Below are 87,632 nucleotides of genomic sequence, written 5' to 3' on the forward strand. Positions count from 1 at the left end.
GCCGCCACGACCACCGAACTCGCCGCCGCATAGCCACACCCGTTGCCCAGCCGGTTATCGACCGGAAAACTGAACAGCGCACAGAGCCTCACGCAGGCGATCTACACCATCTCGCGGGACGTGACCGACGGCTGGTGCGCCTGCCAGAGGCCGCGCGCCAGCCGCCACACCATAGGGCGCGGACAGCCGTCCGGTGGGTCGAGTGGTGGTTGGTCCGGATCGAAGGATGGCGGAGGTACCGGTGCCATGCGTCCAGCTCCATTGGGTAGGGATCCCACCACGACGAGCCCGGCATCGGGCGTGGGTTGCTGGCCCGGCACAAGCGGCTGCTGGGCGGGTGCGGCACATCCGGCCAGTTGTGGCGAGAGTCAACGTCGGTTCGCTACGACTGGCGACGCTATGGGGGTCCACAGAAACGACAGGACACCCCGTGTGGAGGACACGCGGGGTGTACCCGGACCGGTCGAGGATCGACTAGCGTTGCATGTTCGCTGCCTCAAGCAGCGGCCGGAGACCCGCCTCCACGGCAGGCTTGGCCTGGCCGCTAAGCTCGCGGAGCATGTCGCGTACCTGAGTGTTGAAGCGCAACTCTTCAGGCGACTCCTGGTGGATGCGTTGAATCATGTGGACCGCGGCCACGTTGTTTCGCTTCCAGACATAGCAGCGAGCGGCGTCCAGGTGGAAAGTGAGCCGTCGCTCGACTGCGGGTGCCGTGCTGATCGGTACTCGCTCCGCCAGTCGCAGCGCCTCTCCGGTACGGCCAAGCTCGACCGCCGCTGCCACCCGGTGTACTGCAACGTTCGTAGGCCCAAACACCATCCGAAAGCAGTTCGTCTCGCCCGTGGCGTTCGCTACCCGCGTAGCAGTCCCGAGCAGCCGGTGGACTTCGGCGTCGTCGCCAGCGCGGGAGGCTTCAGCCGCCCCAAGGAGGTGCAGGCTGCCGTACACGGCCAGGCGTACACGTGAAGCCTTGACCATGCGTCCCGTCAGATCTTCTATCGCGCGGCGGACGACCTCACGTGCCTGCGCCGTCCTCCCTTGGGCGGACAGGATCATGCCCAAGTTCCAGGCTGCGGCGGCCGCCAACTCCGGATCATCGGCATCGAGCGCGCACGATACCGCTCTGTCCGCCGCTAGGAGTGACCGGTCATGCTCACCGACGCGCTTGGTCCAGGTTCGCGCCAGTTGGTACAGCCTGCTAGCCAATCGCAGCGCCTGTCGTCTCTCGCCGGCCACATGGCGCCGAACCGCCCCCTGAACCTGCCTGATGAGTTCCGGCAACTGCTGACCTACTGCGTCATAGCGGAACGCCGATGGTGACTGCCACCCCTGCCACGCTGCTTCTATCCTGCCCGCCAGGCCATCGAGATCCGGAGGTTCGGCGGCGTGCACACCTTGATCCATGAGCGCGGAGTAGACGGCGTCGGAGGAGGGATGCCTGTGGCGCTCCGCCGGCAGAAGCGAGAACGGCACGCCAGTCAGTTCGCGTAGGTCCGTAAGGCGGAGTGCGCGCGCGAACAGTACAAGCTGCGAGAAGCGGGTTACCGACCGGTCGCCTGACTCGATCTTCTTCATCATGGACAGGGAGATGCCAACCAGTCCAGCGAGCTCTTCCTGGGTCAGTCCACGCCGAACCCGGTGACTGGCGATGCGGTACCCGAGCATCCACTCGTCGATTTCCATGACCACTGCCTCACGGGATGAAGCCGGTTGAAGAAAGTCGTACGCGCGCTTGTCAGCAGGCTACGCCGAACGTGGAAGACTCGGGCCATGGCCACTCATCCATCCAGGCGCTCCCTGGTGCTGTGGGACATCGACCATACCCTGATCGAAACGGCAGGACTGGGCAGTCGGTTCTATCGGGCGGCCTTCGAAACAATCACCAATCGGGAAATGGTCGAGCAGGCGGACGTGACCGGCAAGACCGAGCAGGCCATCCTGACCGAGACATTACGCATGCACCGCATCGAACCCACGGATGATCACCAGAAGCGGTACGCGGTCGAACTGGCCAGGCAGTACGAGCAGCACGCCGACCTGTTGCGGAACACGGGACGCGCCCTACCCGGCGCGGGCCAGGCGCTGACCGCTCTGGCCGCCGTACCAGGCACGGTGCAGACCGTCCTCACCGGAAACCTGAGGGAAGTAGCGTTCACGAAGCTGCGGGTATTCGACCTGGCGACGCCCATTGACTTCGAGGTCGGCGCATACGGTGAGGACGACAGCGAGCGGGCCAAGCTGGTGCCGGTGGCACAGGATCGCGCAGGGGCGAAGTACCGAACCCGGTTCGACGACGGCAACACGGTGATCATCGGCGACACCACGAGCGACGTGACCGCAGCCCGTCAGGGCGGAGCACAGATCGTGGCGGTCGCATCCGGCCGTGACAGTGAGGACGAGCTGCGCAGGGCGGGAGCCGATCGCGTCATTCCGGACCTGATCGAGACGCAACGATTGGTGGACGCGGTACAGGAAGCACTCATGCGCGGCGCAGACTGATCTCCGCAACCCTCGCCGCGAGGACCGTGACGCCGTATGTCGTGACGCGTCACTGCGTTCGCCCTGGCTCGGTCCGGTCGCGAGCGCAGGGAAACGTTGACGGCACTCGCTCGCGGCGCCGTGCATCGCACGCGGCAGCGGATTCGGGCAGGCCACGGTGGCTGGCGGCCAGGATCCGCCGGTGGCGTCTCACTGGCACGACGGTGACCAGCGCCCGACGTCGTGGTCGCCAGCTCCACCCGCAACAGACCGCAGAGATACCTTTGCAAAATAACCTCTGCGGTCTACCGTGACCACATGGATGAGGCTGAATCATCAGGGCTGCCGGACGAGCCCGGCGCCACACCGGCTCCCCCGCCCGGCGGCTGGCCCTTCCCGTTCGACCCGTCCCGCGACCTCATGCTCACCCCGCGACGCCTGCGGGGACTGGTGCACCCGATCCGGGTGCGGCTGCTGACCTTGCTGGAGACCGACGGCCCGGCCACCGCGTCGCAGCTCGGCCGCCGGATCGGCCAGTCCAGCGGGGTGACCAGCTACCACCTGCGGATGCTCGCCGACCTCGGCTTCGTGGAGGACGACACCGCGCGCGGCAACGGGCGCGACCGCTGGTGGCGCACGACGTACCGGTCCTCCGCGTTCAGCTTCCGCTCCCCCGACGACCCCGGTGACCCGGAGACCGCCGAGGTGGCCGAGCAGTACATGCGCATCGTGATCGGCACGTACTACGAGCGCATGCTCTCCTACGTCAACAGCCTCGCCGGCCGGCTCGACGAACTGCCGACGCTGCCGTGGACCTTCGCCGAGAAGGCCATCGAGCTGACCCACGACGAGGCACGGGCGCTCGCGGCGGAGGTCCACACGCTGATCGACCGCTATCGCCGCGCGCCCGGCACGGTCGGCCGGCGCCCCGGAACGCACCGCGCCACCTTCCAGTTCCAGATGCTGCCCGACGACCTGCCGTCCGAGGAGGATCCGTCGTGAGGCGCCGCGCGCCGTTCGTGGCGCTGCAGACCTCGCTCGTCATCTCGGTGGCCGGCACTTCGATGTCGGCGATCGCGATCCCGTGGCTCGTGCTGACCACCACCGGCAGCGCGGCCAAGACCGGCCTCGTCGGGTTCGCCACGATGATGCCGTACGTTGCCGCGCAGGCCCTGGCCGGTCCGCTGGTCGACCGTATCGGGCTGCGCCGGTCCTTCGTCTGGGGCAACAGCGTGGCCGCCGTCGTGGTCGGCGCGATCCCAGTGCTGTATGCCGCGGGTGGCCTCACCCTGCCCGCGCTGCTGACTCTCGTCGCGCTGGCCGGCCTGGTCCGCGGCGCCGCCGACTGCGCCAACAGCGCGCTGGTCCCGGCCACCGCCGGCGTCGGCGGCATCACGCTGGAGCGGGCGGCCGGCGTCAACGCGGCGGCCCACCGCACCGCGCTGCTGCTCGGCGCACCGCTGGCCGGTGTGCTGGTCACGCTCGCCGGTTCGCCGGTGGCGGTCGCCGTCGACGCCGCGACCTTCGCCGCGGCCGCCGCGATCGGAGCGATCTGGGTACGTGTCGCGGAGCAACCCACGGTCGAAGCCGACACCGAAGCCGCGCCTGCCCTGCGCCGCTACTGGCACGACCTCACGGCCGGGCTGCGGTTCGTCGCGGGCGACCGGCTACTGCTCGGGATCATCACCATGGTCGCCCTGACCAACCTGCTCGACCAGGGCCTGATAGAGGTGATGCTTCCGGTCTGGGTGCGCGACGAGGTCGGGTCGGCCGGGGCGCTCGGTGTCATCGTCGGGGTCGGCGGCCTGGGCGCCGTCCTGGGCAACCTGGTCGGCGCATGGCTCGGGCCTCGGGTGTCCCGGCGGGCGCTCTACACCGTGGGCTTCATCCTCGGCGGCGCACCACGGTTCTTCGTACTCGCCATGACCGGAACGCTGTCGCCGGTCGTCGCCGTTGTCGGAGTCGCTGAGGTGTTCGCCGGTTCGCTGAACGCCGTGATCGGGACCACGTCGTACGAGCGGATCCCCGAGGAGCTACGGGCCCGCGTCCTCGGTGCGGTACGGGCCAGCGCCTGGATCGGCACCCCGTTCGGGGCGCTGGTCGGCGGGTACGCCGTCGAAGCCCTCGACGTGCACACGGCACTACTGGTGTTCGGCGCCGCGTATCTGATCACCACGCTCGCGCCCGTCGTCTTCCCGGCCTGGCGCCAGATGCGCCGCCCCGACCCGCTCCCGGCCGACGAACGCCATGACGTCGCCGTACCGTGACCGCATCCCAACCCAGCCAGTGTCGCGCCTGAAGGGGTTCACATGACCGTCACGTACCTGATGGTCGCCCGGCTCCCGGAAGGAAGCCTGGACGCCTTCGACGCCTACGAGAACGCGGTTCTTCCACTGCTCGCCGAGCACGGCGGGCGGTTGGAGCGACGGCTGCGCACGGTGGACGACCGTATCGAGGCGCACGTGGTTTCCTTCCCCAGCGACGAGCACTTCGCCGCCTACCGGGCCGACCCGCGCCGCGCCGCGGGCGCCCCGTTGCTGGAGTCGTCCGGCGCGGAGATCGAGCTGCTGGCCGTACGCGACGTGACCGGATGACAACGCCGGGCGCCGCCGACTGTCCCTTTCGGATCTCCCGCCAGGTCGGTTAGGATCGGGCCCATGACTGCCGGGTCGGCCATGCGCCGCACACAGAACGGGCACCCGGCCGGCGCTTGATCACCGCGCGGGCGAGAGGCCCGCCCCCGTTGCGAGACGTGCGTACCGCCACTCGTAACGGAAGGAGGTGACAAGCATGAGCTGGCAGGATTTCCTCGCCCGTCACCAGGTAGGTGACGTGATCGAAGGCGTGGTGACCAAGCAGGTGCCGTTCGGTTCGTTCGTCGAGTCCGACGGCTTCACCGGTCTGGCGCACCAGCAGTCCTGGCCGGTCGGCACCCGCGTCTCGGTCAAGATCCTTGAGATCGACACCGAGAAGCAGCGGTTCAGCCTGGCCCCGGCCCGGTGACTCCGGCCTAGGTGAGCGCTGATCCGGGGGAAATGGGCTCCCCCGGATCAGCGCCCATCGCATTATCGCGGCGATCGGGCGATCCGCACACCCGAGCGGACCGCCGCCGGATCAGATCCGCTCGTCGGTGAGCACGCTGCTGAAACTCCGGATGAGACGGGTGTGCGCGCGGCCGGCGACCCCGGCGGGCACGAGCCGGGCGGCCCGCGCGACCAGCGGGTTGACCTCCTTGTTCGTCGTCTCACGGGCGGCCATCCGGGACACCCGGCGGACCCGCGGCGCCCGCTTGGCTTCGTACCGGCGAAGCACGGCGGGAATCTCCCGCCCGCCCGCGGCGAGTGCCCGCGTCAGCAACCAGGCGTCTTCGAGCGCCTGGTTGGCTCCCTGCGCCTGCGAGGGCGGGAAGACGTGGGCGGCGTCGCCGAGCAGGGTGGCCGCCCCGCTGCCCCACCGGTCGGGCACCTCGTGCAGGACGTGCGGGAAGGACTCGATGTCGGCGTCCTTGATGGCGTCCAGCGCGGCCGGCACCGGCCCGGCGTACCCGGCGAACCGGTCCCGCAGTACGGCGACCGGCGATTCGGCGATCGTCGGTTCCCCGACCCGATCGGGAACGTCGAACCACCACTGGAGGAGACCCTCGCCCGCCGGCATCAGACCGCACAGGCCGGCCGGGCCGACGACGCAGACGCCGGTACGCCCGTACGCCACCTCCGGCACGATCGGGGTCAGGCCCTGCCAGGTGGTCCAGCCGCAGAACCGGGCGGGGGCGCCGTCGAGGATCGCATGGCGTACCGCGGACCGGTGTCCGTCCGCACCCACGAGCACGTCGGCTTCGTGGCGATCGCCCCGCCCGTCGACGACCGTGACACCCTGGTCGTGCGGCACGACCGCGGCCACCTGGCGTCCATACTGGACGGTGTCGGACGGAAGCCCGGCGACCAGATGAGCGATCAGCCGGTCCCGGGGCACCGTGGCGACCGGGAAGCCGGTCCGGCGGGCCATCACCGTCAGGTCGACGGTCATCAACTCCGGCCCCTTCGAGGTCAGGAACCGCAGCGTGTCGATCCGGCCGCCCAGCTCCCCGAGCGGGGCGCCGAGGCCGGCCAGAGCCGCCGCGCCGTTGCTGAAGATGGTGACCGCCGCCCCGCCGGTACGGGCCTCCGGCGCCTGTTCCCACACCCGCACCGCCACGCCGGGTACCGCCCGTAGGCCCCGGGCCAGCGCCAGGCCGCCGACACCGGCGCCCGCCACGACAACGTCCATGCCGCCACCCATCCACATCAATTTATTAACTACGATCGTAGTACTACGGATGCTGCCATATGCTGAGGGCATGCCGCCACCGAACGACCAGCGCCGGGCGCAGCTCGCCGACGCCGCCCTCGAACTGCTCGTCGACGAGGGCGTCCACGGCGTCACCCACCGGTCCGTGGAGCGTCGGGCCGCACTGCCGGCCGGTACCGCCTCCAACTACTTCCGCAGCCGCGAGGCACTCCTGCTCGCGGTCGTCCGCCGGGTGGTCGCGCAGCATCAGGCAGACATGAACACGGCCCGCGTCGCCGACCCCGACGCACCGTGGCAGGAGCAGGCGATCGACCTGATCACCGAGTCCCTGATCCTCGCCGCCACCGTGCACCGCCGCCGCTACCTGGCCATCTTCGAACTTCGCCTGGAAGGGTTGCGCCGCCCGGCGCTCGCCGCGGAGATCGACGCGATGATGGAAGGTACCGCGGTCTTCACCGCGGAGCACCACGCCGCCCACCGCCTGCCCATCCCCCCGGCGGCGGTCCCCATCATGATGATCATGTACGGCGGCGCGCTGTTCGCCCTCGTGACGGGGCCACCGGAGGCGGCGACGCCGCAGTTCGTCCGCCCACTCGCCGAAGCGCTCGTCCGCGGGGCGCTGCACACCGCGCCATAGCAGAGCACGCGACGACGTGCCGGGGATCGGCGCCGCAGCCGCGACGGTACGGCTCAGCAACCGATCCGGGTCAGTAGCCGGTGCGGGTCAGTAGCCGGTGCGGGTCAGTAGCCGGTGCCGGTCAGTAGCCGGTGCGGGTCAGTAGCCGATCCGGGTCAGTAGTAGCCCTTCCGCCCGTCGAGCAGCTCGCGGATGGTGTCCAGGTGACCGGCGTGCCGGGCGGTCTCCTCGACCATGTGGATCACCATCCACCGCAGGGTCGCGGCGGCGGAGCCGAAGTCGGGGTGCTTGCCCACCTCGTCCAGCGAATGAGCCGAGATGATCTCGTTCGATACCGCACACTGCCGCTCGTACTCCTCCAGCAGCCGCGCGAGCGGGACGCCCTCGACCCGCATCTCGGCGTCCTCGGGCTCCTTCGCGAACTGCGGGTTGTGCTCGGCCGACCCGCCGAGGAAGAGCACCTCGAACCAGGCGTGCTCGACCCAGCGCAGGTGGGAGACGATACCCGCCACCGTCATCAGGGGCGAGGCCGGCAGGACGGACCGGTGGGCGTCCGCCTCGGACAGCCCTTCGCACTTGTAGTGGATGATCTCGCGCTGCAGGTCGAACCAGCCGAGCAGTTGGGTCCGTTCGTCGGCCACGAAGGGCGGGCGGCTACGGGAATTCGTCATGCGCGCCGACGTTACCCAGACCGGAACCGCCCCGCACCGCATTTATCCATCGGCGTCAACGCCCCTGGAGGGCCTTCACGTTGTCACCGAAGGTCCAGCCCTTCGACCCGTCCCAGTTGATCGACCAGGTCATCAGGCCCTTGAGCTGACCCGACTCGCTGTTCCAGGCCTGCGACACGAGCGACGGTGACATGTACCCACCACCGGCGCCCGGCTGCGCCGGCAGTCCGGGTACCTGCTTGTCGTAGGGGACCCGGATCGTCGTGCCCTGGATGACCAGTCCCCGGTTGAGGCAGTCGGTCTGCTTGGTGAACCCCTCGACCGTGCCGGCCGAGTACGAGTCGCCGGAGCAGCCGTACATGCTGCCGTTGTAGTACTGCATGTTCAGCCACCACAGCCGGCCGTTGTCGGCGTACTTCTTCACGATCGGCAGGTAGGCACCCCAGATCGAGCCGTACGTGACGCTGCCGCCGGTGACGTACGCCGTCTCGGGCGCCATCGTCAGGCCGAAGTTGGCGGGCATCTGCGCGAGTACGCCGTCGATGATGCGGATGAGGTTCGCCTGCGAGGGGGACAGCTGGTTGATGTTGCCGCTGCCGGACAGCCCGGTCTCGATGTCGATGTCGATGCCGTCGAAGTTGTACGTCTTCAGGATCGGCACGATCGTCGCCACGAACCGGTCGGCGACGGCGGTGGAGCTCAGGTCGATGCCGGCCGCCGCGCCCCCGATCGACATCAGGATCGTAGCCCCGGCCGCCTTGGCCTGGCACATCTCGGCCGGCGTGGCGACCTTCACGCCCGCGTCCATGCCGTCGGACCACAGCACGGTGCCGTCCGAGCGGATGACCGGGAACGCCGCGTTGATCACGTTGTAGCCGTGCGCCCGGATCCGGGAATCGGTGATCGGGATCCAGCCGAGCGGCGGGTGCACCCCGTTCGCCGCGCCGTCCCAGTTCTCCCAGTACCCCTGGAGCACCTTGCCCGTCGGCCTCGACTTGACCGCACAGGTGGCCGACCCGGGCGGCGGGGACGTCGGCGACGGCGCACCGGTGGCGGTGGGTGACGGCGACGGTGACCGGGTGGGCGACGGGGACGGAGACGGCGAGCGCGTCGGCGTGACCGTGGGTGACGGGGCGCCGCCGTCGCAGGCGCCGAGGTCCCTCCACAGCGACGGCGTGCTCGCCGGGTTCCATCCGGTTCCCGGGTACGCGGTGTGCGCCACCAGCGCCTCGTACAGCCGGCCGTTGTAGGTGACCCGGGCGCCCACCGCGTAGCTGGTGCCCTCGGCCCACGCCGGTGCGGAGCATGCCACGAGCACCGTGCCGGTGGAGCCGGCCGCGAGCACCGTACCGGCGGAGCCGCCGACCAGCGCGGCGCGGCCGCTCGGCGCGAGGACGAGCCCCATCGTGACGGCCATCGCCGCACCGGCCACCAGGGCAACAGCCCGACGTCGAGCGCTCATGGCATCCCCCAACCCATCGACAGGAAGGAATGCTATCAGTTAACTGTCTTCAAAGTAACCGCTCGGGCGAGGGCCGGAAATTGTCGGTACCCACCGGCAGGATGCGCGGATGGGATCATTGCCCGCTCCGTTGCCGCGACCGAGTCAGGTGAGGATCCGCGATGCCCGAACGTACGTCCGTGCCGCTGCACTTCGTGGAGAAGGGGGCCGGCACGCCGGTGCTGGCCCTGCACGGATGGACCCCCGACCACCGGCTGATGCTCGGCTGACCTCGCCGACACCGGCGCGATGGCGCGCATCGAGCGACGCTGGCGGCTCACCGACGATCCCGAGGGCGGCGCGCCGTTCGAGCGGCCGACCCTTATCCTGACCGGCCGCCAGGACGACAGCGTCGGCTACGTCGACCAGTTCGCACTGCTGCCGCACTATCCGCGCGCGAGCTTCGCGGTGGTCGACGTGGCCGGGCACAACCTGCAGATCGATCAGCCAGCCCTGTTCGATGCCCTGGTACGGGAGTGGCTCGACCGCGTCGCCGCCGAGTCCTGAATGGGGCGGCGCTCAGGACGCCGGCGGGGCGGCGCTCAGGACGCCGGCGGACCGTCAGTCCGGCCGGCGGACCGTCATTCAGGCAGCGGGCCGGCGCGTGCGCACCGCGTGCCGGTGGCGCCGCCACAGGTGCCAGGCCGCCACCCCGGCCACCAGCACGACGGCCGCGGCGACGAGGTACGAGAAGTATCGGGTGACCAGCGGGTACACCCGGCCGATGTCCTCGCCGGTGAGGTAACCGAGCGTCAGCCACGCCCCGACCCAGAGCACCCCGCCGATCGCGTCCCGGACGAAGTAGCGCCGCCAGGGCATGCCGACCGTACCGGCGACCAGGCCCACCGTCTGGCGCAGCCCGTCGATGAAGCGCGCCACGACGACGATGTTGCCGCCGCCCCGGCACAGGAATCCCTCGGCCCGCCGTACCCGGGCCTCGGTCAGCCCGACGTAATGACCCCAGCGCAGGACCGCCGGGCGGCCGAGCAGCCGCCCGAGGCCGTACCCGACGTTGTCGCCCAGGATCGCCCCGACGACGGCCACGGCGGCCACCCCGGCGACGCTCAGGTGGCCGGCACCGGCGTAGACGGCCGCGGCGACCAGCACGGTCACCGCGGGGACGGGCACCCCGAAACCCTCCACGAACGCGAAGATGGCGACCACCGCGTACCCGTAACGGTCCAGCAGCGGCGCGGCATGGGCGAGCGGACCGGGCAGCGGATGACTCACCCTGGCCTCCTGACCACGGCCGGGCGGCGGAAACCTACCGCGCGTGCACCGGCAGGTGGCAGTAGCCGTGCAGGGCCAGCCCTTCGCGCGACTCCGGCGTTCCGGCCAGCGCCAGTCGCGGGAACCGGGTCAGCAGGGCGGGCAGCGCGACCCTGGTCTCCAGCCGGGCCAGCGGGGCGCCCAGGCAGTGGTGGACGCCGCCGCCGAACGACAGTGGCGGCGCCTCGGCGCGGTCCAGCCGGAGCACGTCGGGATCGGTGAACACCTCCGGATCCCGGTTGGCCGCGCCGAGCAGCGTGACGATCTGCTGCCCGGCCGCCAGGGCGACCCCACCGATCTCGACGTCAACCGGTGAGCTGCGGCTGGACAGCAACTGCACCGGCGAGTCGTAGCGCAGCAACTCCTCGACCGCGGCCTCGGCCAGGTCCGGCCGCTTCCGCAGCCGGGCGGCCTGCTCGGGATGGTCGAGCAGCGCGACCAGGCTGTTGGCCAGCAGCAGCGTGGTCGTCTCGAACCCGGCGGCCAGCAGCAGCGCCGCCATGGTCGTCAGCTCGTCGGCGGTCAGCCGGTCCGCGCCGGCGCCGGTCGCACCGACCAGCGCCGAGATCAGGTCGTCGGCCGGGCTGGCACGGCGCTGGGCGGCCAGGTCGGCCAGGTAGTCGCGGATGGTCACGGCGGCCGTGTCGGCCCGGCCGACCCTGTCCGGTGCCAGCGTGTCCAGCACCGCCGTCCAGTCGCGGACCAGGTCCTGGAACATCGGCCGGTCGCCGGAGGGCACCCCGAGCAGTTCACCGATGACGGTGACCGGCAGCGGGAACGCGAACGCGGTCACGAAGTCGGTCTCGCCGGCGGTCCGCTCGCACAGCTCCGCGACGATCGCCTCGACCGCGGGTCGCAGCGCGGCGACCCGGCGTGGGGTGAACGCCGTCGAGACCAGGCGGCGCAGCCGGGTGTGCTCCGGCGGGTTGATGGTGAGAATGCTGGTGAACAGCAGGCGCAGTGACGGCCGGTCCCACCACTGTGGATAGCCCGCCGCCGCCAGTCGCAGCTGGGGTTCCTTGCGGAGCCGGTGGTCGCGCAGCAGCGCCGCGCAGGCCCGGTACCCGGTGACGAACAGCGTCCCGTCCGGTGCGGTGACCGCCGGCCCCCACGCCCGCAGCCGCCGGTAGATCGGGTACGGATCGGCCTGCCCGGCCGGCGCGCCGAGCGCGGCGACCACCTCGCCGACGGCGCCGCGATCCACCGTACCGGTCATGGCCCTCCTCCCGAACCGGTCCAGCATGCGCGGGCTGCCCCGGCCGGCGGAAGGGCCGGCGCGGCAACGCGACGTTTCCGTTGCCGCGACGGCCAATGCCGGGTCGTGACGCCCCTCCTCACAGGATGCGCTGGATGGCGCGCGTGACCTCATCCGGGCGTTCCACCGGCGCCAGATGGGCGGTGCCCGCGAGGTCGACCCGTTGGGCCCCGGGGATGCCGGCGCCGAGCAGGTCGGAGACCTGCTGGAGCCAGGGCAGGTCTTCGGCTCCGTTGACGACGACCGTCGGCGTTCGCACCTCGGCCAGGCGGTTCACGGCCGGAGGTTCGAGCTGCCGCTCGGCGACAGCAGGGGCGGACCATTCGCGGGTGAACAGGTCCCGCAGCATGGTCAGTGCCAACTGCCAGGTGGCCGGCTCCACGTCGGCGGGCTTGCGGTTCGGGCCGGCGACCAGCAGCCGGGCCTGGGCCTGGGCCATCGCGTCGACGTCCTCGGCGCGCGCCTCGTCGGCCGCCCGAGCCTGGTAGAGCGCCAGCCGCTCCGCGGGCACCGCCGCGCGCACGGCCTGCCCGGTGTACCGCCGCATCTCCGCCGGCCAGACGTGCCCCGACAGTCCTGAACTGATCAGAACCAGGCCACGGACCCGGGTCGGCGCCGCGAGGGCGGCATCGAGGGCATAGGCGCCGCCCATCGAGCAACCCACCAACACCGCGTCGTCGACGGCGAGCGCATCCAGCACCGCCAGAAGGTCCTGGTAGTGGCACACCGGGCCGACCGCCGTGTCCGACTCGCCGACGCCGCGCCAGTCGTACCGGATCACCCGCCAGTTCGCGGACAGCGCCCGGAACTGCGACTCCCACATGCGTCGATCGGCCATGCCGGCGTGTGAGAACAGCACCGCCGGGCCGTGGCCCGCCTCGTCGTAGGCGATCCGTCCTCCGTCGACCCGAAGGTATGTCGTCCGCGGGAAGGCCCCGGAGGTGGTGCTCTCCTGCGTGTCGCTCACGGCGGCGCTCCTCTCGTCGCGGCTTGTCAACCCGGGTCGCACCCGTGCTGCCGAACGTACCGCGCCGGGACGGCGCACGGCGTCGTGATGTTTAGGGTTGCCGATGCGTGGGCCATAACTCTGCTACGCCGACGAGGAGGTCGTGATGTCGACGCTCGCCCATGTGAGCACCCGCCGGCGGCCCGACGGCGTTGTCGTGGTCACCGCGCGGGGCGAGTTCGACCTGCGCACCACCGACCTGCTGCGGGGCGCCCTGGTCGACGCGCTCACCCGGCAGCGACCCGACCGGCTGATCGTCGACGTCGCCGGGGTGACCTTCATGGACTCCATGGGGCTGCGCGCGCTGGTCGGCGCCTACCGCCTGGCCAGCCGCCAGAACACCCGGTTCGGCATGGCGGATCCCAGCCCCTTCATGCGCCAGAAGCTGGAGGCCGTCGGCCTGGCCGGCATCCTCGGCGTACCGCCGACCGACAGTGACGCCGACCGCGCCGGCCAGGACGTCGTGGCAACAGGCACCGTGGCAACAGGCACCGTGGCAACACCGGCCTGAGCGGCGACACCGGCCTGAGAGACCGTCGGGATATATAACCGCATAACGGGTAGCACCGGACGCCGATCGTACCCGCCCGGGGAGCCCGCCACCGGAGCCGCGCTCTCGCCATCAATCCTCAGGTCACCGCCGAACCGGCCGATCTACGGGTACCGGCTCGAGGCGGGAGAAGGATCTGTGCAGCGCCGCGCCCCCGTAACCGTGGGTGACCGAAATGACCTGGTGCGGGTACCACCATGGCGGGACCCGACACTGGTGCTGCTCACCGTACTCAGCGTCGGGTCGCTCGCCTGGTTCGCACTGGTACCGCAGACCCCGCACGCCCGCGCCGTCGCGTTCTGGGTGGTGCAGCCGCCGCTGGACCTGGCCAGCGCCTGGTTCGCGCTGCGGGTGGCCCGGCTGCCCGCCACCCCGCGCCCGTCCCGCCGCCTGCACCTGGCGTTCGCCGTGGCCCTGGCGCTGTTCACGGTCGGCGACACCGTCCAGGCGGTGCTCACCGCGGTCCGCCATCCGGTCGGCGGCCTGACCGCCGGGCCGGCGCAGACCACGTTCTTCGCCGCCGGGATGGCGCTGATCCTGCTCGTCATGCTCACCTACCCCCGGGTCGACAAGGGTGCCCACGCCGGGCTGCGGTTCTGGCTGGACTCCGGCACGGTCCTGCTCGGCGCCGGCGTCCTCGCGCTGGCGATCGTCGGCACCGGCGCGGGTACCGGCACGATCCTGCTCTGCGCGGCGCTGATGCTGACCATCGCGCTGTCGGCGACCCGGCTGCTGCTCAGCGGGGCGGCGCCGATGGGCCGCCCGGCGGCCCTGCTGGGCCTGAGCGACGCGCTGCTGCAGGGGCTGGGAATCTACCTGTCCGCGGTACCCCACCTCCACGGCAACGGCGCGGTGGTCGGCCTGCGGCTGCTGCCGTCGGTCCTGATCGTCGCGGTCTTCCGGGTACAGGAGCTGACGGTCCGGGCCGGCGAGCACCATCGGCGTACCCGCCGGCACTACAGCGCGCTGCCGTACATCGCGGTCGCCGTCGGGTACGGCGCGCTCATCGTGATCCTCCCCGCGGACCTGGGAGCGCGGGCGTGGCTGGGGCTCGCCGGGGTGTTCGGCATCACCACGGTGGTGGTCGTACGCCAGTTGGTCAGCCTCGCCGACAACATCGACCTGATTCAGCAGCTCGACGCCAGCCTGCTGCGGATGAGCCGGCAGGAGGAGCGGTTCCGTTCGCTGCTGATGCACTCCTCCGACATCGTCACCGTGCTCGACGCCAACTTCCGGTTCACGTTCGCCAGCCCGGCCGTGCAGCGCACGCTGGGCTGGCGGCCCGACGAGGTCATCGGCGCGCCGGTGGTCCGCTTCCTGCACCCGGATGACTACGCGGTGCTGGTCCGGCGGTTCCCGGCGATCACCGCCACCCCCGGTGCCTCGATCACGTACCAGGCCCGCTACCTGCACGCCGACGGCGGCTGGCGCTGGCTGGAAGTGGTCAACACCAACCTGCTGGCGGACCCGAGCGTCGAGGGCTACGTCAGCAACGCCCGCGACGTCACCGAGGCCCGCGTACTGCAGGAACGGCTGCACCGCGAAGCCACCCACGACGCACTCACCGGCCTGCCCAACCGCGCCGTCTTCAGCGAGCGGCTGGCTGCGGCCCGGGCCACGGCGGCGGGGCTGCACGTCGCCCTCATCGACCTGGACGACTTCAAGCTCATCAACGACGAGCTGGGCCACGGGGTCGGCGACAACCTGCTGGTGGAGATCGCCCGCCGGCTGCGCGACGGGGTCCGCGACGGCGACACCGTCGCCCGCCTGGGCGGCGACGAGTTCGCGGTGCTGCTGTCCGGCCGTACCCATGCCGAGGCGGACGAGCTGCTCGGCCGCCTCGCCGAGGACCTGCAACGGCCCGTCTCCGCCGACGGGCACGACCTGCTCGTACAGGCCAGCATCGGGGTCGCGGACGCCGACGACGACGCCGACCCGGCGGAACTGCTGCGCCGCGCGGACGTGGCGATGTACGCGGCCAAGGAGCGCGGCAAGAGCCGCTCGGCCCGGTACGACCTGTCCATGGACGCGCAGAGCAGCGAGGACGCCCGCCTCGGCGCGCAGCTGCGGCAGGCCCTCGACAGCTGCCGGCTGCCGCACCTCGGCAAGGCCGAGCTGTCCCTGGCCTACCAGCCGATCGTGCGGCTCCCCGGCGGCGAGGTGGCCGGCGTCGAGGCGCTCATCCGCTGGTATCACCCCGAACGCGGCCCGGTACGCCCGGACGTGTTCATCCCGGTCGCCGAACGCAACGGCCTGATCCTGCCGCTCGGGCGCTGGATCCTGGCGGAGGCGTGCCGGCAGGCGGTGGAGTGGCGGACCCGCTTCGGCGCGGGCGCGCCGGACCTCATGAGCGTCAACGTGTCGGCCCGGCAGCTACGCGACCCCGGGTTCGCCGAGACCGTGGCCGAGGTACTCACCGAGACCGGGATCGCGCCGGAGTCGCTGGTCGTCGAGGTGACCGAGACCGCGGTCTTCGACAGCGGTACCGCGTTGGAGACGCTGCGCGCGCTGGACCGGCTGGGGGTAGGGATCGCGCTGGACGACTTCGGCACCGGCCACTCGTCGCTGGGCCTGCTGCGCACCTGCCCGGCCAACGTGTTGAAGGTCGACAAGTCGTTCGTGGACGAGATCGCCGTCGCCGGCGAGTCGGTCGTCATCGCCACCGCGCTGATCGAGATCGCGGCCGGCCTCGACCTGCGGGCCGTGGCCGAGGGCGTGGAGACCCGGGACCAGGCCGAGATCCTCTACGAGCTGGGTTACCGGTATGCGCAGGGCTACCACTTCAGCCGCCCGTTGAGCGCCGCCGAGCTGTCCGGGAAGCTGGAGCAGGACGCCGCCTGCGCCGCCTGAGCCGGCCCGCCGGTCGGCCCGCCGGACAGCCGGCCGGCCGCCGGACAGCCGGCCGGACGGACGGACAGTCGGTCGGACGGACGGTCGGGGCCGGTTCAGGGGTGGTCGTTGGGCGCCGGTCCGGTGTCGATGCGCGTCCGGTAGATCCAGACCGGGTAGTCCACCGCCAGCTTGCCGCCGTTGAACCCGGGCGTGTGGTTGAGCTGCGCCGCCGGTACCCACAGGAAGCCGTCGCTGTCGATCCACATGGCGTCCGGCCAGATCAGCCGCGGGTCGGCGATCAGGGGTTGTACATGGCGGTCCGGCGAGATCCTCAGGATGCGCCGGCTGTTGGTGTCGCCGAGGTAGATGACGCCGGCCGCGTCGATGGCGGTACCGCCGGTGGTCGGCGTGTCCAGCCACAGCTCCACCTGGCCGGCCAGGGTATCGGCCGGCACCTCCGGGTCGTCCAGCCAGCGGGTACCGATCCGCCACAGCGGGCCCGACGCCGGCTGGTAGTACAGGTACTGCCCGTCGGGTGAGACCTCGAGCTGGTCGGCGTGCACGCGCGCCTCGTTGCCGGCCGGGCCGCGCAGCACCTTCCCGTCCGCGTACAGCGGGCGGCTGTCGACCGTACTGGGATGGCCGTCGAGCACGCGGCGCGCGGTGCCGGTACCGGGGTGGAACACGATCAGGCCGGGCGCCCCGGCGTCGGTGAGGTAGATCGTGTCGCCGTTGAACCGGAGGTCGTCGACGTAACTGGTGTCCCGGGTCGCCGGCCCGAGATCGTGGATCTGCGCCACCCGGTCGGCGGTCAGGTCGACCACGATCAGCCGGGCGCCACCCGGGACCGCCGGTGCGCCGATGCCCGGCGCCCCGGCGTCGACGATCCACAGCCGGCCGTCCGGGCCGGTCCGGAGCGCGTTCACCCGCACGTACGCCCCGTCGGGGTTGTGGTCGTCGCGGACGGCGTTCCAGGACTCGTCCGGGTACGGTGTGATCCCGCCGTCGGACGTCACCTCGGCCACCTGGACGCCGGGGCCGTCGGCGGATGGAAAGCCGACGAAGGTCCGTTCGTCGCGGGTGGTGGTGACGGCGTTCCAGACCCGGTCGGCGTCGAGCACAGGGGCGAGTCGTACGTCCACCGCGGTGGGCAGGCCGGCCATCAGTGAACTCCTCGGCGAGGGTGTCCGAACGCGGTGAGCTACCCGGGCCGTCGCCGTTGATGCCTCTCCCGCGCGTCGACCAACCGGCCGCCGGCGGTGAGCAGGTCGACGAGCACCGCCGTCTGGGCGTGCGCGAGATCCCGGGTGGCGGTGAGCAGCGTGGTGGGGCCGGCGTCGACGTACTCCCGCAGCCGCCGCACCGCCGCGGCGTGCTCCGCGTCGGCCAACTCGGCCCGGTACCGGTCGGCGAACTCCGCGAACCGGGCCGGATCATGGCCGTACCAGCGGCGCAGCTCGTGGGAGGGCGCGACGTCGGACAGCCAGTCGTCCAGCCGCGCCGCGTCCCGGCGCAGGCCGCGCGGCCAGATCCGGTCGACCAGGATCCGGGCGCCGTCGGCGTCGTCCGGCTCGTCGTAGACGCGCTTGGCGGTCACCCGCGGCACGGTCACCACGGGTACCTCCTGCCCGGTTCGCGCCGGCACGAACCCGCCCGTGTGGCGCATGGTGCGCGTCGCGCCCATGATCCGTGCAATGTCGCAATCTTTGCGGCATCGGGGCGGGCCGACGCAGCAGTGTTCGCGACATTGCACGGATCTTGCGGAACGGACGGTCAGTCGTGCAGTTCGGTGACCGTGCCGGCGGCGACCGTACGGTTGCCTTCGCGGACCGCGAAGCCCAGCCCGGGGTCCATCGCCACCGGCCGGCTCAGCTCCACCCCCAGCACGACCGTGTCACCGGGCCGGACCATCGGCAGCTCGCCGAGGTCGACCGCACCGCTGACGTCGGTGGTACGGAAGTAGAACTGTGGCCGGTAGTTACCGAAGAACGGGGTGTGCCGGCCGCCCTCGGCCGCCGTGAGCGCGTACAGCCGCGCCGTGAACCGCCGGTGCGGGCGCACCGTCCCGGGCAGCGCGACGACCTGCCCGCGCTGCACCTGGTCGCGCTTGACGCCGCGCAGCAGCACCGCGGCGTTGTCACCCGCCTCGGCCCGCTCCAGCGACCTGCCGAACGTCTCCAGCCCGGTCGCCACCGTTGACAGCGTCTGGCCGAGCCCGACCACCTCGACCGGGTCGCCCACCCGCAGCGAGCCGCGCTCGACCGCGCCCGTGACGACCGTGCCGCGCCCGGTGATCGCGAGCACGTTCTCGATCGGCATCAGGAACGGCTGGTCCAGCTCCCGGGGCGGCACCGGCACGTACCGGTCGACCGCGTCGAGCAGCTCCGCGACCGAGGCCACCCACCGGGGGTCGCCCGCCAGCGCGCGCAGCGCGGAGACCCGCACCACGGGTACCTCGTCGCCGGGGAACCCGTACTCCGTCAGCATCTCCCGCACCTCCAGCTCAACGAGGTCGAGCAGGTCGGGGTCGTCGACGGCGTCGGCCTTGTTCATGGCGACGACCAGGTACGGCACACCGACCCGCCGGGCGAGCAGCACGTGCTCGCGGGTCTGCGGCATGGCCCCGTCCAGCGCCGACACCACGAGGATCGCGGCGTCGACCTGCGCCGCACCGGTGATCATGTTCTTCACGTAGTCGGCGTGACCGGGCATGTCGACGTGCGCGTAGTGGCGGCTGGCGGTCTCGTACTCGACGTGCGCGATGTTGATCGTGATGCCGCGGGCGATCTCCTCCGGCGCGCGGTCGATGCCGTCGAACGACACGAACCGGTTGACCGCCGGGTGACGCTCCGCGAGCACCTTCGTGATCGCCGCGGTCAGGGTGGTCTTGCCGTGGTCGACGTGCCCCATCGTGCCGATGTTGAGGTGGGGCTTGGTACGGATGAACTGGCTCTTGGCCATGGTGACGTCCTTTGCGACGCAACGTGGTCGGCGGGCGGGAGGTACGCGCCGCGGGTGCCACTCCGCGGAGGATCGCGCCAGAACCGCGCGGCCCGGACCGCACCCGAGGGGCGGCTCCGGGACTCAGGCCACCCTCCTCCGTGGGTTCTGCTGGAGCGGGAGGAGGGTCAGCGTCGCGCGCCGCTATCCAGCCGGGCCGGCACGGCAACGACCGGCAGGCACGAACCTGCCGGGTGCGCGATACCGATCACGGCGAACATGGCATCTACCGTAGGGCCGGGCTACCGGCCGGCCAACCGGTTTTCCCGGCCCTGCCCCGGGCGGAGTTGACGGCCGGTCCGCCGGCCGGGAAGGTGACCCGATGGGCAGCAGGAAACCGGGCGGCGACGAGGTACGCGACGAGGTCACCCTGACCAATCTCGACCAGCCGCTGTTCGACGGTGCCGACGCGACCAAGCGGGACCTGGTGGACTACCTGGACGCGGTAGCCGAACGGATCCTCGTGCAGCTGCGGGACCGGCCGCTGTCGGTGGTCCGGGTGCTGCGCGGCCAGGCGCCGTTCATGCAGAAGAACGTCCCCCGGTACACCCCGCCCTGGGTACCGACCGTGCCGCTGTGGGCGGAGGCGTCGCAGCGCGAGGTGTCCTACGCGCTGTGCAACGACCGCCGCACCCTGCTGTGGTTCGCCAACCAGCGCGCCGTGGAGTACCACCCGGCGCTGGTCCGCACCGACCGCCCGCACTCCCCCACCCACCTGGTGCTCGATATCGACCCGCCGGCGGACGGGTCGTTCGGGCTGGCCGTCCGCGCCGCCCACCTGGTCCGCCAGGTCCTGGCCGAGGTTGGACTGGCCGGGCTGGTCAAGACCAGCGGTGCGAAGGGCGTGCACGTGTTCGTGCCGGTCGACCCGCGGTGGGCGGCCGACGACGTGGCCGCGGCGACCCGTGCGGTCGCGGCCCGGGCCGAGCGCCTGGACCCCGCGCTCGCCACCACGGCCTTCATCCGGGAAGACCGGGCCGGCAAGGTGTTCCTCGACTCGACCCGGGCCGGCGGGGCGACCGTGGTGGCGGCGTACAGTCCGCGCGTCCGGCCGGGCCTGCCGGTGTCGTTCCCGGTGGCCTGGGACGACCTCGACCGCGTGACCCCCGCCGACTTCACCGTCCGCACGGTGCCCGGGTTGGTCGCCGGTGACGACCCGTGGGCCGGCCCGGCACTCCGGCCGCAGCCGTTGGACGCCGACCTGGTCGCCGAGGGTCACACGATCCCACCCGCCCGGGTACAGGCGATGCACGAGGGCCGACGGCGGGCCCGCGCCCGCCGCGAGGCGGGCTGACCGCCCGGCGCCGCCCGCTCCTGCCGGCTAGAACCCGCACGTCGTCCCCATCGGACGGTGACGGCCACCGATGATCGGCGGGAGGTGCGCCGGACGTGGCTGCTGAAAGGGACCACGGCTACCGGGAACGCGGCCGGCTCCGGCCGGCCGCGATCCCGACGGTCACCGGACCGGCGGGGTCGCCGACCGTACCGACCCCGCCGGTGACCGGACGGGGCCGCCCTGCGACCCGAACGCGGTCAGGAACCGGTCGCGGAAGGAATCCATCCGCCAGACCGGGGCTCCCGGACCGGGCTTCAGGCCGTCCTGCCAGCCCCACCCGGAGATCCGGTCCAGCACGGCCGGATCCTTGGCGACGATCGTGACCGGTACGTCCCGGCTGGCGCCGATGTCGGTGACGACGGCGGGCTGGTGGTCGCCGAGGAAGACGAGCACGAGGTTGTCGTTGCCGTAGTTCTTCACCCAGTCGATGAGGGTGCCCACCGAGTACGCGATGGAGCGCGCGTACGCGGTGCGGATCCGGGACTGGTCGCGCCACACGTAGTCCGGCTGGTCACCCTCCTTGACCATCGGAGTGAAGACCGAGCCGTCGCCCACGTCGTTCCAGTCGATGGCACGGGGTACCGGCGCCCAGGGCGCGTGGCTGGAGGTGAGCTCGATCTCGGCCATCATCGGCCCCCGGTCCGGCCGGCCGTACTCGAGGCGCTGGAAGGCCGACAGGGTGTACTGGTCCGGCATGGTGCCCAGGGTGAACGCCGGGCCGCGGTACCCGAGGTTCTGCGCGGCGTAGATCTGGTCGAAGCGGTAGAACGCACCCTCCGGCCAGGCCCCGGCCGTGCCCGGCATGACGGCGACCGTTCGCCAGTCGGCGCGCCGGAAGGCGCTGGCCAGCGTCAGCCGGTCGCTCGCGGTGAGCGCGCGGTAGCGCTGCTGACTGTTGATCCACAGGCCGGACTGGAGCGTGGCGTGGGCCGTCCAGCTCGCGCCGCCGTACGTCGACGAGGTGAGGAAGGCGCTGCGGGAAGCGAACCCGGCGGCGGCCAGTTCGCGGGCTCCGTCGTCGAGCACCGGGCCGACGATCGACGCGAGCGCCGGATCCTCCACCGCGTTACGGCCGTAGCTCTCGATGAAAGAGAAGATGACGTCCTTGCCGCGCAGCGCGGTCAGCATCTGGTCACCCGGGGTGTCGCGGAACGCGTCGACGGCCCGCTGCGCGGCGAACACCCGCGGGTCGGTCAGGCTCGTGTGGGCCTGGCGCGCACTGCCGTAGGCCAGCGCCACCGTGCTGCGGGAGGCGACCGGAACGCCCGGGACGAGCTGCGCGCCGAGCAGGGCGCAGGCGATCCAGGCGACCCCGGACACCGCCACGGCGCGGGCCGCGACGGTCCGGTGCCGGGCCGCGAGGCGGCTCAGGCGCTGCACCGACCGGGCCATGAGGACGAGTACGGCGACGGCGAGCGCCCCGACCGCGACCGCGGCGGCGGCCGCGCCGACCCGGCCGGTCGACCGGCCGAGCGTACCCACGGCGTCACCGAGCAGGCCCCAGTCGAGCACCAGGTCGAACGGCCGGCCGAGCGTCGCGTAGAAGCCCAGGTCGGTGAGCTTCAGGATGGTCAGCAGTCCGAGGACCACCCCGGCGACCGCCGCGCCCACCCGTCTCGCCGTCGCCGGCAGGACCAGCAGGAGCGCGACGCCGAGGACCCCCTCCAGCGGGATCTGCACGAGCGCGCCGGGCCGCAGTCGTACGAGCTGGTCGGGAAGGACCAGGGCGACGAACACGAACAGGCCGGCCAGGACGGTGGTCACCCGAGCGACGACCCGACGCGCTCCGGTACGACCGTCGGCCCCGGTGCCCGCGGCACTGTCCTCGGTGGCCCCGTCACCCGCGGCACTGTCCTCGGTGGCCCCGTCACCCGCGGGCTCGTCCCCCGGGGCCCTGTCGCCGTCCACCGTCGGGTGACCCGGTCCGGCAGCGCCGGCCGGCGCCGGTCGCCCACGAAGGTGCGTGAAGAACGACACCGCGAGATCCTTTCTGCGTGCGGTCCGCTACTGGCTGGTGGCTGTCCCGGGTCCGCTCCGGTCAGCAGGCGAATGGGAGATCGGGTTTGCGGGCGGCCCGGCTGGCCTTCGCCGCCAGGTAGCCGGCGTTCGCCGGGGACAGGTACACGCCGGTCGGTACCCGCTCGGTCACCTTCACGCCGAGCCGGCTGAGCTGCTCGTCCTTGTCCGGGTTGTTGGTCAGCAGGGCACAGCGCTCCACGCCGAGGGCGGCGAGCATCTGCGCGGCGGCGGTGTAGTCGCGCTCGTCCTCACCGCGGCCGAGCGCCAGGTTCGCCTCGTAGGTGTCCAGGCCGGCGTCCTGAAGCGCGTACGCGTCGAGCTTCGCGTACAGCCCGATGCCCCGACCCTCCTGCCGTAGGTAGAGCAGGAAGCCGCCGGCATCCGCGATGCGCTCGACCGCCTCGCGCAACTGCGGGCCGCAGTCGCACCGCTGGCTGCCGAGCACGTCTCCGGTCAGGCACTCGCTGTGCGGGCGGACCAGCGGCGCGGGCCCGTCGACCGGGTACGCCTCCGGCGGGCCGGCCCAGTCGCCCAGGCCGATCGCGAGGTGTTCCCGCCCGTCCACCAACCCGTCGAAGGAGAACACGCGCGCGGTCGTGGCGTATCCGTCGGGGAATCGCAAGGGTACGGTCACCTGCGTCCGGATCGTTGCGACCGGCAGCGTCTCATCCATTCGTATCCTCCTTCACACGGGGCTTCTCTGACCGACGGCGACGGGTACCCGGCTCCGGCCGGCGACCACGGGCGTCCGCCAGCTCCGCCACACCCGGCCGATCCGCGGCAGCATCAGGACACCGGCGCCGGGGAGGCTCGACACGAGGACCAGCACCCCGTACGCCACAGCCGTCGCGACGCCCTGCGTGACGGTCAGGCCGGCCGCGCCGAAGGCCCAGGCGGCCACGCCCTCGCGGGGCCCCCAGCCGCCGACGTTCACCGGCAGTCCCATCGCCAGCAGTGCCAGCAGCGTCAACGGTACGAGCCGGGACAGTGGCGCGGTGGCGCCCGCCGCGTACGCCGCGATCACGAACGTCGCCAGGTGACCCGCCACGACCACGACGGACGCCAGCACGATGCCCGGCCAGGTGCCGCGTGCGAGCACCCCCTCGCGCAGGTCCGCCCGGGCCGCACGCAGCGCGCGCGGTAGGCGCGCGAACCGGTCGCCGGTCGCCAGGCGCGACAGCAGCCCACCGCGCGGCGCGGCCCGGGACAGCAGGAACAGGAGCACGGCACCGAGCCCGACCGCCACCACGACCGCGACGGCCGCCGGCAGGTACGCCCGCACCGGCGACGGGAACGCCGTCAGGACGACCACCGCCATCGCGAGCTGGACGGCCTGCCCGGCGGTACGTTCCCAGACCACCGCCCGGATGCCGCGGCCGACATCGCCGGCGTCCCGCCCGTGGCTCACCGCCCGGTGGACGTCGCCGAGCACCCCGCCCGGCAGCGTAGCGTTGAGGAACACCGACCGGTAGCAGTGCGCCACCGCCGTACCCAACGGCAGCCGCACGCCGAGGCCACGGGCGACCAGACTCCAGCGCCACGCACAGCAGACCGTGGTCAGCGCGCCGATGCCGAGCGCCGCGGCGAGCGCCCAGGCGTCGATCTCGCGCAGCCCGGCCAGGAACGGGCCGGTACCGAGACGCCACAGCAGGACGGTGAGGATCCCCACCCCGGCGAGCGGGCGGGCCCAGACCCAGAACGACCGCGTCACCGGGGCACCCGCCCCTGGTGCGAGCGGGATCGGAGAGTCGGTACCGGTACGCCGTGCAACGGGCCTCCTTGGGATGAGCGTCTTCTGCCAGACACGCACCGCCGGCGGCACCGGTTCACGCACAGCCGGCCCACCCGCAGCCGGTTCACACACAGCCGGCGAGGAGGTCGTGGTGGTCGACCACGACGCCGAGCCGGCCCGCCGCGGCCTCCGCCAGACGGCGGGCCGCGTACGCCTCCGCCGGGCCGGCCAGCTCCGGCTGCTGCTCGCACGCCGCGCCCAGCCAACCGTGGAACCACTCGGCCGTCAGGTCGGCCTGGTCCGCGCCGAGCCGCCACGGACTGGACCGGACCGCGACGCCGACGCCGCGCCGGCGGAACGCCTCGGCGCACGCGTCGACCGCGGCCGGTCCGAGCAGGGTCCGGCCGCCGGTGGTCCGGCGCTGATGGGCGTTGAACGCCGCGGCGACCGCCGCGTCCAGTGGGTCGGGGGGTGTCAGGTCCACCCGGCCGATCACCGAGATGGTCAGCAGCGCCGGGCAGCCGGCCTCGACGCAGGCCGCCACGACCCGCTCGACCTCGTCGGCGGTCAGCATGTCCAGCAGCGCCGATGCGGTGATAAGGGAGGCGTCGTGGAGATCGTCGAGTGTCAGCCGGGTGATGTCGCGCTGCCGCGCCTCGACGGTGACGGGTGCGCCGTCGGCGGCCGGACCGATCGGGCCGGCCGTGGCGTGCGCCAGCAGGTCGGGGTCCCGGTCGTACAGGACCCAGTGCTGGGGGCCGGGCAGCCGGGGGGCCAGCCAGCGGGCCATCGATCCGGTACCGCTGCCCAGGTCGTGGATGACCAGCCGGTCGCCGCCCGAGAACCGCCGGCGCAGCGGTTCGACCAGGTCCGCGGCGCGGGCCGCGGCGTCGGCCGGTTCCCGCAGTCGCAGCCACTCCGGGGTGACGATGGGTACGTCAACGGTCATGCGGAGACCTCCATGAGGGTTCGCGAGACGATGTCGGTGGTGACCGCCCAACCGGTGAGCGTGTCGCGCCGGGCGCGGGCCGAACGTCGCAGCTCGCGCCGCACGTCCGGCTCGGTGAGCCAGCGGCGGAGCGCGTCGGCCAGCGCGGCGGCGGGGACCGGGCCGCCGGCGGCCGGTCCAGCGTCCGGGGTGACGAGGATGCCCGGCAGGCTGCCGTCCGGTGCGCGGCCCAGCGCCTCGGGCAGCCCGTTCACGGCCGTCGCCAGGACCGGGACGCCGCGCGCCAGCGCCTCGGTGACCACCATGCCGTACGTCTCGCCGCGCGACGCCAGCACCAGCAGGTCGGCGGCGGCGTACGCGGCGTCGAGCCGGCCGCCGACGCGCGGGCCGACCAGGCGGACCCGGTCGGCGAGCCCGTACCCGTCGATCCGGTGGCGCAGCCGGTCGACGAAGCCGGGATCCCGGTTCAGCGTGCCGACGCAGACACAGCCCCAGCTCAGGTCGGCGACCTTTGCCAGGGCGTCGACCAGTACGTCGTGCCCCTTGTGCGGCGCGACAGCCGCGACGCAGAGCAGCCGCGTACCGGCGTCGGATCCGGAGGCGAGCGGCGCGGGGTCCACCCCGGGGGTCGCGACGTGTACCCGGTCGCCCGCCAGCGCGTAGCGGTCGAGCAGCCGGGCCTTGGTCCAGCCGCTCGTGGTGAGGACCGCGCGCGCGGACGCCAGCGCCCGCCTCTCGGCGTCATCGTCCGCCGGCAGGTGCACAAGGACGACCAGACGCAGCCGGAGCGCCTCGGGTACCAGCACGTCCGGGACGGCCGAGGCGACCAGGCCGTCGAGCAGGACGGTCGCGCCGTCCGGCAGGCCGGCGAGGACGCGGGCGAGTGCGGCGCGCTCCGCGCCGCTCGGCCGGGGCCAGGCGCCGTATACGGCGTGCTCGCGCACCGTCCACCCCGCGGCGGCCAGGCCCCGGCAGACCCGGCGGTCGTAGGCGTTGCCTCCGCTCGGGGTCGCCGGATCGTCGATGTCGTTCGGCAGGACGACGTGGACCTCGGTCGTGGCGAGCGCTCGTGGCTCGCTTCTCATCGCGACCGCTCGCCTCTCATAGTGACCGCTCGCTTCTCATCGCGACCGCTCGCCTCTCATAGTGACCGCTCGTAGCTGGCCCAGGCGACGTGCGACTCGTGCAGCGTGACGGCAATCCCGGTCAGTCCCCGGGCGCCCTCGCCCAGCGCGCCCGCGTGCACCCGCTCGGCCAGCCGGTCGGCGATCAGCCGGGCCAGCCACTCCGTCGACGTGTTGACGCCGGCGAACGCGGGCTCGTCGTCGAGGTTGCGGTAGTTCAGCTCGCCGAGCACGTCGCCCAGCTGCTGGCTGGCCAGACCGATGTCGACGACGATGTTGTCGGCGTCCAGCTCGGCGCGCCGGAACGTGGCGTCGACCACGAACGTCGCGCCGTGCAGGCGCTGCGCGGGGCCGAAGACCTCGCCGCGGAAGCTGTGGGCGATCATGATGTGATCGCGGACCGTCACGCTGAACACGTTGATCAATCTCCGTCGTAGGTGATGAGGTGGCACAGCCCGGGCAGGTCGCCCGAGCTCAAGCGGGAAAGCACGTGGGGCAGCTCGGCGAAGCGGAACTCGTCGGTGATCAGCGCGTCGAACGCGGGATCGCGCAGCAGCTCCAGGGCGAGCGCCAGGCGGTCGGCGAAGGTCCGGCTACCTCGGCGGGCCGGCGAGACGGTACCCACCTGGCTGCTGCGGATGGTCAGCCGGCCGGAGTGGAACGACCCACCCAGGGCCAGGCTGACCTCCCGGTCGCCGTACCAGCTCAGTTCGATGACCGTACCCTCCGGCGCGAGCAGCTCCAGCGAACGCCGCAGCCCGGCCGCGGACGCGGAGGCGTGGACCACGAGGTCGCGGCCGGGCTCGGCGTCGGCCGGCAGCGCGAACTCCACGCCGAGCGCGGCGGCGACGCCCGCCCGGTCCGGGTCGGTGTCGACGAGCTGGACCCGCACGCCGGGGAACCGGGCCAGCAGCCGCGCGACGCAACAGCCGACCATGCCGGCGCCGACCACCGTGACCCGGTCGCCAACCAGCGGCGCGGCGTCCCACAGCGCGTTCACCGCCGTCTCGACCGTGCCGGCCAGCACCGCCCGGGCGGCCGGGACGCCGTCGGGTACCGGTACCACGGCGCTGGCCGGGACGACGTACGCGGTCTGGTGCGGGTACAGGCAGAAGACGGTACGGCCGCGCAGCTCCGCTGGCCCCTGCTCGACGACGCCGACGTTGAGGTAGCCGTACTTCACCGGCGCGGGGAAGTCGCCCTCCTGGAACGGCGCGCGCATCGCGTCGTGCTGGCTCTCCGGTACCTGGCCGGAGAAGACCAGGGTCTCCGTGCCCCGGCTGATGCCGGAGTACCGGGTACGCACGGCGACCTCGTCCGGGCCGGGGGCGGGCAGCGCCACCGGCCGGATCTCGCCCGCGCCGGGCGAGCGCAGCCAGAAGGCGTGGCCCTCGCGCGTCATCGGCGTCCTCCTCTTCTTCCCGAGCCGTGTCGACCTCGTCCCGGACCGTGTCGCCCCCGCCTCGGACCGGGTCGACTGAACCGAACGGCCGATTCTTCCGTGAACACGATCAAGTTGCACCCCCTAGTCACGGAGGCATGGTGCCCGCGGTTCGAAGAGGTCCGATAATCGGGCTGATTGTCCAGGTTTTTGTGTTGGCGGCCCTGGCCGTGACCTGCGGTCTCGGCGCTGCGGGGTGGCTGACCGGCGTCGGGTACGGGCTGGTCACCTGTGCCCTGCTCGTCCGGGGCCTGTCCCGGTCGGGCGCCCGCGGCCTGGGCCCGGCCGACCGGGTGACGCTCGCCCGGGCCACGCTCGTCGGCGGCGTCGCGGCGCTGACCGCGGACCTCTTCGCCCGGCCGGTACCGGTCGGGCCGCTGGTCGCCCTCACCGGCGTGGCGCTCGCGCTGGACGCGGTCGACGGCCGGGTCGCCCGGCGTACCGGTACCGTCTCCGCGTTCGGTGCCCGCTTCGACATGGAGGTCGACGCGTTCCTGCTGCTGGTGCTCAGCGTCCACGTCGCACGCCCGGCCGGCGGCTGGGTGCTCGCCATCGGCGCGATGCGGTACGCGTTCGTCGCGGCGATGTGGGTCCTGCCCTGGATGCGTGCGACCCTGCCGCCGCGGTACTGGCGGAAGGTCGTCGCCGCTACCCAGGGCGTCGCGCTCGTGGTCGCGACCGCCGACCTGCTGCCCCGGCCGCTGACCGCCGTCGCGCTGTTCGCGGCGCTGGTCCTGCTCGTCGAGTCGTTCGGCCGTGACGTGCTGTGGCTGTGGTGGCACCGCTCCGCAGCGGCGCACCGTCCCGCCCGGCAGCACCGCCCCGCCGCACAGCCCGGCCCCGCCGCGGCGCACCGTCCCGCCCGGCAGCACCACCCGGTCCCGCGGCCCCGCCCCGCCCGGCTCGGTCACCGGCGTCAGGCGGTGCCGTCCTGGGGCGGGTCGGGTACCCGGGTACGCAAGCGGCCCGCCATGGGCCGCGTAGCGTGAAGCCCCGGTCAGGGCCGTGATGAGGGAGACGAGGCACGTGAGTCAGTTCGAGGCTGTCCTGTTCGACGCGGGCGACACGCTGATCCGACTCTCCGGCAGCGGCGAGACGTTGCTGCACCGGGCGGCGGGCCGGCTCGGCGCCGGCCCGCTCGACGCCGACGAGGTCGCCCAGGTGTGGCGGCGGGTGCTCGGCCGCAGCAGCACGGCCGAGGAGCTGGCCAAGGGCCGGGACCTGTCGAACACCCGGCACCGCGAGGTGTGGACGGACCTGTACCGCACGGCCGGCTGCGACCGCCTGGCCCCCGGGCTGAGCGAGGAACTGTACGAGCTGACCGTCGACGCGGGCTCCTGGGAGGCGTTCCCGGACACCCCGGCGACCCTGGAGGCCCTGCGCCAGCGGGGCCTGCGGATCGGTGTCGTCAGCGACACCGGCTTCGACCTGCGCCCGGCGCTGGACCGGCTGGGCCTGTCGCCGTTCTTCGACACCGTCGTGATGTCCTACCAGTACGGGGTCTGCAAGCCCGACCCCAAGCCGTTCCTCACCGCCTGTGACCAGTTGGGGGTCCGTCCGGAGCGGACCCTGATGGTCGGCGACAACCCGCTGACCGACTCGGGCGCGGTGGGCGCCGGGATGCACGTGTTCCTGCTGCCACCTCCGGCGCGGACCGGCCCGCGGGGGCTCGGGCACGTGCTGTCGCTGGTCTGACCGGCCGATCAGCTGGCACCGGCCGGCCGCCGCGGGTGAGGCGGCGACCGGCCGGTGGTGGGCGGGTCAGCTCAGGGTCAGCGCGGTGTCGTCGACGACGAACGAGGTCTGCAACGAGCTGTCCTCGGTGCCGGTGAACGTCACCGTCACCGTCTGGCCCGCGAACGACGACAGGTCGTAGCTCTTCTGCACGTACCCGGAGGCCGCGTTGACGTTCGAGAACGTCGCCAGCGTGGTCGAGCCGGCCTTGACGGTGAGCTTGTCGTAGGCCGTGCTACCGCTTTCACCGGTGTCGATGTGCAGCCAGAACGACAGGGTCGCGCGGCAACCGGCCGGGATGGACACGGACTGCGAGACGGTGTCGGTGTGGCTGGAACCGTATCCGTCCATCCACGCGCTCCAGGTACCCGAGTGGGCCGGCTCGCCCTGCGAACCGAACTGGCCGATCACCCCGCTGCTGGCCGTCCACGACGTGTTGCCGGACTCGAAGCCGGGGTTGGCCAGCTTCTGACCCGAGCAGGAACCGCCACCGGTCGGCGAGGCTGTCGGGGTCGGCGAGGCTGTCGGGGTCGGCGACGGCGTGCCGCCGCTGCAGGTCGGGTCACCGGACTGCGCCGGCACGCTGACGGCGTCCCAGGCGGCCTTGACCGCGTTGAACTCGGTGCAACTGGACGGGTACAGGTTCTTGGCCGCCTGCAGCGTCCAGGTGCGGTACTTCAGGTACGAACTGCTCGACGTCTTCATCAGCATCGCGTTGTACATGATCTTGATAGCGTTCTGGATGCCGACGCCGGTCACGTTGCCACCGTTGCAGGTCGGGCTGGCCGGCTGGCCGTTGGTGGGCTTGTTGCCCTCGGCGAGCAGGTAGAACCAGTGGTTGCCGGGGCCGGCGGCGGCGTGCACCTCTTCGCCCGGGGTGCTGCTGGAGTAGCAGTTGTCGTCACCGTTGCGGGACGGGTCGTACATGGTGCGGATCGGGCCGTTGCCGACCAGGTTGATCTCCTCACCGACCAGGTAGTCCGGCGGGTCGTTCGGGTTGTTCATGAACCACTCGGTCGCCGCGCCGATGGTGTCGGCGACGAACTCCTGGGTGTTGCCGCGCGAGATGCCGCCGGGGGTGTTGTCGTCGATGCCGTGACCGAGTTCGTGACCCACCACGTCGGCCGAGCTGATCCACTGCCCGGCGGTGTTCTTGCCGATCTGCACCTGGGTGCCGTCGTAGTAGGCGTTCTGCTGGTTCAGGCCGACCCGGATCGGCCAGGCACCGCCGCTGCCGTTCTGGCCGTTGCGACCCAGCCAGCTCGACAGCATGGCGTTCTGCCGCTGCGCGACGTAGAGGGCGTCGACGCAGCCGGTTTCCTTGTTCGTGCCGACGCCGTTGCCCCAGTCGTTGTCGGAGCCGCTGAACGTCGTGTTGTTGGCGGCGTCCTGGCAGCTCAGGTTGGTGACCGACGGGTCTCTGAGGCTGTACGTGCTGCCGGACTGGGTGGTGTTGAGGCTGACCGAGCCGTAGATCCAACCCGTGCCGGTGCCCGTGACGTCCGTGACGTGCTCCTGCTTGTCCAACACCGCGCCGGTGGTGGCGTCGACGTCGACGGTCAGCCGGCTGTAGCCCTCGGCGCCGGCGCCGGTGAGGGTGGTTTCCCAGGCCAGCCGCGGGGTGTCGGCGAGGGCGTACACCACCAGGCGGGTGTTCTCGACCTCGTTGACGGTGCGCAGCAGGCCGCGGGCGGTGGCCTCCGCCCGGTCGGCGCCGAGCGCGGGCGTGGTGGACAGGTTGGTGATCGTGTGCTGCTGGGCGACCGAGGTGTACCTGGTCTGACCGGTGCCGTCGGTGACCACGACGAAGTCACCGCCGACCACCGGCAGGTCGGCGTAGGTCCGCTCGTAGGGGACGTACTGGAGCCCGTGCGACGAGATCACGGGGCGCTGGATGAACCCGTCCCGGGCGCTGGCGTGCAGGTAATTCGGGCGACTGGCCACCAGCGAGGCCGCCGACTTCACCGCGAGCGAGCGGGCCGTGGCCGCGTCGGGGGCGTTCGGCGACGGCGGGGCCGGTGCGGCGGCGGCGGTACCGGCGACCACCACTCCCGCCGCGAACATTCCCGCGACGGTCACGACGCGTAACGATACTTTCAAGGGTGCGCTCCTGTTCCGGGGCGGTGCGGCGAACCGTCCGGGGCGCCACACCTGGGGTGGGGGGTGAGCCGGCAACATGGCACCGACGAAACAGGCGGGCGGTCCGCCGGGAAGACCACTCCTCTCCGCAACACCACCCGCGGACACCGCATCGCCAGTTCGACATACATGGATACCGGTGCCGAGAAACGTTCCATCAAATTTGGTTGGCGTCAATGCGATGCGCGCTCGCCCCCGATCCATCGAGGGTACTGAATAGGGCTGCCCCGGATCGCGGTCGACCACCGGAGAAGGTTCCCGCGCGACGCGGCCGCCGACGCGGCGGCACGGGGTGCGCGAGATCGCGGGTCAACGATTTAGCACACCGATCAGATACGCCACCGGACGCATCCCGGCTCAATTTGCTAAAGGTCGCCAAACAAGACGTACGGCCACTTCACCATTGGCCACGACATGGCTGGATGCAAATTCTCTGCCGCCTCCGGACTTAACGCTCACTTTGGCCATTGGCCGCCGACGGACGGGGGTACCGGCAAACCCCGGGCGCCGCGCCCGTGAGCACGCGCGGCCGCTCACTCTCCGTGTCTTCGGCGCGCCGACAGGACCGGACGGGGCCGCCCGGAGGATCGGGACGCTCCCAACGTGACATCGCACAGCGGACCCGGCGGCCGCATCCGCTGAATGACCGACCACGTATGGACTAAGAGCCATCAATGGAACAGGGGGTTGCACGTTACCGTGATCGGGGTCACGAACGATGGGCAGATGACGTGGAGACAACCTTCCTGCTGAGAACCCTCGGTCGGCGCGGCGTCCTCAGGCCCGGCCGGCCGGACAAGGTGGTCCGTCAGCTCAACGCCTTGCGGCGATGGAGTTTCACCCTCGCCGGCCAGTTGTATTCGGCCGCCGCCCGCGACCCCGACCGGATCGCGGTGATCGACGAGACCGGCCCGCTGACCTACCGGGAACTGACCGACCAGGCGCAGCGGCTGGCCAACGGCCTACGCGGCCGGCTCGGTGTACGGGCCGGCGACCGCGTGGGGATCCTGTGCCGCAACTCGGTCGCCATGTTGGAGTCCATGCTCGCCACCAGCGCGATCGGCGCCGACCTGGTAATGATCAACACCGGGCTCGGCCCCGGCCAACTGGAGGCGGTCCTGCACGACCAGGCCATCCGCGTGCTCATCCACGACGACGAGTTCTTCGAACTGCTGGCGGCCGTACCACCGCATGTGGCGCGGGTCAGCGCCGACGGCGGCGCGTGGCGGACGAGCCCCACGGTGGCCGGTCTGATCGCGAGCACCGTCGACCCCGACCTGCCGCCACCGGCACGGCCCGGGCGCACCATCATCCTCACGTCCGGCACGACGGGCACGCCCAAGGGCGCGCGCCGGCCGATCCCCGGATTCGATGCGCTCGCCTCGGTCATCGGCCGCATCCCGATGCGCGTGCACGAGCGGATGTTCATCGCCGCGCCCCTGTTCCACACCTGGGGCTACTCCGGCCTCCAGGTCGCCCTCGCACTGCGCGCGACGGTCGCGCTGCGTCGACGCTTCGAGCCGGCCGAGACGCTCGCCGCGATCCGGGAGCATGACTGCCGGACCCTGCTGGCCGTACCGGTGATGCTGCAGCGGCTGCTCGACGCGGTACCGGCGGCCCCGTTCGCCTCACCGCTGAAGGTCGTCGCGAGCAGCGGATCGGCCCTGCCCGCGCCGCTGGTGCCGCGCTTGCTGGCCGTGTTCGGGGACGTCCTCTACAACCTGTACGGCTCGACCGAGGCCGGCTCGGCGACCATCGCGACGGCCCCGGAGCTGCGCGCCGATCCCACCTGCGCGGGCCGCCCGTCACCGGGTACCAGGGTGCTGATCCTCGACCCGGACGGCAACCCGCTCCCACCGATGCACATCGGCCGGATCCTCGTCGGCAGCGAGATGGTCTTCGACGGGTACACCAACGGCGACGCCGGCCGGGAGTCCCGGGACGGGCTGGTCGACACCGGCGACCTCGGGCACCTCACGCCCGACGGGCTCCTGCACGTGGTGGGCCGGGTGGACGACATGGTCGTCTCCGGCGGGGAGAACGTCTACCCGTCCGCGGTGGAGAACACCATCGCCGAACTGCCGCAGGTACGCGACGTGGCCGTCGTCGGCGTCGCCGACGACGAGTACGGGCAGCGCCTGGCCGCCTGGATCGAGCTCTACCCCGGCGAGCACCTCGACCCCGAGGCCGTGCGCGAGTACGTGCGCCGGGCGATGGCCCGGTTCAGCGTCCCGCGCGACGTGTACTTCGTCGCCGAACTGCCGCGCAACGCGACGGGCAAGGTCATGCGCCGCTACCTGACCGCCCCGCCCGGTGTGCCGTACCCGACCACCCCGCCCGGTGCGCCGACGAACCCGCCACCCGCGCGGTCCGGGTCGGCCTGGATGCCCGGCGCCAACGACGTGACGAGGCACCTGCCGCACCTCGCGAACTGACCGCACCGCGCTCCCCCTCCCGGGTCCGGTACACCGGCCTGCGCCACCTGCCTCGCCCGGCCATGGCCCTCCCTCCGCCCGGTGACGCCGACCGCCGTCCCGCCCACGACAGCGCGTGGCCGGAACCTCACCGGCACCGGCGGAGAGTGTCAACGGTCGGCCTCGGGCCGGCGTGACCGGTCTCGAGCCGGTACCGCATCGCGGCATCCATCCGGCGGTGCGGACGTCGCGCGCGGATGATCGACCGCATCACCGTCGCCGGCACCCGGCCGTCGGCGCGCCCAGCGCCGGGCGGACGGCGCTGCGGACAGCGCCCGGGCCAGCGGCGCCGTGGTGGCGGTGGTGAGCAGCGCGAGCAGGACCAGCATCGTGAAGCCGGTGCCGTTGATGAGCCCGTTCTGCATGCCGACCGTCGCGATGATGATCTCGGTGACGCCACGGCAGTTCATCAACGCGCCGAAGTACAGGGCCTGCTTCGCCGGCAGGCCGATGCGCCGGGCCGACAGCGTGCCGCCGAGGATCTTCGGGGCCGCCGCCACCACGAGCAGCAGGCCGAGCAGCCACCAGTGGCGTGCGTCGAGGCCCAGCGTGCCCAGATCGGTGTGCAGGCCGGCGCTGGCGAAGAACAGCGGCAGCAGCACCGCGCCGACGAAGCCGCGGAGCCGGTCGACGCCCCGGTCGACCGCGGCGCTGTGGCGCGGCAGGATCGCGCCGAACCCGAAGGCGCCGATGGCCGCATGCAGGCCGATCAGCTGGGTCACGGCGGCGAACCCGATCGCCCCCATGGCCAGCAGCATCGGCACCAGGTCGGCGCTCCGCTCGGGATCGGGCCCCGCGCCCGGCTCGGATCCGCCGTCGGGTCGGCGTGCCCGCTCCGATCCGGAGCGCCGCTCCAGACGGCGGACCAGGCGCGCCAGCCCGGGCCGGACCACCAGCACCGTGAGCAGGGCGACGGTGACGATCAGGCTGACGCTGAGCGCCAGCTGCCGGCCGGAGCCGGAGGCGCGGACCGCGAGCAACGCGGTGAGCACCAACCATCCGCCGCCGTCGCCGACGGCGGCGCAGGTGATCGCGAGCCGACCGGCCGCACTCCCGGTCGCCCGGGTGTCGGCGAGCAGCCGGGCGAGCACCGGCAGCGCCGTGACGGCGATCGTGAGCCCGAAGAAGATGGCGAACTCCACACGCCCGGAATCCGGGCCGGCGAACACCGGGTAGAGCGGCAGCCCCGCGATCACACCGACCACGGCCGGCAGTCCGATCGAGCCGGCGACCCCCTTGCCGATGGCGCGGTCCGGCAGCCGGGTCGCGCTTGCACCGAGCTCCCGCCCGGTCAGGAACATGAACATGACGAGTCCGAGCTGCGCGGCCATGTTCTCGGTGCGTGCCACGTCGCCGCCGAACAGCCAGTCGGCCGCGGCGGGCCAGAGCGCGCCCAGCGCCGACGGGCCGAGCAGCAGGCCGCCGACGATCTCGCCGACCACGGCCGGCTGGCGCAGCCGGGTGGCGAGCGCACCGCACAGATGGCAGACCGCGACGGTGACCGCCACGGCTGCGAGCAGTCGCGTGACCGGCTCCGCGCCGTAGGGCAGCGACCGGGTGACGGACGGGCCGGCCCCGACGACGAGCACCAGGCTCAGCGACGCGGTGGCCAGGGCGATCCCCCAGCCGGCGAGCCACCAGCGCCGCCCGGTCAAGTGATCACTCTCCCGGACGGCGCGACATGCAGCGACGTGAGGTCGGCGTCGGTGACGGGCGCTGCCGCGTCGTCGAGGCCGAGCGCCTCCCTGAGCATCCGCACCGACGCCGTGCGCGGCCGGCGCCGGTCATTCTGTTCCAGCCGGCGGACGGTGTGCGCGGTCAGCCGGGCGCGGGCGTTGCCATCAGGATCACTGCTGCAACTAAGAATCGACATGTTTCTACCATCGTCAATGGTGGCACCGGCTCACCACGCCGGCACAGTATGACCATGTCACGTCTGAGCCGGCGTGACGAGGAGTCAACCTGCCCTGCACCGCCCCGAATAGACACGTTAGACGGAGATGGACCATGGTGCTTCTTGCTCAGGAGCCGCACCGCTCGGCGTGCGGCCACACCATGGCCCGCGCCTCCTACCGGCGGCGGCTGACGCGTAAGGTGAGCTGAGTCGTACGCGCGGTGCAGCCGACCGACAGGGGGACGGGCGATGGCGAGCGTGTTCGTGACCGGCTCGGCCGACGGCATCGGCGCGGAGACGGCCCGGCTCCTGGTGGCCGGCGGGCACCGGGTGGTGCTGCACGCCCGCGATGAGCGGCGCGCCGCGGCGGCGGAGGCCGCGGTGCCCGGTGCCGCCGGGGTCGCCGTCGGCGACCTGGCCTCACTGACACAGACCCGGGGCCTGGCCACAGCCGCCACCGATCTCGGCCCCTACGACGCGGTGGTGCACAACGCGGGCATCTCCGGACCGCGCCGGCGCACCACCACCGAAGACGGGCTGGAGCAGACGTTCCAGGTGAACGTGCTCGCCCCGTACCTGCTGACCGCGCTCATGCCGCTGCCCGACCGGCTGATCTACCTCACCTCCGGCATGGCCTCCGGCGGTGTCGTCGACCTCGACGACCTGCAACGCGAACGCCGGCGGTGGGACGCGACCGGGGCGTACTGCGACTCCAAGCTCTGCGACCTGGCGCTGGCCTTCGCGGTGGCCCGGCGCTGTCCGCAGGTGCTCAGCAACGCGGTCTGCCCGGGCTGGGTACGGTCGCGGATGGGCGGGCCGAGCGCCCCGACCGACCTGCGCACCGGTGCGGCCACCCAGGCCTGGCTGGCCGCCGCCGACGACCCGGCCGCCCGGATGACCGGCCGGTACCTGCGCCACATGCGCCTGCTGGACCCGCCGCCGGCGGCATCCGACAGCGCCGTCCAGGATGGACTGCTCGCCGCCTGCGCCCGGCTCGGCAAGGTGGAACTGCCCGGCTGACCGCCATCGGGCGACCCGGCGCGCCCCGCCGGCCGACGTTCGCGTCGGTGACAGCCCTGCCGTGCCACCCGGGCACTTCCCGGCCGCCGCACCACGCGGTGTTCGGCCGACTTGACGAAAACTACGGCCGTACTGTGCCGGGACCGCCCCGGCGCGATCACATTCGTTGACGCTCCCGCCGGCCGCCGTGAGACTCGGCGAATAACCAAGGAAACGTCGGCCGTCCCCGGCCGACGGATTACTGGCAGCGTTTGCCACGGCGGCGGGAGCGACCATGACGGGCCTCACCCTCGGATCAATTGACCTCGGCTCGGGCGATGGTTCTTCCGCACCGCACGGCGAATGTTGCCCTCCCGCGCCCGGGAAGGAAGGAATGCGAATCACCAAGCACGTGGTCGATTCGGTGACCGTGGTGGGTCTGATCGGCGAATTGGACGCCCGGACGGCACCACTGGCCCAGGAACAGCTCTCCGGCGCCCTACCCGACGGCACGCCGGCACTGCTCGACCTCAGCCGGGTCGGCTACGTGTCCAGTGCCGGCCTGCGCACCATGCTGATGGTGTACCGGCGGGCCCAACGCACCGGCACGCCGATCGTCCTGGTCGGAGCGTCCGAGACGCTGCGCGGCATCCTGTCCGCCACCGGATTCCTGCGTTTCTTCGAGGTGGCCTCGACGATTCCGGGCGGAATTGCCGCACTACGCGCCGGATGATCCGCGTCACCCCGCCGGCGAACCATCGAGAAAAGGAGACCCCGATGCCTCTGGAAACCACTCTCAGCACCAGGGAAGAAACCGCCATCATCACGCTCAACGGCGATCTGGACGCGTCCGGCGCACCCATTCTGCAGGAGAAGATCGAGCGGGCGGCGGAACAGGACCCGAAGTGTCTGGTACTCGATCTGACGAAACTCGACTACCTCTCCTCGGCCGGCCTGCGCCAACTGGTCTACGCCCAGCAGAAATTGAACGACGACGTGCGGATCGTCCTGGTCGGCGCGAATCCCCGGGTGACCCAGACGATCCAGCTGGTCGGCTTCGACCAGAGCGTCACGCTGACGGACTCCCTTCCGGAGTAGTGCGGATGCGGGCCATCACGGTGCCGGCCGTGGTCGAGTCGCTGGGGCCGGTCAACACCCTCGTGCGTGATCTGGTCGCCGCCGCGGGACTGGACCCGTCGACGGCGTACCGGCTACGGCTGGCCACGGAGGAACTGTTCGTCAACATCGTCCGACATGGCTATGGCCGGCGGCACCCGGACGGTCGGATCGTCGTGGAAGGCGGGCTGGCCGAGGACCGGGCCTGGATCAGGTTGATCGACAGGGCACCGCCGTTCGATCCGTTCCAGGCGCCGGCCCCGACCGAACTGGACCGGCCACTGCAGGAACGCGAGCCGGGCGCACTCGGCTTGTATCTGACCCGACATGCCGTGGACGCGGCATCCCATGAGTACGTCGATGGCGCCAACCGGACCACCGTCGTCATGTGGCGGGGGCGGGACGACGACGGGGATGGGTGGGACGACGATGGTCGGGACGACACTGATCGTGAGTGGGTGTAGCGCGTCGGCACGGGAACTGTGGCAGATCCTCACCGACGACGGGATACCGGCGCAGCTACGCACCCCGCACTCGCTCCTCGTCGACCGGTGGCCGGTCGGCAGCACACCGGACACGCTGCTGGTCAACGCCGCGATAGACACCGCCACGATCCGCGACCTGGTGGCGCGGATCGTGGCGGACATCGGCCGGCCGCCGGCCGTGGTGTCGTTCGCCGCGCACGACTGCGCCGAACTGGCCACGCACGTCGCGGACGGCCGTGACTACCTGATCGGGCCGTTCCGGCCGCACCTGGTACGCGGCCGGCTCGCCACCAGCCGTCACCACCGCGACCTCAACCTGGCGCTGAGCGAGATGCGGGCCACGGCCGACCGGCGCGGCCTGGAACGGGAACTACGGATCGGCCGGGAGATCCAGCGGGGCTTCCTGCCGGAGACCCTGCCGTCGATCGCGGGCTGGGACATCGCGGCCTGCTTCCAGCCGGCCCGCGAGGTGAGCGGCGACTTCTACGACGCCTACGACGTCATCAACGGCGACTTCCTCGGCTTCGCCATCGCCGACGTGTGCGACAAGGGCATCGGCGCGGCCCTGTTCATGGCGCTGATCCGCAGCCTGCTGCGACAGGCCGCGATGGCCGACCGGACGGTGCGCGAAGAACCGCACCCGGACGCGCCCGGCCCTGCCGCGTGGCCGCTGGCCACCTCCGGTCTCGCGCTGCACGCGGTGCGTACCACCAACGACTATCTCACCGCGAACCACCTGCACCAGGCGTACTTCGCGACGTTGTTCTTCGGGGTGGTCGACCCGCGCACCGGCGACCTGGTCTACATCAACTGCGGCCACAACCCGCCGATCCTGCGCCGCGCCCGCGGCGACCAGTACCCTCTGCTGCCCACCGGGCCGGCGCTCGGCCTGATGGACGACGCCCACTTCGAACTGGGCCGCGCCACCCTTCACCCGGGCGACCTGCTCTTCCTCTACACCGACGGGGTGCCGGAGGCGAAGGGCCCGGACGGGCGGTTCTTCGGCGAGGAGCGCATGCGGCGGATGCTCGCCGAGCCCGGTACCGCCGCGGCGGTCGTGGAGCGCTTCGCGGACGCGGTGCGCACCCACTCCGGCACCGCGGAGCAGTTCGACGACGTCACCATGCTCGGCCTGCACCGGCAGACGGCGGCCGAACACCTCGACCCGTCCGCCCGAACGCCGACGGGCGCCCTCACGGGAGGAACCTGAGCGACCGAAGTGGAGCGAGAAATGAACGTCCTGCTGTTGTCCTGGGAGTACCCGCCGGTCATGGTCGGCGGGCTGGGCCGGCACGTCTACGCCCTGTCCAAGGCGCTGGCGGCCGCCGGCCACACGGTGACGGTGGTGACCCGGCACGCGCCGGGCGCACCGTGGGACGAGCACCGCGAAGGGGTACGCGTGGTGCGGGTGCCGGAAGACCCGCCCCTGGTACCGCTGACCAACAGCAACCTGCTGACCTGGGCGGTCTCGTTCAACCACACGCTGACCCGGGTCGCGCTGCGGGTCGCCGCGCAGACCCCGGTGGACGTGGTGCACGCGCACGACTGGCTGGTGGCGCACAGCGCGATAACCCTGCGCGCACAGCTCGGCCTCCCGCTGGTCACCACGATCCACGCCACCGAGGCAGGCCGGCACCAGGGCTGGCTGCCGAAGGACCTCAACAAGTCGGTCCACTCGGTGGAGTCCTGGTTGGCCGGCGAGTCGGACCGGGTGGTGGTCTGCTCGCACTACATGCGCTGGGAGGTCAACCACCTGTTCGGCGTGCCACCCGACCGGATCGACGTCATCCCCAACGGCGTGGAGCCGCAGTTGTGGCAGGTCGATCAGCACGCGGTGGACTCCGCGCGGCTACGCTACTCCGGTGCCGGTCCGCTGCTCGGCTTCGCCGGCCGGCTGGTGTACGAGAAGGGCGTGCAGGATCTGATCACCGCGCTGCCGGAACTGCGCGCGCTGCACCCCGGCCTGCGTCTGGTGGTCGCCGGCGACGGGCCGCACCGCCCGGAACTGCAGGAGCAGGTCGGCCGGCTGAACCTGCACCGGGTGGTGTCGTTCGCCGGATTCCTCGGTAGCGGGTTGGCACCGGTGATGGCGGCTGCCGACACCATGGTGGTGCCGTCGCTGTACGAGCCGTTCGGCATGATCGCGCTGGAGGCCGCCGCGGCCGGCACCCCGGTCGCCGCGGCGTCCACCGGGGGGCTCAAGGAGTTCGTCGAGCCGGGCCGTACCGGCATGACCTTCATCCCGGGCGACTCGGCCGCGCTGGCCCGGATGGTGTCGCGCCTGCTGTCCGACACCGAGGGAGCCCGGCGCATGGCGCGCACCGCCAACCGTGTGGTCATCGACCGGTACTCCTGGGACGCGATCGCGGCCCGCACCGCCCGACTGTACGGGCAGGTCGCGGGCTCGACCGCGGCGGTGACCGGACCGGTCAGCGGCCCGGGCCGGCCGAAGATCGTCGTACCGGACGGCAACCTGCTGCAACGGCAGGTCGCCTGAGGCCCATCTCCGGGCACACGGGCAGGGCCGGTGGGTGGTGACGCACGCACCGGCCCTCCTCGTATGCCGCCCCTGCCGTACCGACGACGGGGAACGACGGCGGGGAACGACGGCGGGAAACGACAACGGGCAAAGATCGGTAGAGCGAGCGGCGGGAAACGACGATCGGCCCGGCGGCACCGGATCCCTCCGGTGCCGCCGGGCCGAACCGCCGCGCCCGCCTCACACGGTGGCGTCGCCCTGCCCGCCCGGCAGCCGATCGCTGAACTCCAGGCTGTAGTGGAAGCCGACCAGCCGGATCGTGCGCTGGATGGTCTCGTTGGCGCCGACGAGCGCGATCGACACGCCCGCCGGCAGCTTCTGCCGGGTGTACGCCAGCATCCGCAGGCCGCCGGAGGACAGGTAGCCCACCTCGCTCACGTCCAGGACGAGGTGCTCGACGGTCGACTCCACCGCCCGCTCGACCTGCTGCCGGAACTCCGGGGCGCTGACCGCGTCGAGCACCCCGGCCAGCGTGATCACCACGACGGTCCCGCTGCGTCGCAGGGAGGCCCGGAAGCTCACCGACCGGCCCCTTTCACCGTCGACCGGCACCTCACCGCCCACCACCCTCACGACCGGCGGCCGACCAGGACCAGGCAGGACCGTGGCCCCACCCGGACCGAACGCTGGTCGTCCAGCACCGGTTCGGCGCCGACCGGCGCGGCGCCGGCCGCGGTGTCGGTGAACAGGTGCCAGCGCACCCCGTCCGGCAGCTCCGGCAGCTCGAGGTCGTGCCCCTCCCAGTGCGCATTGGCCGCCAGGTAGACGAAGTCCGCCCCGCCGTCGGCGGCCAGGCCGGTGCGCATCACCGCCAGCAGGCGGCTGTCGGGCGACCAGTCGGCCTGCCAGGCCCGGACGCCGTGCCAGCTGACATCCGGATGGCCGGTGCCGGCGTGGTCCTCCCCGGTCGGGTGCAGCGGTCCGCGCAGCACCGGGTGGGCGGACCGGAACGCGATGCAGGTACGCACGAAGTCGAGCAGCTCGGCGTTGCGCTCGACCAGGGTCCAGTCGAACCAGGTCAGCGGACTGTCGTGGCAGTACGCGTTGTTGTTGCCGCCCTGGCTGCGACCCACCTCGTCGCCCGAGTAGATCATCGGTATGCCCTGGCTGAGGAGCAGCAGCAGCATCGCGTTCTTCATCTGCCGCATCCGCAGCGCGAGGACCTCGGGGTCGCCGGTGGGCCCCTCCACCCCGCAGTTCCAGCTCGCGTTGTCGTCGTTGCCGTCCCGGTTGCCCTCGCCGTTGGCCTCGTTGTGCTTGCCGTTGTACGACACGAGGTCGGCCAGCGTGAATCCGTCGTGGCAGGTGACGAAGTTGACCGAGGCGGCGGCACCACGCAACGAGTACAGGTCGGGCGAGCCGACCAGGCGGGTGGCCAGGTCGCCGACCTGGCCCGGATCGCCCTTGAGGAACCGTCGCAGGGTGTCGCGGTACCTGCCGTTCCACTCCGACCAGCGGCCGTAGTTGGGGAACGACCCCACCTGGTACAGCCCGCCCGCGTCCCACGCCTCGGCGATGAGCACGCAGTCGCGCAGCAGCGGGTCGTACGACAGCGCCTCCAGCAGCGGCGGGTTGGCCAGCGGGGCGCCGTCCTCGCCGCGGTCGAGGATCGCCGCGAGGTCGAACCGGAACCCGTCGATATGGTACTCACTGGCCCAGTACCGCAGGCAGGACAGCACGTAGTTGCGGACCACCGGATGGTTGCAGTTGAAGGTGTTGCCGGTGCCGCTGAAGTTGTAGTAGTACCCCTCGGGCGTGAGGATGTAGTAGGTGCGGTTGTCCAGCCCGCGGAAGTGGATGGTCGGGCCGTCCTCGTTGCCCTCCGCGGTGTGGTTGAACACCACGTCGAGCAGCACCTGGATGCCGGCGGCGTGCAGCTCCTTGACCAGGTTCTTGAACTCGTCGCACTGCATGCCGAAGGGGCCGGTCGCGGCGTACCCCGCCTTCGGGGCGAAGAAGCCGACCGTCGAGTAGCCCCAGTAGTTGAGCAGCAGCTCACCGGTGGTCGGATCGATGCGGCTGTTCTCGAACTCGTCGAACTCGAACACCGGCATCAGCTCGACACAGTTCACCCCGAGCGACTTCAGGTACGGGATCTTCTCCACCAGACCGGCGTAGGTGCCGGGCGCGGCCGCCCCCGAGGACCGGTCGCGGGTGAAGCCGCGCACGTGCATCTCGTAGATGACCAGGTCCTCGTTAGGGATGCGCAGCGGGCGGTCGTCCTCCCAGTCGAAGTCGTCGAACGCCAGCTTCGAGCGGTACTGGTACGGGTCGTTCCAGTCCGGTTGCGCGCCCCACGTGTCCCGCCCGGACATCGCCCGCGCGTAGGGGTCGGCCAGGATGCGCGTCGGGTCGAACCGGTCGGCGATGTGCGGCGTCGCCGGCCCGTACACCCGGTAGCCGTAGTCGAGGTTCTCGTAGTCGAGCCCGAAGACGGTGATCGCCCAGACCCCGCCGATGCGGAACTCGTGCGGGATCTCGATCTCCGCCATCGGGATGTGCTCGCCGCGGTGGAACAGCACCAGCGAGACGGCCTCCGCCGAGCTGGAGTAGACCGAGAAGTTGACCCCGCCCGGGACCAGGGTGGCGCCGAACGGTAGGTGGTGGCCCAGCCGCACCCCGTACCCGGCGATGTCGTGGGTGGGGTACGAGTCGATGCGGTCCCGGACCACGTGCAGGGGCGCGGTCATGCGGCGGCGCTCCCGTCGACCCGGCCGGCGGCCGGCTCGTCGCGCAGCGCCGACAGGCCCCCGTCGAGGTCGTCGGCGACCACGAAGAAACGCAGGAACCCGGTGGCCGTCAGGACCAGGCGCAGTTCGTCGTTGAGGCCCACCACGCACACCTTGCCGTCGATGGCCTGGGCCTGACGGTAGACGGCGAGCATGGTGCGCAGCCCGGCGTGCGAGACGTACGGCACCTCGCTGAAGTCGAGCAGGAGGGGCTGGCGGGTCAGCAGGATCGGCATGAGCCCCTCGTGCACTTCCTGGGCGTACCTGCTGTCGATGGTCCCGACGATGCGGGCCACGGTGACGTCGCTCAACGTGTCTCTGGTGACGTGCATGGTCGCTCCTTCCTTGCGGAGGTGGCCGGTGTGGGGGCATGGTTGCCGGGTCCGGCCAGGCACCGGACCCGGCAACACCACCGGTCGGATCGGTCCTTCTCAGTCGTTCGGGGTGAGCTGAACCCTGACGGTCAGCGAGTCCTCGGACTCCGGCAGCTCGACGGTCATCGCCACCGGGTCGAAGCTCTCCCACGGCTTGTCGTCGATCTCGACCTCGGCCAGCCTGACGCGGCCCGGCATGAGCAGGTCGGGGGCGACCCGCAGGGTACGGGCGGCGTCCGGCCGGGGCTTGAACCACAGCTGGAGCGGCTGCTTGGTGATCAGCAGGTTGGTGTAGACCGCGGCCAGGTAGCACAGCTCCGCGGAGTGGTACATGCTCATCGAGTGGCTGCCCTTCAGCCGCTCGGTGCCGAGCAGGTAGGGCATGCCGCTGGCGAGCACGTTGAAGTAGACGGCGCCCTCGTCGTGGTCGAGGAAGAACGTGTTGTAGAAGCCGGCCGCCTGCCGCGCCTGCTCCCGGTTGGCGTCGCCGCCGATGCTGCCGAACAGGATCAGGTACGCCAGGATCGCCTGCTCCTGCTGCCACCAGGCCTTGCGGTCGTGCCAGGCGAAGCGGTACCAGTCCTGCCCGGGCTGCCGCACCCGCTCGACCACGTCGTACCAGCCACCGCGCTGCTGGTCGGAGCCGACCGCCGGCATGATCCCGGCGATCTTCTCGGCCAGGTCGCGGTAGCTGGACTTCGGGTTCTGCGCGTACATGCGCATCAGGTTCCACGCGATCTTGAGGTTGTGCCCCACGACCGCCCGGTTCTGCTGCCAGGTGTGCCCCAGGTCGTGCGACCAGTCGGCCATGAACCGCTCGTTGACGAACGGGCTGGCGTCGTAGTCCGGGAAGTGCTCGACGATGGTGTCGAAGGTGCGCTCCAGCATCTCGGCGTGCCGCTGCTCGCCGGTGGCCAGCAGCATGTTGACCAGGTACGCCGGGGCGTGGTCGCCCACCGAGTTCCAGTTCTTGCGGGACCGGTTGAACCGCAGCGAGTCGTGGTGCGGGCTGAGCAGCACCGGGTCGATGTGCGAGTAGTAGCCGCCGCCGGAGTGGTCGCGGAAGTACTTCTCGAACAGCCGCAGCGTGCCGTCTACATCGGCGGCGATGCGCGGGTCACCGGTGACCCGGAAGGTCTGGGTGGGGCCGGCCAGCGCGTAGATCTGCTCGTACATCGGAATCGCGTCGTAGTCGTCGTCGAATTCCGAGGTGAACAGTTTGCGCTCGTAGTCACCCTCCACCTTGATGCCGTGGTACCAGTACACGACATCGGCTTCGCGGTCGACGAAACGCATGTGGTCGCGCAGGTACCCGGTGCCCTTCTCGGCCACCTCGAGGTATTCCTCGTTACCGGTCAGCAGGTACGCCGACGCCATCCCGTACACCATGCGGGAAATGGTGTCGGTCTCCTGCACGTGGCTGTCGGCCTTCTCTCCGCCGAGCCGGATGTTGGTCCGGTACTCCTTGTAGTCGATCGGGCCGCGGCCGAACTGCGCCTTCCGGTAGAAGCCGGCCAGCGAATTGACCTGGTTGATCCACCAGTCGGGCTTCTCGAAGCCGTACTCGCCGACCCGGCGACCCTGGAAGACCAGGCGCTTGGCCTCGTAGTTGTACCCGTCACCCTCCGGGTAGAAGACGCCGTAGGCGAACAGGTGGCGGCCCGGCGTGAGCATGTCGTCGACGTGCTCGCTGGCGTCGGCGTACGGCTCGTCGAGATTGCGGAGCAGCTCGGCCGACATGCCGTCCGACAGCCGCACATCGAAATGTCGGCCGTCGATCGTACGCAGGCCAAATACCCTTCTTTCGCGGTTGAATTCGGTGATGCTCCCCGCGATGGTGTCCATGAAGGGAAATCGCATGGCATCGGTCATGGTCGGCCTCCTCAACAGGCATGCTGACCGCAAACGGCCCCGGCAGGGTTCAGCAGGCGGTAGAGCCAAATCGTCGCCAGCTCACGGGGAGAGCGTCAACAGAACGGGGGCCGCCCGGCCGGGCGTCATGAAATCGACCGGCCGGCTTCGTCAAGTCCCTCGTATATCTGCCTGCCTATTACGGAAGGCCGCACCGGTTCCCGACAGTCGCACGCACGCCGGAAACCGGGACACGACGACGCGGGCCGTGGCCGATCGTCGGCCACGGCCCGCGGTGCGCCGACGGTCAGGGGACCGCCCGGGGCGGCTGTGCGAACACGAGCAGATCGGCCAGGCCGAACCGGACGCCGGCGGCGGGCAGGGTGGGACGCCAGGCGGGGTCGACCGTCAGGTACGCGTCGGCATCGGCGCGCAGCAGACCGATCAGCACCTCGGCGACGATGCGGCCGCCGACCGGGCCGAGCCGGTTGCCCCCGCCGCGATGCTGGGCCTCCTTGAGGACGTACAGCCACAGTGGAGTTCCGCCGCGCCACTCCTCCCCCACCTCGTCGCGGCTCAGCGCGGGTTCACCGAACAGGTCGGCGACCGCTTCCCCGGACGGCAACGCGGTGGCCCGTCCCCGCAGCAGGTCGCGGACCGCCAGCGACCGGTGCTCGGCCACCGCCACGTCCCCGGTGATCTCCCGCGGCAGCACGATGAGGCTGGCCGGCAGGCCGCCGTCGAGGCGTTTGGCCCGCTGCGCGGGCGCCCGGCCGGGCAGGTCGAACACCTCCGCCCAGTCGAGGCGGTGCTCGGGCGGGATCGGTCCGTGCCCGAACAGGTCGGGGAAGAGCGGGTACTCGGGGCCGCCCGGCTGCAACCGGTAGCGGTGCCGGATCTGCCCATGGCCGTACCGGTACGCCGCGTCGGCGAACTCGAGCGGGATGTACGCCTCGCCGGGCGGCGGGGAGAAGAAGCGCGGCCCGGCGGTGCGGATCTCGTCGACCAGTTCTCGCCCCACCAGCCGGGGCAGGAAGTCCTCGACCACGATCCACTGGTAGTGCCACACCAGCGCCCGGCGGGCCTCCTCGAAGAGGTCCTCCTCGGCCACCCCGTCCTCGCGCAGCCGGTCGACCAGGCGGTTGTGCGCGTGCAGGAACGCCAGGTGCAGATGGGCCACGAAGCAGTGCACGTCGTTGCGCGGGTCGCCGATCAGCGCCGTACCCTGCCAGTTGCGCGGCAGGTCGAGCCCGTCGGGCGCGGTGAGCAGCAGCGCCGGGTCCTGCGCGTCGTAGAGGTACGGCGAGCCGACCGGCCCCTCGGCGTGCACCATCTCCAGGTTGAGCCGGGGTGACCGGGCGTTGCGCAGCGCGGCCACGTCGGCGCGGACGCCCACCGGTGACCGGTCGGCGGTGATGTCGTGCGCGACGAGCTGTCCGAAGAACGGCCAGCCGGCCGCCTCCTGTCCGTCGTCGGGGGCGTGCCCCGGGCGGCTCGGGAACCGCGAGGCGTCGCACAGGCCGCCCGGCGTACCGGCCGCGTAGAGCGCGTCCGGCTCGGTGACCAGCGGCGGCAATGCGGTGAACATGCGGTCGTACCGGGCGCCCAGCGACGGGGCGTCGACGGTCCGGCTCGGGGCCAGGCAGTGGTCGCGGACGATGCGCCGCTGGGCGGCGCGTACCGGTGCGGCCGTCACGCCTGCTCCCCGGGCAGGAGGAACAGCTCGTCGGGGTAGCACCAACCCCACTCCTCGCCGGGCTCCAGCGAGCGCACCAGGGCGTGCCCGGTGTGCCGCCAGTGCGCGGTGGCGTGCCGCCGCGGCGAGTTGTCGCAGCAGCCGACGTGTCCGCACTCGAGGCACTCGCGCAGGTGCACCCAGCGGGTACCCTCGCGCAGGCAGTCCTCGCAGCCGCGGCTGGTGCTCGGCGTGACGTCGCGGGCGTTCTGCAGGTGGTGGCACGTCTTCGACGTCGGATTGCCCTCGGCGTCCCCGACCACGGTCCATGCGGTCATCTCGACGGTTCCCTTTCGCGGTGACGGCGACTCAGTCGGCCTTGAGCTCCGGCGGATACAGGAAGTAGTTGGCGGCCGAAGCCGCCTGCGCGCCCTCGTGCACGGCGGCGGTCACCTGGTGGGAGTGCAGCGCGGTCACGTCGCCGGCGGCGTACACCCCGGGTACCGACGTCTTCTGCTCGGTGTCGACGTCGATCCAGCCGCTCGCGGCGAGCTTCACCCCGAGCTGCCGGGCCAGCGCGGTCTCCGGGGTGGCGCCCTGGATGCTGAACAGCGAGTCCAGCTCGAGGCGCAGCCCGCCGCGGGTCAGCACGGCCGTCATCATGCCGTCGGCGCCCTCGACGGAGCGGATGTGGTCGTCGATCACCGGGATGCCGGCGTTGTCGAGGCGGGTGCGGAACGTGGGACTAATCTCGTTGGAGTGGCTGTTGGTCAGCAGCCGGATCCGGTCGGTCAGGCTGTGCAGCTGCATCGCCTCGCCGGCCGCGGCGTCGGTGTGCCCGACGACCAGGATCGAACGGCCGCGGTTCTCGTACCCGTCACAGGTGATGCACCAGAACATGCTGCGACCGACGTACGCCTCCCAGCCCGGGAAGTGCGGGAAGTGGTCGAGGACACCGGTGGCCAGCACCACCACCCGACCGTGCCAGCTGCGCCCACCCTGGCCGACGGCGGTGAACCCCTGCTCGCCGTCGCCGGAGATGGACGAGACGACGTGGTGGACGACATGGATCTGCTCGTACGGCTCCAGCTGGCGCCGAGCCAGCTCGCGCAGGCCGATCGTCGCGATGCCGTCGGGGAACCCGAGGTAGTTGCGGTTCTTCTGGTGGTGGGTCGAGCGGCCGTGGCCGGTGTCGAAGACCAGCACGGTGCGGTTGTAGCGCGCCAGGTAGAGCGCGGCGGACAGGCCGGCGGGGCCGCCGCCGATGACGAGCGCGTCGGCCGAGGCCGGGGATTGGTCGTGGGTTGTCAATGCGCTTCCTCCGCGGGTCGGTGGCGGCCACACGATCCGTCCTCAATGGAGTTCTGACGGCGTGCCCGCGCTGCCGGTCCGGTCACCGACGACGCCACGGCTGTCACGCGGGAGACCCGGATCGCCGACCGGCTATGCAACGTGACCGGTTCCGGACTCAGGGGACCCACCGAGTCTCGCACGCCGTTCCGGCGCCGACCGCCCCCGCGGTGATTTACCGCGTACTACGTGTAGTCGCCCGCGTAATACGTCAGATCGGCCGCCGCGCCCGGCGAGGCCCACCCGACCGTCCGCCGCGACCGCCCGACCCGGCATCCGACATCCGGCAGATCAGGAAAGCGCTGTATTGCCGCCGAAAACCCTCGGCAAATGCATTCTCGCCATTATCCTTGTCGAGGTTGACCGTCCCAGGCGGCGCCATTACCGAAATCGGCGCCACAGTCGGCCGCCCACCCATCTCCACCCGCCCACCCGCCACGACAACCCGCGTGCGCGGCCCGGGTAGACTATTCAGACGGCTCGCATCGCCCCGTTCGTACCGACGTCGGTAACGAAAAGTCGATCGCCGCTCGCCCGAACGGACAGCCGATCGGCGTACGCCGAGGTTGCCCCCATCGGAATCCCCGCCGGTACCTGCACCTTTGCCGGGCGCGCGGCCATTCTGAAATGTCGTATTTGAACGTCGCGCGTTTTATCTCCCACCGGAACCCGTGACGCGGTTGGAAACTCGACATCGGACTACGTCGAGTGAAGACTTTACGAGAGCCTGGCCCAATACATAATCGAATCACCGATGATCCATGGATCGGCAACCACGGGGGAGAGGCACGGTGACGGAATCGTTTAGATCAACCGCACGAGCGCACGAGGGACGCTTCAAGGAGTTCTGCGGCGACATCTTCGCCACGCTCAGCCGTATCGACCAACGACACGCGGCGCAGACATACCTGTACGGGCTGCTCAACGCACCCGGACGCAAGTCCATCCGGCGCCTGGTCGCCGCTGCGCCCGGGCGCAGCGAACAGTCCCTGCAGCAGTTCATCAACCAGAGCCCATGGGACCCCGAGCCCATCCGGCAGCGGCTGCTCAGCCACCTCGTGCGGGAACTGCGCCCGACGGCGTGGGTGATCGAGGAGGTCCACTTTCCCAAGCACGGCCGGTTCTCGGCGGCCGTGGAGCGGCAGTACGTGCCGTCGCTGGGCCGAGTCTGCAACTGCCAGCTGGCCATCGCGGTCACCCTCACCGTCGAGGAGCTCGCGGTGCCGGTCAACTGGCGGCTCATGGTGCCCGAGTCCTGGGGCCGGGACGAGGAGCGCCGGGCACGGGCCCGGATGCCCGACCATGAGCTTCCCCGGCCGTACTGGCAGTACCAGCTCGAAGTCCTCGACGACATGGCGCTGGAGTGGGGCATGCCGGCCGCACCGGTGGTGGTCGACACCGCGCACCGGGGCAACGTCGAGCCGTTCCTGGCCGGTCTCGAGCTGCGCCGTCAGCCGTACCTGGCCCAGCTCTCCCCCACCCAGCGGCTCTGGTGCGACGTCACCGGCGTGCGGTCAGCACGCGCCGGCGCCGCCACGGGGTACCCGCCCGGTGAGCCCGTACCGGCCTGGCACGGCCCGGTCGGCCAGCTGGCCGACCGGGCCGGCAACCTGGCGCGCGAGACGGTGGAGTGGCGCCGCGACCACACCAGCACGTTGCGCTCGCAGTTCCTGCACCTGCCGATCCGGGCCACCCTCTCCGACGGGATGGGCGGGCGTCCGCCCGGGCCGGCACCGCAACGGGTCCTGCTGTGCGAGTGGCCGTTAGGCAAGCCACGCCCGCGCGGCTTCTGGATCACCAACATGGTCGACCAACCGTTGACCGAACTGGTCGCCCTGGCCAAGCAGCGGCACCTGGTCGGCCCGCGCATCGAGCAGTTCGCCGGCCAGTACGGTCTGCGCGACTACGAGGGGCGCACCTTCGCCGGCTGGCACCACCACGTCACGCTGGCCACCGCGGCCTACACCTACCGGGTCCTCAACGACCTGCGGGCGCTCGCCGACAAGGCGGTGGAGTCCGCGTTCGACATGACCTGGTCCGCATGAGACGGTGCGGGCACCGTACGCGGCGGGCACCGGTACGTCCGGTGCCCGCTCCACGCCACCGCGCCGGGCCTGGCCACCTGGCCGCCCGGCCCGGTGGCGGCCAGGTCACCTCACGGTCGGCCGGGCAGGTCCACCCTGGCCCCGACCGGCCCGTACGTGAACTGCCGCATGGACGCGATGAAGTCGCTGGGGAAGCCCAGCTCGATCGCGCTGGCCTCGTCGAGGCGGCGGACCGCCTCCTCAGGCAGGGTCAGGTCGACCGCGCCCAGGTTGTCGGTGAGCTGTTCCAACCGGCGCGCCCCGACGATCGGGTGCAGGTTCGGCCGGCCGGACATCAGCCAGGCCAGCGCCACCTGTGACGAGGTGGCGCCCAGGTCGTCGGCGACCGCGTCCACTTCGCGCGCGACCGCCCGGTCGCGCGCGCTGACCTCGGCCGCGTTCACCCGGCTGTCAGTGGACGACGTCGACCGGGTGAACTTGCCGGACAGCAGCCCGCGGGCCAGCGGCGACCACGCCGCGACCGACAGGCCCAGCCCGTCGGCCATCGGCAGCAGTTCCCGCTCGGCGTCGCGTTGCAGCAGGCTGTACGGCAGCTGCAGGCCCACGAACGGGCTCCACCCCCGCCACTCGGCGAGGGTGTTCGCCCGGGCGACGACCCAGGCCGGCGTGTCGGAGATGCCGACGTACAGCACCTTGCCGGCGCGCACCGTGTCGTCGAGCGCCCGCATCATCTCCTCGATCGGCGTGGCCGGATCCCAGATGTGCACCCACAGCAGGTCGATCCGGTCGGTGTCGAGGCGGGCGAGACTCGCCTCGATCGACCGGACCAGGTTCTTGCGGTGGTTGCCCGAGGCGTTGGGATCCGACCCGTCGCTGGACAGGGTGTACTTCGTCGCCAGCACGAACCGGTCCCGGTCGGCCTTCAACAGGTCGCCGACGATGCGCTCGCTGGCGCCCTCGGTGTACTTGTTCGCGGTGTCGATGACGTTGCCACCGGCCTCCACGTACGCCGTGAACAGCTTGCGGCACTCCTCCGCCGACGCGCCCCAGCCCCAGTCCTCGCCGAACGTCATGGTGCCCAGGAACAGTTCCGAGACCCGCAGGCCACTGCGGCCGAGCGTTCGGTACCTCACGTGCGACCCCTTCGGTTGGCTTCCCCGGTGATGACCGACCGAGGTTACTGCTTCAGCGCAACGTCAGGGATACCGTGAATCCTCGTGGGTATGCGCGACCGGGCCGACCGGATCGTCGGTGTCGCGATAGCCCTGGCTGACCTCCACCACCACGCCGTCCGGGTCGATGAGCCAGACGCTGCGCCAGCCGGCGGTGACGTCGTCGAACGCGAGCGGCCCCAGCGACACGGGGATAGCGTCGCCCACCCGCTCCAGGAACGCCGCCAGGTCGTCGGTCTGGAACGCGAGATGCCGGGCGATGCCACGGTACGGCGGTCCGTCACCGGTGACGGCCAGGCCGGACGCCTCCGGCGCGTGGAACAGTTCCAGGTAGACGTCGCCGTGCCGGAGGAAGATGATCTCGCTGTCCCCCAACGGCACCGCCCTGGCCCGGGTGAATCCGAACCAGCGCCGGTAGAACTCCTCGGTCACCGCCTGGTCGGCGCAGTTGAGCGCGACGTGCGACCAGCGCAGGCCGGGTGCCCGGGCGGTCACGGTCGCCGCCGTTCGATCAGGCGGTCGATGATCTGCCGGGCGAACAGGTGGGCGTGCATGCCGGTCCGCCCGGTCACCAGGTCGTCGCCGTCGACCACCACGTCGGCGTCGACGTACTCGGCGCCCATGTTGCGGACGTCGCCGACCAGGTTGTTGTGGCAGACCACCTTCCGCCCGCGGATCGTCTCCGGGATCGACGCCAGCAGCCAGAACCCGTGGCAGATCACTCCCTTGAGGATGCCGGGCTCGGCGAAGGCCCGGCGCATCAGGTCGACCGCCGGCGCCAGCCTCGCCACGTCCTCGGTGTAGCGCAACCGGTCGGAGACCATGCCGGACGGCACGATCATCGCGTCGTACGACCGCAACGCGGCGTCGTCGACGCCCTCCACACTCTCGTGCGCGGTGAACGGCGCGCGCCACTCGTGGCCGGTGAAGGTGAGCGACTCCTGGCCCCACAGCCGGGTCAGGAAGTGCACCTCGGCGCCCTCCTCGGCGAACCGGCGCTGGTAGTAGTGGATCTCCGGCTCGAAGAAGTCGCTCTCCACCAGGACCGCGATCCGGGCGCCGGTCAGCGGCCCCTCGCGCAGCACCACGTCAGCCATCCCGGGCCTCCTTGACCAGATCGGCGGCGCGCTCGGCGATCGCCACGATGGCCGTGTGGCAGTTGCCGGAGGGCACGGCAGGCATCACGCTCGCGTCCACCACCCGCACGCCCTCGACACCGCGCACCCGCAGTTGCGGGTCGACGACGGCCAGGTCGTCGATGCCCATCCGGCAGGAGCCGGCCTGGTGGTGGTAGCAGTCGGCCCGGTCACGGACGAACTGCTCGATCTCGCGGTCGGTACGCACGTCCGGGCCGGGCAGCAGCTCGCCGGCGAGCAGGCCCTTGAACGCGCCGGTGGCGAAGATGTCCCGGCTGAGCTTGACCGCCTGGACCAGGCGCTCCAGGTCGGACCGGTCACCCAGGTAGTTCGGGTCGATCAGCGGCGGATCGGCCGGGTCGGCGGAGGCCAGCCGGATGCTGCCGCGCGAGTGGGGCCGCACCACGCCGGGCAGGATCGACACCGCGTTCGGGTGGTTGCGCCCGACGATGATGTCGAAGGGCACGTGGACGAACGCGATCTGCAGGTCGGGCGCGATCATGCCCGGCTGCGAGACGGCGAACAGCGCCGACTCGGACAGATTCTGCCGGCCCGGGGGCACCGGGTCGGCGGTCTCCGCGATGACGCCGGTGAGCACGTGGTTGTGGAAGTTCTCCCCCACCCCGGGCAGGTCGGCCACCACCGGGAGGTCGAATTCGCGCAGCTGCCGCGCGTCACCGAGGCCGGACAGCAGCAGCAGCTTGGGCGAGTCGATGGCACCCAGGCACACCAGGACCTCCCGGGTGGCGCGCACCCGCCGCCGGCCGGGCTCGCCGGGCTCGATGCCGGGCAGCAGCCGGCCCTCCCCGGCCGGCGCCGCGGGCGCCTCCTGCCGGTAGTCCACCCCGACGCAGCGGGTGCCCTCGAACACCAGCTTCGTCGCGTACGCGTCGGTGCGCAGCGTCAGGTTGGGCCGGGCCAGCGCCGGCTCCAGGAACGACCGGAGCGCGCCGCGGCGCTCGCCGTCCTTGACGTCGATGTGGTGCCAGCCGGCGCCGATCATCTCCGGCCCGTTGAAGTCGGACACCTCCCGGTGGCCCAGCTCCTTGCAGGCGTCGATGAAGACCCGCGACACCGGGTTGTGGTCCGGGCCGCCGGCGTTGGTCACCACCTGCGGTCCGCCGGTGCCGATGCGGGGGTCGGTCCGGTCCTCCTGCGCCTCCAGTTTGCTGAAGTACGGCGCCAGATCGGCGTACGACCAGCCGGCCGCTCCCTGGTAGGCCCAGTTGTCGAAATCCGAGGGGTGCCCCCGGACGTGCATCATGATGTAGAGGTTGCTGCTGCCACCGGGCAGCTTGCCGCGCGGCTCGTACACCTGCCGGCCGCCCAGCGCCGGCTGGGGCACCGTCCGGTAGCCCCAGTCGACGCCGCTGCCGAGCAGCGTGTACCACAGCGGGGCGGCGTCCACGTTGGCCGGCACGAAGCCGCCGCCGGCCTCGAGTACCAGCACCCGCACCTCGGGGTCCTCGGTCAGCCGGTTGGCCAGCACCGACCCCGCGGTACCGCCGCCGACGACGACGTAGTCGTACTCCTCGACGCTCATGACTCGCCTCCGTCGGCGGCGGTACCGGACAGGACGGCGCGGAAGGGCACCGTGTCGTGGAAGTTGGCCAGGTACGTGATGCGCCCGCCGCTGACCCGGAAGTAGTTCGCCACGTCCGCCTCGATCCGGCCCCCGGTCGGGGTGGTCGCGGAGATGTGCGAGACCACCGCGGCCTGCTCGCCGTCGACGACGACGTGCCGCGGCCGGTTGGCGAAGCTCGCGTACATGTCCGGGAAGCCCTTCATCATCTCCCGGAGCGTCTCCCGGCCGGCCACGTGGCCGGCGAGCTGCTCGTCCATGACCTGGTCGGGGTCGAACAGGTCGCACCAGGCGTCCCAGTCCCCGGCGTTGGCGAGCGCGTAGTACCTGTCCACAACGTCCCTGGTGTCCATGAGTGCCCTTCCGCGTCTTAGAGAGGCCGGCCGGTCACACCCCGACGCGGGTGGCGTCGGCGGCCAGCTGCGACCAGAACTGGTTGAACTGCGTCGTGCCGTCGCCGAAGATCGCCCCGCGACCCTCGACTACCTTGTCGTCGCGCCACCGCAGCAGGTGGATCACGTCGATCTCCAGCCGGTCGTACGGCGAGACGCTGCCGTCCCGCGCGGTGACGCGGGTACCGACGTTGTGCGACACGTCGGCCGACATGTCCTCGCTGAGCAGGATCGCCGAGCGGGTCATCACGAAGCTGCCGCCGGAGAGCTTGCCGACCTGCTCCATGAAGGCGAAGAACCCGTCGAGCCCCTCCCACCAGCCGGCGAGCTGGTGGTTGCCCGGGACCAGCCAGCGCATGTCCTCGGCCCAGTACCGCTCGACCTGCCTGCGGTCGCCGGTGGCCAGGGCCTGGTAGGCGGCCTCCACCAGCTCCTTCGTCAGCGCCATGTCAGACCGCCGTCGCGGCCAGGCGCTCACCGACGCCCTTGAGCTGGAAGCGCGACCACATGTAGCGGTCGACGCCGTGCTGGTCGGCGGTGTGCACCTGCACCGCCCGGATGCGGCCGTCCTGGATGCCGTACGAGGTGCAGGTCGGGAAGAGGTACTCCTGGCCGTCGGCGGTGCCGTGGCCGTGGTGCTTCTCGACCACGGTGCCGTCGTCGAGCTCGCCGAAGTGCACGTCGTCGACGGTGATACCGGCCTGGAACAGGTCGGCCAGGAAGGCGATCACCTCGTCGGCGCCCCTCATCGTCCCCGACAGCGGGTGGTGGCCCGGCATCGCCCAGGTGACCTCGGGGTGGAAGACCTCGGACCTGATCTTGTCCATGTCGCCGTTGCCGAAGTACTCGTACATCTTCAGCACGAGATCGGTGTTGGCCATGACGTTCCTCCTTCATGGTGGCCGGTCCTGGTCCGTCCAGGACGCGGGTCCTGCGGGTGCCGCGGTCGCGGCGGCGGTTGCCGGCTCACCACGGCGCAGCCGCCGGTGGGCGCGGCGGGTCGGTGGTCTACAGCGACGCGGAGCCCGGCATGGGCCGCAGCGCGTCGACGATGTACGTCCTGATCTGCGGGGCGCCGTCCGGCCCCGGCACGACCTCCCAGGTCTGGTACGCGTCGAAGCCGAGCCACTGGCTCTTCGGCGCCGGCGGGTTCCAGATCCTGGCCTGCCAGTTCACGACGACCTTGAGCGTCGCCCGGCCGGCGGACCACTCGGTGATCTCGACCGAGGAGACGGTGTGCACCTCGTCGAAGAACCGGTTGGTGACCGCCTTGTACCAGTCGGCGAAGCCGGCGTGGCCACGCGAGGTGGTCTCCGGGAAGCGCATCTGCAGGCCGTCGTCGACCAGGTAGCCGAGCGCCTCGGCCAGGTCGACGTGCCGGTCGAGCGCCGAGTACCAGTCGTCGACCAGGTTGCGGATCGCGGTTTCGGTGAACGGCATGTCGGTCCCTCCTTCGTGGAGCCGGTGGTGCGGCGGGGTCGGCGCGACGGCTGTCACCCGCGTACGGTGTCGTCGGTGAGCAGGTCGATGAGGAACGGCCGGTCGGTGGTGAGCATCCGGTCGACCGCCTCGGCCACCTGGTCGGGCTTGTCGACCCGCATCCCGTCAGCGCCGAAGGAACGGGCCAGGCCGACGAAGTCGACCTCCGGATGCGACAGGTCGAAGGAGCGCGGGAACGGGTGCACCGCGATGTCGCGCTCGGTCCAGTACTGCGCGATGTTCTCGTTGAGCAGCTCGTACCGGTGGTTGTTGCAGACCACGAACGACGCCGGCACGTCGTGCCGGACCGCGGTCCACAGTGCCTGGTAGGTGTAGAGGCTGCCGCCGTCCCCGCTGAAGCTGACCACCGTCCGGTCGGGGTGGGCGAGCTTCAGGCCGACCGCGCCCGGGATACCCACGCCCAGCGATCCGCCCCGGGTCAGGAAGTAGTGCCCCGGTCGGCTCGGCTGGAGATGCCGCACCACGTACGGCGAGGCGGTCAGCGCCTCGTCGAACACCATCAGGTCGTCCGGTGCGCGCCGGGCCAGCTCGGCCAGGAACGCGTCGATCAGGGTGTCCCCCGGCCGTGCCGCGGCGGCCCGTTCGGCCCGCCGTCGCGCGATCCGGGCCGCGGCCGCCGTGTCCTGTTCGGGGGTGCGCAGCCGGTCCAGCGTGTCGGCGAGCGCGGCCAGGGTGGGCTTCGGGTCGGCCACCAGTCCCAGGGTCACCGGATGGTTCTTGGCGATCTCGTACGCGTCGAGGTCGACGTGCACGATCCGCGCGTCCGGCCGGAACGGGCTGGTCAGATCGGGGAAGACCTCGGGGAACAGGTACGTGCCGACGATCAGCACGGTGTCCGCGTCGGCCACCGCGGCCCGGCTCACCGGGCCGAACATGTGCCCCAGCGCGCCACGGGCCAGCGGGTGCCCGGCCGGCAGGTGCGCCTCGGACGAGTCGGCGAACCAGACGTCCGCGCCGAGCTTCTCGGCCACCCGGGCCAACTCCGGCTCGGCGCCGGCCACCGACACCCCGTCGCCGACCAGCACCACCGGCCGCTGCGCCGGGGCGAGCAGCGCGCCCGCCCGCGCCACCAGGTCGGGCGCCGGCACGACCCGGGTGTCCGGCACCACCGTGGGTACGGCCGGCTCGTCGTTGAGCGCGTCGAGCACGTCCATCGGCAGCGCGACGAAGACCGGGCCACGCGGCGGCGTCATAGCGATCTTGATGGCCCGGCGCAGCACCCGCAGCAGGGACCGGTGGTCGACCACCCGGGTCGCCCACTTGGTCACCGGGCGGGCCATCGACACCAGGTCGGCGGCCATCTGCGCGTCCATCGCGTCGTACGCGACGCCCGCCTCGCCGGCGATGACGACCAGCGGCGTGTGCCCGCGCCTGGACTGGTACATCATGCCGATGCCGTTGCCCAGTCCCACGCCGCTGTGCAGTTGCAGCACGGCCGGCCCGCGGGTCGCCCGGGCGTACCCGTCGGCGATTCCGGCCGCCACGGTCTCCTGCAGCGTCAGGATGTAGTGGAAATCGGGGAACCGCTCCAACGCGTCGAGAAATCCCTGCTCGACGGTTCCCGGATTGCCGAACATGTACCTGATGCCGTCGGCGAGAAATTGCTCGATGATTGCTTCTTTACCGGCCCTGGCCACGACGTACCCTTTCTCACCAGCCGTAGCGGCGAAGTCCGTCTTCCAGCATCGCGACCATTTTCTCGCCGGTCCGGAACGAATCCAGCGTCGATCGTCCGGTGACGAACGGGTAGTCGACGATGACCGAGATCTCCCGGCCGAAGTTGCCGTGGTAGGCACCGTCCGGGCCGGTCGCGTCGCGCAGGATGTACTCCAGTGGGTACGGCGGCGGGCCCATGTTGAAATCGGTGTTGAGGAACCCGGTGCCGTCCTTGTAGTCGTATTCCTTGCAGTGCCCGGTGACGTGCCTGCCCCACAGGATGCTGCGCCGGTACTCCCAGTCGCGGGCGAACGCGAGGCAGGCGACCCCGTAGCATTCCGCGCCGATCACCTTGTCGCTGCGAAGGAAGGCCAGGATCAGGTCGTGCACCCGGCCGTTGTTGGCCAGGTCGACGATCGGGCCGCTGCCGCCGACGACCAGGAGGGCGTCGTATTCGGCGATCTCGGCCTCGAGCTTCTCGCCGACCGCCCGGCTGTACGCCTCCAGCGTGCGCAGGTAGTCGTCGGCACTGGTGTACGGCCGGGTGGGCAGCCAGTCGGCGAGGCTGATCGGGCCGGCCAGCCGGTCGGACCCGTCCACCTCGCGGGCCAGCTTGGCCACCTCCTGGCTGACCACGCTGCGGCCCAGCGGCGGGTCGATGAAGTCGGGCTCCAGGCTCGGCGGCAGGGCCCGCGGGCGGCGGCCGTTGGGCGTCGCGAAGACGACCTCGTACCCCCGCTCGTCGAACGCGGTCAACGGCCCGACGAGTTCTTCACCCCAGTACCCGTATTCGGACAGCAGGACGAGGATTTTCTTTGTCACGGCGACTCCTCGGTTCGCAGAGGATTCGGCGACGATGGCTCCGTATGAGCCAGCGGCCGGCGCTTTCGGATACCGAATACTGCGGCCGGCACATCGGGGCAGTCAACGACCGGAAAAGGCACCCGCCGTACGCCACGGTATGCGCGGGCAATCTTCGTCAAGTCTCGGGCGCCAGCCCGCCGGATCGGATCACGGACCTCATCGACGGGCACGTCATCGCATGTGGACGATGCCGCCGTCGGCGCCGGCGGCGGCATATTTCTTCAGGTCGCGACCGGTACTTCGTCAGGTTCACGACAACACAGCCGGACAACGGGATATACCGCGCCGGAAAGCCATTACGGGACCCCATGAATCGCGCCCACCGTGCCAGAATCAGGGCATGAGCGAGGCACCCGCCGTCCACACCGAGCCGCCGCGGCCGGTGTCGCCCTTCGAACTCTTCTTCGACCTCGTCTTCGTGTTCTCGCTGACGCGGGTCACCGCCCTGATCCTCGAACACCCCGACGCCGCCGGGGCCTTCCGCGGCATGCTGGTGCTCGCCCTGCTGTGGTGGACCTGGGGTGCGTACGCCTGGCTCACCAACGCGGTGGAGACCACCACCGTCGCCTCGCGTGTGGTCGTCCTGGCCGCGATGGGCTCCATGCTGGTGGTGGCCATCGCGGTGCCACAGGCCAGCGGCCACAACGCGCTGGCGTTCGCGCTCGGGTACTTCGTGGTCCGCGTGCTGCACCTGGTGCTGTACGCGGTGGCCGGCGGGGCCAACCGGGCGGCCATCCTGCGCCTGGCACCGGGCAACCTGGCCGCCTCGGTCCTGCTCCTGATCGGCGTGTTCGTGCCGTCCGGCGTGCAGATCGCGCTGTGGTGCCTGGCCGTGGCCATCGACTACGGCACCCCGCTGATCACCGGGGTCGGCGGGTTCACCGTCCACGCCGGACACTTCTTCGAGCGGCACGGGCTGTTCATCATCATCGCGCTCGGCGAGTCGGTGGTCGCCGTCGGCGTCGGCGTGCTCCAGAGCCACGCGGCCATCACCCCGTTGCTCGCCGCGGCGATCATATTGGCGCTGGCCGCGGTGGGCGGGCTGTGGTGGGCGTACTTCGACTGGGAAGCCGGGCTCAACGAGCGCGAGCTGGTGCGCGCGGTCGGCCCCAGGCGGGCCCACCTGGCCCGGGACCTGTTCAGCTACCTGCACCTGCCGCTGGTCGCCGGCATCGCGCTGATCGCCGTGGGGCTCGAGGGCGTCATGGCGCACCCGCTGGAGCACCTGCACGGCGTCTATCCGGTCTGCCTCGGCGGCGGCGCGGCGGTGTTCCTGCTCGGCCTCAGCGCCGTCAGCACCCGCCGGGGCCACCGGCCGCGCGTCGACCACCTCGTCGGCGGGCTCGTCTGCCTGGGCCTGATCCCGGTTGCCTTCGTCCTGCCCGGGATGGTGGCACTGATCCTGCTCGACGCGGTCCTCATGGTGGTCGCGCTGGTCGACCGCTCGCGCGGCCGCGAGGCCGCCGGTACGCCCGCCGAGCGGGAGCCGGTCGCGCCGCACTGACGGCGTCGGTGGTGGCCTACCCGCGCCCCCGCCGACCGGCAGCGGCCGCCCGGCTCACCGCACGGCCGGGGACCGTCCGGCGGAGCTGCCGATCGGCCAGTTCCTTGCCACCAATCGGCAATTCGGGTCGCGATCCGGCCGTTGCGTCGTGACGGCTCGGGCTCCTATCGTGACGGACACAACACATCGATGCGCATCAACGCCTGCCCGCACTGTCGAAGCGATTCGATTAGCCTCGCCGGTCCTCGGACAACTGGCCAGCGGGCGCGGTGAAGCCGGTGGAGCGCGCGCCACCGGCCGGGTACCGCGCGCGCTCGTCCAGCGGCTGCCGGGCACGGCGTCGGCGCCCGGTACTCGCCGAAGGAGTCCTTCATGCGAAAGCTTCGCATCGTGGTATCCGCCCTGACAGCCGCCGTCCTGGTCCTGCTCAGCCCGACGGCCGCCCACGCCGCGACCTGGTCGACCTCCGACCAGTGGGGGTCCTGGTCCAACGGGGGCTACACGCTCTACAACAACATCTGGGGCAGCGGCGCCGGCCCGCAGACGATCTGGGCCAACTCGTACAGCAACTGGGGCGTGTGGGCCAACCACCCGAACACCGGCGGCGTGAAGTCGTACCCGAACGCGAGCAGGAACGTGAACAAGCGCCTGAGCGCGCTGGGCAGCGCGACGAGCAGCTTCAACGTCACGGTTCCCGGCAGCGGCGCGTACACGACCGCCTACGACGTCTGGTGCGACAACAACGCGTACGAAATCATGCTGTGGATGAACAAGCAGGGGGCCGTCGGTCCGCTGGGATCCTGGCAGGCGAGCGCGACGGTCGGCGGCCACAGCTGGAACGTGTACCGGGGCTCCAACGGGTCGAACGCGGTCTTCTCGTTCGTCCGCACCGGTAACACCAACTCCGGCTCCGTCGATATCAAAGCCGTCCTGAACTGGATCAGGAACCGTGGCTGGTTCGGCGATGTGACCCTGGGGAACGTCCAGTTCGGGTACGAGATCACCTCGTCCAGCGGCGGCATGAACTTCGTGACCAACAGCTACTCGGTGTCGGCCGGCTGACGTCGTGGTCCCCACTCCCCGCCGGCTCGCCGGCCAGCCGGCGCCTGCCCGGCGCACCGGCGGGGAGGCAGCCTCGACGGCTCGCGGGCCGCTGCCGTACCGACCGGTGGTCACCGCGTCGTCGCCCGCACGCTCCCGGTAGGACTCGTCGCCCGCGCGCTCCCGGTAGGGTGACGCGATGTTCGCCACCGAGGAACGCGACCGGATCCGCGCGCACCTCCTCGACCAGGCCAGGGCCGACCCCGCCGTCGTCGGGGCTGCGATCATCGGTTCGCACGCCGCCGACCGGAGCGACCGATGGTCGGACATCGACGTGACCTTCGCGATCGAGGGCGACCTCGATGCGGTTCTGGAGCGCTGGACCCGGCGGCTCTACGGCGACTTCGCCGCCCTGCACCATTGGGACCTGCGCGCGGGCGCCACGATCTACCGGGTGTTCCTGCTGCCCGGATGGCTCGAGGTCGACATCGCGTTCGCCCCGGCGGCCGAGTTCGGACCGCGCGGGCCGAACTGGCGCGCCGTCTTCGGCCGCCCCTCGAAGGTCGAGCCCGTCGCGCTGCCGAGGGGCGACCACCTGACCGGCCTGGCATGGCACCACGCCCTGCACGCGCGGGCGTGCATCGAAAGACGCAGGTGGTGGCAGGCGGAGTACTGGATCAGCGCGGTCCGCGACCAGGTGCTCGCGCTGGCGTGCCTACGCCTGGGCCACCCGACCGAGTACGCCAAGGGTGCGCACCTGCTGCCGGAACAGCTGACCGCGCCGCTCGAGGCGACACTGGTCCGGTCGCTGGACGAAGCCGAGCTGCGCCGTGCGTTGGCCGCCGCCGCGACCGTACTGGCGACGGAGTTGGCGTACACGGATCCGGCGCTGGCGACCCGGCTACGGCCGATGCTCGCCGAGCTGGGCGCGGCCGGGCACCCCACCGGCTGACGGCCATGCCGGTCGGCACGGGCGGGCGTCGACGACGTGGAGACGGTCTCCTACGGCTGCCCGATCGTCACCAGCACCTTGACGTGACGCGGATCGTCGGAGGCGCGGAAGGCGCCGCGGTTGGTGACCGCCCACGCGCTCCTACGTTGCGGCATGCCGGATCACCTCGCGCGACACCCCGACCACCGGATACGGCTCACGCTCGGGCTCCGGCGAGGTGTCCTGGCCGGTACCCGACATGACCGCCGTCACCCAGGGCAACCTCGCCGTCGCCTGGGGATTGAACCGGGTGCGAGTCGAAGGGCCGGACGGGAAGCCGGACGAGACCCGGTCGCGGGAACCCGAATATTCCGCCGCACCGATAACGGCTGGGCAATGATGCATCGTCACCTGTCGTACCCGTGCGATCCCCAGACCGGTGCCGCACGCACCGACCTGCAGCCCTGAACGGGCGGGGCTTTCCCGGCCCCGACCAATGAGCGGCGGTCGTCACCGTGCTTCGAGGTCGACCCGGTACGTGCCCCGCAGCGCCTGGCAAAAGTTGATCTGTCATCAACTCGTCATGTTTTCGAGGGTCCGCCGCCACATGCCTGATCGAGGTTGGTATTCCGGGAAGGACGCGGAGCGGGGAGAAGACCGATGGGCATATCGATGCGGGGTCCGACGATGGAATTCGGCAACGGACCTACCGTCGTCGTCACCGTAGAAGGGGAACTGGACGCGGTGGCGGCACGCGCTCTGGCCGTGTTGCTGGACTGCGCCATCGAACAGCGGCCGCAAAACCTCGTGATCGACCTGTCCGACTACCCCTCGGTCGATGTCTCCGTGATCGGGCTACTTGTCGACTCGCATCGCCGAGCCTGGCAGGCGGGTTGCCTCATCGCCGTGCGGTGCCCGTCGCCACGGGTGCGCCACATCCTGGAAGGCGTCCACTGGGATCACCCGCTGGACATCACGCCCCTGGCTGCGCCCCAGCCGGGACCCGACGCGCAAGCCGCCACCGGACGCGCCGCTGTGGCGGCCGTACAGCAATAGGTCAAGCACATGACCATTACTGGAGGTCGGATGTCCGGTCAGCAGTTGTGCACGGGCCGAACGGCGCAGATGACCCGCCGCCACGAGGACCGGTGATCCGGATGGGCGAGCAGTACGACCTGGTGGTGGTGGCCAACCGACTGCCGGTCGACCGCGGCAGCGCCACCGATGGCACCGGCGGCTGGCGGCCCAGCCCGGGCGGTCTGGTCACCGCGCTACGGCCGGTGGTCGCTGCCCGGCGCGGCGCCTGGGTCGGATGGGACGGTGACACCGAGACCGCCCCGCAGCCGTTCACGATCGACGGGATGCGGCTGTGCCCGATCGGACTCAGCGCCGACGAGGTCGTCCAGTACTACGACGGCCAGTCCAACGCCACGATCTGGCCGCTCTACCACGACGCGGTCGAACATCCGGTGTTCCAGCGCGAGTGGCGCGCGGCGTACCGGGCGGTCAACGAACGATTCGCCCGGGCCGCCGCGGACCTCGCCACGCCCGGTGCCACGGTATGGGTACACGACTACCAGTTGCAGCTGGTACCGGGCATGCTGCGGGCGATGCGGCCAGATCTGCGGATCGGATTCTTCCTGCACATCCCGTTCCCGCCGGTCGAGCTGTTCATGCGGATGCCGATGCGCACCGAAATCATGCGCGGCCTGCTCGGCGCCGACCTGGTCGGCTTCCAGCGCCCCGGCGGTGCCCGTAACTTCCTGTGGCTGGCACGCCAGCTACTCGGCCTGCGGCCGGCCGGAGACCGCGTCGAGTACGAGGGGCGGACCGTGTCGGCCGGCGCTTTCCCGATCTCCATCGACGTCGGCGAGATTGAAGCCCTCGCCGCCGACCCGGAGGTACAGACCCGCGCCAAGGAGATCCGCGCGGAGCTGGGCGCCCCTGACACGGTCCTGCTCGGGGTGGACCGGCTCGACTACACCAAAGGCATCGAGCACCGGCTGGCCGCCTTCGGTGAGCTGCTGGACGGCGGCCAGCTCAGCAGCCCGGGATCGGTGCTGGTACAGGTCGCCACCCCCAGCCGCGAACGCGTCGCGCACTACCGCGACCTGAGGGAGCGCGTCAACGGCCTGGTCGGACGCATCAACGGCGACCACGGCCAGGTCGGCCAGCCCGCCGTGCACTATCTCTACCAGTCCCTGTCTCGCCGGGAGCTCGTAGCGCTCTACCTGGCCGCCGACGTCATGGTGGTGACCCCGCTGCGGGATGGCATGAACCTCGTCGCCAAGGAGTACGTCGCCGCGCGGCTGGCCGGCGACGGCGCGCTCGTACTGAGCGAGTTCACCGGCGCCGCCGCCGAGCTGCCCCAGGCGTACCTGGTCAACCCCTACGACGTCGACGCGCTGCGGGACACCTTGATCCGCGCGGTACGCACCGACCCCGGAGAGCACGCCCGGCGCATCCGCGCCATGCGCCGCCACCTGCACACTCACGGCGTCGACCGGTGGGCCGACAGCTTTCTCACCGCCCTGGACCGCAGCCGATAACCTCGCCCGCGCGGGCGGGCCGGCCGCCCGCGGAATCGCGGATGGCCGGCCCGCCCCCAGAATCGCGGATGGCCGGCCCGCCCAAGAATCACGTGCAAGCCGGCCGCATCCGCACAGGGGGCCGTGGGTGACCCGGACAGCAGGCCGATGCCGTCGCCACCGCAGCCCTGCTTGTCGCGAGCGAACATGTGCTCACCCGATGAAACCCTGCTGCCTCATCCAGTCCGCGGCGACCTTGGAGGGCAGCTCACCCTTGACGTCGACCTCCTCGTTGAGCCTACGCAACGTGGCGTCGTCGAGCTTGGCCGCGACCGGGTCGAGCAGCTTCACCAGGCTGGGGTACTCAGCAGCCGTCTTGCCGTTCAGGGTGAGCGCGGGGTTGTAGATGGGAAAGAACGTCCTGTCGTCGGAGAGCGGCACCAGCTTGAGGTTGTTGATCCGACCGTCGGTGGTGAAAACCTCACCGAAGTTGCAGGCCGTGCCCTTCTTCGTCTCCGTGTAAACGACCCCGGTGTCGACGATCTTGACGTTGGCGGGCGGCACGGACATGCCGTACGCCTTCGTCAGGCCGGGCCAGCCATCGTTGCGGCTGGCGAACTCACTCTCCAGGCAGAAGGTGGCCTCGGTCGGGTGGCTCCCCGCGAACGCGGCCAGGTCGGACAGCGTCGTGAGGTTCCATTCACGGGCCTTGTCCTCGCGTACGGCCAGCGCGTAGGTGTTGTTGGCCGGCGCCGGGGCCGACCAGACCACCTTGTTCTTCTCCCAGTCCTCCTTGACCACCGCTTCGTACTGGCGTTTCGAGTCGGGGACGGGGTCGGTGTGGTTGAGGTAGGTGATCCAGGCGGTGCCGGTGTACTCCCACGACGCGTCGATCGAGCCGGCGACCAGGGCCTTGCGGGAGTTCACCGAGCCCTTGATGTTGATGCGATTGTCGACGTTCGCGCCGGCCGCCTTCAGAGCGATCATCGTCAGGTGACCAAGGAGGATGTTCTCGGTGAAGTCCTTCGAGCCGACCGCGATGGTCTTGCCGGCCAGCGCCGGGTCCTTCTTGATCGACCCGCGACCGACGGCCACCTCGGCAGCGTCGTTCTCGGTCGTCACCGTGCACCCGGCCGTCAGCGCCACGGCGATGGCCGCGAGGCCCGCCGCCAGTCGGGGAGCGAGTTTCCTAGCAAACATTGATGATTTCCTTACCCGGGCGGTCGGTCGGAGCAGCGGTCTCGGGGCGCTGTCAGTCGAGTCCGCGTGGCTGCAGCAGGTCCGAGATCAGGCCGCCGAGCCAGTCCAGTGTCAGCGCCAGCGCGGCGGTGAGCACCGCACCGGTGACCAGCACGGAGGTGCGCTGCAGCTTGATGCCGGTCAGGATCAGCTCACCGAGACCGCCGGCATTGATGAACGTGGCCAGCGTCGCCACGCCGACGGCGAGGACCAGCGCCGTGCGGATGCCGGCCATGATGACCGTCAGGGCCAGCGGTAGCTCGACCCGGACCAGAACGGCGAGCGGGGACATGCCGATGCCCTTGCCCGCCTGGATCAGTTGCCGGTCCACCTGGTTGATCCCGACGATCGTGTTCTGCAGCACCGGCAGCACGGCGTACGCGACGAGCCCGATCAGTGCCGTCGTGAACCCGATGCCCAGCCAGATGCTGAGCAGCACCAGCAGTCCGATCGCCGGGGTGGCCTGCCCGATGTTCGCCAAGCCGGTCGCGACCGGGGCGAGCCGGCGCAGCGCCGGACGGGTCAGCAGGACACCGGCGCCCACCGCGATGACCACCACGACAACGGTGGTGGCGGCGGTGAGTTGCAGGTGTTGGCCGAGTAACCGGAGAAGCGTGTCGCTGTTGAGGGAGCGCTGTTCGATGTCGTCCAACCGCTTGCCGTGCACCCACAGGTAGGTGGCCAGGAGCGCCGCCGCGATGACCACCGGCATGGCGGAGTGGCGGCGCAGCAGGGCCTGCCAGCGCGACGGCGCGGCGACCGCGGTCGGGCTGGCGGCGAGAATGCTCGATGTCATCGCGAACCCCGGATCCGGGCGGCAGCGGCATTCCGCCGCTGCCCGCCCACGAGGCCGGGCGTGCGGGCCGGTGCCTCGACGATGCCGCGGTCGCGGTCGCGCTCCGCCGCACGCATGTCGTTGATCGCGCGCATCAGGCACTCGATATCCACCACACCGCGGTACCGGCCGTCGTCGTCGACCACGACGATGGTGCCGCAGCCGGACCCCAGCATCGTGTCGAGCGCGTCGTGGAGGGTGGCCCGCGGCTCCACCACGGCGACGGGGATGCCCACCCCGTCCAGGCTGCTCTGGTCCGGCTCCAGGTCGCGCGGGCTGACCCACCGCAACGGACGACCCGTGCGGTCGACGGTGAGCACCGCCCAGGCCCCCGACTGGTCCAGCCGGCGCAGCACGGCGGTGGGCGACTCGTCGCGGTGCATCAGCTCGGCATCGTCCCACTCGACCGCGTCGACCCGCCGGAGGTTGAGCCGCTTGAGGGCGGCGCCGGCACCGATGAACCGGCCGACCGTCTTGTCGGCGGGGGCGGCCAGCAGCTGCTCCGGGGTGTCGAACTGGCGGATGCGCGAGCGTTCGCCGAGCACCGCGATCCGGGTACCCATCTTGATCGCCTCGTCGAAGTCGTGGGTGACGAACACGATCGTCTTCTGCAGCTTCTCCTGCAGTCGGAGGAACTCGTTCTGCAGCCGATCGCGGGTCAGCGGGTCGGTGGCGCCGAACGGCTCGTCCATCAGCATCACCGGAGGATCGGCGGCCAGGGCGCGGGCGACGCCGACGCGCTGCTGCTGTCCACCGGAGAGCTGGCGCGGCAGCCGGTTGCGGAACTGTCCCGGCTCCAGGCCGACCAGGTGCAGCAGTTCGTCGACCCGATCGTCGATGCGCCGCCGGTTCCAGCCCAGCATCTTGGGTACCAGCCCGACGTTGGTGGCCACGCTCATGTGCGGGAAGAGGCCGCCCTGCTGGATGACGTAACCGATGCGGCGGCGCAGTTCGGTGCCGTCGAGGGAGGTGACGTCGGCGCCGTCGACACAGATGCGACCACTGCTCGGCTCGATCAGCCTGTTGATCATTTTCATGGTCGTGGTCTTGCCGCAGCCCGACGGCCCCACCAGGACCACGATCTCGCCGCGGCGGATCTCCATCGAGACGTTGTCCACCGCGGGCACCTTCTGCCCCCGGTACGTCTTGCTCACGTTCTCCAGGCTGATCATCACGTCATCAGTCATCGCTGACCTCCTTGGCTGGTAGAAAGGACCGCGACCGGCCCGGCCGCGTCCCCACTGACGGCCGGCCGTGGTCGACCCCGCCGACCCGACGCTGACGACCGACGCAGGCGCCCCGGACGGGTCAGCGCACCGAGCAGGGCGAGACACCCGTCGATCGTGAGCGCCAGCACGACCACGCCGACGGTGCCCACGAGGGCCTTGTTGAGCGAGTTGACCCCGCCGAGATTGGCCAGGCCGGAGAAGATCTGGTTGCCGAGACCGGGACCGCCCACGTACGCGGCGATCGCGGCGATCCCCACCGTCATCTGCGTGGAGACCCGGATCCCGGTCAGGATCACCGGCCAGGCCAGCGGCAACTCCACCGTGACCAGCGACCGCAGTCGGCTCATGCCGATGCCCCGGGCAGCCTCGGCCAGCGCCGGGTCGATCCCGGTCAGACCGACAACCGTGTTGCGGATGACGGGCAGCAACGCGTACAGGCTCAGCGCCACCAGCGCGGGCAGATAGCCCAGCCCCAACGGGGCGATCATCAGACCGAGCAACGCGAACGACGGAATGGTCAGGATCGCCGCGGCGATCGCGGTCGCGATCGCCCGCGCCCGCCGATGACGGTGCGTGGCAACGCCGATCAGAACTCCGACGACCGTCGCGACCGCGACCGCCATCAGCACGATGTAGGCGTGCTCCAACGTCTGTGCGAGGAGCAGGTCGCGCCGGCTCTCCAGGTACTGAAGGAACGTCATCCGTGACTCCCGGTCGGGGCTGAGTGCGAGCGGGCAGATGGGCGTCCCGTCGGCTGGACGTGGGGCTCCGGTTCGGGCGGCAGCGCGGGCGCGATGTGCAGGACGTGACCCACCCGCGCGATTTCCAGCAGTCGCCGCACCCGCGGCGAGGGGTGCCGCAGGGTGAGCAGACCGCCCGCCCGCCAGACCCGGCGGTGCGCGTCGACGAGCACCTCGATGGCGGAGGCGTCGAGGAACGTGCAGTCGCTGAGGTCGATCACCAGCCGTTGCGGTCGCTGGGCGAGGGCGCGGTCGACCACCGCTCCGAGGCCCCGAACCGCGGCCACGTTGAGTGCTCCGTCGACGGTTACCACGATCACCGGTTCGCTGTCTGTCTCCGTCGCCGGATCCCGCGTCGGCCTGTCCATCGGACCGCCCCCTTCCGGTCATGTGGCGCTGTCCGACCACCAACCTCGATCAGGCATGTGGCAGCCCGTCCGCGAGATCATGACGAACTCATGAAAAATCACGCGTCACCCCGAAGTGGCCCGGCCGCGGTGGCACGGTGACCGGCGCCCGGAACCGTCGCCGCCGACGAATGTCCCCATGACCGCCGCCGATCCGGTTACCGCATCGCGCTGGCCGCGCTGGCCGGGGGCCTTCTCGCGAGTACCGTCTCTTTCTCCGCAGCGGGCACGGTGCCCGGCGGGCTCACATGCCTGCGATAAGGCTCGTGTAGTCGGCGACGGTGAGGGGGCCTTGCGTCAGCGAGCCGTCGGCGCGGGGAATACCGATGCGCTGCCCGTTCCTGGTAAACGACACGCCGTGGATATCGGGTCGGTTGTCGAGGGTGCAGACGACCTGGGCGAAGGCCAGGACGTCGTCGTTGCGGCCGGCTCCGGTAAGGCCGGATCCGATCTCGGCGATCGCCTCGCCATCGACCAGGCGCACTCCGGTGATGACGTTGGCGCCGGCGAGTGCGCTGCTGAAGCCGTCGTCTCGTTCGCTGTCGGTGGGCCCGGCCAGAAGATCGCGTACCAGGGTGTCGGCGGTCGGCTGGACATGTACCTGCCGTGATACGGCGACCAGCTTGGCGTCCTTGACCAGGAACAGCTTCTCCGACAGGGTTCCCGGCACGGCGGTGGTCGGCGCGGCGGACACCACGGCCTGGTACGGGCCGGGTGGCGGGGTGATCTCTCGGGCGGACTCCTCGGCGGGAACTCCGGCACAGCCAGCGAGGAGCGCGCCGACGAGCGTGGCAGTCAGCGTCGCGAGGGCACGGGTTCTCATGGTGTGTTCTCCGGTAGTTCGACACGGAACCGCGCTCCCCCGCCGGGACGATCGGTCACGAGAACCCGGCCGCCGTGCGCGGCGACGTGCTGGGCGACCAGCGCCAGACCGAGACCCGTTCCGTCGCTGTCACCGCGGGCGTGGGCCGGCCGGCCCCGGACGAACCGGTAGAAGATCGTTTCCTGGTCCTCCGGGGCGACACCGGGACCCTCGTCGTCGACCTCGAGGTACCGCACTCCAACGGCATGGCCGAACCGTACGGCCACCGCGCCGCCCCCGTGCCGGCTGGCGTTGTCGACAAGGTTGGCCAGAACCTGTTCGAAACGCCGCCGGTCGACCGGCCACGTGGGGTCCGCGCCGGCATCGACGCGAACGATCTCGGCCGGTACGCCGCGTGATCGGCAGACACCGCGGGCGAGCTCGGCGACGTCGACCTCGGTACGTTCCGGCGGCTGGTCACTGCGGGCGAGTTCGAGCAGGTCGGTGACGAGCGTCTGGAACCGGGCCACCTCGTCGGCGACCAGGCGCACCGCCGTGGCGGTGCGCTGGTCGAGGTGTGCCCGCCGCTTGTCCAGGACGCTGACGGCCGCGGCCAGGGTCTGCAGCGGGGAGCGCAGCTCGTGGCTGACATCGGCGGCGAACCTGCGGTCGCGCTCGAGCCGCCGGGACAACTGGTCGACCATCTGGTTGAACGACGAGGCCAGCCGGGCAAGTTCGGGTTCCGTTGCCGGGTCGAGCCGGGCCGTGAGGTCACCGTTGGTGATCTCCTGCGCCGCGACGGCGACCGAGGCGAGGGGGCGCAGCACGTACCGGGTGGCATACCATCCCGCCCCCGCAGCGGCGAACGCGGTGACCCCGGCGACGATGGTGAGCACCAGCGCCAGGACCTGGAGAGTCCTTTCGAGTTCCTGCAGCGAGTGCACCTCGTAGAACACCGTGGACCGCCCCAGCGGCACCGCCACCACCAGCGCGGGTTGCCCGTTCGCGCGCACCCGCTGCACTCCAGGGCTGCCGCTCTCGGCCAGCCGCTCCAGGCTCGCCGGTACCGACGAGGTGACACCCGCGTCGGCGTTACGGGCGTACCAGGTGCCATCCCGGCGCAGCACGGGACGCCGGATCGGCCCGGTGTCCAGCGAACGCAGCACGTCGACGATGTCGGGGCGGTCGGTGGCCAACCCCGCCTGCACGACCGTGGCGTCGAAGTAGGTGACCCGCACGGCGGTACGTTCCCGCTCGGCCAGCAGTGACCGGCGGGTCAGTTCGTACGACAGGACGGCTATCGAGGTGGACAGCAGCAGCGCCCCGGCGGCGAACCCCGCCATGAGACGTACGCGAAGACCGGGCCTCTTCATCGCTGCAGCTTGTAGCCCAGCCCGCGGACGGTGACCAGGTGCCGGGGAGCGGCGGGGTTGTCCTCGATCTTCTGCCGCAGCCGCCCCACGTGCACGTCGACGAGCCGTTCGTCGCCGACGCCGTACTCCCACACCCGCGCCAACAGTTGCTGGCGCGACAGCACCCGACCGGCATGGTCGGCCAACTCGCACAGCAACCGGAACTCGGTACGGGTCACCGCCACCGGCTGCCCGTGCAGCGTGACCTCGCCGGCCTCCGGCCGGATCTCCAGCTCACCGAAGACCAACGCGGATACCGGCGCGACCGCCGGACGGGCCCGTCGCCGTAGCGCCCGCAGCCGAGCCGACAGCTCCTTGACCGCGACCGGCTTGACCACGTAGTCGTCGGCTCCGGCCTCGAGCGCGGCCACGATGTCGTGCGTGTCGCTGCGGGCGCTGATCACGATGACCGGCACGTCGTCGGTGCGCCGCAGTTCCCGGATGCACTCAAACCCGTCGATGCCGGGCAGCATCAGGTCCACCAGGACGGTGTCGGCGGGATCCTTGCGCTGAGCAAGTAACCCTTCCTCGGCGGTCGACGCCTGCCGCACCGCGTACCCCTCGTCCTCGAGCGCGAGCGCCAGGGACAGTCGGATCCGGTCATCGTCCTCGATCACAAGTACCGCTGACATGCCAGCATCATCGCGGCACGCCGACCTGGGCGGATCCCGGGGGTCTCACCGCTGCGAACTTGGCCACCGTCGGCCAGATCCGACAGGGCGCCTCCCATCAGGCGGCCGAACCGACGGCGACGTGTTTGTCATTGAATCGTCATGAACTCGCGGAGCCGCCGCCACATCACTGATCAAGGTTGGTGTCGAGCCAGAGTCGGACAGCCGGTGGGAGGAGACCGATGGACGCGTCGACGCGGAGTCCGGCGACGGAGTCCGACAAGCCGCCGGCGGTGGAAGTATTCGTCAAAGGGGCACTCGACGCGGCCGCGGTTCGCAGTCTCGGTGTGGTACTCGACCGCGCGCTCGCGCAGCGACCGCAACGGCTGGTGATCGACCTCAGCGGGTGCCCGTTTCTCGACGCCTCGGGAATCGAGGTGCTCGTCGACGCGCACCGCCGGGTCTGGCGGGCGGGCGGTCTGCTCACCCTGCGGCACCCCGCGCCACGGGTACGGCGGCTGCTGGAGATCGCCCGGGTAGATCACGTTCTGCGGCTCGCACTCGCGCCGCCTCTCCAGCCGGACGCCGATGCCGACACCGCAACCGGACCGGCTACCGAGGCGGAGGTACCCGGCTCAGCGGGCCAACCACCGCCGCAGGCACAACCGCATCGACAACGGGGCTCCCGCGAACCGGTCCGTCCCGCCTCCGCGTAGCCGGACACCCCTCAGGCGTGGCGGCGCGCCGGCCCGCAGACCTGCGCCGGAAATCCGGCCATCACCGTCCTCGCCTCGTCAGACAAGAGAGTTCAGATCCTGATGCGACCCGCCCCACGATGCATGGACGCCCTCGACGATGCCCTACCGCCGTGTGATGACCGTCGACCGCCGCTGGGGCCGGACGCTTCAGTCCACACGCCGAGGATCGCATCGTGACCGCGCTGCCCACTTCGGACCGCCAGAGTCTCAACCTCATCTGCGACAAGTGCGGGCATCAGCTTGCCGGCATCAGCAGCACACTGCGGAACTGGGACGTGGTGTGGGCGCTCGTCACCAAGCACGGCTGGGCCGGCTCGCCCGCGGCGTTCGGTCCCCACTACTGCCCGGACTGCGCGGTCACGACGACGCCGACGGTCCCCCACGGCCCGGACGTGCCGGCGCCGAATCCCCAGTTCCTTTGGCACGCGTCGATACGGATGGCAGGTGACACCACCGTCGTCGAGTTGCATGGCAACCTCGACATACTGGTCGCCGACAACCTGCGCGAGGTGCTGGAGCAAGCCTGCGCCGACCGCCGCAACGTGGTGCTCGACCTCGCGGACGTGCGGCTGATCGACTCAACCGCGCTCGGTGAGCTCGTGCGCGCACACCAGACACTCAACGAAAAAGGGGGCAACCTCTGCCTGGCCGCCCCCTCCCCGTTCATCATCGCGGTGCTTGACGCCATGCCGCTGCGGCAGGGCTTTCCCACATTCGTCAGCAGCGAGCAGGCGGTGGACTGGATCGCGGTGGGCTGCCCCTAGCAGCACTGCCCGGAGAACCGGGAAATGGGGCGGTCGCTTCCACACCGACCGGACCCGTTCGGCGTAGTTTGGTCGTTTCCAGGGACAGATATTCGCTGGCTGACCCTGCGATGATCCTCGTGTGTTGTTGACGATCTCCACCACGCACTCCCCGGCTACCGACCTGGGTTTTCTGCTGGTCAAGCACCCCGACCGGGTGCAGTCGTTCGCGACGACCGGCGGGACGGCGTACGTCTGGTATCCGGAGGCCACTCCTGAGCGGTGCACGGTCGCACTGCTGCTGGACGTGGATCCGGTGGAGCTGGCGCGACCGTCGAAGGGGCAGAGGTCGAAGGGACAGAGATCGCCCGATAGCTTCTCGCTCGGACGCTACGTCAACGACCGCCCGTACGCCGCATCGAGCCTGTTGACCGTGGCGTTGGGCAAGGTGTTCCGTACCGCGATGAAGGGTGCGAGCAGGGACCGTCCCGAGTTGGTCGACCTCGCACTGCCGCTGGAGATCCGGGTTGCCGCGCTGCCGTGCCGCGGCGGGTCCGAGATCGTGGAGCGACTGTTCGCCCCGTTGGGCTGGACCGTGACAGCAGACCCGGTCCCGCTGGACCCCACCTTCCCGGACTGGGGCAGCTCGCGGTACGCGCAGCTGACGTTGACCGGCCGGCAGAAGCTCGCCGATGCGCTCAACCATCTGTACGTGCTGCTGCCCGTCCTCGATGACGCCAAGCACTACTGGGTGTCCGAGGACGAGGTGGACAAGCTGCTGCGCGCCGGCGAAGGCTGGCTGCACGACCATCCCGCCAAGGAACTGATCACGCGCCGGTATCTGGCCAATCGACGCTCCCTGGCCCAGAGCGCCCTCGAGCGGCTGCGGGCCGCCTCCGATGAGCTGGAGGCGATCGCCGCGCCAGCGGCGGTGGCGGAACAGCTGGCCGAGGTCGAGGCTGCCGAGCGGAGGAAACCCCTGGTCACGTTCCGGCACGAGGCGGTACTGGCGGCGCTCGCCGAGTCCGGCGCCACCCGGGTACTCGACCTGGGCTGCGGCTCGGGAACTCTGCTGCTGCGGCTGATGGCCGATCGACGCTACACCGAGATGGTCGGCGCGGACGTGTCGAGCGTGAACCTGCAGATCGCCGAGCGGCGGCTGAAGCTCGACCGGCTGCCCGAGCGGCAGCGGTCCCGGATCACGCTGATCCAGTCGGCGCTGACCTACCACGACGACCGGCTCACCGGCTACGACGCGGCGGTGCTGATGGAGGTCATCGAGCACGTCGATGAGGTGCGCCTGCCGGCGCTGGAGCGGGCGGTGTTCGGCCACGCCAGTCCGCAGACAGTGATCGTGACGACGCCGAACGTCGAGTACAACGTTCGCTACGACGGCCTGGCCAATGGACATCTGCGCCACGACGACCACCGGTTCGAGTGGACCCGGGCACAGTTCGCGGCATGGGCGGACCGGGTCGCCGAGGCGTACGGCTACGCCGTCGACCTCCGACCGGTCGGCGACAACGATCCCGAGGTCGGCTCCCCCACCCAGCTCGCGCTCTTCCGGAAGGCCATGGCGTGAACCTCGACATTCCCGAACTGTCTCTCATCGCCCTGGTAGGCATCTCCGGTTCCGGCAAGTCGACCTTCGCCCGCCGGCACTTCACACCGACCGAGGTGCTGTCCTCGGATGCGTTCCGGGCGATGGTCGCCGACGACGAGAACGACCAGTCCGCCTCCACGGACGCCTTCGAGGCGCTGCACCACGTCGCCGCCATCCGGTTGCGCGCCGGCCGGCGGGTGGTCGTGGATGCGACCAACGTGCAGAAGCATGCGCGCGCCGAGCTGGTGAAGCTCGCCCGCGGGCATGACGTCCTGCCCGTCGCGATCGTTCTCGACACCCCGGAACCGGTCGCCTGGGAACGCACCCAGGCAAGGGCCGACCGCGACTTCGGCCGGCAGGTCCTGCGCCGTCAGCAGCAGGATCTGCGCCGCGCACTCCGCGAGCTGGGACGCGAAGGGTTCCGCAAGGTCCACATCGTCACCGACCCCGACGACGTCACCATCACGTACGAGAAGGCCTGGAACGACAGGCGCGAGCTCACCGGGCCGTTCGACATCATCGGCGATGTCCACGGCTGCCGCTCCGAGCTGGAATCGCTGCTCACGACGCTCGGCTGGACACTGGAGCGCGACGAGCGGGGCCGTCCGGTCAACGCCACCCACCCCGAGGGCCGGTGCGCGGTCTTCGTCGGTGACCTCGTCGACCGCGGGCCGGACTCCCCCGGTGTGCTGCGCCTGGTCATGGGCATGACCGCCGCCGGCACGGCCCTGTGCGTGCCGGGAAACCACGAGCAGAAACTGCTCCGCAAGCTGCGCGGCCGCAAGGTCAGCGTCACCCACGGCCTGGCCGAGACCCTCGCCCAACTGGAGGCCGAGCCGCCGGAGTTCGTCGGGGCCGCCGCGGCGTGGATCGACGGCCTGGTCAGCCACCTGCGCCTCGACGGCGGCCGGCTGGTCGTGGCGCACGCCGGGCTCAAGGAGGAGTTCCACGGCCGGGCCTCCGGCCGGGTACGCGCCTTCTGCCTGTACGGGGAGACCACCGGCGAGACCGACGAGTACGGCCTGCCGGTGCGCTACCCGTGGGCCAACGACTACCGGGGCCAGGCGCTGGTCGTCTACGGTCACGTGCCGAACCCGAAGCCCGAATGGGTCAACAACACGATCTGTCTCGACACCGGGTGCGTGTTCGGCGGCCAGCTCACCGCGCTGCGGTACCCGGAGAAGACCCTGGTGTCGGTGCCGGCCGAGAAGATGCACTACGAGCCGGTCAAGCCGCTGGTCGACGCGGTCCCGACGCGCGATGGCACGACGCTCAACCTGGCCGACGTCACCGGCCGGCGCCACATCCGCACCGATTACGGCACCGTCATGGTCGACGCCGAGAACGCCGCGGCCGCGCTGGAGGTGATGAGCCGGTTCGCGGTCGACCCGCGCTACCTGCTGTGGCTGCCGCCGACGATGTCCCCGCCGTCCACCTCTACTCTGGACGGCTACCTGGAACACCCGGGCGAGGCGTTCGCCGACTACCGGTCCGCCGGCGTCGACCGGGTGGTGTGCGAGGAGAAGCACATGGGCTCCCGGGCCGTCGTACTCGTCTGCCGGGACGCGGCGAGCGCGGCCACCCGGTTCGGGGTGGACGACGACTCATCCGGCGCGATCTACACCCGCACCGGCCGGCCGTTCTTCACCGACTCTGCCCTGACCGAGGCCCTGCTGGCCCGCGTCCGCGCCGCAGCGGGTCCACTGTTCGACGAGCTGGCCACCGACTGGCTGCTGCTGGACTGTGAGCTGCTGCCATGGTCGGCGAAGGCCGGCACCCTCATCAAGGGCCAGTACGCCACCGTCGGCGCCGCGGCCCGCGCCGCCCTGCCGTCGGCGCTGAGCACGCTCGACGCGGGAATCGACCGCGGGCTCGACCTCGCCGACCTGCGGACGCACATGGCCGCGCGGGCGGCCAATGCCGAGGCGTTCACGCACGCCTACCGACGCTACTGCTGGCCGGTCGACGGACTGGACGGCATCCAGCTCGCGCCGTTCATGGTCCTGGCGTCCGAAGGCGCGTCCCACGCCGCACGTGACCACGGCTGGCACCTTTCACTGTGCGACCGGCTCGTCGCCGGCGACCCCGCACTGCTGCGGACCACCGGCCGGCGCGTCGTCGACCTGGGCGACGAGGCGTCGGTCAAAGAGGCCACCGACTGGTGGCTGGAGCTGACCGGCAGCGGCGGCGAGGGAATGGTCATCAAGCCCTACGGCGGGCTGCTGCACCGCGCGAACGGGAAGCTGGTCCAACCGGGCATCAAGTGCCGGGGGCGGGAGTACCTGCGCATCATCTACGGCCCCGACTACACCGAACCGCGTCACCTCGAACGCCTCCGCGACCGGGGCCTGAATCGGAAGCGCGGTCTCGCCCTGCGCGAGCACGGCCTGGGGTTGGCGGCGCTGGACGCGGTGGCTGCCGGTGAGCCGCTGTGGCGGATCCACGAACTGGTGTTCGCTGTCCTGGCCCTGGAGTCCGAACCCACCGACCCGAGGCTGTGATGAGCAGAGCATCCCGCAGGGCATCGAATATCCGGTTTCGCCGACCGGCAGTGGACGGTGCGCGATTTCGCGACGGAATTCCTGGTCCGGTGCCCGCGCTGCGACTCCGGCGCGGCGGGAAGCTGCTGTGGGCGTACCACCTCGAGCATGACGAGATTCTCACCAGGATCGACCGGCTTGGCGGCAGCGCGGAAAATCGGTAAGAGCTCCGCCGTGCGCCGTGGCATGATCGCGCGATGATCAGCGCCGCGACCCACACCGAGTATGGCGATCGGGATCTTGCCCTCGCCGGCGAGATCCTGCGTACCGTGGTCGGTTCCGGCGTGCACGGCATCGCCATCGACGGCACCGACGACCACGACGAGATGGGTGTGTTCATCGAGCCGCCCGCGTACGTCGTCGGCCTGCGCGCGCCGGTCGACCACTACGTGTTCCGTACCCAGCCCGAAGGCGCGCGGTCCGGCCCCGGGGACACCGACCTGGTCATGTACTCGCTGCGCAAGTACCTGCGCCTGGCGACCAAGGGCAACCCGACCGCGCTGCTGCCGTTGTACGCGCCGCAGGAGTCGGTGCTGACGCTGCACCCGCTCGGCGAGGAGCTGCGCGCCCTGGCACCGGCGGTGCTGTCACAGCGGGCGGTGCACCGCTTCCTGGGCTATATGGACGCCCAGCGGGAGCGTCTGCTCGGCCGGGGCCGGCGCAGTGATGTACCGAACCGGCCCGAACTGGTCGCCCGCTACGGCTACGACGTCAAGTACGCCTCGCACGCACTCCGACTGGCCTACCAGGGCCTGGAGATCATCCGGGACGGCCGGCTCACCCTGCCGATGCCCGGCCGCGAGCGGGAGCGGGTACTGCGGGTCAAGCGCGGCGATGTATCCGAGGTCGCAGATGTTCTGCGGGAGATCAGTGGCGTTCAGGCCGAGATCGAGGAGTTGCTTGCCTCCGGTCGTACGCCGCTGCCGGCCGAGCCGGATCTCGGCGTCATCTCCGAGTGGTCCGCCGACGCCCACCGCCGTCACTGGGGCTGGAACTGAGTCGCTGTCAGTCCGTTGTCGGCGGCCGGCCATGAGCGCCCGGCCGGCCGCCGACAACCAGCCGTTCCGGTGGGATCCCGTGACACCGGATCAACTAGGCGCCCTTCCAGACGGGTGCGCTAAGCCCGATCTGTGGTACCTGGCGGACTGAGGTTCCCCCGGGATGTGGACAGACCTGGGAGTCCAACTGGGTCATGGAATTCACCCGAGCCTTGTGGCGCTGCCTAGCGCACGGTCGGCGGCAAATCCGGATGGCAGAGCGGCACCGTACATCCGCATGAGGGCGAAGGCACCGGCTGTGGAGAAGACCTCGGCTCTCGCGCAATCCCGGTAGTGGCTGTCCTCTTGTACCGTTTCTTCGGTGACCTCTTCTGTAGGTAGAGCGTGGGCGCTGGTCGTGGCCGGCAACGCTGCCGTCGGTGTCCTCGCCGGACTGGGTTCGCCGTTCGTCTACTTCATGGGCTACGCGATCGCGGACCGGGCCGGTTGGATCGTCGGCGACCCAACGGTCACCGACGATGGCGTGGGAGTGGTGCTCGTTCTCGGCATGCTGGTCTTGCTCGTGGTGGGTGGCCTGTTCGCAGTGCTCAATGCGGTACTGCGCGGCCGGGGGCGGCTACCGGTCGCAATGGCGGTCAGCACCATTACCGCAGTCGTGGTGGCTGCCATGGTCTTCTGACGGCGGACGACGAAGCGAGGTCGTCGGTGAGTCGTGAAGGGCTATGTCCCGCTCGACTTCGATGGTCCGCAGGTCTCCGTACCTTCTGCGCCGCCCGGCCATGAGCCGGCGCCCGTCGGTCCACTTCTCGGCATGATGGGACGCCACTGTGCGGAACGGCCATCCGGACGTCCGATACGGACAGTGACGAGCGTATTGGCAGCCGGCGCGTCTCGTCGCGGCAGATGAGTACATCCTCACTCAGCAGCGCTGCAGTCCGTTCGGCGGCCGCGAACCAGGCACCTTAGGAAGATCGGTGTACATGTCTGGGATCCATTCGCCGTTATCCAGCCGATCCCACACCGGCCAAGCTGTCGGGCGATCTTTGTATGGAGCATCGCGGACTAATTGACCCTCGCGACGCTGGCACACAGCAACGACGTGGTCCCCCTCGCCGTAAAACTGCCGCTTCGAGCTTTCGTTGGTTGGCCCTGTATAAGAGTGCAGCCCTATTGGTGTCCCATTTTCGTCCGTATTGACGATACGAACAGTCGCGCCACCAACGGGTACCTCTCGCGGTGCACGAGCAGGCACCAAGGCGTAAGTTACCAAAGCTCCGATGAAAGCACCGCCGATTCCTCCGGCAAGCACGGCCCGCACCCGGCTCCTAGCGGCAATGGGCGGGTGTTCCCCGCGATCAGGTTCGATAGGAACTAGGCCCTTCGATACCTTATCCCAGCGAACTTTCCAGAGTCGCATTTCATCGCCCGTCGTTCCAACCGCCTGTAGGACGTCCTCCACCAACTCCCACCGGGGAAACGCTCGACCGGTAATCGTGTCGTTTAGGGTACTTCTGGCGTATCCCGCCTTCTTTGCAAGCTGACGCTGGGAGAAACCACCCGAGGAGATGCGGTCTTTAAGATCCGCACAGAAGGCGGCCCGGGCGTCTTTCGCAGAGTCATCACTCCGAGGACCACGCTGGCCTCTGAGGGCTTCCGATGGCATAACAAACAATATGCACTACGGCAACCACCTGCGGCAAGAGCAATCGCCCAAGATCGATTTACTGCTCGCTCGACAGCATGCCTAACCGCTTCCGACCTGCGTCCGAGCCGACGTCCGGACCCCGCCGTCCAGTACCGGCCAGCCATCCCCTTGCCTTGAGTGGACGCTCGCCGGTCTGATTACAGCAGCTACAAGAACGCAGGCTCTCACCGCGATCAAGTCGAGGTGAAAGCCACTGTCGCATAAGAAGATCCGACGCCCCAGCCAACCACTCCGGTGGTCCAATCGAGCGACAGACGAAAGTGCGACAAGTCAACGCAATCGGAATGGAGGAAGAATGAATCGGACTATTCGCAATGGCGCCAGGTTTGCGACGGCGTTACTCTTCGTGAGCCTACTCGTCGGCATTGCTAGCCCGAGCGCCTCCGCAGCTTTGCCAAGCTGCTGGGCGGACGGCTGCTGGGGCAAGAACCCCGCATTATACGTCTGCGGCGACGACCCAACTCAAATAACTACGCTGAGCACCTACCAGGATGAGTTCGGCCACAAACTAGAGCTTCGCTGGAGTCGTGCTTGCCGATCCGCATGGGTCCGCTGGCGATACACAGACGGACCCGTAAGGATTGTTCCGTCTGTGTGGGTTCCCGGGGGCACGTCTGTCGGTTTCATTGATGCGACCGCCGACGGCAAATACTGGTGGACTGGCATGGTTGACGGCCGCGAAGGAATTGAAGACTGCTACGGCGCGCATATCTATAACCGGGATGGCTCCTACAACAGGTGGCAATTTATGGGGTGCGTCGCGTGACGCAATAACGTCGTCGCTAGTCTGACCAGAAACATTCGCGGTGTTGGATCACACGCCGTTCGGCTCGCGGGCCGGGCGGCGTGGCCGCGTCCGGTCTTGGGCCTCTGATCGACCGAACAGACATCCGCTCTTGGGCATGTCAGTGCGCTCACTGACCGGTGCCGTTCACGCGAAGCGGCTGGGCGTGGACGTCAAGCATGCTGATCTTGGTAGCCGACGGGTGCGGCGCGCTGCGACCGGGTTCCGCGGCCAGAGATCGTGACGATCACTCGATCCAGCAGCGCCCGCCCGGCCCGGTTCAGTCGGATGTCGGTCGGCTGACACACGCCCTCCTGATGCGCGGCTCAGACGTCGCCCGCAAACCTCTGAACTGTGGTTTCTCGCTTCCGCGCCTCGGTTTCGGGTCGCAGACCGGCACCCGCGTTAGCCACCCTGACCCGGGGGTAGGCCCACAGCGCTACCCGTTCGCCTGTACGGAAGGCGGGTCCAGATGGTGCCGCTTCCGGCTGTCGTACAGCGTCGCATTCCGTCGCCGCCCTTCGCCCGAGACCTCGCTCGGGAGCTTGCTACGGCGGTCGAGGGTGAGGTGCGGTTCGGCGAGGGCGATCGGGCCCTGTACGCGTTCGACGCCTCGATCTTCCGCCAGGTGCCGGTCGGCGTGGTGGTGCCCCGGCACCCCGCGGATGTCGAGGCGGCGCTGGCGGTGTGCCGCCGGCACCGGGTACCGGTCTTCGGCCGGGGCTGCGGCACGGCGCTGGCCGGCCAGACGGTCAACAGCGCGGTCTGTTTCGACTTCTCCAAGTACATGAACGGCATCGTGGAACTGGACCCGGACCGGGCCCGGGCCCGCGTCCAGCCGGGGGTGATCTGTGACCAGTTACGCGACGCGGCCGAGGCGTACCACCTGACCTTTGGCCCGGATCCGGCCACCCACGACCACGCGACCTTCGGCGGCATGATCGGTAACAACTCGTGCGGCACCCACTCGGTGATGGCCGGCAAAACGGTGGACAACATCCACTCACTCGATGTCGTCACCTACGACGGCACCCGGCTGCGGGTCGGACCCACCAGCGACGAGGAGCTGGACCGGATCGTCGCCGCGGGTGGCCGGCGCGCCGCGATCTATGCCGGCCTGCGGCGGATCCGCGACACCTACGCTGATGTGATCCGATCCGGCATGCCCGACATCCCGCGCCGGGTCTCCGGGTACAACCTCGACCAGCTCTTGCCCGAGAACGGGTTCCACGTGGCGCGGGCCTTGGTCGGTTCGGAGTCGACCCTGGCACTGACGCTGGAGGCGGACTGCCGGCTGGTGCCCTCGCCGCCGTACCGGGCGCTGGTCGTGCTCGGCTACCCGGACATCCCGTCATCCGGCGACGACGTGGACCGGTTGATGGAGTTCGGCCCGATCGGGTGCGAGTTCACCAGCCGGCACGTGGTGGACAACATGCACCGTAAGGGGATCGACTACGGCGGCTCGCGGCTGCTGCCGCCGGGAGACGCCTGGCTGTTGGTCGAGTTCGGCGGCGACAGCCAGTCCGAGGCCAACGACGCGGCCGAGCGGCTCGTCGACGGGCTGCCGCGTCACGACGGCCGCCCCAGCAGCCGGCTGTACGAGGATCCGGCCTCCCAGGACGCCGTGTGGCAGGTGCGCCGGCACTCGGCCGGCACCTCCCGGATGCCGGTCGGCCTGGGTGGTCACGGCGGCTGGCCCAACTGGGAGGACGCGGCGGTGCACCCGAGCCGGCTGGGCGGGTACCTGCGGGCGTTCACCGGGCTGCTGGACCGGTACGGCTACGACGGGGTGTTCTACGGACACTGGGGCCAGGGCTGCGTGCACTGCCGGATCGACTTCGACCTGCGGAGCGCGGACGGCATCCGGACCTACCGGCGGTTCATGGAGTCCGCCGCCGACCTGGTCGTGTCCTTCGGTGGGTCGCTGTCCGGCGAGCACGGCGACGGGCACGGCCGGGCCGAGCTGTGGCCGAAGATGTTCCCCCCGGCGCTGATGCGCGCGTTCGCGGAGTTCAAGCGGGTGTGGGACCCCGACGGCATGATGAACCCGCACAAGCTCATCGACCCGTACCGGCTGGACGAGCACCTGCGCGAGGGCACGGACTACCGGCCGCGAGAGCTCGACACCGTCTTCCGGTACCCCGACGACGGCGGCGACTTCGCCAACGCGGTCGGCCGCTGCTTCGGTGTCGGCAAGTGCCGGCGCCTGTCCGGCGGGGTGATGTGCCCGAGCTTCATGGTCACCCGGGAGGAGCGCCACTCCACCCGCGGCCGGGCCCGGCTGCTGCAGGAGATGGCCGACGCCTCCGGCAGTGTGGCGGGCCGCTGGCGCAGCGACGAGGTCGCCGAAGCGCTCGACCTGTGCCTGGCCTGCAAGGGCTGCAAGGGCGACTGCCCGGTCAAGGTGGACGTCGCCATGTACAAGGCCGAGTTCCTGCACCACCACTACGCGGGCCGGCTGCGCCCGCGGCAGGCGTACGCGCTGGGACTCATCGACGTCTGGGCGCGCGCGGCATCGCGGGTACCGCGGCTGGTCAACGCCGCCACCCACGCCCCGCTGCTGCACCGGCTGGTCAAGCTCGCCGGCGGCATCGCGCCGCAGCGGGACGCGCCGCGGTTCGCCAAGCCCACCTTCGCCGCCTGGTTCGCCGGTCATCAGCCGCGCCATCCGGACGCGCGGGCGGTGCTGCTGTGGCCGGACACCTTCACCAACTACTTCGAACCCCGCGTCGGGGTGGCCGCCGTCGAGGTGCTTGAGGCGGCCGGCCACCGGGTCGTCCTGCCCGGCCGTACGCTGTGCTGCGGCCGGCCGCTCTACGACTACGGCATGCTCACCCTGGCCCGGCGGTACCTGCGGCGCGTGCTCGACGCCCTCGGCCCGCAGATCGACGCCGGCGTACCGCTGGTCGGGCTCGAACCGAGCTGCCTGACCGTGTTCCGCGACGAACTGGTCAACCTGTTCCCCGGCGACGCGCGGGCGCGGCGGCTGCACGCCCAGAGCTTCACCCTGGCGGAATTCCTCGACCGGTACGCCCCGGACTGGCCGGTGCCGCAACTGCACCGCGACGCGCTGGTGCAGCGGCACTGCCATCACCACTCGGTGCTCGGCGCAGGCGCTGACCGGGAGCTGATGGCGCGGATGGGGCTGCGGGCCGAGGCGCCGGACACGGGGTGCTGCGGCATGGCGGGCAGCTTCGGGTACGAGGCGGGGCAGAAGTACCGGGTGTCGATGGCGGCGGCCGAGCGGGCACTGCTGCCCGCCGTACGGCGGGCAGCCGACGACACGCTGATCATGGCCGACGGGTTCAGCTGTCGCAGCCAGATCCGTTCGGCCACCGACCGTCGGGCCATGCATCTGGCCGAGGTGCTCGCGCTGGCCATCCGGGAGGGCCGGGAGGGCCCCTCCGGCGGCCGCCCGGAACAGCGGCTGCCGGATGTGTCCCTTCCCGCTGGCGCGGGCCGGGGCCGGCACGCGGTCCGTCTCGCGCTGGCCGTCACGCTGCTCGCGGCCGGCGTAGCGGGCGCGGTCCGGCACCGCCGGAACGGGTGACGGGTACCCGACGAGCGAGTGTCCGGTGAGGAGGAGAGGAGTCGATCGTGGCCGAGCAACGTACCGCCGCCGACGCGCTGGTCGAACGGCTCGTCGACTGGGGCGTCGAAGCGATCTTCGGGCTGCCCGGCGACGGCATCAATGGCCTGATGGAGGCGCTACGCAAACACAGCGACCGGATCCGGTACGTGCACGTACGCCACGAGGAGGTCGCCGCGATGGCGGCCGTCGGGTACGCCAAGTTCACCGGCAAGCTCGGCGTCTGCTTCGCCACCTCCGGCCCCGGCGCGGCGCACCTGCTCAACGGCCTGCTCGACGCGCGGGTCGAACAGGCGCCGCTGCTGGCCATCACCGGCATGCCGTACCACGACCTGATCGGCACCAGCTATCTGCAGGACGTCAACACCGACTACCTGTTCAACGACGTCGCGCTGTACAACGAGCGCATCATGGGCCCGGCCCACGTCACCAACGTGGTCGACTATGCCGTGCGCACGGCGCTGACCCAGCGCGGGCCCGCGCACCTGGCGTTCCCCATCGACTACCAGGCGGCCGAGGCCGACTCCGGCAGCCGGTACAAGCGCAACGTCCCCGGGCACACCTCCACCACCTTCCGCCCGCCGGTACGGGTACCGACCCGTCAGGACCTGGACGCCGCCGCGCTGCTGCTCTCCGGTCACGCACGCGTGGCGATCCTGGCCGGAGCCGGGGCCCGCGCCGCCGGCGACGAACTGGAGGCGGTGGCCGACATCCTGGCCGCTCCCATCATCAAGGCGCAGCTGGGAAAGGACTGCGTACCCGACGACAGCCCGTACACGACCGGCCCGATCGGACTGGTCGGCTCCCGGCCGTCGGAAGAGGCGCTCGAACAGTGCGACGCGCTGCTGATCGTCGGCTCCACCATGCCCTACATCGAGTTCTACCCGTCACCCGGCCAGGCGGTCTGCGTCCAGATCGACGACAAGCCCGAACGCATCGGCCTGCGCTACCCCGTCGACGTGCCGCTGGCCGGGGACGCCGCGGCCACCCTCGCCGTGCTGGGGCCGCTGCTGACCCGCAACCCCGACCGGTCCTTCCTGACCCGCGCGCAGGCGGGCATGAAGCAGTGGTGGGACCTGATGGCCGAGCGGGGCACGCGTACCGACGTGCCGATGAAGCCGCAGGTGCCGGCATGGGCCCTCAACCAGGCGCTGGCGCCGGACGCGATCGTCTGCGGCGACTCCGGCACCGTGACCACCTGGGTCGCCCGGCAGCTCAAGCTGCGCCGCGGCCAGCAGTTCAGCTTCTCCGGCACCAACTGCTCGATGGCCGCCGGCCTGCCGTACGCGATCGGCGCGCAGACCGCGCACCCGAACCGCCAGGTGGTGGTGTTCACCGGCGACGGCTCACTGACCATGCAGCTGGGCGACTTCCTCACCGCCGTGCAGCACCGGCTGCCCATCAAGGTCGTGGTGATCCGCAATGACAGCCTCGGCCTGATCAAGTGGGAGCAGATGGTGTTCCTGGGCAACCCCGAGTACGGCGTCAACATGGCCCCGCTGGACTTCGTCAAGTTCGCCGAGGCGTGCGGAGCCCGCGGGGTACGCATCGACGACCCGGCCCGGTGCGCCGCCCAGATGTCCGAGGCGCTCGCGATGGACGGCCCGGTGATCGTCGAGTGCGTCGTCGACCAGCACGAGCCCCCGATGCCCGCCAAGGTCACCAAAGATCAGGTGACCAAGCTGGCGCAGGCACTGCGCTCGGGTACGCCCAACTGAGCTGTGTCAAGGATCTTGGACAGGTCCTCGTGGGTTTGCTGGTCAGGCGGCGATGCGGATCTGGTAGTCGGTGAGGGCTTCGGCTGGGGTGCGGTAGTCGAGCGCAGAGTGCAGCCGCTGCC

General features: G+C 70.9%; 80 protein-coding genes and 1 pseudogene. 35 read left to right on the forward strand and 46 right to left on the reverse strand.

Features of this window, described 5'->3' with window-relative positions:
• Positions 1-474: 474 nt before the first annotated feature.
• Positions 475-1,683, reverse strand: a complete 1,209-nt coding sequence (locus ACNTMW_RS28750; protein ID WP_426637033.1) for a helix-turn-helix domain-containing protein — start codon at positions 1,681-1,683, stop codon at positions 475-477.
• A 117-nt stretch (positions 1,684-1,800) separates the two neighbouring features.
• Here ACNTMW_RS28750 and ACNTMW_RS28755 point away from each other — a divergent pair, with 117 nt between their 5' ends.
• The 5 genes from ACNTMW_RS28755 (at position 1,801) to ACNTMW_RS28775 (ending at position 5,481) form a co-directional block, all read left to right on the forward strand.
• Positions 1,801-2,499: an HAD family hydrolase gene (locus tag ACNTMW_RS28755; protein WP_426637034.1), complete on the forward strand. Its 699-nt coding sequence runs from the start codon at positions 1,801-1,803 to the stop codon at positions 2,497-2,499.
• A gap of 297 nt (positions 2,500-2,796) precedes the next feature.
• Complete coding sequence (locus tag ACNTMW_RS28760) at positions 2,797-3,480, forward strand: helix-turn-helix domain-containing protein (protein WP_426637035.1); 684 nt, start codon at positions 2,797-2,799, stop codon at positions 3,478-3,480.
• Positions 3,477-4,745, forward strand: coding sequence for an MFS transporter (locus ACNTMW_RS28765; RefSeq protein WP_426637036.1), 1,269 nt, complete (start codon positions 3,477-3,479; stop codon positions 4,743-4,745). Before ACNTMW_RS28760 ends, ACNTMW_RS28765 begins: the two co-directional genes overlap by 4 nt.
• 42 nt (positions 4,746-4,787) lie before the next feature.
• Positions 4,788-5,072, forward strand: coding sequence for a hypothetical protein (locus ACNTMW_RS28770; protein ID WP_426637037.1), 285 nt, complete (start codon positions 4,788-4,790; stop codon positions 5,070-5,072).
• A 196-nt stretch (positions 5,073-5,268) separates the two neighbouring features.
• On the forward strand, positions 5,269-5,481 hold the full coding sequence (locus ACNTMW_RS28775; RefSeq protein ID WP_426637038.1) for a S1 RNA-binding domain-containing protein: 213 nt from the start codon (positions 5,269-5,271) through the stop codon (positions 5,479-5,481).
• Between the two features lie 111 nt (positions 5,482-5,592).
• Here the strand turns inward: ACNTMW_RS28775 and ACNTMW_RS28780 are convergent, their stop codons facing one another.
• The gene (locus ACNTMW_RS28780) at positions 5,593-6,744 is read right to left on the reverse strand and encodes an FAD-dependent oxidoreductase (protein WP_426637039.1); all 1,152 of its coding nucleotides are present in this window, start codon (positions 6,742-6,744) and stop codon (positions 5,593-5,595) included.
• 70 nt (positions 6,745-6,814) lie between these two features.
• Here ACNTMW_RS28780 and ACNTMW_RS28785 point away from each other — a divergent pair, with 70 nt between their 5' ends.
• Positions 6,815-7,402, forward strand: a complete 588-nt coding sequence (locus ACNTMW_RS28785; protein WP_426637040.1) for a TetR/AcrR family transcriptional regulator — start codon at positions 6,815-6,817, stop codon at positions 7,400-7,402.
• Between the two features lie 155 nt (positions 7,403-7,557).
• On the opposite strand, the gene ACNTMW_RS28790 is transcribed toward ACNTMW_RS28785, so the two are convergent.
• Together ACNTMW_RS28790 and ACNTMW_RS28795 are read right to left on the reverse strand one after the other, a co-directional pair.
• Positions 7,558-8,073, reverse strand: a complete 516-nt coding sequence (locus ACNTMW_RS28790; RefSeq protein ID WP_426637041.1) for a DinB family protein — start codon at positions 8,071-8,073, stop codon at positions 7,558-7,560.
• A 55-nt stretch (positions 8,074-8,128) separates the two neighbouring features.
• Positions 8,129-9,535 carry a carbohydrate-binding protein gene (locus ACNTMW_RS28795; protein ID WP_426637042.1) on the reverse strand — a complete coding sequence of 469 codons (1,407 nt, stop codon included), beginning with the start codon at positions 9,533-9,535 and terminating at the stop codon, positions 8,129-8,131.
• Positions 9,536-9,823: 288 nt separating this feature from the next.
• Here ACNTMW_RS28795 and ACNTMW_RS28800 point away from each other — a divergent pair, with 288 nt between their 5' ends.
• Positions 9,824-10,081: an alpha/beta fold hydrolase gene (locus tag ACNTMW_RS28800; RefSeq protein ID WP_426637043.1), complete on the forward strand. Its 258-nt coding sequence runs from the start codon at positions 9,824-9,826 to the stop codon at positions 10,079-10,081.
• Between the two features lie 78 nt (positions 10,082-10,159).
• Here ACNTMW_RS28800 and ACNTMW_RS28805 read toward each other — a convergent pair whose 3' ends face one another.
• From ACNTMW_RS28805 to ACNTMW_RS28815, 3 genes are all read right to left on the reverse strand, one after another.
• Positions 10,160-10,804 carry a DedA family protein gene (locus ACNTMW_RS28805; RefSeq protein WP_426637044.1) on the reverse strand — a complete coding sequence of 215 codons (645 nt, stop codon included), beginning with the start codon at positions 10,802-10,804 and terminating at the stop codon, positions 10,160-10,162.
• A gap of 34 nt (positions 10,805-10,838) precedes the next feature.
• Positions 10,839-12,059 carry a cytochrome P450 gene (locus ACNTMW_RS28810; RefSeq protein ID WP_426637045.1) on the reverse strand — a complete coding sequence of 407 codons (1,221 nt, stop codon included), beginning with the start codon at positions 12,057-12,059 and terminating at the stop codon, positions 10,839-10,841.
• 118 nt (positions 12,060-12,177) lie between these two features.
• Positions 12,178-13,065, reverse strand: a complete 888-nt coding sequence (locus ACNTMW_RS28815) for an alpha/beta fold hydrolase (RefSeq protein WP_426637046.1) — start codon at positions 13,063-13,065, stop codon at positions 12,178-12,180.
• A 145-nt stretch (positions 13,066-13,210) separates the two neighbouring features.
• On the opposite strand from ACNTMW_RS28815, the gene ACNTMW_RS28820 reads away from it, so the two are divergent.
• Positions 13,211-13,615 (forward strand): STAS domain-containing protein, encoded by a 405-nt coding sequence (locus ACNTMW_RS28820; protein WP_426637047.1) that lies wholly within the window; start codon positions 13,211-13,213, stop codon positions 13,613-13,615.
• A 222-nt stretch (positions 13,616-13,837) separates the two neighbouring features.
• Positions 13,838-16,504: a putative bifunctional diguanylate cyclase/phosphodiesterase gene (locus ACNTMW_RS28825; RefSeq protein ID WP_426637048.1), complete on the forward strand. Its 2,667-nt coding sequence runs from the start codon at positions 13,838-13,840 to the stop codon at positions 16,502-16,504.
• Between the two features lie 95 nt (positions 16,505-16,599).
• Here the strand turns inward: ACNTMW_RS28825 and ACNTMW_RS28830 are convergent, their stop codons facing one another.
• The 3 genes from ACNTMW_RS28830 to tuf form a co-directional block, all read right to left on the reverse strand.
• On the reverse strand, positions 16,600-17,649 hold the full coding sequence (locus tag ACNTMW_RS28830) for an L-dopachrome tautomerase-related protein (RefSeq protein ID WP_426637049.1): 1,050 nt from the start codon (positions 17,647-17,649) through the stop codon (positions 16,600-16,602).
• A gap of 38 nt (positions 17,650-17,687) precedes the next feature.
• Positions 17,688-18,170 carry a DUF488 domain-containing protein gene (locus ACNTMW_RS28835; RefSeq protein WP_426637050.1) on the reverse strand — a complete coding sequence of 161 codons (483 nt, stop codon included), beginning with the start codon at positions 18,168-18,170 and terminating at the stop codon, positions 17,688-17,690.
• A gap of 89 nt (positions 18,171-18,259) precedes the next feature.
• A complete protein-coding gene (tuf, locus tag ACNTMW_RS28840; protein WP_426637051.1) occupies positions 18,260-19,447 on the reverse strand; it encodes an elongation factor Tu in 1,188 nt (395 codons plus the stop codon).
• A 361-nt stretch (positions 19,448-19,808) separates the two neighbouring features.
• Between tuf and ligD the strand changes: the two genes are divergently transcribed.
• Complete coding sequence (gene ligD, locus ACNTMW_RS28845) at positions 19,809-20,780, forward strand: non-homologous end-joining DNA ligase (RefSeq protein WP_426637052.1); 972 nt, start codon at positions 19,809-19,811, stop codon at positions 20,778-20,780.
• Between the two features lie 162 nt (positions 20,781-20,942).
• Here ligD and ACNTMW_RS28850 read toward each other — a convergent pair whose 3' ends face one another.
• The 7 genes from ACNTMW_RS28850 to ACNTMW_RS28880 form a co-directional block, all read right to left on the reverse strand.
• On the reverse strand, positions 20,943-22,799 hold the full coding sequence (locus ACNTMW_RS28850; RefSeq protein ID WP_426637053.1) for a sulfatase-like hydrolase/transferase: 1,857 nt from the start codon (positions 22,797-22,799) through the stop codon (positions 20,943-20,945).
• A gap of 61 nt (positions 22,800-22,860) precedes the next feature.
• Positions 22,861-23,514: a GTP cyclohydrolase II gene (locus ACNTMW_RS28855; protein WP_426637054.1), complete on the reverse strand. Its 654-nt coding sequence runs from the start codon at positions 23,512-23,514 to the stop codon at positions 22,861-22,863.
• Between the two features lie 12 nt (positions 23,515-23,526).
• Positions 23,527-24,552 (reverse strand): lysylphosphatidylglycerol synthase transmembrane domain-containing protein, encoded by a 1,026-nt coding sequence (locus ACNTMW_RS28860; RefSeq protein WP_426637055.1) that lies wholly within the window; start codon positions 24,550-24,552, stop codon positions 23,527-23,529.
• Positions 24,553-24,697: 145 nt separating this feature from the next.
• Positions 24,698-25,522 (reverse strand): class I SAM-dependent methyltransferase, encoded by an 825-nt coding sequence (locus tag ACNTMW_RS28865; RefSeq protein ID WP_426637056.1) that lies wholly within the window; start codon positions 25,520-25,522, stop codon positions 24,698-24,700.
• The gene (locus ACNTMW_RS28870) at positions 25,519-26,607 is read right to left on the reverse strand and encodes a glycosyltransferase family 4 protein (protein WP_426637058.1); all 1,089 of its coding nucleotides are present in this window, start codon (positions 26,605-26,607) and stop codon (positions 25,519-25,521) included. The genes ACNTMW_RS28865 and ACNTMW_RS28870 overlap by 4 nt, the downstream gene beginning before the upstream one ends.
• 56 nt (positions 26,608-26,663) lie before the next feature.
• Entirely contained in the window at positions 26,664-27,062 is a 399-nt protein-coding gene (locus tag ACNTMW_RS28875) for a 6-pyruvoyl trahydropterin synthase family protein (RefSeq protein ID WP_426637059.1), read from the reverse strand.
• Positions 27,063-27,067: 5 nt separating this feature from the next.
• On the reverse strand, positions 27,068-28,048 hold the full coding sequence (locus ACNTMW_RS28880) for a zinc-dependent alcohol dehydrogenase (RefSeq protein ID WP_426637060.1): 981 nt from the start codon (positions 28,046-28,048) through the stop codon (positions 27,068-27,070).
• 137 nt (positions 28,049-28,185) lie between these two features.
• Between ACNTMW_RS28880 and ACNTMW_RS28885 the strand changes: the two are divergent.
• Both ACNTMW_RS28885 and ACNTMW_RS28890 read left to right on the forward strand, forming a co-directional pair.
• A pseudogene (locus ACNTMW_RS28885) lies at positions 28,186-28,929 on the forward strand (CDP-alcohol phosphatidyltransferase family protein); the annotation flags it as partial.
• Positions 28,930-29,113: 184 nt separating this feature from the next.
• Positions 29,114-29,782, forward strand: a complete 669-nt coding sequence (locus tag ACNTMW_RS28890) for an HAD family hydrolase (protein ID WP_426637061.1) — start codon at positions 29,114-29,116, stop codon at positions 29,780-29,782.
• 66 nt (positions 29,783-29,848) lie between these two features.
• On the opposite strand, the gene ACNTMW_RS28895 is transcribed toward ACNTMW_RS28890, so the two are convergent.
• Positions 29,849-31,885: a M4 family metallopeptidase gene (locus ACNTMW_RS28895; protein ID WP_426637117.1), complete on the reverse strand. Its 2,037-nt coding sequence runs from the start codon at positions 31,883-31,885 to the stop codon at positions 29,849-29,851.
• A gap of 806 nt (positions 31,886-32,691) precedes the next feature.
• Between ACNTMW_RS28895 and ACNTMW_RS28900 the strand changes: the two genes are divergently transcribed.
• Positions 32,692-34,395: an AMP-binding protein gene (locus ACNTMW_RS28900; protein ID WP_426637062.1), complete on the forward strand. Its 1,704-nt coding sequence runs from the start codon at positions 32,692-32,694 to the stop codon at positions 34,393-34,395.
• Between the two features lie 149 nt (positions 34,396-34,544).
• Here the strand turns inward: ACNTMW_RS28900 and ACNTMW_RS28905 are convergent, their stop codons facing one another.
• The gene (locus ACNTMW_RS28905) at positions 34,545-36,089 is read right to left on the reverse strand and encodes a cation:proton antiporter (protein ID WP_426637064.1); all 1,545 of its coding nucleotides are present in this window, start codon (positions 36,087-36,089) and stop codon (positions 34,545-34,547) included.
• The gene (locus tag ACNTMW_RS28910; protein ID WP_426637065.1) at positions 36,086-36,307 is read right to left on the reverse strand and encodes a hypothetical protein; all 222 of its coding nucleotides are present in this window, start codon (positions 36,305-36,307) and stop codon (positions 36,086-36,088) included. Before ACNTMW_RS28910 ends, ACNTMW_RS28905 begins: the two co-directional genes overlap by 4 nt.
• Before the next feature lie 270 nt (positions 36,308-36,577).
• Here ACNTMW_RS28910 and ACNTMW_RS28915 point away from each other — a divergent pair, with 270 nt between their 5' ends.
• From ACNTMW_RS28915 to ACNTMW_RS28940, 6 genes are all read left to right on the forward strand, one after another.
• A complete protein-coding gene (locus ACNTMW_RS28915; RefSeq protein WP_426637066.1) occupies positions 36,578-37,348 on the forward strand; it encodes an SDR family NAD(P)-dependent oxidoreductase in 771 nt (256 codons plus the stop codon).
• Between the two features lie 274 nt (positions 37,349-37,622).
• Positions 37,623-38,060, forward strand: coding sequence for an STAS domain-containing protein (locus ACNTMW_RS28920; protein ID WP_426637067.1), 438 nt, complete (start codon positions 37,623-37,625; stop codon positions 38,058-38,060).
• Positions 38,061-38,104: 44 nt separating this feature from the next.
• The gene (locus ACNTMW_RS28925) at positions 38,105-38,425 is read left to right on the forward strand and encodes an STAS domain-containing protein (RefSeq protein ID WP_426637069.1); all 321 of its coding nucleotides are present in this window, start codon (positions 38,105-38,107) and stop codon (positions 38,423-38,425) included.
• A 5-nt stretch (positions 38,426-38,430) separates the two neighbouring features.
• A complete protein-coding gene (locus tag ACNTMW_RS28930) occupies positions 38,431-38,907 on the forward strand; it encodes an ATP-binding protein (RefSeq protein ID WP_426637070.1) in 477 nt (158 codons plus the stop codon).
• Positions 38,894-40,138: a PP2C family protein-serine/threonine phosphatase gene (locus ACNTMW_RS28935; protein WP_426637071.1), complete on the forward strand. Its 1,245-nt coding sequence runs from the start codon at positions 38,894-38,896 to the stop codon at positions 40,136-40,138. Before ACNTMW_RS28930 ends, ACNTMW_RS28935 begins: the two co-directional genes overlap by 14 nt.
• Before the next feature lie 21 nt (positions 40,139-40,159).
• Complete coding sequence (locus ACNTMW_RS28940) at positions 40,160-41,425, forward strand: glycosyltransferase family 4 protein (RefSeq protein WP_426637072.1); 1,266 nt, start codon at positions 40,160-40,162, stop codon at positions 41,423-41,425.
• A gap of 222 nt (positions 41,426-41,647) precedes the next feature.
• On the opposite strand, the gene ACNTMW_RS28945 is transcribed toward ACNTMW_RS28940, so the two are convergent.
• The 7 genes from ACNTMW_RS28945 to ACNTMW_RS28975 all read right to left on the reverse strand — a co-directional run bounded on the left by ACNTMW_RS28945 (position 41,648) and on the right by ACNTMW_RS28975 (position 49,407).
• Positions 41,648-41,989 (reverse strand): STAS domain-containing protein, encoded by a 342-nt coding sequence (locus ACNTMW_RS28945; protein ID WP_426637073.1) that lies wholly within the window; start codon positions 41,987-41,989, stop codon positions 41,648-41,650.
• Positions 41,990-42,036: 47 nt separating this feature from the next.
• A complete protein-coding gene (gene glgX, locus ACNTMW_RS28950) occupies positions 42,037-44,157 on the reverse strand; it encodes a glycogen debranching protein GlgX (RefSeq protein WP_426637074.1) in 2,121 nt (706 codons plus the stop codon).
• A complete protein-coding gene (locus ACNTMW_RS28955; protein WP_426637075.1) occupies positions 44,154-44,528 on the reverse strand; it encodes an STAS domain-containing protein in 375 nt (124 codons plus the stop codon). The genes glgX and ACNTMW_RS28955 overlap by 4 nt, the downstream gene beginning before the upstream one ends.
• Before the next feature lie 99 nt (positions 44,529-44,627).
• Complete coding sequence (locus tag ACNTMW_RS28960) at positions 44,628-46,442, reverse strand: AGE family epimerase/isomerase (protein WP_426637076.1); 1,815 nt, start codon at positions 46,440-46,442, stop codon at positions 44,628-44,630.
• 286 nt (positions 46,443-46,728) lie between these two features.
• Positions 46,729-48,117 carry a peroxidase family protein gene (locus tag ACNTMW_RS28965; protein ID WP_426637077.1) on the reverse strand — a complete coding sequence of 463 codons (1,389 nt, stop codon included), beginning with the start codon at positions 48,115-48,117 and terminating at the stop codon, positions 46,729-46,731.
• On the reverse strand, positions 48,114-48,434 hold the full coding sequence (locus ACNTMW_RS28970) for a UBP-type zinc finger domain-containing protein (RefSeq protein ID WP_426637078.1): 321 nt from the start codon (positions 48,432-48,434) through the stop codon (positions 48,114-48,116). The genes ACNTMW_RS28965 and ACNTMW_RS28970 overlap by 4 nt, the downstream gene beginning before the upstream one ends.
• A 31-nt stretch (positions 48,435-48,465) precedes the next feature.
• Positions 48,466-49,407, reverse strand: coding sequence for an NAD(P)/FAD-dependent oxidoreductase (locus ACNTMW_RS28975; RefSeq protein WP_426637079.1), 942 nt, complete (start codon positions 49,405-49,407; stop codon positions 48,466-48,468).
• Between the two features lie 830 nt (positions 49,408-50,237).
• Between ACNTMW_RS28975 and ACNTMW_RS28980 the strand changes: the two genes are divergently transcribed.
• The gene (locus ACNTMW_RS28980) at positions 50,238-51,491 is read left to right on the forward strand and encodes an IS701 family transposase (protein WP_426637080.1); all 1,254 of its coding nucleotides are present in this window, start codon (positions 50,238-50,240) and stop codon (positions 51,489-51,491) included.
• A 110-nt stretch (positions 51,492-51,601) separates the two neighbouring features.
• Here ACNTMW_RS28980 and ACNTMW_RS28985 read toward each other — a convergent pair whose 3' ends face one another.
• The 10 genes from ACNTMW_RS28985 to ACNTMW_RS29030 form a co-directional block, all read right to left on the reverse strand.
• The gene (locus ACNTMW_RS28985; RefSeq protein WP_426637081.1) at positions 51,602-52,624 is read right to left on the reverse strand and encodes an aldo/keto reductase; all 1,023 of its coding nucleotides are present in this window, start codon (positions 52,622-52,624) and stop codon (positions 51,602-51,604) included.
• A 63-nt stretch (positions 52,625-52,687) separates the two neighbouring features.
• Positions 52,688-53,158 (reverse strand): VOC family protein, encoded by a 471-nt coding sequence (locus ACNTMW_RS28990; protein WP_426637082.1) that lies wholly within the window; start codon positions 53,156-53,158, stop codon positions 52,688-52,690.
• Entirely contained in the window at positions 53,155-53,760 is a 606-nt protein-coding gene (locus ACNTMW_RS28995) for a DJ-1/PfpI family protein (RefSeq protein ID WP_426637083.1), read from the reverse strand. Before ACNTMW_RS28995 ends, ACNTMW_RS28990 begins: the two co-directional genes overlap by 4 nt.
• Complete coding sequence (locus ACNTMW_RS29000; protein ID WP_426637084.1) at positions 53,753-55,342, reverse strand: GMC family oxidoreductase; 1,590 nt, start codon at positions 55,340-55,342, stop codon at positions 53,753-53,755. The genes ACNTMW_RS28995 and ACNTMW_RS29000 overlap by 8 nt, the downstream gene beginning before the upstream one ends.
• Positions 55,339-55,734: a nuclear transport factor 2 family protein gene (locus ACNTMW_RS29005; RefSeq protein ID WP_426637085.1), complete on the reverse strand. Its 396-nt coding sequence runs from the start codon at positions 55,732-55,734 to the stop codon at positions 55,339-55,341. The genes ACNTMW_RS29000 and ACNTMW_RS29005 overlap by 4 nt, the downstream gene beginning before the upstream one ends.
• A gap of 34 nt (positions 55,735-55,768) precedes the next feature.
• Entirely contained in the window at positions 55,769-56,221 is a 453-nt protein-coding gene (locus ACNTMW_RS29010) for a nuclear transport factor 2 family protein (RefSeq protein ID WP_426637086.1), read from the reverse strand.
• A gap of 1 nt (position 56,222) precedes the next feature.
• Positions 56,223-56,654, reverse strand: coding sequence for a nuclear transport factor 2 family protein (locus ACNTMW_RS29015; protein ID WP_426637087.1), 432 nt, complete (start codon positions 56,652-56,654; stop codon positions 56,223-56,225).
• A 127-nt stretch (positions 56,655-56,781) separates the two neighbouring features.
• Positions 56,782-57,213, reverse strand: a complete 432-nt coding sequence (locus ACNTMW_RS29020; RefSeq protein WP_426637088.1) for a nuclear transport factor 2 family protein — start codon at positions 57,211-57,213, stop codon at positions 56,782-56,784.
• A gap of 53 nt (positions 57,214-57,266) precedes the next feature.
• Entirely contained in the window at positions 57,267-58,910 is a 1,644-nt protein-coding gene (locus tag ACNTMW_RS29025; RefSeq protein WP_426637089.1) for a thiamine pyrophosphate-binding protein, read from the reverse strand.
• 13 nt (positions 58,911-58,923) lie between these two features.
• A complete protein-coding gene (locus ACNTMW_RS29030) occupies positions 58,924-59,751 on the reverse strand; it encodes a type 1 glutamine amidotransferase domain-containing protein (RefSeq protein WP_426637090.1) in 828 nt (275 codons plus the stop codon).
• A 382-nt stretch (positions 59,752-60,133) separates the two neighbouring features.
• On the opposite strand from ACNTMW_RS29030, the gene ACNTMW_RS29035 reads away from it, so the two are divergent.
• From ACNTMW_RS29035 to ACNTMW_RS29060, 6 genes are all read left to right on the forward strand, one after another.
• Complete coding sequence (locus tag ACNTMW_RS29035) at positions 60,134-61,297, forward strand: low temperature requirement protein A (protein ID WP_426637091.1); 1,164 nt, start codon at positions 60,134-60,136, stop codon at positions 61,295-61,297.
• Between the two features lie 372 nt (positions 61,298-61,669).
• Positions 61,670-62,359: a glycoside hydrolase family 12 protein gene (locus ACNTMW_RS29040; protein WP_426637092.1), complete on the forward strand. Its 690-nt coding sequence runs from the start codon at positions 61,670-61,672 to the stop codon at positions 62,357-62,359.
• 178 nt (positions 62,360-62,537) lie between these two features.
• The gene (locus tag ACNTMW_RS29045; RefSeq protein WP_426637093.1) at positions 62,538-63,290 is read left to right on the forward strand and encodes a hypothetical protein; all 753 of its coding nucleotides are present in this window, start codon (positions 62,538-62,540) and stop codon (positions 63,288-63,290) included.
• Between the two features lie 153 nt (positions 63,291-63,443).
• The gene (locus tag ACNTMW_RS29050; protein ID WP_426637094.1) at positions 63,444-63,737 is read left to right on the forward strand and encodes a nuclear transport factor 2 family protein; all 294 of its coding nucleotides are present in this window, start codon (positions 63,444-63,446) and stop codon (positions 63,735-63,737) included.
• A 219-nt stretch (positions 63,738-63,956) separates the two neighbouring features.
• Positions 63,957-64,325, forward strand: coding sequence for an STAS domain-containing protein (locus tag ACNTMW_RS29055; RefSeq protein WP_426637095.1), 369 nt, complete (start codon positions 63,957-63,959; stop codon positions 64,323-64,325).
• 101 nt (positions 64,326-64,426) lie between these two features.
• Positions 64,427-65,818: an alpha,alpha-trehalose-phosphate synthase (UDP-forming) gene (locus ACNTMW_RS29060; RefSeq protein WP_426637096.1), complete on the forward strand. Its 1,392-nt coding sequence runs from the start codon at positions 64,427-64,429 to the stop codon at positions 65,816-65,818.
• 192 nt (positions 65,819-66,010) lie between these two features.
• Here the strand turns inward: ACNTMW_RS29060 and ACNTMW_RS29065 are convergent, their stop codons facing one another.
• The 8 genes from ACNTMW_RS29065 to ACNTMW_RS29100 all read right to left on the reverse strand — a co-directional run bounded on the left by ACNTMW_RS29065 (position 66,011) and on the right by ACNTMW_RS29100 (position 73,093).
• Positions 66,011-66,997 (reverse strand): glycine betaine ABC transporter substrate-binding protein, encoded by a 987-nt coding sequence (locus tag ACNTMW_RS29065; RefSeq protein WP_426637097.1) that lies wholly within the window; start codon positions 66,995-66,997, stop codon positions 66,011-66,013.
• 52 nt (positions 66,998-67,049) lie between these two features.
• Positions 67,050-67,832 (reverse strand): ABC transporter permease, encoded by a 783-nt coding sequence (locus ACNTMW_RS29070; RefSeq protein ID WP_426637099.1) that lies wholly within the window; start codon positions 67,830-67,832, stop codon positions 67,050-67,052.
• Positions 67,829-69,058, reverse strand: coding sequence for an ATP-binding cassette domain-containing protein (locus ACNTMW_RS29075; protein ID WP_426637100.1), 1,230 nt, complete (start codon positions 69,056-69,058; stop codon positions 67,829-67,831). The genes ACNTMW_RS29070 and ACNTMW_RS29075 overlap by 4 nt, the downstream gene beginning before the upstream one ends.
• Positions 69,055-69,801, reverse strand: a complete 747-nt coding sequence (locus ACNTMW_RS29080) for an ABC transporter permease (protein ID WP_426637101.1) — start codon at positions 69,799-69,801, stop codon at positions 69,055-69,057. The genes ACNTMW_RS29075 and ACNTMW_RS29080 overlap by 4 nt, the downstream gene beginning before the upstream one ends.
• The gene (locus tag ACNTMW_RS29085; RefSeq protein ID WP_426637102.1) at positions 69,798-70,208 is read right to left on the reverse strand and encodes an STAS domain-containing protein; all 411 of its coding nucleotides are present in this window, start codon (positions 70,206-70,208) and stop codon (positions 69,798-69,800) included. The genes ACNTMW_RS29080 and ACNTMW_RS29085 overlap by 4 nt, the downstream gene beginning before the upstream one ends.
• A gap of 283 nt (positions 70,209-70,491) precedes the next feature.
• On the reverse strand, positions 70,492-71,070 hold the full coding sequence (locus tag ACNTMW_RS29090; RefSeq protein WP_426637103.1) for a GerMN domain-containing protein: 579 nt from the start codon (positions 71,068-71,070) through the stop codon (positions 70,492-70,494).
• Positions 71,067-72,422 (reverse strand): sensor histidine kinase, encoded by a 1,356-nt coding sequence (locus tag ACNTMW_RS29095; protein ID WP_426637104.1) that lies wholly within the window; start codon positions 72,420-72,422, stop codon positions 71,067-71,069. Before ACNTMW_RS29095 ends, ACNTMW_RS29090 begins: the two co-directional genes overlap by 4 nt.
• Positions 72,419-73,093 (reverse strand): response regulator transcription factor, encoded by a 675-nt coding sequence (locus ACNTMW_RS29100; protein ID WP_426637105.1) that lies wholly within the window; start codon positions 73,091-73,093, stop codon positions 72,419-72,421. Before ACNTMW_RS29100 ends, ACNTMW_RS29095 begins: the two co-directional genes overlap by 4 nt.
• Positions 73,094-73,314: 221 nt before the next feature.
• Here ACNTMW_RS29100 and ACNTMW_RS29105 point away from each other — a divergent pair, with 221 nt between their 5' ends.
• The 6 genes from ACNTMW_RS29105 (at position 73,315) to ACNTMW_RS29130 (ending at position 80,393) form a co-directional block, all read left to right on the forward strand.
• The gene (locus tag ACNTMW_RS29105; protein WP_426637106.1) at positions 73,315-73,788 is read left to right on the forward strand and encodes an STAS domain-containing protein; all 474 of its coding nucleotides are present in this window, start codon (positions 73,315-73,317) and stop codon (positions 73,786-73,788) included.
• 215 nt (positions 73,789-74,003) lie between these two features.
• On the forward strand, positions 74,004-74,594 hold the full coding sequence (locus ACNTMW_RS29110; protein ID WP_426637107.1) for an STAS domain-containing protein: 591 nt from the start codon (positions 74,004-74,006) through the stop codon (positions 74,592-74,594).
• Between the two features lie 121 nt (positions 74,595-74,715).
• Entirely contained in the window at positions 74,716-76,155 is a 1,440-nt protein-coding gene (locus ACNTMW_RS29115; protein ID WP_426637108.1) for a 3' terminal RNA ribose 2'-O-methyltransferase Hen1, read from the forward strand.
• Positions 76,152-78,677 (forward strand): polynucleotide kinase-phosphatase, encoded by a 2,526-nt coding sequence (locus ACNTMW_RS29120; RefSeq protein WP_426637109.1) that lies wholly within the window; start codon positions 76,152-76,154, stop codon positions 78,675-78,677. The genes ACNTMW_RS29115 and ACNTMW_RS29120 overlap by 4 nt, the downstream gene beginning before the upstream one ends.
• Before the next feature lie 236 nt (positions 78,678-78,913).
• On the forward strand, positions 78,914-79,714 hold the full coding sequence (locus tag ACNTMW_RS29125) for a nucleotidyltransferase domain-containing protein (protein WP_426637110.1): 801 nt from the start codon (positions 78,914-78,916) through the stop codon (positions 79,712-79,714).
• A 361-nt stretch (positions 79,715-80,075) separates the two neighbouring features.
• Entirely contained in the window at positions 80,076-80,393 is a 318-nt protein-coding gene (locus tag ACNTMW_RS29130) for a hypothetical protein (RefSeq protein WP_426637111.1), read from the forward strand.
• Positions 80,394-80,633: 240 nt separating this feature from the next.
• Here ACNTMW_RS29130 and ACNTMW_RS29135 read toward each other — a convergent pair whose 3' ends face one another.
• Positions 80,634-81,377, reverse strand: coding sequence for a helix-turn-helix domain-containing protein (locus ACNTMW_RS29135; RefSeq protein WP_426637112.1), 744 nt, complete (start codon positions 81,375-81,377; stop codon positions 80,634-80,636).
• 337 nt (positions 81,378-81,714) lie between these two features.
• Here ACNTMW_RS29135 and ACNTMW_RS29140 point away from each other — a divergent pair, with 337 nt between their 5' ends.
• The 3 genes from ACNTMW_RS29140 to ACNTMW_RS29150 all read left to right on the forward strand — a co-directional run bounded on the left by ACNTMW_RS29140 (position 81,715) and on the right by ACNTMW_RS29150 (position 87,510).
• The gene (locus ACNTMW_RS29140; RefSeq protein ID WP_426637113.1) at positions 81,715-82,185 is read left to right on the forward strand and encodes a DUF2690 domain-containing protein; all 471 of its coding nucleotides are present in this window, start codon (positions 81,715-81,717) and stop codon (positions 82,183-82,185) included.
• Positions 82,186-82,771: 586 nt separating this feature from the next.
• Positions 82,772-85,753: an FAD-binding and (Fe-S)-binding domain-containing protein gene (locus ACNTMW_RS29145; protein ID WP_426637114.1), complete on the forward strand. Its 2,982-nt coding sequence runs from the start codon at positions 82,772-82,774 to the stop codon at positions 85,751-85,753.
• 47 nt (positions 85,754-85,800) lie between these two features.
• Entirely contained in the window at positions 85,801-87,510 is a 1,710-nt protein-coding gene (locus ACNTMW_RS29150; RefSeq protein ID WP_426637116.1) for a thiamine pyrophosphate-dependent enzyme, read from the forward strand.
• The last annotated feature ends 122 nt before the right edge of the window (positions 87,511-87,632 follow it).

It is taken from the genome of Planosporangium spinosum, assembly GCF_049999945.1.
GTDB lineage: Bacteria > Actinomycetota > Actinomycetes > Mycobacteriales > Micromonosporaceae > Planosporangium > Planosporangium spinosum.

Excerpts from the sequence above, each read along its gene's own strand:
- ACNTMW_RS28750 (WP_426637033.1), bottom strand. The coding sequence starts at position 1,683 with ATGGAAATCGACGAGTGGATGCTCGGGTACCGCATCGCCAGTCACCGG.
- ACNTMW_RS28760 (WP_426637035.1), top strand. The coding sequence starts at position 2,797 with ATGGATGAGGCTGAATCATCAGGGCTGCCGGACGAGCCCGGCGCCACA.
- ACNTMW_RS28770 (WP_426637037.1), top strand. The coding sequence starts at position 4,788 with ATGACCGTCACGTACCTGATGGTCGCCCGGCTCCCGGAAGGAAGCCTG.
- ACNTMW_RS28775 (WP_426637038.1), top strand. The coding sequence starts at position 5,269 with ATGAGCTGGCAGGATTTCCTCGCCCGTCACCAGGTAGGTGACGTGATC.
- ACNTMW_RS28780 (WP_426637039.1), bottom strand. The coding sequence starts at position 6,744 with ATGGACGTTGTCGTGGCGGGCGCCGGTGTCGGCGGCCTGGCGCTGGCC.
- ACNTMW_RS28785 (WP_426637040.1), top strand. The coding sequence starts at position 6,815 with ATGCCGCCACCGAACGACCAGCGCCGGGCGCAGCTCGCCGACGCCGCC.
- ACNTMW_RS28790 (WP_426637041.1), bottom strand. The coding sequence starts at position 8,073 with ATGACGAATTCCCGTAGCCGCCCGCCCTTCGTGGCCGACGAACGGACC.
- ACNTMW_RS28795 (WP_426637042.1), bottom strand. The coding sequence starts at position 9,535 with ATGAGCGCTCGACGTCGGGCTGTTGCCCTGGTGGCCGGTGCGGCGATG.
- ACNTMW_RS28800 (WP_426637043.1), top strand. The coding sequence starts at position 9,824 with ATGGCGCGCATCGAGCGACGCTGGCGGCTCACCGACGATCCCGAGGGC.
- ACNTMW_RS28810 (WP_426637045.1), bottom strand. The coding sequence starts at position 12,059 with ATGACCGGTACGGTGGATCGCGGCGCCGTCGGCGAGGTGGTCGCCGCG.
- ACNTMW_RS28820 (WP_426637047.1), top strand. The coding sequence starts at position 13,211 with ATGTCGACGCTCGCCCATGTGAGCACCCGCCGGCGGCCCGACGGCGTT.
- ACNTMW_RS28830 (WP_426637049.1), bottom strand. The coding sequence starts at position 17,649 with ATGGCCGGCCTGCCCACCGCGGTGGACGTACGACTCGCCCCTGTGCTC.
- ACNTMW_RS28835 (WP_426637050.1), bottom strand. The coding sequence starts at position 18,170 with ATGGGCGCGACGCGCACCATGCGCCACACGGGCGGGTTCGTGCCGGCG.
- tuf (WP_426637051.1), bottom strand. The coding sequence starts at position 19,447 with ATGGCCAAGAGCCAGTTCATCCGTACCAAGCCCCACCTCAACATCGGC.
- ligD (WP_426637052.1), top strand. The coding sequence starts at position 19,809 with ATGGGCAGCAGGAAACCGGGCGGCGACGAGGTACGCGACGAGGTCACC.
- ACNTMW_RS28855 (WP_426637054.1), bottom strand. The coding sequence starts at position 23,514 with ATGGATGAGACGCTGCCGGTCGCAACGATCCGGACGCAGGTGACCGTA.
- ACNTMW_RS28865 (WP_426637056.1), bottom strand. The coding sequence starts at position 25,522 with ATGACCGTTGACGTACCCATCGTCACCCCGGAGTGGCTGCGACTGCGG.
- ACNTMW_RS28870 (WP_426637058.1), bottom strand. The coding sequence starts at position 26,607 with ATGAGAAGCGAGCCACGAGCGCTCGCCACGACCGAGGTCCACGTCGTC.
- ACNTMW_RS28880 (WP_426637060.1), bottom strand. The coding sequence starts at position 28,048 with ATGACGCGCGAGGGCCACGCCTTCTGGCTGCGCTCGCCCGGCGCGGGC.
- ACNTMW_RS28895 (WP_426637117.1), bottom strand. The coding sequence starts at position 31,885 with ATGTTCGCGGCGGGAGTGGTGGTCGCCGGTACCGCCGCCGCCGCACCG.
- ACNTMW_RS28910 (WP_426637065.1), bottom strand. The coding sequence starts at position 36,307 with ATGTCGATTCTTAGTTGCAGCAGTGATCCTGATGGCAACGCCCGCGCC.
- ACNTMW_RS28915 (WP_426637066.1), top strand. The coding sequence starts at position 36,578 with ATGGCGAGCGTGTTCGTGACCGGCTCGGCCGACGGCATCGGCGCGGAG.
- ACNTMW_RS28920 (WP_426637067.1), top strand. The coding sequence starts at position 37,623 with ATGACGGGCCTCACCCTCGGATCAATTGACCTCGGCTCGGGCGATGGT.
- ACNTMW_RS28925 (WP_426637069.1), top strand. The coding sequence starts at position 38,105 with ATGCCTCTGGAAACCACTCTCAGCACCAGGGAAGAAACCGCCATCATC.
- ACNTMW_RS28930 (WP_426637070.1), top strand. The coding sequence starts at position 38,431 with ATGCGGGCCATCACGGTGCCGGCCGTGGTCGAGTCGCTGGGGCCGGTC.
- ACNTMW_RS28940 (WP_426637072.1), top strand. The coding sequence starts at position 40,160 with ATGAACGTCCTGCTGTTGTCCTGGGAGTACCCGCCGGTCATGGTCGGC.
- glgX (WP_426637074.1), bottom strand. The coding sequence starts at position 44,157 with ATGACCGCGCCCCTGCACGTGGTCCGGGACCGCATCGACTCGTACCCC.
- ACNTMW_RS28955 (WP_426637075.1), bottom strand. The coding sequence starts at position 44,528 with ATGCACGTCACCAGAGACACGTTGAGCGACGTCACCGTGGCCCGCATC.
- ACNTMW_RS28960 (WP_426637076.1), bottom strand. The coding sequence starts at position 46,442 with ATGACCGATGCCATGCGATTTCCCTTCATGGACACCATCGCGGGGAGC.
- ACNTMW_RS28970 (WP_426637078.1), bottom strand. The coding sequence starts at position 48,434 with ATGACCGCATGGACCGTGGTCGGGGACGCCGAGGGCAATCCGACGTCG.
- ACNTMW_RS28995 (WP_426637083.1), bottom strand. The coding sequence starts at position 53,760 with ATGGCTGACGTGGTGCTGCGCGAGGGGCCGCTGACCGGCGCCCGGATC.
- ACNTMW_RS29000 (WP_426637084.1), bottom strand. The coding sequence starts at position 55,342 with ATGAGCGTCGAGGAGTACGACTACGTCGTCGTCGGCGGCGGTACCGCG.
- ACNTMW_RS29005 (WP_426637085.1), bottom strand. The coding sequence starts at position 55,734 with ATGGACACCAGGGACGTTGTGGACAGGTACTACGCGCTCGCCAACGCC.
- ACNTMW_RS29010 (WP_426637086.1), bottom strand. The coding sequence starts at position 56,221 with ATGGCGCTGACGAAGGAGCTGGTGGAGGCCGCCTACCAGGCCCTGGCC.
- ACNTMW_RS29015 (WP_426637087.1), bottom strand. The coding sequence starts at position 56,654 with ATGGCCAACACCGATCTCGTGCTGAAGATGTACGAGTACTTCGGCAAC.
- ACNTMW_RS29020 (WP_426637088.1), bottom strand. The coding sequence starts at position 57,213 with ATGCCGTTCACCGAAACCGCGATCCGCAACCTGGTCGACGACTGGTAC.
- ACNTMW_RS29035 (WP_426637091.1), top strand. The coding sequence starts at position 60,134 with ATGAGCGAGGCACCCGCCGTCCACACCGAGCCGCCGCGGCCGGTGTCG.
- ACNTMW_RS29040 (WP_426637092.1), top strand. The coding sequence starts at position 61,670 with ATGCGAAAGCTTCGCATCGTGGTATCCGCCCTGACAGCCGCCGTCCTG.
- ACNTMW_RS29045 (WP_426637093.1), top strand. The coding sequence starts at position 62,538 with ATGTTCGCCACCGAGGAACGCGACCGGATCCGCGCGCACCTCCTCGAC.
- ACNTMW_RS29050 (WP_426637094.1), top strand. The coding sequence starts at position 63,444 with ATGCCGGATCACCTCGCGCGACACCCCGACCACCGGATACGGCTCACG.
- ACNTMW_RS29055 (WP_426637095.1), top strand. The coding sequence starts at position 63,957 with ATGGAATTCGGCAACGGACCTACCGTCGTCGTCACCGTAGAAGGGGAA.
- ACNTMW_RS29060 (WP_426637096.1), top strand. The coding sequence starts at position 64,427 with ATGGGCGAGCAGTACGACCTGGTGGTGGTGGCCAACCGACTGCCGGTC.
- ACNTMW_RS29065 (WP_426637097.1), bottom strand. The coding sequence starts at position 66,997 with ATGTTTGCTAGGAAACTCGCTCCCCGACTGGCGGCGGGCCTCGCGGCC.
- ACNTMW_RS29070 (WP_426637099.1), bottom strand. The coding sequence starts at position 67,832 with ATGACATCGAGCATTCTCGCCGCCAGCCCGACCGCGGTCGCCGCGCCG.
- ACNTMW_RS29075 (WP_426637100.1), bottom strand. The coding sequence starts at position 69,058 with ATGACTGATGACGTGATGATCAGCCTGGAGAACGTGAGCAAGACGTAC.
- ACNTMW_RS29080 (WP_426637101.1), bottom strand. The coding sequence starts at position 69,801 with ATGACGTTCCTTCAGTACCTGGAGAGCCGGCGCGACCTGCTCCTCGCA.
- ACNTMW_RS29085 (WP_426637102.1), bottom strand. The coding sequence starts at position 70,208 with ATGGACAGGCCGACGCGGGATCCGGCGACGGAGACAGACAGCGAACCG.
- ACNTMW_RS29090 (WP_426637103.1), bottom strand. The coding sequence starts at position 71,070 with ATGAGAACCCGTGCCCTCGCGACGCTGACTGCCACGCTCGTCGGCGCG.
- ACNTMW_RS29095 (WP_426637104.1), bottom strand. The coding sequence starts at position 72,422 with ATGAAGAGGCCCGGTCTTCGCGTACGTCTCATGGCGGGGTTCGCCGCC.
- ACNTMW_RS29100 (WP_426637105.1), bottom strand. The coding sequence starts at position 73,093 with ATGTCAGCGGTACTTGTGATCGAGGACGATGACCGGATCCGACTGTCC.
- ACNTMW_RS29105 (WP_426637106.1), top strand. The coding sequence starts at position 73,315 with ATGGACGCGTCGACGCGGAGTCCGGCGACGGAGTCCGACAAGCCGCCG.
- ACNTMW_RS29125 (WP_426637110.1), top strand. The coding sequence starts at position 78,914 with ATGATCAGCGCCGCGACCCACACCGAGTATGGCGATCGGGATCTTGCC.
- ACNTMW_RS29135 (WP_426637112.1), bottom strand. The coding sequence starts at position 81,377 with ATGCCATCGGAAGCCCTCAGAGGCCAGCGTGGTCCTCGGAGTGATGAC.
- ACNTMW_RS29140 (WP_426637113.1), top strand. The coding sequence starts at position 81,715 with ATGAATCGGACTATTCGCAATGGCGCCAGGTTTGCGACGGCGTTACTC.